The following is a 115343-nucleotide window of genomic DNA, read 5'->3' as shown; positions in this document are numbered from 1 at the left end:
TTTCTAGAAAGAGGAAAAAATATGTGTGTGAAAATTTGGAAGTCATGCCGGGGGATTTATCAACTCTAGGATAAAGAACCTATTACAATTTACTTTAATTTACGTTTACTATTGTGGAAAGTGGCATAAGCATGTGAGGGTTGGTATACTTAAGGTACCTCAAGGAAGTAAAGGGAGGAAGTAACCATTGATTAAGAAAACAGGTTTAGAGAAAGACGCCATGCGTGTCCTTAAACAAACAAGTAGAACATTTTACATACCGATTACACTTCTAAAGCAACCACTTAAAATGACGGTGGGTTCTGCTTATTTGTGCATGCGGGCCATTGATGAAATAGAAGATCATGAAGCACTAGATAATAGTAAAAAACGAGCATTGCTGAACGCTATCAGTATCCTTCTACTAAATAAATTTGACCAACAGGCCTATAACGAGCTGCTGGCACCCTATGAAGAGATTCTGCCAGAGGTAACATTAAGACTGGGCGAATGGATTGAAGTGTGCCCAACAGGAATTGTCGATAAAGTTTTAGAATCTACGGGTATTATGGCTAAAGGAATGGCAGACTGGGCAGCACGCGATTGGGTAGTGAATACGGAAGAGGACTTGGATGATTATACATACTATGTTGCAGGTCTTGTTGGTGTCATGTTATCAGATATATGGGAATGGTATGATGGAACGATTACAGATAGAGAATTGGCAATCGGCTATGGAAGAGGTCTCCAAGCTGTTAATATGCTACGCAATCAAGAAGAAGATGCCGAACGCGGGGTCACGTTTATCCCTGATGGATGGAACCGAGATGATTTGTTTGCATATGCCAGTGAAAACCTTGATAAGGCAGATACCTACATAAAATCAATTCACACACGACATATTTTACACTTCTGTAAAATTCCTTTAGCTTTAGCAAAAAGAACGCTTAGTTCGATGCAGAATGGAAAAGAAAAAATGTCACGTAGTGAGGTTGAAGAAACAGTTGATGAAATTATAAAAGAATAGCAATAGAAATAGTTGACGATGTTTCAGGAAATAATAATTATGTATTGCCCGGCATATATTTTATAAATGGTGCAAAAAATAGGTAAAAACACATGTATAAATTATAGTAATTTTTTGACCAATTAGCTAATTTAGACTATAATATTGACCTGTGTTATAAAAAAGGGCAAGCTGGTGGAACTTCGTCAAGGGTTATTTACTATAATAACAATAATCAACTTCCATCCAACGGTCTTAAATGACAAAGCTAACAACCAATTTTAGACACTTGCTCCTAAAAAATTAGGAGGAAAAGCGTGAAACGTAAATCAAAAAAGTTAGATTGGCCAGTGTTCATAATTAGCGGTGGTTTTCTAACTGCATTTATCGTACTTTCATTAATTAACAGTGACATGGTTGGTAGTGCAATCAACAACTTATTTAGTTACTCTGCAACGTTCTTCGGAGCCTATTGGCAGTTGTTACTGTTAGGGAACTTCTTTATCGGAATTGGACTAGCCATATCAAAGTATGGAAAAGTAAAATTGGGCAAGCAAGATAAGCCAAAGTATAGTTATTTTCGTTGGGTTGCAATGATTTTAGTAACCTTATTGGCGAGCGGAGGAGTCTTCTGGGCTGCTTCTGAACCAATGTATCACTATATGACCACACCGCCTTTATTTGGTGGAGGAGAGTTTAATAATATTAATGCCGCGTTAGCACAATCATTTATGCATTGGGGATTCACTGCCTGGGCAATTCTAGGTACACTCGCAACGATTGTAATGATGTATGTTCATTATAATAGAGGGTTTCCACTGCGCCCCAGAGGGTTACTCTTCCCTATCTTCGGAGAGAAAATTTATCATAAAAGTATTCTTGGATCCTCTGCAGACATCTTTTCCATTATCGCAACGGTTGCAGGGACACTTGGACCTTTAGGATTTCTTGGATTGCAAATTTCTTATGGATTACACCATTTATTTGAAGTGCCCAATACATTGACCTTAAGTATTACCGTAGTCTTAGGGTTGGCAGTAATTGCAGCTATTTCTGCGGCCACTGGTGTAGATAGAGGGATCTTGACACTTAGTCGTTATAATGTTGGTCTAACAATATTCTTAGCAATTGTTGTTTTAATTATTGGACCGACAATGTTTATTTTAGATGGTTTTGTAGGTGGAACAGGGTATCATATTCAGAATTTCTTTACCATGAGTATGTTCCGAGGCGATAGCGCTTGGCTGGGTGCCTGGACGATCTTTTTCTGGGGATGGTTTATCGGTTATGCTCCAATGTTAATTGTCTTTATTAGTCGTATTTCTCGTGGTAGAACGATTAGGGAACTCATTATTGCTGTATCTATTGTTGCACCATTAGTAAATAATTTCTGGTTTTCAGTAGTTGGTGGAACAGGGCTATTCTTTGAAACCGAAAATCCGGGATCTGTTTCTGGAGCTCTGAGTGAAGGTGGTATGCCTGCTGCCGTTATGGCAATTTCAGATCAGCTACCACTGGGTACATGGATAGGGCTAGGATTTCTTATTGTATCTGTTGTCTTTGTTGCAACAACAGTGGATACCATGTCTTATACTGTAGCTGCAACACTTACGGGAAATGACAGTCCTAGAAGATGGTTACGCGTATTTTGGGCGATCATTTTTGGACTTACAACAGCTGTTATTCTTTCCATAGGTGAGGACAGTATTTCTTCTATCCAAAATTCAATTGTAATAACCGCAGTACCTGTATCATTACTCCTGCTTCCGCCATTGTGGAATGCGCCGAAAATTGCTAGAAAAATGGCCATTGAACAAGGGTTGATTTGGCAAAGAGAAATGAGCAAGAAAATGAATAAGCATTAAGATTGATAAAGAGCAAAGACACCTCCAGTAGACAGGATGGTGTCTTTGTTTTTGTACTATCTTTTGTGGAATAGGGATTTAAATCCCAAGTAAAGTATAGCTACACCAAACACTATTATGGCAATGCCACCAACAAGGTCAAAGATGTTTGCGATTTCAGCAGTAACTATGGCGGAAGATGGCAAGTTAGCGAGTCCGAAGCCAGCGAGAACACAAGCTAAATAGAGTAAAGCTAATTGATACACGTTGGATTCCTCCCTTCATCTTATCCTATGAAAAAGTGAGGGAGGAGGGTGTGCATGAGCCCTTGGTAAATAAAGTTCTACCTAATAACATTGAAAGGATTGCACATTGTCTAGGTCGGTGCCGAAAAAGACCCACCTATTTCCAGTCCATCTAAACCCAGAAATAGAATTTCTACCTACAAATGTAGGGAAAAACCAAAATGACTGCCAACGCATCCAGATATAAGTGAAACGGAACAGGCAGCTACGGATTGCACCAGGATCAATTGCAAACAATTGCGCTTGTGGCTGAACTGGTTGAAAGGATGGTGGCGGGGTAGTTGGTGCGCCTCCAGACTGCCCTGGTCCTGTTCCGGGCTGACCTGGGAAACCTCCTCCTGAGCTAGGAAATCCTCCTTGGCCAGGAAATCCGCCTCCGCTACCAGGGAAACCTTGTCCCGGAAACCCTGGAAATCCTCCTGGACCTTGATTGCCAGGCCCACCCGGAACCCCTCCTCCGGGGCCGAATAACCCCCCGATAATCTGTCCTGGGAAATTTAATTGTCTTTCCTCATCTTCATCGTATGGTGGTTGATTATAATAAGTCAATATGTTACCTCCTCAAATGTACTCGATATAATATATGGTTAATCGTCTATTTTGGGATAGCTATATGAAAAATGGGCGAATGCCCTGCTCCTGTGTATTGGTTTTATTGTCTTATCCGTATATTTTTAAAAGGGCATTTTTCTTCTTGACTCTAACGTTACGTTATACTTTATTGTAGTTATTGAAGGAGGGAATCATCATTGAAAGTAAAGGAAGTGGCTAATTTAGTAGGAATCAGTGTGCGCACACTGCATCATTATGATGCGATTGGATTATTAAAGCCTGAAGAAATAACAGATGCCGGCTACCGAATGTATTCCGAAAAAGATCTTGAAAAACTACAACAGATTTTATTTTTTAGAGAACTGGACTTTCCTTTGAAGAAAATCAAGGAGATTATCACAGATCCATCCTTTGATGAAAAAGAGGCACTAGCTTTACAGCGAAAAATGCTGCTGGAAAAAAGAAATAGGATTGACAAAATGATGAGAACGATCGATAAAACGATTCAGTATTCGAAAGGAGAGCGAACAATGAGCGCAAAAGAGAAGTTTGAAGGATTTGATTTTAGCAAGAACCCCTATGAGGAAGAAGCCCGTAAACGGTGGGGAGATAAAGCAGTAGATGAATCGAATGAAAAGCTAAACAACATGTCTGAAGGTGAAAAAAAGAACTTCGAGAAGAAATTCAATGCCATATACACAGAGTTGGCTGCGGTACGTCACCTAGATCCAGGTTCGGACATTGCACAAGAGAAAATTGGAGTGTGGTTCAACTTCTTGAATGAAATGGGTTCTTATTCGCTTGAAGCATTTAAAGGACTTGGCCAGATGTATGTAGACGATCAGCGGTTCACCAAAAACATTGATCAGTTTGGGGATGGTCTTGCAGCATTTATGCGTGATGCGATGGCGATATATGCAGATAAAAGGAAGTGAAAAATTGGAAGAGGCTGGGACATAAGAAATTAAACAAGAAAAAACCGGACGCTTAGGGAGTATTGTAGAAAAGGTTCGAATACTTCCGGATAGTCCCTAATCTTTTTGTATCTTAATCACACTTTAGCGAAGGAAGGTGTGAAGACTCCTTGAAAATGCATTCGCATTTTCTGCGTGCGATGAACCGCTGACGAAGCCTTACTTGTCCAGTGGGAACAGCACGAGTCCGAAGGCCCCGCAAGAAGCGAAGGAACAAAGGCTAAGAGCGCCACGTCCTGTGGCAACGCCTTCGTGACCAACATCCTGTTGGCCCGAGACTAATGCCGTGCCCACGGAAAGCGGAGCATTTTCCGTAGCGGTAATTAAGCAGACTTTTTTCTTATTTTAGTGTCCGCGTTTTAAAACATACTAAGATTAGTGGGTAAGGTCATCGACGGATGACTTTACCCACTATTTTTCTTTTTTAGAGTTATAGTGAGAAGTGAAAGAAAGCTCGACCAAAGCCTTAGGGATTTCGAATCCGTATTTAAAACGGAGCTTCTTCACTTTCATTTTTGAATCAGATTTAAGTATGTTGGGGCCATTGAACTCGTGTATAGGAAATTGGAATCGAAATGAATAAGTGAAGATCTTTCAAATGCTATAAAGAAGAGAGGAAAGACATTGGGATTAGTTATTGCTTTAGATGTTTCGATGGGGAAAAGTTTTAAAGTCGTATATGAGGGTCAGACTTGTCTGTCAGAAGAAGAAATTCTTCACAATAAGGAAGGGTTTCAAGCATTGCTTAATGAAATTCAACTTCTTCCTAAAGAACCCATTCTTGTCTTTGAATCAACAGGAATTTATTCAAAACCAGTGGAAACTTTTTGTCAAAAGAATCAGCTACGTTATTGTTTGTTGAACCCTCTTGAGGCGAAGAAACAATTAGAAAGTGGTACTTTGAGAAGCTGGAAAACAGACAAGCAGGATGCTCATAAACTGGCACAAGTTCATCCATATAATCACCGAATAGAAAAATCACACCAACCAGATATTTATCATGAACTTCGCGACCTATCGCGTTTCTATCAAGAAGTTGAAGAAGAAATAAAACGTACTCGTATGTACTTACACAATGCACTTCAATTAAGCTTTCCAGAACTTGAACAATTTTTCTCGAGTAGAATTACACCTTATGCCTTAACCTTAATAGAATTATATCCTCATCCTGAACTGGTTTTAGAATCAAGTCAAACAAAAATTAAAAACCGATTGATAAAAAGTACTACGAAAAAAATTTCGGAAAGACGCGCAAAAGAAAAGGCAAGTCAGATAATAGATTATGCCACGAATTCTTATCCGGCCGTTTCTTCAACCAGTGTTCAAACACGTAAAGTTCAGTATTACGCACAACAATTAATTCATCTATTGGCAGATAAAGAACTGATTTCTAATCAGTTAATAGATAATGCCAAAATGCTTCCTGAATTCAAACTACTAATAAGTTTCCCAGGAATTGGTGACATTAGCGCTGCACTTTTCATTAGCGAGCTTGGAGATCTATCTCGCTTTTCAAATCATAAAAAAGTAAACGCCTTTATTGGAATTGATATCCGAAGATATCAATCAGGTAAACACATTGGACTCGATCATATCAATAAACGTGGAAATCCTAAAGGCAGAAAAATTCTATATTTCATTGTTAGAAATATGATTCGCCAACAAAAAGCAGCACCCAATCATATCGTGGATTATTATTACAAATTAAAGAAGCAACCAGTACCCAAAAAGGATAAGGTTGCCACTGTAGCCTGCATGAATAAGCTACTGAAATGTATCTATTCCATGGTCAAGAATAATACAAAGTACGATTATACGTACGCGGTCTCTTTGGACCAATAATATATAGAATTATACCATAAAACCCTCAGTTAAAAAAATGCGAATTGCTGAGGTCTATTTCCTATGCAAAAATATGGCTTGAGTAGAAAAAACACTATCATGATTTTACACTTGACTAATCGTAGGAAAAGGGCTGGGACGTTATGTCCCACCCCCTTTCTAGTTGTCTAGGAAATCTAAAAGGATGCTTGCACTTTGAGTAATTATAACTGATTTACGGCTTTTTGTATGTCTGATGCCTTGGTGATGGCAGATATGATAGCAACACCATCTGCTCCAGCTTCCATAACATCGCTAGCTGAAGTGGTGGTAATGCCTCCAATCCCAACGAGCGGTATATGTGGTAGCTGTTTTCGAACTTGAGATATCCATTTCGTACCAACAGGTGTTTTTGCATCCCTTTTTGTCCCAGTTGGAAAAACAGGTCCAGCTCCGAGGTAATCAATAACAGATAAAGGACTCTGGTTAAGCTCTGTTACGGTGGATATGGATAAGCCGATCATTTTATCAGGAAATCGAGCGCGCACCTCTTCTGCGTTGACGTCGTCTTGGCCGACATGGATTCCATCTGCATCTAAGACCTCTGCAAGCTCTAAATCATCGTTAACAATAAAAGGGATGGAGTGCTGGTAACAAATCTTTCTTAGCTGCCTTCCTAGCATTACCTTTTTTAACCCCATTAGAGAGCCAGGGCCTTTTTCGCGAAATTGAAAGGCCGTAATCCCTGCTTGAGCTGCCTCTGTTAAGATATCTACTGGGTTTCTCTCGCAATCTTGACTGCCCATTATGAAATATTTGCGAAGTAGTTGTGCCTCCATTAAATCTTCCTTTCTAGCAATTGCGCGGGGTCCAAGGTTAATGCATCAATAAACATAGGTAAGAAGCTACCAGGACCCGCCACATTATGCTGTTGTGCTGCAAATTCAGCGGCATGCCCATAAAAGGAAACGGCGGTTAGCAGACTATCTTTCGCAGCATAACCGGTAGATAAACAAGCTGTAATTATCGAACCAAGCAAGCAACCTGCTCCAGTTATTTTTCCTAGTAAAGGGTGACCAGAATCATTTGTGTATAGATTGCCATCTGTATAGATGAAATCTGTTTTTCCAGTGATAATGGCTGAAGTTTGAAAGGTTTCTGCTACACTTTGGACAACTTCCTTTGCATCACCATCTCCCACAGAATCCACTCCTCTCGCTTCCCAGGGGGTACTTACAAGATGAGCCAGTTCTCCTGCATTGCCTTTAATAGCAGTGAATTGGATTTCATCTGTAAGTTGCTTCACCGCATCCTTACGAAAATCAGTTGCAGCCACACCAACTGGGTCGAGTACAACAGGTATTCCTTTTCTATTTGCAGAAATTCCCGCTTTTATCATGGCTGGCAGTTCCTCAGGCGTCAATGTTCCAATATTAATTAATACTCCATCAGCTGCTGAGGCCATGTCGGCGACTTCTTTCTCCGCTTTCGCCATCACGGGAGCTCCGCCGAATGCCAGTAGTCCATTTGCTGTGAAATTCATCACGACTTGGTTTGTTAAATGATGGATAAGTGGATTGTTTCTCCTTACGTCTTTGACTAGTTCAGCGTTCATTGCTTATCTTTTCCTCCTTTATCCCGGTGCAACCGTCCGTAAGAATCCCACTTCAAACCGTGATATTTAAGAGGGAGTAAACGGACGCTAACACCCCGATTCGTTCAACTAACAATCAGTGGGGAAGATAGAACCCCCCCACTGAGTTTCACTTTATCCTTGTCGCCCAATGGTTGGTAGGACCATTTCCAGTCCCAATTGGAAAGGAATAGCGTATTGCTTCCGTAACAAAATTCTTCGCATGCAAAACAGCTTCATAAAGCGATAAACCTTTACTTAAGTTAGCGGTTATTGCCGCAGAATAGGTGCACCCTGTGCCATGTGTATTCTTTGTGTTAATGCGTTCCTCAGAAAACGTATATATGCGATGGCCATCAAAAAGGAAATCTACTGCTTTTCCCTGAAGATGTCCGCCCTTAATAAGTGCTGCACCAGCTCCCAGTTCATCCACTATATAAGCAGCAGCTTCCTTCATATCTTCTGTTGACTCTATTTGTCTTCCCGTAATAAACTCCGTTTCTGGAAGGTTGGGGGTAACAATAGTTGTCAGTGGAAGCAGCTCCTTTTTTAGAAAATGGCGTGCTTCTTCAACAATGAGAGGATCGCCACTTGTTGCTACCATTACAGGGTCCATGACATAAGCAACTTCCTTCTTGGTTTTAGTTATATACCTCGCAATAACTTCCATCATGGGCTCATTTGCAATCATTCCCGTTTTGAGGGCATGCACCGGCATATCAGAAAGCACAGATTCGAGTTGTTGCTCAATAAATTCAACTGGAAGGTGATGTACATCCTGCACACCTGTTGTGTTTTGGGCTACGACTGATGTCACAACAGACATCCCGTAGGTTTGTAATTCCTGAAAGGTTTTTAAATCAGCTTGTATGCCAGCACCCCCGCTTGGATCTGTGCCGGCTATGGTTAGCGCACAAGGTATGTGTTTCATTAGCGATTCCCCTTTTCAGCTGATGGCCATTCTTCACAAGTGTAAGCCATCTCCCAAAATTTCAACTCCAACTGGCAACTTTTCCGGAAGGCTTCTTTCATTTTTCCCTGTTCTTCAAGTGAACTTTGGTTAGCGAATCGATCTAGACGAGTGCGTAACTCATTCGTTGTGTGCTCGATTTCTTCTCCAGTATAAAAGGTTATCCAATCGTAAAAGGGATGACTTTCATCAGGTTGATATTGTTCTACTAATTTCTTGCCAATTTCTAGATATGTCCATGGGCAGGGAAGTAAAGCCCCGATAATCTCACCAGACGAACCCATTTGAGCATGGTACATCATATGTTTAATATAATGGTCGGCAGTAGGCGGAAGTGAATGCCCTTGTAATGCTTCATATTCTACGCCAATATGCTCACAGAAATTTCGATGTGGATGAATTTCATCGTGAAGTACAAATTTAATCTGATCGAAGAAATAAGCGATATCTTCCCGATCTTGTGACTTTGAGAGGGCAATTCCATAAATTTGCATAAACGCGTTCAAGTATTCATAATCCGCTTTAATATAATGGGCGAGCGCTTCCTTTGAGATCTCACCTTTTCCAACTCCTTGGACAAATGGATGCGCGAAAATCATCTGAAAAAGATCATCGTTTTCTTTTCTTAACTGTTCTGTGAATTTCATAGTTAATGCCTCCTTATAATATAGATAACCATTTACTGGGCGTTAAACCTTTTCTCAAATTACTTAGATTTTAGAGGTGAAAAGACTAAATGCCTTGTATTCTAGTAATTGAACGCTGATTTAAACGGGAAACGATAAATAGACCAATGAAGGCACCTGTAACACTGCTGACGAGAAAGGATGGCATGAAGAAAAATGCTCCGACAGGATTTCCTAGCAGAATAGTTGAGATAGGTACGGCGCACAAAGAACCGAGAATTCCTGTTCCAGTCATTTCTCCAACGGTTGCCCAGCGCTTTTTACCAAGCTTTTGATACAGAATTCCTGCAAGAAGAGCACCTATCATTCCTCCTGGAAATGCTAGCAATGTTCCAAGACCAAGTAAGTTCCGCACTAATCCGATCATAAAAGCAATCCCAACTGCTGGCCCAGGACCTAGTAAAACTGCTGCAATGACGTTAACTGCATGCTGTACTGGGTAGGCTTTGGCAATGCCAGCAGGAAACCAAAGTAGTTGGGAGCCAACTGTTCCAATGGCAACAAACACTGCCATGGTGGTAATCATATGTGTCTTTTTCACGATAACCTCCTTTCTTTAGACTAACCTGATGGCAATAATAAAAAGCCAGGTCACAAGGGGACCTGGCTTCGGTAATTTGAAATAGGATAGACGTAACTTGTACGTCCACTACTTCCCTCCGCTGGTATTAACCAGATCAGGTTCATAAGAGTCGGTAGCTCATGTGCTAACCTCTCAGCCCGCCATAATCGGGCCCCCCTAGTAGTCTTCTTCGTATGAAATTATTGATCAGCAACAATGCCGATACTTATAGACTAACAAACTATTTAGCATTTGTCATGGGTATTATGGTTTGAAAATCACTTTAATACTTCCATCTTCCTTCTTGTCAAACATGTCATATGCTTTATCCGCCTCATCTAAGGACATTCTGTGTGTAATAAGGTCAGTAGGATCAACTTTTTTCTGCTCCACCATATCATAAAGCTTTGGCATCATATGGATGATCGGAGCCTGTCCCATCGTCAGGGCGACGTTTCGGGTAAAGAAATCACCTAATGGGAAACTATTGGCATCTGATCCATATACACCCGTCAATTGGACAGTACCAAACTTTCGTACAGCTTTTGATGCTGTTATGATCGGACTGATTGTTCCAAATTGGTTATCCATTTCCGAACCAAATTCTGTTTTTGGTGGCACAGTTCCGTCCATTCCGACGCAATCAATCACTACATCTGCTCCACCTTTTGTTTCTTCGTGAAGCAGTTCACCAATTTTTTCATGCTCCTTAAAGTTAAATGTTTCTACATTATTGGTTTGAGCAGCATGGTCAAGTCGGTAATCCATCTGGTCAACGGATATAACGCGTTTTGCTCCTTTTAGCCATGCAAACTTTTGAGCCATCAACCCAACTGGGCCTGAACCTAGAATGATAACAGTATCGCCTTCTTTTACCCCGCCATTTTCCACACTCCAATATGCAGTTGGAATGACGTCGGATAATAATAACACCTGTTCATCACTCAATTCGCTCGACTCTGGCACTTTAAAAGAGGTAAAGTCAGCGTATGGCACACGGAGGTATTCTGCCTGACCTCCTGGGTATCCACCATTTTGTTCGGTGAAACCAAATAGCCCACCAACTTCACCATGTGGGTTGGATTCATCACATTGGCTTTCCATTTGGTTTTTACAGAAGAAGCATTCACCACACCCTATATTAAAAGGAATGACCACTCGATCACCTTTTTTCAAGCTTTTCACTTCTGAACCAACTTCTTCTACAATCCCCATTGGCTCATGCCCAACCACATAGTCGGTTTCTGGCACAATTCCTCCATGATAAAGATGTAGGTCTGATCCGCATATCCCGCTTGCTGTGATGCGTATAATCACATCGCTATTTTCTTGAATCGTTGGATCATCCACTTGTTTTCCTACCATTGCTTCTTTGCCTTGAAATGTTACAGCTTTCATTCCGCCACATCCTTTAGTATAAGTTATAGAGAATATTTCCGTTATTTAGTACTATTAAACAAAAGCCTAATAAATTTTGGATCAGGAAGTGATGGACATGACAGAAGGGCTGATATTCAGCAATTTAGAAAAACATACGAAGGATAATATCCTCTTTCCCAGTTTTGACCTTACCTTAGCTCAAGGGGAGATTGTTGCCATATATTCCACGTTAAATGTACGGAAAATGCTTCTTGATCTTCTAAGAGGAAAGACTGTACCTTCTAACGGCAAAATTTCTGTTCACGGAAAAACATTGGAAGAAGACAAGAAGGCATATATGTCTGCAATAGATATTTGTTTTTATGAAGAAGGGTTATATGAAAGGTTAACAGTAGAAGAATATTTTTCTTTCTTTATCAAGCTGTACGACTATGTTTCCCGTTGGGAGGAACTTCTTGTGGATACACAGCTTCAGGATAAAAAAAGGGTAAAGATTCGAAACCTGACAGACTCAGAAAAAAGAAGAGTGCATTTTGGCAGAATGATCATACAAAATCCTGACGTGTTTATTTTTGAAGAGCCAGATTTGAATGTAGATATGGAAACGAGAAGGGTTTTTGTAAACCTGGTAAAGAAGCTGCAGGAAAAACGAAAAGCCAGTTTAATTCTGACAGGTAATCTGGAAAGTGCGTTGACCGTAGCTGATCAGGTGTTTCGATTGGACGATAATGGTCTCCATGTTGTGCAAGTTGCGGAAGAAGAAAGCAAAAAAGAAGAAGTACATACAGAAGAAAAAGATGGTGAGGATATTAAGCCGTTTCACTTCAATAAGATTCCGACCAAAGTAAATGAAAAAATTGTATTATTCGATCCACAAGAGGTTGACTATGTAGAAAGCAATGATGGCCAATCCAATATTTATATTAAAGGAGAATCATTTCCTAGCTTGTTCACATTAAATGAGCTAGAGAGCCGTCTACAACATGTTGGCTTTTTTCGTTGCCATCGTTCTTACATTGTCAATCTACAAAAGGTACGTGAAGTGATCACATGGACGAGAAATAGCTACAGTCTCATTTTAGATGATAAAGCAAAATCGTCCATTCCACTATCTAAGAAAAAAATGGCCCAATTAAAGGAGATGTTGGGCCTGAAATAAGCTCCATTCACCCCCTTATTTGCTCTTTTCACGGTAAAAGTGCTGATTTCATGCGGTTTTCCTTCTATAGTTGAGATATAGAGGTTGTTCAAAAAATCCGGTAAAAATGACACATCGAATTTCATCGTTGGCTTGCTTATCCGTTCCTCACGTATTAATTACATACGTTCCGGTACTCAAAGCTACGCCGCCTTGAACTTCTCGGTCCTTTTTATCCTCCTTTTTGAACACACACTTATAGAAAACATCACCATCTGGGAGGAAAACAAATGGAAAACATTATCGAAGTGACATCTCTTGCAAAGATATTTGGCAATCAAACAGCTTTAGAGGATGTCCATTTTTCAGTCAAAAAAGGAGAAACATTTGGTTTTCTTGGACCAAGCGGTTCAGGAAAAACCACCACAATAAAAATTTTAACAGGGCAACTTTCGCACACCTCAGGGGAGGCATCTGTTTTTGGGAAGCCAGCAGCCACCTTAAATAAGCCCCAAGATCGTAAAAGGTTTGGTGTCATTACAGATAACAGTGGACTGTACCAACGACTCTCCATTGAAGATAATTTAAAGCTTTACTGTCAGCTATATGATGTTCCGTCCATTCGCATCTCAGAAGTGCTTGAGATGGTCAGTCTGTCAGAAGAAAGAAAAAAGAATGTTGCTAAACTATCAAAAGGAATGATTCAGCGTGTGACATTAGCTAGAGCTTTGCTTCATGAGCCTGAGCTGTTATTTCTTGATGAACCAACCTCTGCGCTGGATCCGGCTAACTCTAAGCATATTCATCAAGGACTTCGCGAATTAAATCGCAAAGGAACGACCATTTTTCTGACAACCCATGACATGAGTGAGGCAGAGAGCCTTTGTGATCGCGTTGCCTTTCTTAACAAAGGTAGGATACAGCTTCTAGATGAACCAAAAGCACTGCGCAGACAATTCGCGGAAAACACCGTTTTACTAGAATTGCAAGATGGCAGTAACATCACACTTCCAGGCGGACAAGAGGGAGCAAAAGAAATTTATGAAAGGATGGCTTCTGGGCAGGTCGTTTCCATTCATTCAAATGAGCCAACATTAGGAGATATTTTTGTGGAAGTTACAGGGAGGGAATTAGTATGACGTTTTCAATGAAGCGAATGTATGCCATTTTTCAAAAGGATGTAAGGGACTTATCCAAAAATATGTTTATTACAACTACGATGCTTATGCCGCTATTGCTGGCACTTTTCTACGGTAGAATGGACGAAGTAACGATTGATATGCACTATTTAATTATTAATTTGAGTTTTGCAGCAGTAGGGGTTTTTGTTCAGAGTGCCATCATTGCAGAGGAAAAGGAAAAAAACACGTTGCGTGGATTAATGCTCTCACCAGCTACATTACCAGAGATTCTGGGCGGGAAAAGTCTGGTTACATTTGTTATAACAGTGTTAACAGTTTTAGTTTGTGCCTATTTAACAGGGTATGAACCAGCCAATTACTTGATAGTCGGGGGTGCAATTCTAATCTCTTGCTTCTTCTATATAGCGTTAGGAACCTTAATGGGACTACTGACAAAATCTGTTGTAGAAGCATCTGTTGTGACATTACCTGTTATGTTTATATTTTCTTTCGGCTCTTTATTTCTTACGCTAATTGAGGAGTATCCAATTCTTACCTTTATTGAATATTTGCCAAACGTTCAACTGGTCGAACTAGCAACAGAAGTAGAAGCAGGCGCTATGTTTGCCGACTTATGGAGCAACTTTGCCATCATTCTAGCCTGGATTGTAGTAGCAAGTTTCTTAACAGTTGTCGTTTATAAGAAAAAGGAAATGGATGCTTAATGAATGTAATGCTTTAACATGCGAAGCACTGCGGGGTGTAACCTAGTCTTTACTCTCGTGCTTGATATCACGAATTCTTATAAAAACACCGAAAAATCATCAGATTTATTTCGAAATCGGGATGATTTTTCGGTGTTTTGGTGTACATGGTTCTATTTTAGTTCTTTATCTAAAAATGCGTAGAAGTCGACCCATTCTTCAATAATTTTGGATGTTGGTTTTCCAAGTCCATGTCCGGCTTTGGATTCTAAGCGTAGGACAATAGTAGAATCCTCATGCGCTTTTTCCTTTAATGTTGCAGCAAATTTTTTCGCATGCGCTGGAACAACCCTGTCATCACTTTCCGCTGTTGCGATTAACACTGGTGGATATGTTACTCCTGCTTCTACATTATGGAGTGGAGAATAAGCATAGAGAAATGGGAAGTGTTCAGCGTTGTCAGCACTACCATACTCTGGAATCCAGTATCGACCTATGGTGAACTTATGGTAACGTAGCATGTCAATTACGGGAACACGGCAAATGACTGCACCAAATAAATCTGGGCGTTGTACCATACACGCAGCAACAAGCAGGCCGCCATTTGATCCCCCCATAATCGATAGCTTTTCTTTACGGGTATAGTTATTGGTAATTAGCCATTCTCCTGCCGCAATGAAGTCATCGAAGACATTTTGTTTGTTCTCTAGCATTCCAGCTTTATGCCATGCTTCCCCGTACTCTGTCCCGCCGCGAAGGTTGGCAACAGCATAAACGCCACCTTTTTCTAGCCAGCGGAGAACAGCTGGGTTAAAGGACGGAGTCATGCTAACATTGAAGCCGCCATACCCATAAAGCAAAACGGGATTTTGACCATTGAGCTCAAGATCTTTACGATAGGTGAGAAATATAGGCACTTTCGTTCCGTCTTTAGATGGGTAAAAGACTTGAACTGTTTTAAATGGGTCTGTATCTACAGTCATTTCGGACTCTGCTATCACTTCTAATTCATTACTGCCCACATTGTATGAATAAACTGTCGTTGGGTTTAAGAAGGAAGTAAGACCAAAGTATATAATGCCTTCCTCTTTGTTTCGCGTAATATCAGTGAGTGAACCTAGTATCGGTAACTCAATTTCATGCTTGTACACACCATCTCTACTGAAAAGATGAAGTTGATGATGAGCATCCTTCTGGATTGCGACTACTAGGGTTTCGTTTAAAGCTACTACATATTCTAGAACGCCTTGCTGCTCGGGAATGACTTCTTTCCAGTTCTCTTTTTGAGGGGCATTTATATCAATGGCCACGACCCTTCCCATTGGTGCCTGGTGGTTCGTTTGAAAATAGAATAGGCTTCCTTCGTTTGTGATATAGCTATACTCTGCATCTTGTTGATCTAGCAATTTAATAAAAGCATCCTCAGAATTAATTGGTTTAATATAGATTCTATTCTCTGTGGCAGTACCTTCGTTTACGTATAAACCAATATATTTCTTATCATCGCTAATAAATGCAGAAAACATTAGTTCCTTATCTTCTGGCTGATCATGTACAAGGATGTCATCTTGTTGTTTAGTCCTTAGCTTATGGAAATATACAGTGTTAAAATTACTCTCATCCTCTGGGGAGACTGTGCCCGGCTCTGGGAACCGGCTGTAATAAAATCCACTATCATCAGGAGACCAGGCAATGCTCGAGAACTTCACATGCTGAATGTGATCCTCCAGATTTTCATTGTTTGCTACATCAATGGCATGTATTTCTTGCCAGTCACTTCCATGAGTTGATGTAGCATAGCTTATATATTGCCCTGAGTAACTGATGGCATAATTGGTCATCGCTACTGTTCCATCCTCGCTCAGGCTATTCGGATCAATAACGATGGATTCCTGTCCATTTTTCTCTTTATATAAAACAGCTTGATTTTGTAACCCTTCATTACGTTGATAAAAAAGGGTTCCTTTTACTTTTTTTGGCACAAAATGTTTTGTGTAGTGAAAGAGTGCTTCTAGTTTCTCCTTGTCAGTATGCTGACTAGTTGCCGTCGTGAAGTAATCTGTACACTCTCTCCCAAGTTGCTTACTCCATTCAATTGAGTCAGTTGAATCAGGATCCTCTAACCAACGGTATGGATCACTAACCTTTGTTCCATGAAAATCTTCCACGATATTATCTTTTTTTAGCTGCTTCATCTGTAGATCCCCCTCTTGTTCTTACTAGCTACATTCGACAAAAAAGCTGGGAATCCTTCCTACCGTAATTTATCTCCGTTCCCCTTTTAAAACATTACTTGTTATTTTCTACACGTGCCAGAGCATAGAAAAAAGGCCAGCAGAATTTCTGCCGACCTTTTACCTTTTCTATTATGGAGCATAGCGGGCTCGAACCGCTGACCTCTTCGCTGCCAGCGAAGCGCTCTCCCAGCTGAGCTAATGCCCCGGACAAGTAAATATTATACTTTGTTCTAAACTATTTTTCAAGTACAAAAATAAGTCATAGCACAGGGGATGTTTTTATTGGTAACTTAGAACTGTTTTTCGTTATTTATAGTTCAATAGTTCTGAATTTACATAAACTTAACTAAAATGCGATAGATTATTACAAAGTGTTATGCCATATTAGAAATGTGTCATCTTATGGCATAATACTAAGTTTACTGGAGGGTCTTCATGCAAAATCTGTTTAAGAAAAAGTCTTTCTCTGTTTTGCTCATCTTCGCGTTAATTTTTACAAATTTTGTACCAATTATTAACGTTGCGGCAGCAGAGACAACCACAGATGATTTACTTATTTCAGAGTACGTAGAAGGTAGTTCATATAACAAAGCCATCGAACTTTATAACGGTACGGGAGCTGATGTTAATCTAGCAAACTATCAACTCGCATTGTATAGCAATGGGGGGAATACTGCTGGTAATACTCTCAACTTAGATGCAACATTAGAGAGTGGTGAGGTATACGTGATAGCGCACGCTGAAGCTGTAAGTGAAATCCTGGCTGAAGCTGACCTTACAAATTCCTCTGTTGTCAATTTTAACGGTGACGATGCTGTCGCTCTTTTAAAGGATGAAGAAGTAATTGACGTAGTTGGAGAAATTGGAATTGATGCAGATTTCGGTAAAGACCAGACACTAGTACGTCATCAATCAATCGCATCACCATCTACCACCTATAATGTTGAGGATTGGGAAGTATATGAAAAAGATACCTTCTCTTCATTGGGTAGCCATACTAGAAACGGAGAAAACCCAAATCCACCAACAGATCCAGAAGACCCGCCAACAGACCCTGAGAATCCACAAACAGTTTCCGTTGCAGATGCTAGAGGATTAAGTGATGGAACGCGGGTGGAAGTAGAAGGAGTTATTACAGTAAATTCTAATTCCGTTAGTAATGGCAACCAGTTTAATACATACATTCAAGATGAAACAGGCGGAATCAACATATTTAAATACGAACAAGGCGATTTAGAAGAGTTGGAAAAAGGAACAAGAGTTAAAGTAATTGGGGAATTAGATACTTATAACGGTTTAAAGGAAGTTTTACCAGATACAATTGATATCATTGCAGAAGGACAAGCAATACCTAATGCACAGTCGCTTTCCATAAAAGAGCTTCAGGGTGATGATGCAGAGGCTTTTGAAGGGGAACTTGTTCAAGTGAATGGTTATATCTCATCCATACCAGGTTCTCCAGCGGGTGGCGGGTACAATATTTCGTTTATAGACGAGGACTTGAATTCGACTACATTGCGCGTAATGGAGAATGCTCTAGATGTCTCGCAAATAGAAGAAGGCAAATGGTATAACGTTACAGCGATTGTGAGTCAATACAATAGCTACCAGCTTATCCCAACAGAACAAGATGATTTCGTATTAGCGGAGAACCAGCCTGAGCCTCCTTCTGCAGCTGGAGAGTATGAGGCAACAGTAGATTATGTTACGGATGGAGATACAATTCGTATTAATGAGACGGTTCTTGGTGGGGACAGAGTGCGATTTTTAAACATGGATACACCAGAAACATATGCCGCTCATAATGATGATCCAACACGTAATGAAATTAATGAAAACCAAAAGAAACACGGGGATGCAGCAACAGCATACATGAAGACATTAATTGAGCCTGGCGATACGGTTACAATTAAAGTTGGTGAAGAAGCAACAGATGATTACGGACGTTTGCTTGCAGAGGTTATCACAGAAGATGGTACGAATGTTAATCTTAAAATGGTGGAAGAAGGCTACGCTTCTACTTACTTTATCCCACCATTTAATGAAGAAGCGTACCCAATATACCAGAATGCGGTAAAAGAAGCGAAGGATGCAGGATTAGGCATTTGGAATCCAGAGGATCCATTACTTGAGCTTCCGTTTGCCTTCCGTGCTAATGACGACGAAAAAGGTTTTCTAAGATATGTAGGGAACTCCAATACAGATAAGTACGTCGTGCCAGAAAAGTGGGCTGATGTCCCTGTTGAATACCGAGTATTCTTCTCAAGTGAATCAGAAGCAGAGGGCTATGGCTATACGCCTGCTGGAGAAGAAGAACCGAATGAAGATAATCTACACGTGCAATTGTTAAGCATGAATGACCTTCACGGAAAAATAGACCAGCAGTACGAGCTAGACCCAGATGGGGATGGCATATTTAATATGTATGGAAGAATGGATTACACTGCAGCAGCTATGAAAGAACGTGCGCAAGAAAATCCAAATACGCTGTTAGTACATGCAGGAGATATGATTGGTGGAAGTTCACCTGTTTCTGGTTTGCTACAGGATGAACCGACCGTGGAAATTATGGAAGAAATGGGATTTGATGTAGGAACTGTAGGAAATCATGAATTTGATGAAGGTACAGACGAGCTACTACGTATGGTAAATGGCGGAGAGCATCCGGAAGGTCTTGGAACAGAAGGATACGATGGCATGAACTTCCCGAACCTTTGTGCAAATTGTGTGTATAAGGACGGTGGAGAGACAGTACTGGATCCTTACTATATTGAAGAAGTAGACGGTGAGAAGATCGGTTTTATCGGTGTGAACACCCAAGCATCGGCAGATATGGTAATGCCGGCTGGAATTCAGGATATTGAATTTACCGATGAAGCTACTGCAGTAGATAACGCGGTAGCAGATCTCCAGGCAGAAGGGGTAGAAGCAATTGTTGTATTAGCACATATTCCTGCAGATCAGGATGGTGATGGTGCCTCAGGTGAAGCAGCAGATCTGGCAAGAGAAGTAGATGACGCAGTTGATGTTATCTTTGCTGCACATAATCATCAAGTAGTAGATGGGGTAGTGGATGATAAACTAATTGTTCAAGCTTCCGAGTATGGAAAGGCATTTGCAGATGTTGATTTGGAGATTGATCGCTCGACAGGTGACATTGTTGAGAAAGAAGCAGAAGTTGTCTTTGTAAACCAGAATAACTATACTCCAGACCCAGCTGTAACGGCTATCTTAGACAAATATAGTGAACAAATTGCACCGATCATGGGAGAAGTGATAGGTTATAATGCAACAGACCTTACAGGTGATTATACAAATGATGGGGACCATGGGTTAGGGAATTTAATCGCGGATGGGATGAATGCTGCAATGGAGAGTGACTTTGCCATGATGAATGGTGGAGGAATTCGTGATGATCTACTAGCAGGTGAAGTGACTTGGGGAGACCTATACAACATTCAGCCTTTTGGTAACACACTTATGACGTTGGAAATAAAGGGCGCTGATTTGGCTCCAATCATTCAAGCACAACTTTCGCCAGAATACGGTCCAGATTATAGTATTAGTGGTTTCCATTACACATGGGATCAAGAAACAAATACAGTGGTTGATGTAACATACCCGGACGGTTCAGAAATTGACCCGGAGGAAACATTTACGCTTACAGTAAATAATTATATGGGTACATCATTGAGTGATAAGCACCGTCCGATTAGTGAGCTAGGACAAAATCCGGTTATGGGGCCAACAGACCTAGATGCAACGGTTGATTTTGTTCGTAGTTTAGAAAGCACGAAAGAAAATCCATTTGAATATAAGGCAGAGGGCAGAATTTCTTTAGCCACAGATAATCCAGGTGAAGAAGATCCAAATGAGGATCCTCAAACACCAGGGGATGATGCGAATGATGACTCAAATGACAATCAAGAAAACGGTGATGGTACAAATACCCCAGGAAATGATTCAGGCAAGACGCCTCCTGGAAACGATAGTAGCAAGGGTGGAAGTCTTCTTCCTCAAACAGCAACAGATATTTACAACCTACTGATTGCCGGACTAGTTCTACTAGTAATGGGTACGGGTGCTGGTTTATTCGTGTATATTCGAAAAAGAAATGTGTTGAAAGAAAGCTAAAGATTACGATGAAAACAACCAATAGAGACTCTTGATTTTCAGAGTCTCTATTTTTGGTATTTTTTGACGTTTGACGTATAACCTCTGGAGGAGTAAGATAGTTTTTGTCTTAAACAATAATTATCAGTTTATTCTAAAATAGAGGAGAATTTCATCATGAAAAAACTTAGTAAGGAACAAATCGTCCAAAGTGTTCCTCAACGGGGATTTTTTGGACAACCTAAAGGGCTATTCACCCTTTTCTTCACAGAATTTTGGGAACGTTTCTCTTATTATGGGATGCGGGCACTACTATTATTTTATATGTATACCGAAATTGCTGATGGAGGGCTGGGCATAGATGATGGCACAGCAAAATCTATTATGGCCATCTACGGTTCTCTCGTATACATGTCAGGGATTATTGGTGGATGGATTGCGGATAGGTTGCTTGGTACGCAACGTACTGTGTTTTATGGTGGTGTACTTATTATGGCAGGGCATATTGTACTTGCGCTTCCAGCTGGTACGACAGCCTTATTCATCTCTATGTTCCTTATCGTTATTGGTACAGGTTTACTAAAACCAAATGTTTCGAATATTGTGGGAGATATGTACAGCCCACAAGATGTACGCCGTGATTCTGGATTTAGTATCTTCTACATGGGTATTAACATGGGTGGACTGCTTGCACCGCTTATTGTCGGAACAATCGGTCAAGAATACAACTATCATCTAGGGTTCGGTTTAGCGGCAGTCGGAATGCTAGTAGGTTTGATTGTTTACATGGCTACCCGTAAAAAATATCTTGGACTTGCAGGAACCTATGTACCAAATCCATTAGAAGCCAATGAAAAGAAAAAGGTATTTACCCGAATTGGTATAAGCGCCGTGGTTATTGTGATTTTAGCGGCCATTACTATTCCAGCAGGTATCTTAACGATTAACCGTTTCACTTATCTTGTTAGTATTTTAGGTATTCTAATACCAACAGCCTACTTTATTGTGATGTACCGTAGTCCAAAAACAAATGCGGATGAAAAATCAAGAATCCTTGCCTACATCCCATTGTTTATTGCAGCGATCATGTTTTGGGCTATTCAAGAACAAGGTTCCATTATCCTTGCAGAGTATGCAGATAAACGTACAGAACTAAGTTTGTTTGGGTTTGAGTTGCATTCATCATGGTTCCAGTCATTGAATCCGCTATTCATCGTTATGCTTGCTCCGATTTTTGCAAATATATGGGTTAAAATGGGTGAGCGGCAGCCAACAACTACCAAGAAATTTTCTTATGGTTTAGTGTTTGCAGGTCTTTCCTTCCTTGTGATGATTGTCCCTGCAGCTATGAACGGAACAGAAACATTAGTAAATCCTATTTGGTTAGTACTCAGCTTCTTACTCGTTGTAATAGGGGAGCTATGTCTTTCACCTGTTGGCCTGTCAGCTACAACGAAGCTAGCGCCTGAAGCATTCTCAGCACAAACAATGAGCCTTTGGTTCCTTTCCAACGCCTCAGCGCAAGCTATTAATGCACAGATTGTGAAATTGTATAAACCAGAAACAGAAATAGTCTATTTTGGCGTCATCGGTGGTGTGGCTATTCTTCTAGGACTGCTACTATTTATGGCATCTCCAAGAATTCAGCGCTATATGAAAGGTGTTCGTTAATAAATTAGAAAACCATGATCCAGCAGGTATTCACCTGCTGGATTTTTTCCTGTTTACAACGGGGAGGGGAAACGATATAGTTTTGTTAGACTATAGAAATAAATAAAGGGAGGTCGTCTCATTATCCTTTCAATAACAAAAAGGGGTGAGTCTTACGATGAAAAAAGAACATGTTAAGATCGCGAACCGCGAAGCATGGATTGGGGTAGGATTAGTAATATTTAATTTCGTCTGGTGGTTTGCATTTGCTTATGGATTTGGAAGTAAGGACCCACAAGATTATACATACGTGTTAGGTTTGCCGGCATGGTTTTTTTATAGCTGTGTCTTAGGATTTATCGTCATGGCAATATTGGTGACGATTGTTGTGAAAAAGTTTTTTGTTGCGATTCCATTTGATGAGGAGATGGAAGAAAAATGAATTGGGAATCTCTAATACCTTTAATCCTCTTTTTGGTAATCATTTTTTGTGTAGGAATATGGTCTGGCGGATACTTGAAAAAATCTACTAGTTTTGCACAGGATTATTTTCTCGGAGGCAGGAGTCTCGGAGGATTTGTACTCGCTATGACAATGACAGCTACTTACGGAAGTGCAAGTAGTTTTATTGGAGGGCCTGGGACTGCTTACAACCAAGGTTTGGGGTGGGTTTTGCTAGCCATGTCGCAAGTGGCAACAGGTTATTTTGTACTAATGGTGCTCGGGAAGAAGTTTGCTATTGTTACACGTCGCTATAATGCTTTAACAATGGTAGATTTCCTAAAGGAGAGATACCGGTCAAAATGGGTTGTCATCCTATCTGCAGTCAGTATTATCGTTTTTCTATTCTCGGCAATGGCAGCACAGTGGATCGGTGGCGCTAGATTAATAGAATCACTTATTGGAATTGAATATACCACCGCATTGTTCATATTTGCTGTTTCTGTACTAATTTACGTTACAGTAGGGGGCTTTCGAGCTGTCGCCTTAACCGACGCAATTCAAGGTAGTGTCATGTTTGTCGGTACGTTAATATTGCTTGTCGCCGTAATTATTGCTGGGGGAGGTATTCCGGCAATTATTGCAGATTTAACAGCAGAGAACCCTAATCTGATCACTCCATTTGGGTCGGAAGGCACGCTTACACCGACTTATGTATCGTCCTTTTGGATACTGGTTGGGGTTGGAGTGGTTGCCTTGCCGCAAATTGCAATTAGAGCAATGTCCTATAAAAGCTCTCAATCTATGCACAGAGCTATCATTATAGGGACTATTGTGGTAGGTGTGATCATGTTGAACATGCATTTAATTGGTGTGTTCGCCCGTCCTATTTTACCAGGGATTGAAGTGGGTGACCGTGTGATGCCACTTATTGCGCTTGAAGTTATGCCAAATTGGCTAGCGGGGATCGTATTAGCTGCACCAATGGCAGCTATTATGTCGACAGTAGATTCCTTGCTATTGCTTGTTAGTTCAACAATAGTAAAAGATGTATATTTAAACTATGTGGAACCAAAAGCCTCTGATACGCGTGTTAAACGCTTAAGTATAGCAGTTACGGCGCTTCTTGGTGCTATCGTATTCATCATGGCACTCAACCCACCTGATTTAATTATCTGGTTAAATTTATTTGCCTTTGGTGGATTAGAAGCAGCCTTTATATGGCCAATTGTTCTCGGATTATACTGGGAGAAGGGGAATAAGTATGGTGCATTAAGTTCAATGATAGCTGGTGTAGGATTATACATTTTATCCGATTCCTTCTTCCCGCAGCCTTTTGGATTACATTCAGTGGTAATGCCAATCGTTGTATCCTTCTTTGTCTATATTGCTACAAGCCTTGCAACACAAAAGAAAGTCGTTTGATAAGAGGTCCTGTCATACCAAGTGGCAGGGCTTTTTTATAGTATAGGAAACTATAAATTTCATTTAGGTGTGGTTAACTTAGTATACTTGAACAGCCACGTCCGGCTCCAGCGCCCAGCAACTAGAAAGCTTCACACTTCTCCACTACGATAAAGCAGACTTGTCGACTGGGGTAAACCAGAGGCCTAGTCTCCCTTATACCCTTGTGGTGAAAGTCAACATCGATTCGTACCTCACCGTGTTTCCTTTATCTCATTGCGAAGTGCTCCAGCTTATACGTTGCTGAACGGGCGCTTCCGCCTTTGTTCTTTCTAAACACGAAGTAAATGGTTATAATGAAAATAATTCGATTGTTTGGAAAATAAGGAGTGTGCAAAGTTGGAAAAATTGTTAAGAAGGTTAACAGAATTAAGTGGACCATGTGGCCACGAACAAAATGTAGCTTATTATATAAAGGACTATGTAAAAGGTAAAGCTGATCATGTTGAAATAGACGGGTTAGGGAATGTTATCGTTCGAAAAAATGGAACAAAGACTGGACCTAAGGTGCTACTTACTGCACATATGGATGAGGTAGGATTTATTGTTAAGAAGATTGAAGAGAATGGGTTTCTGCGCTTCGAAAAACTGGGTGGTCATGATGATCGTATCCTACTTGCGCAAGAAGTAAAAGTGTTAGGAAGAGACATTGAAATTGATGGGGTTATTGGAACTTTATCTGCTCATTTTGTGAAGTTTGAAGACCCGACAAAAGTAAGACGTCATGCGCAATTATACATAGACATTGGAGCTCGTTCCAAGCAAGAAGCTATTGAGATGGGCATTGAGGTAGGTACACCTGTTACATATGCTCCTAACTTGAAAATGGTGGGACCAGAATCTCATAAACTGGTTCGTGGTAAATCATTGGATGATAGATCAGGTTGTGCAGTGCTGTTATCTATACTTAATGATCTACAGGACGAAGAATTTGCTGGGGAAGTGACATTTCTTTTTACTGTTCAAGAAGAGGTAGGATTGCGTGGAGCCCAGGCGGCAATCAATAAGCTGGAGGTGGATGCTGCCATTGCGATTGATACCACTGCTGTCAGTGATACACCTGAAGATATAATGGATCAAAGCTTAGAGTTAGGAGCAGGCACTGGGATCAAGGTAATGGATTTTAGTCTCATTGTGCAACGTACGATGAAGGAAAAATTGCTTGAACTTGCAAAGAAACATGCTATCGCTTATCAATTAGAGGTTTTTCCTGGTATCGGAACAGATGGGGGCGCCATTGCGTTGGCGGATAAAGGAATTCCAACAGGGGTGCTTTCCATTCCGTCTAGGTATACACACTCGCCTGTGGAAGTTGTTAGCATGCAAGATCTTGAAGCTACAAAGGATCTAGCTAAAGCATTTCTTATGCAACTTGATGAAAACACAACCTTTGAATTCTAGATTGCTACCTTTTTTTAAAAAAATAGCCGTTTGATCATGTGAATTTAATATAAACAAATTCGAGATCAGCCGGCTATTTTGTTTTTCATGGGAATTAATAGTGCAATTTATCGGTTTTAGACAAGAAGACTCCATCCTCAAGCTTAGCTAGGGTGGAGATGAATTGTCTGGTTTTCATGTATTAAATACAAATAACGAACATTTGTGCGTGTTTTTCTGCTATGATAGATGCAATATTCACATAAGAAAGTTGTGATAAATATGTCTATTCACAAAGCCTATAAGTTTCGAATCTATCCAAATGCACCACAAGAAGTCTTCATTGCGAAGACGATTGGTTGCTCCCGTTTTGTGTTCAATCATTTTCTGAATCAATGGAATGAAGCTTACACGAAGACGGGAAAAGGCTTGACATACAAGGCTTGTTCCGCCCAGCTGACACAAATCAAAAAGCAATTGGTGTGGCTAAAAGAAGTGGATAGCATAGCCATGCAGTCAGCGCTTAAACACTTGGCTGATTCTTATAACCGCTTTTTTAAAAAACAAAATAAAGCGCCACGGTTTAAGTCAAAGAAAAACCCTGTTCAGTCTTATACGACGAAGTATACCAATCATAATATTGCGGTTGTGGGGAACAAACTAAAATTGCCCAAATTAGGTCTTGTCAGATTCGCCAAGAGCCGGGAAATTGACGGACGTATCCTAAGCGCTACGATAAGGCGCAATCCAAGTGGCAAATATTTTGTTTCGGTTTTAGTTGAAACAGAAGTAAAACCGTTAGCCAAAACAGGTACTGCTGTTGGAATCGACGTTGGACTCAAAGATTTTGCCGTTCTTTCGGATGGAACAGTATATAAAAATCCGAAACATTTTCGTACATTAGCGTCCCGATTGGCAAAAGAACAGCGTATTCTATCCCGGCGTAAAGAACTGGCGATAAAGCAAAAACGACCCTTACAGGACGCCAAGAACTATCAAAAGCAAAAGCGTAAAGTAGCGCGTCTCCATGAGCGTATCAGCAATGCACGGCAGGATTACCTGCATAAAATTTCTACTGCTATTGTCAAAAACCACGACATGATCGGTATCGAAGACTTGCATGTGTCCAACATGCTGAAAAATCATAAATTGGCAAAAGCCATCAGCGAAGTGAGCTGGTCCCAATTTCGACAGATGCTGGAATACAAAGCGGCTTGGTATGGGAAGCGCGTGATAACCGTTGCCAGAAATTTTCCGTCTAGTCAGCTTTGCTCCACACCAGATTGTGGCTATCAAAATAAAGCCGTTAAAAATCTCGGGTTGCGCCAATGGGTTTGTCCCCATTGCAACGCACATCATGACCGGGACAAGAACGCAAGCTTGAATCTTAAAAACGAGGCGTTACGACTTCTAACTGCGGGAGCGCAGGGATAGCCTAATAACATAACTTTCGGTTGCGAAGGTGTTCTTAGGAATCCCCCACTTCAAACGTTCGTTAAGTGGGGGTCATTCAAAGTCTGTTAGCTCTGTATATCTTTCATTTTACCTTGATCGGTAAACTCAATAAAGAAGTCCAATGCGGCTTGATTGCTTAAGGAACCTTTGTTTACTACTTGGTCCACAGGCTTGCCCATTAGAATCTTCTTAACCGGTATTTCTAGCTTTTTACCATTTAATGTTTTAGGTAAGTCTGGAACTTGATGGATGGCTGTAGGCGTATGTCTTGGTGAGCAATGTGTACGAATTTGTTTCTTAATCTTCTGCTGAATTGCTTCAGTCAACTCAACCCCATCTCTCATTACTACAAATAGTGGGGTGGAGGAATCTCCGTTAGTTAATGGAATATCCACGATTAAGCTATCAGCAACCTCCTCAATTTGATCGACTGCACGGTATATTTCACTTGTCCCGATTCGAATGCCGCCACGGTTAATGGTAGCATCAGATCTCCCGTAAATAACACAGGTATGTCGATCTGTAATCTTCAAATAGTCTCCGTGGCACCAAATGCCTGGAAAGACGTCAAAATAACTGTCTTTTAGACGGCTGTTCTTTTCATCATTCCAGAAGAAAACAGGCATTGATGGAAATGGGGCAGTTAAAACCAATTCACCTACCTCATCAATGAGGGCTTCTCCTTGTTCATCAAAACTCTCTATTCGAGCACCAAGACCCCGGCACTGCAACTCTCCTGCGTATACAGGAAGGATAGGCACACCTAATATAAAAGCAGTACATACATCGGTGCCACCACTTACGGAGGAAATCCAAAGGTCTTTTTTCACATTTTCATAGCACCATTGAAAACCCTCGGGAGGTAACGGGGACCCTGTTGAGCTAATATTTTTTAAATGCCTAAGGTCGTAATCCTTACCAGGTTGCATGCCTTCTTTCATGCATGTGGTAATAAAGCTTGCGCTAGTTCCAAACACGGTAGTCTTTGTATCCTCAGCAAATTTCCATAAACTTTTTTTATCCGGGAATGTTGGACTTCCGTCATAAAGAACGATGGTAGAGCCGACAAGTAATCCGCCAATGAGAAAATTCCACATCATCCAGCCTGTGGTGGTATACCAAAAGAATCGATCGTCTTCTGATAAATCCATATGAAAGGTCATAGCTTTCAAGTGCTCTAGCAAAATGCCTCCCTGGCTTTGTACAATTGGCTTTGGTTTTCCTGTTGTGCCAGAGGAAAACAAGATCCATAATGGATCATTAAACTCTACTTGTTCAAAGGTAAAAGGAAGGGATTCATCAAGCGTAATGGCTTTTTTCCACGGTATGCTGTTTTTTAGCTTGGACATGTCAGCTGTCTTGTTAAGATAGGGAATCGTTATGGTTGTTTCAAGGGTTGGCAGTGCTCGCTGTAAATTCTCCACCACTTCTAAACGATTGAATTCTTTTCCGTTATACCTATAGCCATCTACGGTAATCATAACCTTAGGTTCAATCTGCTGAAATCGGTCCATTACACTTTCTGTCCCAAAGTCGGGGGAAGCACTTGACCAAATAGCACCAAGGCTTGAGGTGGCCAAAAATGCTACGACAGATTCATAGATATTGGGTACATAGGCGACGACGCGGTCTCCCTTTTTAATTCCAGAGCTTCTCAATGTTTGCTGAAAAGCTCTTGTATCACGTTCAAGCTCACCCCAAGTGATGGACGCAGTGGAGCGGTTTTCTGAGGAGTGCAGAATGGCAACTGCATCATTTTTTCGCTCGTTAAAAATATGTTGCGCATAATTAATAGATGATCCTGTAAACCATTTAGCCCCTGGCATTTTATGAGAACTTAATACGGATTGATATGGTGTGGAGGATTTTATCTGAAAATATGTCCAAAGACTCTCCCAGAAATCTTCTGTTTCGTCTACCGACCATTTCCAGAGAGCATGGTAGTCATGAAAGTCCAGTTTTTTATGTTTGCGAAGCCAGTTCATATAAGTCGTGACAGCTGCCTTTTCTATCTGATTATCCTGTGGCTCCCATAATAGGGTTCCTTCCTCAATTGCGCTCATTGTACCCCTCCCAATATGTCTCTATTGACTTTATTATATGAAAACGTTTTCTAAGTGTAAAGAAACAAAAGCTCACAAAGTAACTCGTGAGCTTCGTGTTTAAGACCGATAATGGTTTTGTGCTTATTCTGCTAATTTATCAGCGAAAGCTTTTACATATGGAGGTAAGTCAGGCGGACGGCGGCTAGAAATGATGTGTCCATCAGTGACTACCGCTTCGTCACTCCATGTGGCCCCAGCATTCGTCATATCATCTTTAATCCCAGGTGTACTGGTCACGTTCTTTCCTGATAGGATATTGGCGGAAATAAGAACCCAGCCAGCATGACAAATTTGTCCAATTGGCTTTTTCGCTTTATCCATTGCAGTTACCATTTCTAGTACCTCAGGATAGCGGCGTAATTTATCCGGTGCCCATCCTCCAGGAACAAGAATAGCGTCGTAATCATCTGCATTTATATCCTCAAAAGAATAGGCAGACTCAGCAGGTACACCATATTTCCCGATATAGGTTTTGCCAGATTCCTTGCCTACTAAATCAACTTGGGCGCCTTCTTCCTGTAGACGCAGAATGGGATACCAAAGCTCCAAGTCTTCAAAATCTTGTTCAACGAGTGCAATAACTTTTTTGTTTTGTAGTCGCATTTGTTTCCCTCCATTCTACTTAAGTGTAACAAAGATCAGTCTGCTTATCGATTTATTCCTTTTTATTTAGATGCTCATTCATGGAGCTTTCTACTTTTTTATAATACGAGTAGTAACCAAACCACACAAAAGAATAGATGATGACAAAGATAATAAAGCTCAGCAAAGCTGCCAGCCAATTTAATGGTACCCAGCCTACAGTGAAGGCAATAATAAAGTAGACGGTTAGAGATAAGCAAAAATGAATGGTTGTTTGTTTTAAATAACTTCCTTCACCATCACTAAAAATATAGGATGATAAACCATAATATATTCCGAGTAACATACTAGCCCCCATGTGCATCCAAATCTCGGAAACAGTAGACTCCATGTTGTTCAACTTCATGATCGTCAAGGCAATAAAGGTAAAGATTCCACCGAATGCAATGCCAATCATTGAACGCTTTGTGATTTCAAGAATCATCCCTATTGCCCTCCTTTCATTAACTGGTCCTTTATTGGTTTCACATATTTTCTCGTAATATATTCTTTATTGTCTGATTGAAAGTAGACACATAGATTTCCATTAAAAGATAATTCAAACCGTTCAATCCTACCCAGATTGCCTATAACGGATTTAGAAAAGCGCATAAACTGATAAGGAATTAGTATTTCTTCGATTTCGTATAATTTCATACGAATCTCTAATTCTCGATCTTTAATTACAGCAAAAACCTTTCTTTTCTGTGCATAGATATAGTCAATATCAGGTGGGTTTAGAAGAACGGTTTGCTCCTCGTCCATACCAAATAACCGGCGCTGCTTTCGTTTTTTTATAACGGCAGCTATTTCCTCAAGCTCCTCAGACCATTCCTTTGCTTGAATGGTGACAGAAGTTTCTTCATAATTTTCATCTATATCTATATTCAATCTCATAGTTATCCCCCGATTTCGATTTCTTTACCCCCTTGCCATCTTTAAAAAAGCAGGGTAGCGTAAAATGGCGATCGTAAAGGCGATGAATCCGTAAATGAATAAAATAGAAGCAGGTAACAATATGTCGCTGATTTGCATGGAGCCCTCCATCCCTTGCTGTAATGCTTGGTGGGCCCAATACTGTGGCAAGAATTTACTGAGGGTCTGTATGAAAGATGGCATCATGTCGATTGGCATCCATAGGCCGCTGAGTACGGCACCTCCGAGAGCTATAACTTGCGTCATGGCGATCCCCATATTGTTTGTTTTCACTAGTAGCGAAAGCGCTAATCCAATTCCCGTAACAGTAAAGGTGAGGAGAAGAGAAACAAGTAACAAGAACAGCGGTTGCTCCAGTGGAATATCATAGACAAGCTTGCCGAACAATAGCAAGACAATAATCTGGACAAACACGATATACATGTAGGGAATCCATTTTCCAAGTAAATATTTATAGGCGGGAAGGGGGGTGCTTGCAATACGTGCTGTCATTCCAAGCTCTCGGTCCTTAATAAAGTTAGCTATCATCGTAATAATAATAAAAAAGACAAACATCACCGTATAACCAGGAACGATCGATAAGATAACTTGTTCTCTCGCAACGCCTTCTGTTCCGGAAGTGAAAACGGAAATAAATAACACCGTAAACAATATGGGTAACAGAAGCATCCAAAATAGCAGACCTCTGTCCTGTAGGTTCTTTAACAATTCAAACGATATAATCGAACGCATATAATTCCTCCTATCATTTTAGCATATTTAATCACGCAGTTGACTTCCTGTTAGGGAAAAGAATACATCCTCAAGTCTTGCTTGGCTTAGTTCTAGCTGTTCTGGTTGCACAGCATGTTTTTTACAGTGGTTAATAACGTGCTCCATTGCCAGTAAGGGACTGTCTGTTAGTAAGAGATGCCCTTCTTTTTTAGGAGAAATAGTGAAATCTCCGTTTTCTTGAGGAAGACAATTTTCCCCTTTTAGATAGATAGAAGGGATGGCGTATCTCTGTAGCAGTTCATCCACACGGCCATTCTCCGCTATATTCCCTTTATCAATAAAGATTGCTTCATCGCAAATTTGCTCTATTTCTTCCATGTAATGGCTAGCATAAATAATCGTACAACCATGCTTCTTCAATTTTTCAAGCATATTAAAAATATAACGTCTTGATTGAGGGTCAATCCCTACTGTCGGCTCATCCATAATAATAAGGTCTGGAGTATGCAGCAATGCACAGCCAATGTTCAAACGGCGTTTCATTCCACCTGAATAGGTGCTTACTTTATGTTTTGCTTTATCAGTTAGACCAATATCCTTTAAAACCTCATTAATTCGCAACTTAAGGGTTTGCCCTTTTATTCCATAGATTTTTCCGAAAAAAGATAAATTGTCCCAGGCTGTAACGGTTTCTTCCAAGCAAATTTTCTGTGGTATATAACCGATTATTTCTTTGGTGTTAGCTCTAGAAGCTTCCGTGAATGTTAGGCTTCCATCGAAGTCCTGAATAATAGAGGAAATGATCTTTAATAATGTGGTTTTTCCGGCACCATTTGGACCGACCAAACCATAGCATTTTCCTCTAGAAAAGTTTAAAGAGATATCATTTAAAGCCACATTTTTACCATAATGCTTTTTTACATGATTTAGATTTAACACTATTCTCACCATCCTTTGTAAACAGTATGACAAAAAGTAACCATAGTTGGATGTTTATTTGCGTAACGTGACGTTAATAGTGCATAAGTTGAAGAAATGGTTGAGCAGCATGTTAGAAAACTGCATTTGATCATCTTTTAGCGAATATTTATGTTTTTATACTTATGTACTTCAGAATTTTAGCTTTGTCGTTATGGCTACTTGGTTAAAATTTTATGTGTTCTTAAGGAGTAAAATAAAAAAGCCACACCCGATCGTTGTCAGGTGTGGCGATTAAAAGCTTACTTTTTATTGTATTCTGCGTACTTAACGTAATTCTGTTCATCCTCAATCAGCCCACATGCCCCGCATTGAATCTTATATTGCGGTCCTTTGTAGTCGATATGGAAGATGTCCGTCTGATCAGCTGCATACTCCTGCATTACGTCACCAGTAGTGGGATCAAGCTTTACTGGCTTTGCATGCTGTTCAATAATATTAAACCTTGTTCGATTGGTTTTACAGTTTGGACATTGATATGGTTGACTCACTAATCCCACCTCCGTTTCTCTTTTATCATTTAATTATTCGGGATAAAATATTCCAACTGTAATAGGGAATACTACAAAAAAGTGCAAAAATGCTGTGTTTTAAATAATTGAAATAAGGGTATAAAGTTTGCTAGTGTAATATACGAGAAAAGGTCAGCGTTGGGAAGGTGCAAAATTTTAGCCAGGAAGAAAAGGCGACGTAGCTAAAATTTGGAAGTACCGAGTATAAAAAATACATACATATAAGAGGTGAAGGGATGAAGAGTGTTTCAAATGTATTCTGGTATGCACTAGCTATTTGTATCGCGGTAGTAATTTGGGGATCTGTTTCCCCGGGAAAATTAGAGTCACTTACTAGTTCAGTGACGACGTTCATATCTGTGAATTTTGGTTGGTATTATTTATTAATTGTTATGCTCATGCTGATATTCTGTGTTTATCTAATATTTTCGAAATACGGTAAGGTGAAACTAGGGAAGGAAAAAGATAAGCCAGAATTCAGTTTGCCATCTTGGTTTGCAATGTTATTTAGTGCTGGTATGGGTATGGGTCTTGTATTCTGGACAACTGCAGAACCAATTTCGCATGCGTTTCTTACCACACCAGGCGCAGAACCTGGTACCGAGCAGGCAATTAAGGATGGCTTAAAATACTCCTTCTTCCACTGGGGTGTTCATGCCTGGGCGGTATATGGAATCGTGGCACTTGTACTAGCCTACTTTAAATTTCATCGAGATTCTCCGGGGCTTATCAGTGCTACGCTTGTTCCGCTTTTTGGAGAAAAAGCAATGGAAGGAATAGCTGGAAAGCTTATTGATACACTTGCTGTAGTGGCAACAGTAATTGGGGTAGCGGCTACACTTGGTTTTGGATCAGGTCAAATTACTGGCGGACTTTCTTTCCTATTTGGAACACCGAATACATTTAGTGTGCAAATTATTGTATTGATCGTTGCTACCATCCTCTTCATTGTGTCTGCATGGTCGGGAATCGGTAGAGGAATAAAATATTTAAGTAATATTAACATGGGGCTTGCTTTTGTTCTATTACTTATCTTATTTATTGTTGGACCAACACTTTACATACTAAACATGTTTACAAACACATTAGGCAATTATATTTCTGATTTTTTCGATATGAGTTTACGACTTGCTCCATTAGATAATGACAATAGGGGCTGGATTAATGCCTGGACCATTTTCTATTGGGCATGGTGGGTGTCATGGGCACCATTCGTAGGTATTTTTATTGCGAGAATATCAAAAGGTAGAACCGTAAAAGAATTTATGCTTGGCGTCTTGCTAGTTCCAGCACTTGTTTGTTTTATTTTCTTTGCAGTGTTTGGAGTTTCGGCATTAAATCTAGAACAAAACGGAATCGCAGAAATTTCTGCGTTGTCCCTCGAAACCTCAACTTTTGGGGTGTTGGCGGAGTATCCACTTGGTACATTAATGTCGATTATAACGCTTTTTGTTGTCGCGATATTCTTTATCACCTCTGCTGATTCTGCAACATTTGTTTTAGGGATGTTAAGCACAAACGGACTGTTAAATCCTGCTAATTCGGTTAAAATAATGTGGGGACTGATGCAATCAGCTGTTGCCGGGATTATTGTATATTTCGGAGGTACACAAGGGTTGCAAAATATGCTTATCATCGCTGCACTCCCATTTTCCATTGTTATCCTACTTATGGGTGCATCCTTTTTCAAAGCAGCGCATTCAGAATATAAGCCGAGGAAATAAAATAATGTTTTTTAAAACCCTCTTATGGAAATGGATAACCATCCGTTTTAGGCATAAGAGGGTTTTTGAATTACATTGAGTTGTCTTCTTCCTTATCTTTAAAAGTTAAAATTCACTTTACAAACAATGGTAACTTTTCTAGGAAGATAATATCATCTCGATCTGCAGCGTCTCCTTCTGCCAAAATGGCAGCTCGTGCTTTCACTTTGGCACCTGCTTTACGCACAAGCTCTTCTAAAGCTTTCATCGATTCACCTGTACTAATAACATCATCAATCAGGGCGACACGTTTTCCGTCAAGCTTCTCTGCATCCTTCCGATCTAAACAGAGAGTTTGTTCTTTCTGTGTCGTAATGGAAACCACTTTATGTACAAAAGGGTCTTGCATATAAGGCTTCGTGCTTTTTCTTGCAACAACATAGCTGTCCATGCCCAGATCCTTAGACAACTCATGTACAAAAGGGATCCCCTTCGCTTCTGCAGTGACCAGGACATCTACCTCAGGTAGCCTTTTAGCTAATAGGGGGGAAGCAGCAGATGTTAATGCTGTATCACCAAGGATAACAAAGCTGGCAATACTGAGATTGTCAGTAATCTTAATTATCGGAAGGGTCCTTGTTAAACCAGCTACATTCAGGTTATATGTTTTCATAATGTACCACCTTTTCTATTGGTTAAGGAATATAAAGCAATGGGTGAAAATAGTGCCCTTAAAAAATTCCCAATAATAATTGCATGATGACACCAGCAAGCATACCTAGGAATGGGTCGGAAATTGCGGTAACAACCATTGTGACACCGGCAATCCATGTGGCTCCTCCGCTTTCAGCAGTGAGGGCAGCAGCGGCATTATCTGGCAATGTAACAATTGCACCCAGCACAAATAGAAATCCAACAATAGATGCACTTGGTACATACTTTCCTATTTTCGGGAGTAACTTGACGAATAGGATTATCGCCATAAGTAACATCATAATTACACCAGCCCATACCGCGTGAGGTGCGCTAGCAGTTGCAGAAATGACAACTTCCACGGGGCCGCCACCAAATAGGGCTGACCCCATGTCTGCCAGACTGCTAATAATTGTAATGGTATCCACATTAACCTCCGTGGATGCAATGTCCCCGTTTATTTTCCCAAATGCTATATTAGCTCCGATATTAAGACAAACCATTGCTAAAGCTCCGCGAATAACCATAGGATTAAGAATGAGTTTCTGGAGGACAAGCTTTTCCTTTGGTGCATTATCTTTTATCTCTTTTTCTCCCTTTTTCACGAAAAAATAGATAATACTTGAAAGAATAACTGAGATTGTGATGGTATAGACTAAGTCATTGGTAGCTACATAAACAATTAGTGCACTGGCAAAAGAAGAAATACCGACAAGACGGTCGTTTTTTGCCATATCCCAAGCTACTTTTGCAAGCATGATTCCAACACCAGCCATCATCCCGTTTGTAATAACAGGGCCAATCCAATCGATAATTCTTTCTAGCAGGCCAAATAAACCAATAATCAGTATAATCAATGCCCCGAAGAATATCATGGAGATGCGTTCTCTTAGGTTTTTTCCCAAAGTCCCGGCGAGGGTGATGGTTTCTGCCTGATACGAGATAACCGCAACATTACTTGTCACAGCATTTCCAAATGCACCAATGACAAATGCAATAGCCGTTGGTACAGAGGCGAAGCCAAACGTGAGTGCTAGCAATCCTTGTGGCAGGGCATTTAATACCCCACTAATTGCTGCTAAAAGATCCTTCAGTATTTCCATGTTGATTTCTCCTTTTCCCCCCAGAAAATGGAATGGTGAACAAAAAAAGAAAAAACCGGTCACGAATGAACGGTTTTTTCCCACATGAAAGCTGCACCGTCCATAGAGAAGTGGTTTACGGTCACTTCGTAGAGACTCCCGAACCATATTATCGGGAATATATGGGGTTTGTTTTTATTTTTTATTTACGAACATTAAAATGATTATAGTACAAAAGATTCAGTTTTGAAACACATTTCGACAAAATAATGCAAATTAATTCACAGTTTATAACAGAAATACAATATTAAAAGGCTCCCAGTTGTGGAAGCCTTTTTCAGTCCAAAAATATTCTTTTGATTTTTGAAAGGAACGTGGTTTCTTGTTCCTCTTTTTCCTGTGATGGTTCTTCTGGTTCGTCTTCAATAAAAATTTCTTCCTTATCAATAGCGTAATCATACGTTAGCACGGCACCAATTTCCGTGTCGCTTTCTTCGTTTGTGATGGTAGTATAGGTAATATTATATTTTTTAGCTAAATCTTTTTCTTCCTTTAAAAATCGGTAAGATACCTGCCCATTAATGAGCAATGTGGAGTTAGGATTTTCCTTCATTGCTTCCTCTAGTTTTTCTACACCCTTATCTGTCATCACTTGACCTATTGTCAAGGCAATTACAATTCGCTCTCTTAAGGTACCAAGAAACTGTTTTCGTTCAGCATCCTTAGGAAGTCGAGTACCATACATGCCTTCTGTCAGATAGTCGTCTACATTTTTGTTTGCCACCTACGATACCTCGCTTTCTATGACTATATTCTACACCTCTAAATAGGCCAGGTAAAGAATCTCGGTAGGATCGTTCAGCCTGTAAATGCATAAAGGATGCAGGTAAACGTCTCCCTGCATCCTTTAAGCTTATTTCTTTCTTGCGCGGTGATCTGCTGCTTTGCTTCTTGCTTGTGCCTCTAAATCTTCTTTATCTGCAAGTTCTTTGGAGAATTCGATGTCCAGCCCATCAGAATCCTTTAGAGTCTTAGGTGTTTGCGCAAGAAAGTTATTTTTGGAATTCCTATGTTCATCTCTACCCATGATTGTCACCTCACTTTAGGAGACTTACTTCGTTAGTATGTGCAAGGAGGAGAATCATCTGCATGGGAATTTTTATCATGTAATAGCTGGCAATATGTATTACAGTTGAATCATAGCAGGCGAAGATAAACAGGAGGTGTGAGGACGAATTTCTCAGGAGAGTTGCTCGATACTTTCAAGGTCAAACACGTGGTTCATGCAAACAGTGGGATTAAACCAAACCCCACTGTTTGAAGTTTCCCTTTATCTGTTTCTGTCACCGCCGAGGATATCAAATAAGCCTCCGGCAATGCTTCCTTCACCTTTTGAGCCGCCTCTCTCTGGTGCTGCGGCAAATATCCGACTAGCCAATCTGCTGAATGGAAGGGATTGAACCCACACAGTACCAGGACCTCTTAATGTAGCAAAAAAAAGACCTTCTCCTCCGAACAGGGCTGTTTTAACTCCACCGACGTACTCAATGTTGTAGTCGATATTGCCGGTCATTGCCACGAGACATCCCGTATCAACGCGAATTGAGTCACCTGCTGTTAGCTCTCTTTTATGAATGGTGCCGCCAGCATGGACAAATGCCAACCCATCGCCTTCGAGCTTTTGCATGATAAATCCTTCTCCGCCAAAGAATCCAGCACCGACCTTCTTCTGAAATTCAATTCCTACAGTTACCCCTTTTGCTGCCGCTAAAAACGCATCCTTCTGACAAATAAGCTTTCCGTCTAATTCGCTTAAGTCCATCGGGATAATTTTTCCTGGATAGGGAGAAGCGAAAGATACATGGCTTTTTCCTGTTCCTTCGTTTGTGAATGTAGTCATAAATAAACTTTCACCTGTTATAACCCGCTTTCCTGCACCAAGCAATTTCCCCATCAAGCCACTTTGTTGGCTGGATGATCCATCTCCAAAAATTGTTTCCATTTTAATTGGATCATCCATCATCATAAGGCTTCCGGCTTCAGCAATAACTGTTTCTTGTGGGTCAAGCTCAACCTCCACAAATTGCATGTCATCTCCATGGAGCTTGTAGTCAATCTCATGATTATTCATCGTGAACTTCAACCCTTTCTTATTTGGTGTTTATAATACGTTTAAGCAACTTAAATGGATTCGAAATAATAAAATTACTTATACCAACAGGGGCCAATTCTTCCTTATTTATACAACGTACCCTTGTACTTCATTTAAAGCAGGCTACCATGTATAATGAGAAATCATACGTCTTTTAAAGGAGTAGTAAGAAATGGATAAGAAGCAGAGCCGTCCTCAGGATGGTGAGAACAATATTGAAGTGTGGGAAGACCTTGTCCATATTAAGGACCTGGTACTAAGCATTGTTATATGTACAGTCATAACACTTGGTGCTTATTTAATTGCACCAAATGAACCTCCTAAACCATTAATATATGGGCTGATTGGTGCTGTAGTAGGTTTTGTGATCAGCAGCATCGTTATTAAACCAAAGCGTACACTACGTTTTGCAGAGGAAAGGGAGGAGTAAGTTATGGAACTGACACTTATACTAGAAATGATTACTGCCTCCGTTATAGGTGCTGTATTGTATACCATAATCGGGATTGCGCCAGGAACAGATGAGACAGCAGTTCTAGCACCTGTCACATTGGTTCTTGTATTGTCGGGGTTTGAGCCTATCGTCATTTTAGCCTTTTTTATATCTGCTATCGTTGCTAAAAAGCTTACCGATTCTATACCGGTTGCCATCGCAGGAATTCCTGGTGGTGTGATGTCAGCGCCTATGGTGGAACATGCCATGGTGCTCAAAAAGCATGGCATGCCTGAAGTGAGTATCCGGAAAATGGCATCTGGTTCTGTTATTGGAACATTTATTGCTGTACCTATGAGCTTGCTTTTGGCCAATTTAATTATCCCGCTAGCGGATGTTATTACCCAGTATTCTAATCAAATATTTCTTGGTGGTGCTATCTTCCTTGCTCTTATGTCAAAGAATCGCTGGGTATCATTACTTTCTATCATTCCGTTCGCCTTTTTAATACAGGGATTAAGAATTGCTTATTGGGAAACAGGAATTGTGCCAGAGGACGTTACCGTATTTACTTCTTTTTTTCTTGGTATTACGATCGGACCTGTGATTTTAAAGCTTGCTGAACTGTTGAGCGGTAAGCTGAGGAGACAGCTCCCGCGTTATGGATTAAAGGAAATCGTCCTCAAAAAGACAAAAACAGAAAAGGGATTTCCGAACCCATTCAAGATTTTAGACCGAAAAGAAATAGGCACGACTTCCTTCTCGTCTGTTTTGGGAGTTTTAACATTTTTTATGAGTCCAGTTGGAATGACTATATTCCTTGGAGAAACACTAACAAGTAGAATCAAGGATCCAGTTAAAAAGGCAACACGTGCAATCTCTAGTATGGATGGTTTAACGAATGCAGCGTATATATCCGGGACACTTATCCCGCTCATTGCGATTGGTTTACCGCTGTCCCCAACTGCAATTGGACCAGGTGGAGCGTTATTTAATGCACCACCCGTATTCACACCGGAAAATAATATCCACCACATGTTATCAACAGGGGAGTTTATTGTGGCTACGGTGATAGGTGCTTTCGTTGCAATTACCATCACGTTTTATGTAACAATTAAATATGCTCAACAAATCTGTGCCTTTGTGTTTCGTTATGTTCCACATGAGGCAATGCTAGGTCTGTTTTTTGGACTTGTGATAATGCTTGCATTTATGGACGCAGGTATTGTAAATGTGGCAGGTGTGCTTGTAGTAGCCCTTGTTGCAGGATTTCTTCATCGAAGAGGAGTGAATTATGGGGTGCAATTTATGACCTTATATGCAGCGCCATGGCTTATCTCTGTGTTTATACCAGGTCTGTAATGGGCGTCCAAGAACCAAGTAATAAGACCATTCATTTATTAATATAGGTAAGTAACACTCTTCCGCTAGCCGGTGGAGTGTTTTTTTTAGGTTGAAAAGTTTATGAGGAACTTTTTTTATGATGCAGTCGTACTACTTAAAAAAAGGGAGGGGTATTGCTTGCAGTTTCGTGGAGTTGGTTGTTTATTGCTGCTATTAATTCTCCTTGTAGCATGCGCACCAGAGGAAGGAGAAGAGAGGGATGAAACAATGTCGCTAAAAGGGAAATGGAACGGAGAGATAAACATACCTAATCAGCCTTTAGCTATCGAAATTAATTTGGAAGACGAGCAAAGCGGAACAATCAGTATTCCGATACAAGGGGTTACGGATTATCCGCTGTCTACGGTTGAGTTGACAAAAGAACAAAAAGTAGTAGTTACGATGAAGATACAAGGTCAGCTGCTAACTTTTGAAGGCACGATAAAGGGAGAAGAGATGACAGGAACATTTACACAGAATGGACAGCAGTTTCCATTTGAACTTGTAAAAGGGGAGAAGAAAGAAAAACCCAAGGATGAGGAAGAAGGAGAATTTTTGAGCATTAAGACAGACAATGGGATATTGTATGGAGAATTAGAGACCCCGGTATCAGATGACCCACATCCTGTTATGCTAATCATTCCCGGCTCTGGGCCAACAGACCGTAACGGGAATTCACCAGCGTTTCCGGGAAAAAATGACAGCCTCAAGCTACTTGCGGAGGAGCTTGCAGAAAACGGCATTGCGAGTGTCCGCTATGACAAACGTGGTGCAGGTAAGAATCAACAGGCGGTTATAGAGGAAGCATCAACAAGATACGATCACTTTGTACAGGACGCACAAGGGTGGTTAGACCTATTGGCTAATGATCCATCTTATACTAAAATTGGGGTTATTGGACATAGTCAAGGTTCTTTAACAGGGATTTTGGCAGCGCAAACATCATCGGTTGATGCCCTTATATCCCTTGCTGGAGCTGGCCGTTCACTGGATGAAGTGCTCTATGATCAGCTCGAGGAGCAAATTTCCGGAGATCTACTTGAGGAAAGTAAGGCAATTATAGAAGAATTAAAAGAGGGAAAAACTTCCCCAACTGTGTCAAATGAACTTCAATCTGTGTTTAGACCAGCTATCCAACCATTTCTCGCATCTTGGATGAAATATACCCCCGCAGAGGAACTAGCAAAATTATCAATGCCGACATTAATCATCCAAGGGGAGCATGATCTCCAGGTAAAGCAACAGGAAGCTGCAATTTTACAAGAAGCAAAACCAGATGCTGAAATGGTAACGATTGATAAAATGAACCATGTTCTTAAGGAAGCGCCTGCCGAGCGGAGAGAGAATATCCACATCTATGGTGACCCAGCATTTCCGATCGCAGAAGGGTTAATGGAAGAGATAATGGATTTTCTAAAGGGCCATCAGTTTATAGGTGAATAAGTGTAAATAAGGAAACAGGGGGAGATGAAAATGCAGGATAAAAGTCCATTGAAACTTGATAACCGTATCTATTTAATTGATGGGTTTGACCTTGGTGTAGCAGAACGTACAGGTTCCTACGTCATAGCAGAAGAAAAGCTGACCATTGTCGAAACTGGGCCAAGTCCATCTGTAAAACATATTAAAAAAGGGCTAGAGTATCTTGGCTATCAGTTAACAGATGTGGCGTACATTGTGTTGACACATATTCATTTAGACCATGCAGGTGGAGCTGGATTATTGATTAGAGATTGTCCAAATGCCAAAATAGTCGTTCATCCAAAAGGAGAGAGGCATTTAATTAACCCTAAAAGATTAGCTGCCGGTGCAAGAGCGGTATATGGAGAGAGTTTCGCTGAACTATTTGATCCAATTGTGCCAATAGAAGCAGATCGCCTGCTTGTAAAAACAGAAGGAGAGCGATTAGAAATTGGCCCGGACTGCGTGCTTGAATTTTGGGATACGCCAGGGCATGCAAAGCATCACCTCGCTATTTATGATCCAATTAGTAATGGAATCTTTGCGGGGGACACCGCTGGTATCCGTTATCAGCAGTTGGCAAATCGCGAAATTGACTTTTTCTTGCCCTCCACTTCTCCAAATCAATTTGAACCGAACAAGATGGAGGAATCCATTCAGCGAATGCAGGTAAAAGAGCTTGATCGGATTTACTTCGGGCATTACAACATGACAGAAAAAACGGAGCTTGCCCTACAGCAAGTATTGGAATGGCTGGAGATCTTCATGGAAGAAGGAGAGCAGGTTGTGGCAGAAGGGAAGGGATATGATACCCTTGCAGAGCGACTCCTAGCTAAAGTACAGACAGCCTTGCGCTTAAAAGGTGTCCCAGATGACGACGAAGTATATATTATAATTAATCTAGACCTTCAAGTAAGCGCACTAGGAATTATTGATTACTTTAAAAATTTAAAGCAATAAAGTGAAACTTCAATCAGTGGGATTTTTTGTTCTTCCCCCACTGATTGTTAGTTGAACGAATCGGGGTGATAGCGTCCGTTTACTCCCACTTAAACTTCACGGTTTCACTTCATGTTTTGAAGTGGGAGTCTTACGGACGGTTGCACCGGGATAAAATGGTTAATGCCATAAATTATAAAGAAAAGCCGAGTGGATCGATTAATTAAAATCAAATCTTCTCGGCTTCTCTAACACTATATAGCTTTTCACTTTTATGATTTTGGCTGTTCCATTTCTAGCATGATGGGGCAATGGTCACTACCTAGTCTGTCGGGATGCGCTTCAGAACGAAGGAGGTACTCTTTTAGTCGATTTGAGACGATGAAATAATCGATCCGCCAGCCGACATTTCTTTCCCGAATGGTTTTCATATAGGACCACCATGTATAAATCCCTTCCGTTTCTGGATGGAAATAACGTAAACTATCGGTGAAACCACTATCGAGAAGACGACTCATCTTTCCCCGCTCTTCCGTTGTAAAACCGGAGTTGCCATGATTTGTTTTGTGGTTACGTAGGTCGACCTCCTGGTGCGCAACATTCAGATCACCGCAATATACAACAGGCTTTTCCGCATCAAGTAGTTTTAAGTATGCAAAAAGCTCGTCTTCCCATTCTAATCGGTAATCGAGACGGGTGAGATCTCGTTTAGAATTTGGTGTATAAACATTCACTAAATAAAATTCTGCATATTCGAGTGTAATAATCCGTCCTTCTTCTTCTGTTTCAGCATCTCCCACACCATATTTAACCTGCAGTGGCTTCTCTTTGGTGAAGACAGCAGTTCCAGAATAGCCTTTCCGCTCAGCATAGTTCCAGTATTGATAATAGCCTTCAAGATCTAGATCAAGCTGCCCTTCTTGAAGCTTAATCTCCTGTAAACAAAAGATATCTGCATCCACCTCTTTAAAATAATCCATAAAGCCTTTTTTAACACAGGCACGAATGCCATTCACATTCCAAGATACAAGTTTCATAGAATCTATTTAAACTCCTTTTTAAGTAAGTATAAGATGTACGCAAGTGTCTAGCTACGAGCGCCAGAAACTAGAAGATCTCCCGGAGCGCTGTAAGAGCTTTTCTTACTATTGGTATTTCATTATTTTATCATAGAACAGATAACACTTTGGGGTGTTACGAATAGATGGGTTTTTAAAAGATTATAAAATCCTCTTGACTTCTTAAGTGTATTAAACATATAATACACTTATCAAGCGTATTAATACATTAATACAGATGTTTTTTTGCGACTAGTGTATTATGCGCGTAATACACTTTGGAAAAGATTGAAGAAAGCCGAATAGGAGCTGCTGCTATGATAGTGAAATTTAACAACAGAGATCCTGTTTACGTACAGGTCGTTCGCCATTTTAAAGAGCAAATTGCTAGAGGTACGCTCGAGCCTGGTCAGGAGGTCTCTTCTAGAAGAGAGTTGGCGAGCCAGTTAAAAATAAATCCAAATACCGTACAACGAGCATATAAGGAAATGGAGGAACAGGGATTGATTTATACGGAGAAAAACTCGCCTAGTAAAATTACGAGAGATGAAGATGTACTTCATCGTGTAAGAGAAGAACTTATCTTAGAGGCAGTGGATACATTTGTCACTTCAGTTCGTTCCATTAATGTCCCTGTAGATGAGCTTTTAGAGTTAGTCAAGGAGAAGTATGACCACCAAAGTGATAAAGAAGGAGGAAGCGCACATGATTGAAGTGAAGGATATTAAAAAGAAATTTGGCAGGAAGCAAGTCTTAAACGGCGTTTCCTTTACTGCAAACAAAGGAGAAATCACCTGTCTAATTGGGATAAATGGGGTAGGAAAAACCACGATCCTAAATGCAATTATGGCATTAACTCCAGTTAATAGTGGAGAAATTCTTCTTGATGGTCAAAAGGTGACCAAACAAAGCTTTGAAAAGATAACTTTTATTCCAGATGCTATTACAATGATCCCGCAAATGACGATCGCTGAAGCAATGGAATTTATGGACGATTATTATGATTCCTGGAATCAAAATAGAGCCACAGAGCTATTAGGATTCTTTAAGCTTAAACAAGAGGATAAGATATCCAGCCTGTCAAAAGGGAATACCGCCAAAGTGAATTTACTACTTGGCCTAGCACTCGACGTTGATTATATCCTTATGGATGAACCGTTTTCTGGAATTGATATTTTTAGCAGGGAGCAAATTGCTGATGTATTCACAAGTCACTTAATTGAAGGGCGAGGCGTCATTATTACCACACATGAAATTAGTGATATTGAACATCTGATTGATAAGGTGGTCCTTCTTAATGAAGGAATTGTACTCAAAGAATTTAATAGTGAGGAAGTTCGCGAATCAGAAGGGAAGTCGGTCGTGGACGTGATGAGAGAGGTGTATAAAGCATGATGCGCTATTTCAAGTTAGTTAATTTTGAACTTGGCCGATTTTTTAAATTGTATAGTGTGCTAATCGGCATAACGATTTTATCCCAGCTAGTGGGGCTGTGGGTGGTTTCTAACAGTTATATGGAACGTGCGAATTATGCCATGTTCGAAGAGAACCTTTCACCAGCACAATTCGTAAGTGACAATGGTGAAATGAGTCTATTGGTATTAACAAGAACATTGTGGTTCCTTGGACCAATAGCCCTAGGAGCGATTGCATTACTCTTTAATATCTTTTTTGTCTGGTATCGAGACTGGTTTGGCAAAAATACTTTTATTTATCGCTTGCTGATGCTTCCAACCGCAAGAATTAATGTTTATTTGGCAAAGGCAACCTCTATCCTTTTAATGGTACTTGGGCTAGTGGCAATTCAGATCGTGTTGTTGCCGGTAGAGAGTGTGCTTTTAAAATGGTTGGTTACAAGGGATTTCCGACTTGATTTAGCGCCTACAGAGGTAGTGTCTGGCTTACGTGAGTTAATGATTATTTTGCCGGCTGGAATTATTGATTTTGTTCTGGTTTATGGAGCAGGTATTATGGTGATTTTTATACTATTTACTGCCATTCTATTTGAACGGAGCTATCGTATAAAAGGTATCGTTTTCGGTGCAATCTATGCTGCATTAGCAACTGGCATTTTCATTTCTCCTCTTATACTAGAAGGGATTATAGGTACAAATTATTTATATCCAATGGAATTACTTGTTCTTGAGATTATTCTTGGGTTAATTGTATCGGCAGCCTCGATCTGGGTAGCAAATTATTTATTGACTAAGCGTATTACGGTGTAGGGAAGGATGGGAAGAAAATGAAAAAGTATTGGAAACTGTTGTCGATTACCATCATTGCTGTTTTAGCTATTGGTACGTTTTATATTCAAAAGGCAATCGCAAATGAAAACTCTCTGGAACTAGCCTTAGACACAGTCAGTGGTGAAGTGGCGGAATTAAAGGGGATGGTGATATCAGGAGGATATTTCGACAACTATTGGAATGAAAGGTTTACCATTACAGCAGGGGAGCTAGAGTTTGATAATAACGACTCCTTTATTGAGAGCCTTGAAAGATTTTATCAACCGAAAATAAATCAATTAATAAATGACCATCGAAGTTTTATGCGGGGGAAAAACTCTGACTTAGCAGGGTTTTATGAGGATGAACAGTTACTTGCTTATGCGAATGTTGATTCAAAATGGGATGGACAGAGCAGGTATAAAGACCACAATTTTGAAATAGATGTTTTGCAAAAGGGAGAAAATGAACGGATCACTTTTGAACAGAAAGTGCCAAATCAGCAAGATTATCGTTACATGTATGTAATGGATGTACAGGTCCAGGATGGACAGTTGAGCATTTTTACAAGAAATGAAGGAAATACAGATGCTCCTACAGAATTCCGTGTATATCGCTTTGATTTAGCGAGTGAGAAATTGATTAGTGAGGATAGTTTAATGAATTTGGAGGGAATGAATAGTAAAAAATGGCATGAAGGTAACTTAGTGACAACCAGTACAGAAACAGAGCCAACAAAGAATGTGGTGTTCGCTAAAACAGAAATGGAAGAAGTGAAAACAGAACATGAAGAATACATGGTGGAAGAGAAGGGGACAGAATATGTTGCCTATAACCTATCTACTATGGAAAAAACAGAACTGGATATTCCTGCAGATTTAAGTGCTGATTCGTATAATGAGCTTATACTCGGCTCGACGATATACTTTATCCATCGCACAGAGCAAGGGTTAACGGTCATGAGCTACAATTTAGAAAACCAACAAGAGGACGAATTTAATGTAGATTTTCCTTCCGCAGACCAAGGTAATATGATAGTGAATGGAAAGGGAGACCGTCTATATATTGTGGGTGGAGATAGTAAAGAACTGCCTATTACTATAGTGGACGTAAATACAGGGGAGACTCTATACCAGGGCATCTATAAGAAAAAAGGTGCAAATGGAGTGAATCAATTCTTTTCGATAGACAATATATATATTAAATAATGCAGTATGGTTGGAAAGCGAGAGCTCGCTATCCAACCATATTTTCATATATTTTGGTCAGTTTTTCTTCGAATAAATCCATATGCACGATACGAGCCTCCCGTAAGTACTCTTTTCCTTGTACGAATAGGAGAATGACAGGGACAGCGAAGATACTAAATCGCCCAGCGACATCTGGAACTTCATTTGTTTCTATGTGGGCTGTCTCAATTCGAGGGTAGTCTGCAAGTAGACTTTCTACCTGTGGCAGCAAACCATGGCAAACACTACAGCCTTCCCTTGAAATGTAAAGTAGAGTAAGGTCATACGCATCTATAAATTTATCGATTTCTTCAAGTGACCGTAAATCTTTCATGGAAATCACCTCTCCCTTTGAATGTCTTAATACTATACCCTTTTGTTCTAATGTTTACAGCTTTCTGATCTGAGGAATATATTTAAAAAAGGAAAATGAGGTGATGGATTTGAAGAAAAAAGAAGAACGTTCACCTGAAAATGAAGTGAAGAACCGTAAATCGGAAAAGCGAACAGAGCTTGATTCATTTGAGGATCAGAAATTTGTTGATGATATACCAATGGATGATCTGAATGCAGAGATGGATGAGGAAAAGAAAAAAACGAAATCGAAAAATACCTCTCAAAGTGAGAAAAAGAATATTAATTAATCTTCAAAGCATAAATATAGAAGAGCCAAGCGGTCATTAAACCCCGCTTGGCTCTTTTTGAGTCTGTAAAGCATTTTAACGTTAATATTCCATGTGATGATGGTTTTGAGGTCTTTCTTCCGCAAAGAATTCTTCATGAGGGATCGGTGTAATGGCATCTAAACAAGTGATACCGAGAAACTTTTTAAGATCTAAAGTGAGACAGAGCCCTGTAGCAAGAAAGTCTGTGACAGGTTCATCCTCTGGGAAATATGCACTTACCCTATGTTTATCCTTTGGGTAGGGTTGAATCTCGCAGCCATTTGAGATAGGAAGTAGTAGTTCTACTTTTACACAGCAATTACTATCCATTGTAAAATGTTTTGCACGTAATACAGGAGTTTCGATGCAGCCGAAAAACGTATCATTTCTATGATAAGGTGCCTGGAAAATACCACTTCCTATAAAAGGACTGCCATCATCTTTCGTATACAAAATAAACGGGATAGTGGAGTATTGTGGATCCATACCGTTTCCCTTCTTAAGCTGGCGAATAGAATAATTCCATCCTTCCTCCTGAACCTCCTTTTGAGCTTTTACGATGTTCTGTACAGTATCACAAACACAATCTTTTGATTCCTTAAATTGAAACATATCGCTGTTTCTATAATAGCCCATATTATCTCTCCTTCTGATAAAGATGTCACTACTTAATGTATGTTTTCGCCACGTTTTAGCCTGTTTACTCGTCCATTTTTTAGCTAATTGAGTATATAGTCTATAAGATTATTAATTTGTGTGGATAACCTGGGGGATTCGCAGAGCCACTTTCTGTCATTTGACATAAACATAATATAAATCGATACAGGCCTGTAGAAGATTTGCCCATGAAATTACCCCTAGATAGGAAACGGGAAGGCTGGCTGATCACCAGCTTTCTTTTCTTTTTTCTTATGCTTTTAATCTACTAAAAATACGCATATGTACGGGTACATCTATCTATTCAAAATTCGATGGCTGACATATATATATAAGCGTAAGGAAGTTTTCCACAGAAATTAATAGGCAGAAAGCTTCTATAAAATATACAAAGGGAGGATTATTAATGTATAAAAGAAACAATTTTTATAATGCATATAATGACAATCAAAATGATCATCACAGGCATGATGACCGCGATCTAGCACCAAGCAGCAGCTGTGACAGATGCCATAGCGATCATTGTAGCTGTCATGAAAGACCAAGATCACAAGGTGCTTTAGTGGAGAAGGTTATCTGTTCAAAAGATGCACACAAAACTGCAGAATTTGCTCTTCCAGCAGCTCTAGGACCGTTTGGAGCAGGTGATGCAATATTGACGGGAATTCTTGGACTGTTAACTGGCCTTATCCCTGGATTGGTAAATATCAGGGTGACGCCAAACTATGCAGGAATCGAGCAGGAAATAACCGTCCTCAAAGACACTGTAGTTAATTTTGGTTTCGTACCAGCAACTATCGATGTTATTGTAACAGGTGGAGTTGTGGAACTTAGCATTCCGATCAGAGTCTACTTCCAAGAGCATACGCACTGTCCAGGAGCGCGGCCAGGAGACGTAGTCTTTGAAACAGACCCTGTTGTCGAAGCACAGCTTATACAGCCGTTAATCGGTACTGATGATGGGGGAACAATCCTTAACTTACTTCTTTTCAAAGCAATCTTGCGCACTCACGTTACGGTTGTACGTCAAGGAATCGAAAGAGACGGTAAGTTCTGTGATTTGGATACTCACGACAAGCATCGAAACGGCCCAATTCCAATCAATACACCACAAAACCTTATCACTAACTCATCCGCACTTACTGGGGGCGGACCAGCACCAGCATAGGCGAATCAAGCTTCAATTAACAACAATACAACCTCATAACAATTTTTGCATACAGCTCCGGAGCATGAAGCTTCGGAGTTTTTGCGTTATAAAGTAGAGCTGATGCTATAATGATTAATAGAAATCTGTCTGTAATGAGCAGGGAATGACCAGCTATCAATTTATATGGGTGCTAAATTGGATTATAGAAAGGGAAGAAGGAAATGGAAGCATTAAATCGAATGGCTGAAAGTTTAACGTACATCGCGGAGCATTTAGGTACAGTACTGAACGTGGAGGACGCTGCTAAGATTGCCTGCATGTCCAAGTTTCATTACCAACGGATGTTTACGATGCTGACTGGATATACGGTAGGAGAATATATTCGAAAAAGGCGCCTCACATTAGCGGCCCAGGAGTTACTTCATTCTAATACGAAAGTAATTGATATAGCAATGAAGTATGGGTATGAAACACCGGAATCATTTTCTAAAGCATTTCGCAAGGTACATGGCCTCAGCCCCTCATCTGTGCGTAAGCATGATCAGCCATTAAAAGCCTTTCCGAAACTCTCTTTTCAAATTCAATTAAAGGGTGATGAAGAAATGAATTACAAGATCGTAGAAAAGGATGCTTTTTCTGTAATGGGAAAGAGTATCAAGACATCACTGGTCGATGGCCAAAACAAATTGGAAGTTCCGGCATTCTGGGAAGAGTCCAGAAATAATAGATTGGACGACGAATTAGCATTACACGCTGGAGAGATGGGGATCATGGGGATTTGTATGGATTTTGATAAGGAGCAGGAGCAAGTCCGCTATTTTATTGGTACAGAGAAATCAAACATGGAAGTGCCGGATACATGGGAAGAAGGCGTGATTCCGGCATCTACATGGGCTGTATTCCCTGTGAAAGGGCCCATGCCAAAAGCGATACAACAAGTGTGGGAACGGATCTTCTCAGAATGGTTTCCATCAACAGGTTATGAACATGCTGGTGGGCCAGAGATTGAGGCATACACAAATGGTGATCCACACCTTGAAGATTATTACAGTGAAATCTGGATTCCAATTTTGAAGAAATAATACACCCACGTTCAATGTGTAAAAAGAGCAGTTATGGGGCAATGTAATAGTGAGAAGGAGGGCTTTTATGCTTGGTTTTTTCACGGAACCTTATGTTCGAATTACTCTTACTATCATTGTTCTCGTTGTCATCTTTATTATTCTTAGTCGTAACAAAAGGCAAAAGACTACCGATTCGCTTTCTATTTTGCATGAACGTTATGAAAAAGGGGAGCTGACCAAAGAGGAATATGAAGAAGCGCTCAAGAGACGTGGGAAATAATGAAGGATGTGCATCGGCAACATCCTTCATTTTGTCCTTTAACATCTTTCCCTTAGCAAAGAAAAAAGGAAAAGATATTTAGCCTATTATTGCTGGATGTGTGGTATCTTGAATCAGCTGTTGAATCTTTTCAGTATCCCCCCGATGAAATAGCTCAACGATAGTACTACCGACAATAACCCCATCACAATAGCTACTTAAAGTCTGAGCCTGTTCCGGGGTGGAAACACCAAAACCGGCCAAAACAGGAACGGAACTGTTTGTTTTAAGCATTTCCAAGTAAGCTTTTACCTCATCACCATATGCTTCACGTGCACCAGTCGTACCTGTGACTGCTACGGCATACAAGAAGCCCTCCGATCTCTTGGCAATTTCTATTAGTCTATCTTTTGTACTTGTCAAAGCTGCCAATCTAATAAAGGCCAGGGATTCGCTTTGCAGTTCATCTGCTATAAACTTCTCCTCCTCGATTGGTATGTCTGGTACGATAACACCATCCACCCCAGCTGTGGCGCTATCCTGCGCAAAGGAGGCTAATCCGTAACGATACACAGGGTTAACATATGTCATCAAAATGATGGGAACCTTCCGCTCATCTTTAAATGCCTGTAAAGCTTTCAAGACTCCAGAAAGGGTCGTGCCATTCTCCAAAGCCCGCTTTCCTGCTGCTTGAATGGTAGGACCGTCAGCGACAGGGTCAGAAAACGGGATGCCGATTTCAATAGCTGCGACTCCGCAATCTTGTAGAAAGAGGACACGTTCTTTTAACACTTCTAAGCCACCATCACCTGCCATAATATAAGGTACGAAAAGGTTACCCCCTTTAGATTGCTTTTGCTTAAAATAATTCTCCATGTTGGCTTTTCCCATTTAATTTCCCTCCAGTGTGTTTTTCACTTGCTCCACATCTTTATCACCGCGCCCAGAAAGACATATCACAATTTTTTCTTTTGGATCCATTTTTGTTGCGAGCTTCAGGGCATAGGCAACAGCATGCGCGCTTTCAAGAGCTGGAATAATTCCTTCTGTTCTTGATAAAATTTGAAAAGCTTCTAGTGCCTCTTCATCTGTAATCGAGGTGTAGCTCACGCGCTTTAATGCATGCAAATGACTATGCTCAGGGCCAACACCAGGATAATCTAGACCGGCCGAGATAGAAAAGGCTTCCTCAATTTGTCCGTGGTCGTCCTGAAGTAAGTGTGTCATCGTGCCATGAAGAATGCCGATACTCCCACTTGATAGAGTGGCGGCATGTTGCTTTGTCTCAATGCCAGCTCCGCCAGCCTCTACACCGTAAAGCTTCACTCCATCATCCTCAACAAATGGGTAAAACATTCCCATCGCATTACTTCCACCGCCTACACAGGCAATGACTGCATCAGGAAGGGATCCAGTTTGTTCCACTATTTGCTGTTTGGTCTCATTTCCAATGACTGATTGCAAATCGCGCACAATTTGTGGGAAAGGGTGTGGACCAACAACGGAACCGAGGATATAGTGGGTATCCTCTACATTATTTACCCAATAGCGTAAAGCTTCATTGACGGCATCCTTTAGGGTACCGCTTCCCTGTGATACACTGCGAACCTCTGCCCCAAGCAATTCCATCCGAAACACGTTTAGTTTTTGCCTGCGTATATCTTCTTCTCCCATAAACACAATACAATCAAGATCCAATAAGGCACATACAGTAGCGGTAGCCACCCCGTGTTGACCAGCACCTGTTTCTGCGACAACCTTCTGTTTCCCCATCCGTTTTGTCAGCAGGGCCTGGCCAATTGTATTATTAATCTTATGGGCGCCAGTATGATTTAGATCCTCTCGTTTTAAGTAAATCTGCGCACCAGACAGTTTTTGCGTTAAGTGCTCGGCAAAGTACAGAGGAGTTTCTCTGCCAATATATTGTTTCAAGTAATAGTCCAAGCTTTCTTGGAATGCTGGATCCTGTTTCGCTTTTTCGTACACAGCTTCTAATTCAAGTAGTGCTGGCATTAACAATTCGGGTACAAACCTTCCTCCAAAATTACCATATCTTCCATTTTTGTCAGGTGCCGTATAGGTTGTCATTTAATCGCTTCCTTCCGTTTAGCATTCATAATAAATTTCATTATCTTCTCACTATCCTTTTTTCCAAGTGTTTCAACACCACTGGAGACATCGACGCCGAACGGGTTTGCCTCTTGTATGGCCTGTGCTACGTTTTCAGATGTCAATCCTCCAGCAAGTAGAAAGTTGTTGGGCTTAAATGCTAGATCTTTAATAAGACTCCAGTCAAAAGATTTGCCATTGCCTCCACGGTATCTTCCTACAGGACTGTCCAATAAGTAATAATCGCAAGGATAGTCTTTCATCTCTTCCACGTTGCCATCTCCTACAGAAAAAGCTTTTATAATTGGGTAAGCTAGTTCTCTAGCAAGAGAAGCTGGTTCATCTCCATGTAGTTGAATGTAATCAAGGTTTACTTCCCCAGCAATCTGCTCTATCTTCTTTTTTGTTTCATTTACAAATACGCCAACTTTCTTAATGGTAGGGGGGAGGTGAGTCCCAATCTCAGCAGCAACCTTTGGATTAACTCTTCGTTTACTGTCTGCGAAAACAAATCCGATAAAGTCCGCTCCCGCCTTTACCGCAGACTCTGCAGCGTGATCTGTCTGGATTCCACAAATTTTAACGAGCATTTTCTTTACTCCCTTCTATTATTTTAGGGACTCGTAATGCTTGAAAAGTTCCTTTTAGGTCTTTTGAGCGCATCAATGTCTCCCCAACCAGAATGGCCCTCGCGCCAGCTGTTGCAGCCAACTTGGCATCTGCGCTTGTTTTTATCCCGCTTTCGCTAACCAGAATGGATTTGGGCCTAGCAAGTCTAGCTAATTCTTCCGTTGTATGGAGATCTACTTCAAAGGTTTTAAGATTTCGATTATTAATCCCGATTAAATCAGGATTAAGATTGTTGGCTATCTCCATCTCTTTTTCATCATGTACCTCACAGAGCACTTCAAGATCAAGTTTTTTGGCATAGTCATATAGATCGTTTAGTTGTTGTTCATGCAATGCTGCTACGATAAGCAGGATGATACTAGCTCCCGATGCTTTTGCCTGGTCAATTTGTACAGGATGTATGATGAAATCCTTGCACAATACTGGAAGATTCACAGCATTGCTTACCGCCTGAAGGTCCTCCATTGACCCATTGAAGAATGTCTTGTCTGTCAGGACAGAGATGGCTGCTGCACCATAAGCTTCATATTGCTTCGCTTGAGTGACTGGATCTACTGTCAGGGAAATAGCTCCTTTTGATGGAGAAGACCGCTTTATTTCCGCAATAACACCAAGCTGGTTAGAAGTAATAAGCGCTTCGCTTAAGGGTGTTACTTTCCCTCTAGAATGCTCTTGATCAAACGTTTGATTTAGCAATGCAAATACTTCTTTTTCCTTTTGCGCCACTATTTTTTCTAATATTGTCATGAGACCACCTCGCCGATCATTTTCCTGCTGTAGCTGACCAAATTTTCTAGCCGCTCCAGAGCGGCTCCTGATTGAATACTTTCTCTTGCAAGCTTCACAGACTCACGAATTGTTCCGGCAGCCCCGTTTGCATAAAGGCCTAAACCAGCGTTTAGTAAAACCGTATCTAAATAAGGACCAGGTATTCCTCGTAAAACTTGTTGGGTTATTTCCGCGTTATCTGCAGCACTCCCACCTTGTATTTTTTTATTTGGCACCACAGGCAGGCCTACCTCTTCGGGATGAAGGGTGAATGAAGTTACATTCCCTTCTTCAAGCAAGACGAGATGGTTTTCGCCTGCAAGAGAAGCTTCATCCATATAGCCTGCGCCGTTTACAACAAGTGCTCTTCGGCGCCCAAGTTTCTTCAAAGCTTCTGCCAACATAGGTAGCATATCTCTTCGGTAGACTCCAAGCAGCTGTGTATCAAGCTGAACTGGATTTGTTAGTGGTCCGATCAAATTAAAAACAGTAGGAAGGCCAAGGTCTTTCCGAACCTTTGAGAAAGGCTTCAATCCAGCGTGAACATGTGGGGCAAATAGAAAAGCAATATTGTTTTCCGTAAGCATTTCTTCTACATGCTCCTTGGGAAAAGAGAGAGAAACCCCTAAGTGTTCCAAGACATCGGCACTGCCTGTTTTACTGGATATACTCCGGTTCCCATGCTTGGCAACAGGGATACCAGCTCCTGCAATAACAAAAGCAGCTGTTGTACTAATGTTAAAGCTATTAGACTGATCCCCACCAGTGCCGCAATTGTCCATTACGTTAGCAATACGCGTTCCGTTAAATGTAGAGTGGCTACGAATCACTTCTACCATTCCGGCTATTTCCTCTGGCGTTTCCCCTTTTACTCGTAATGCTGTTAGAAAGGAGGCAATCTCAGCTTCTGACACACCCCCGTTAATGCATGAGGTCATCACCACCTGAATTTCTTCTGTTGTTAAATTTTCTTGGTTAATTAGTTTCTCTAGATATTGTTTCATAGGAAAACTCCTCTCTTATACCCTCTAAAAAATTGCGAATCACACTTCTTCCTTCCGTTGTACCAATCGATTCAGGATGGAATTGCACGCCATATAGAGGGAGGATTTGATGCTTTATTGCCATGATCTCGCCATCCTCCAAAGACTCTGCCGTTATTTCTAATGCATGGGGCAATGTGTTTTTTTCCACCACATAGGAGTGGTAGCGCATTACCTCAAGTGGCTGACTTAAATTACGAAAAAGCCCGGAGTTTTGGTGGGTTATAAGTGATGTCTTGCCGTGCTTCATTTGCTTAGCCTTTCTTAAAGAGCCTCCAAGCGCTTCAGCAATCGCCTGATGTCCTAGGCAAATCCCAAGGATCGGTATCTTTCGGTGAAAATGAGAAACAAGTTCAAGACAAATACCAGATGCAGCGGGAAGGCCAGGACCAGGGGAGAGGATGATGGCTTCTGGAGCTAGACGTTCCACTTCTTGGATGCTAATCGCATCATTTCGATACACATGTACTTCCTCACCTTCTTCGGAAACGTATTGATAAATGTTATACGTAAAGGAATCATAGTTATCTAGTAACAGGATCAACGTTGGCCACCTCCATAAGTGATTTTGCTTTGTTTAAAGTCTCCGCATATTCGTTTTCCGGAAGGGAATCATGTACAATTCCTGCACCTGTCTGTAAGTAGGCAATCTCATTTTTTATGACAAGGGACCTGATAGCTAATGCAATGTTGATGTCTTGGTTAAAGCCAATATAACCAATACCCCCGGCGTAGACGCCTCGTTTGGCATCTTCCAATTGATTAATAATTTGCATGGCGCGAATTTTAGGTGCACCGGAAACTGTGCCTGCTGGTAAGCAAGAGATCAGAGCATCAATGCTAGATAAACCCGCCTTCAATGTTCCTTTTACTTCGGAAACAATATGCATGACATGCTGGTATCTTTCAATTTTCATAAAGGTAGGAAGAGAAATACTACCAATTTCACAAACACGACCAAGGTCGTTTCGGCCAAGATCAAGGAGCATACGATGTTCGGCAATTTCCTTCTCATCATGCAGGAGATCATTCGCCAATTCCTCATCCTCTTCTTGTGTTGCACCTCTTGGCCTTGTGCCTGCTATCGGATTTGTCAGAATTTCTTTTCCATTAGTCTGTATCAAGCTTTCCGGAGAAGCACCTAGCAAGATGTAATCCTCAAAATCAATATAAAACATATATGGAGACGGATTAGCTTTTCGTAACTTGCGATAATAAGAGAAAGGATCACTTTTCATTTGGGCCTTCATACGTTGGGATAACACGACCTGAAATATGTCCCCCTGCTCAATGTATTGTTTAGCGATTCTCACCCTTTCTTCAAAAATAGCCTGTGAGATTTCTGGCTGAAAGCTGATGGGTTTGTTGTCAATGCCTTGATCTGGAAAGGGTTCACTTAATGTTTTCTTTAAAAATTCCAGCCGAGAGTGTAACGCTTGCTCTGATTCTTGATCTGGATTCATAGCAATCAAATAGATTTCTTCATTTCGATGATCAAACGCAATGATTGTCTTAAAGAGCATAAGATGAATGTCCGGCATTTCCAGCTGATCTTGCAGGGCTTCTCCTATTGCTTCAAATTGTCGGATAGCATCATACCCGATATAGCCTAGCGCTCCACCTTGAAAAGGGACAGGTAGGTCTGCTTCTAGCGGGGGAAGATTCTCCTTCAAGTACGCTAGAGCTTCTTGGGAATATTGCTCGTCTCGGCATCCTTCCTTTTTGACTAGCGTCACATTATCATGGCCGATAATCTCTTTGTAAGGGTTACAGGCAATGTAAGAGTATCTTCCTTTCGTTTCATGTTTGAAGGAGCTTTCTAAAAGTACTTTCTTGGCCCCAGGCAATCGCTGGAAAGTAGAAATAGGTGTTAAAATATCAGCATTTATTTTTAAAAACTTGTAATGAACAAACTGTTTCACTGGGCTTTTCAATGTCATTCATCTCCTTTACTTGGATTAAATAAGAACCCATAAAAAAACCTCTACAAACGCAAATACTGCGTTTATAGAGGACGATTGTGATCGCGGTGCCACCTCTCTTGAAAAGAGAATCTTTCTCTTCTCATCTTGTTCAGATACGGAAGCCCAGACTTTGGGAATCGATATCCTATCCGTGTAACGGCGGAACTCCGTGTTTTCCTACTTAAAAAACATGTTCAGAAAACCTCTTGTAAGTCCATTCAGCATACCTATTCGTGCTGGATTCCACCAATTCCAGCTCTCTGAAACGACTTTAGTATACCTACTTCTCTTACATAAACGATTTTAGATATTTAATTTTTCCAAACAAAAAGGCCCCACATCCGAAAAGGACGAGGGACCGTGGTACCACCTTTATTAGCTGAAATACAGCTCACTTTAGCAACATCGGGCATGCATTGCCCAATATGCGTCTCGTGTAACGATGAGACCTGTTCGCCAAAGCCTACTGCATACTGGTTCGGTTTGGAAGCTCAGAAGCCCATTCACCTAAATGTTCACACTGATTCTCACCAACCATCAGCTCTCTGCAAGTGTCCAAACTAGGTTACTATTCTTCTTCAACGCTCATTAGATTAAGTTGATTGAAAATAATGATAAAGGCTATGCGGATAAAAGTCAAGGACTTTTTCGAGAAAATTTTCTGTATTAACCTTCTAGTTCTCCCAAGCATTCTTGTGGTATGGTAAAAATATATTTGAATGGAAGGATGTTAGATTGATGGGGAAGAAGAAGGTTGGAATTATTTTTGGAGGTAAATCTGCAGAGCACGAAGTATCCTTGCAATCTGCTAAAAATATAGTGGATGCCATAAATAAAGAGTTATTTGATGTCGTCTTAGTTGGTATAGATAAAAAAGGAGAGTGGCATATAAACGATGCTTCATCCTATTTATTGAATGAAGAGAACCCTAAATTAATAGAGTTAAATAAATCAAATGATGGAGTTGCGGTAGTGCCAGGAAAAGGAAATGACCAGCTAGTAAAAGCAGGTGACGCTACTCCGTTAGAACAGCTTGATGTGATATTCCCAATTGTGCACGGAACATTAGGTGAGGATGGAAGTTTGCAAGGAATGCTAAGAATGGCTAATCTCCCCTATGTAGGGCCTAATGTTCTATCTTCGGCAGTATGCATGGATAAGGGTATTGCAAAAATAGTACTTCAAGAAGCAGGGGTGGATGTAGCCAAAGGGTTCTCCTTTAATCGGGCAAAGAAAGACACCATCTCTTTTGAAAAGATAGAAGAGGCCTTAGGTACACCAGTTTTTATTAAACCCGCAAACCAGGGATCTTCTGTAGGAGTGACCAAGGCTACCACTAAAGAAGAGTTTGTAACTGGAGTAGAAGAAGCTTTTCAATATGATCATAAAATTATCATTGAAGAAATGATTAATGGTCGGGAAATTGAATGTGCAGTACTAGGAAATGCAACCCCGAAAGCATCTGAACTTGGTGAGATACTCCCTCAAAATGATTTCTATTCGTATGAATCCAAGTATATTGATGAAAAGGGCGCAGAGCTATCCATTCCAGCAAAGCTTGAAGAGGAGAAGGCTGCAGAAATAAAAGCTACAGCAATTCAGGCATTCCAAGCGTTGCAGTGTGAAGGTCTGGCCAGGGTAGATTTCTTTTTAACACCAGAAGGAAGAATCATTGTAAACGAAGTAAACACCTTGCCAGGCTTTACGAAGATTAGCATGTATCCTAAATTGTGGGAAGTAAGCGGCATGGAATACACAGATCTTATTACAACATTAATTGACTTGGCAATTGAACGTTATGAAGAAGATCAACAGTTGAAAAGTACGGTGTGGTGATAAGTAAACAATGAATCTCTTTTGATTAAAGTAACTGCTTATTCAGCGCTTCGGAAAATACTACGCTTTCCGTGGGCACGGCCTCGGGCCAACAGGACGTTGGTCACAAAGGCGTTGCCACAGGACGTGCCGACCTTAGCCTTTGTCCCTTTTCTTTCGGGGTCTTCGGACTCGTGCTGTTCCCACAGGAGTCTCCGTATTTTCCTCCGCTGAATATATTGTTTCTAAAATCCGAAGGTAAAAAAATCGCCATGAATTCAAATTTTTGACCTGAGACCCTTGAATAATCGTTCGGTTTTTGGTTTATCCAATTTGTTCGGATCTCTTTTTTGTATTGTCACGTTTTTTACCCTTCAAATCGAGTGAATTTTTCAGTGATTGGCAGTCGTTCTTTCAAGGCAGGTTGTTCATCAAAATAGCCTAAATGAACAAAGCCAACGATTTTTTCTTCATCGCCTATATTTAAAATTTCTTTTACTTTCGGGTCATAAATGTGAGGGTTAGTCTTCCAAACAGCACCAAGCTGTCTCTCCCATGCAAGTAACCAAAAGTTTTGGATCATAGAAGCTACTGCGCCGTAGTTCTCTTCCCATTGCTTCGGTATTTCTGGTTCATCCATCACCACGACAAGAATAGCATTTGGTTCGTTGAGGTAGTCCTCACGATTTTGTTGTCGTTCCTCAGGATAAGTAGAAGCGATCTTTTTGGCAAAAGCCCCTAATTTTTCAGGTCCAACAAAAATAAAACGCCATGGTTGACGCATACCGTGAGTTGGTGCCCACACTGCATCCTCTAGTAAGTCCAAAATAACTTCTTCTGTTACTGCTTTATCATTATAGCCTTTTTTTACTGACCGACGCTCCCGGATAGCCTTTGCCAGTGCAGTTTTTTTGCCTGTCGTATTCATTTTATGCCTCCTGGTCATGCGTATGCATAATTGATAATAGTTTTCACTTAAATTGTATCGGAATAAATAGGGAAAAGCAACTGCCCTTCTTTTTTGGCTACAGACAGAAAAAAGGCTTGATAAATACGTGGCCTCCCGTAATAATAAGAGGGAAAGGGCTTTCTAGTTCATTGAATGTGATTTATTTCACATAAGCTAGCGAAAGGGGTGGAAAAATGAAAGCATTTCTAAATAAAAAAGGGGTTTCACTATCCGTAAAGGAGTACCTCATTACGGCGTTAAGCTATATGGCATTGGGATTATTTTCATCTTTAATTATTGGACTTATTATGAAGACACTTGGAGAGGAGCTCATTAGCGGCTTTTCACCATCACTAGGAGCATCCATGGCTGAAATGGGTAGCTTTGCGATGGATACGAAAATTATGGGCGGTGCGATAGGCGTCGCAATCGCTTATGGTCTCAAGGCTCCACCGCTTGTCTTGTTTTCGGTCTTATTTGCAGGTGCTTATGGAGCGGAGCTTGGTGGGCCAGCAGGAAGTTATGTTGCTGCACTACTAGCAACAGAAATTGGGAAAATAGTTTATAAGGAAACACGGGTCGATATTATTGTGACACCGTTTGTTACCATTGGTGCAGGCTTTTTAGTCGGATCCTTTATCGGACCACCAATTAATACATTTATGCTTGGCTTTGGTGAAGTAATTAATTGGTCGACTACGCAGCAACCTTTCATCATGGGCATATTGGTAGCAGTGCTAATGGGTTTTGCTTTAACGGCACCAATCTCGTCAGCAGCTATTGCCATTATGCTATCCCTAGATGGATTAGCGGCAGGGGCAGCTACAATTGGCTGTGCTGCACATATGATTGGATTTGCAACCGCAAGTTATAGAGAAAATGGTTTTGGTGGTTTTATCGCCCAAGGGATTGGTACTTCTATGCTTCAGGTTGGGAATATTCTTAGAAAGCCGATCATCTTACTTCCACCGACCATTGCGGCGATCGTTTTAGCGCCGTTGGCCACAGTATGGTTACAACTGACAAACAATGCTTCTGGTGCAGGAATGGGGACAAGTGGGTTGGTTGGACAAATCATGACATTTGAATCAATGGGCTTCTCAACAGGAGTTTTCTGGAGTGTTTTGCTGTTACATTTTATTGCGCCTGCGCTTATCAGTCTGCTCATTTCGGAGTTATTGCGAAAGAAAGGGCTGATCAAGCAGGGAGATATGAAAATCACCTATGAGTAGGCGAGTGTCAAAATAAAACGAACTAGCTACATAAAAGAGGTGCCTTAAACACGTCACTAAAGACGGGAGGCACCTCTTTGTTTAAACTATTCTCTTCTTAAGTACACCTGCTAGTAATGCTGCTACAACAGCACCTATTATAATAGCAAGTGCATAGAGCAAGCCTTTTGCTAATCCACCTTCAACAAGACCGATTACGAAAATTCCGCCGTGTGGGGCACGAAGTCCAATATCGAATAGCATCGTTAAACCACCAGTTACAGCACCACCTGCCATTACAGATGGGATAACACGAGCCGGATCAGCTGCTGCAAACGGAATAACCCCTTCTGTAATGAAGCACGCACCTAACACGTAAGCTGTTTTCCCGGCTTCACGTTCTGTTTTAGTAAACTTGTTCTTGAACAAGGTTGTGGCGATTGCCATTCCTAATGGAGGGACCATTCCAGCTGCCATTACTGTTGCGATAAACGTATAGTTTCCAGCGTCAAGCATAGCAATACCAAATGTATAAGCTGCTTTGTTAATCGGACCACCAAGGTCAAAGCCCATCATCGCCCCTAAAATAATACCGACAAGCACTTGGTTTGTTCCACCCATTCCCTCTAGGAAGGAAGATATACCAGTATAAACCTGAGTAAGCGGAGGATTAATCAGCATCATAATGATTCCGGTTATGGCGATACTAAATAACGGAAAGAATAAAACGGGCTTTAAGCCTTCTAAAGCATTAGGCAATCTAGAGAATGCCTTTTTAACAAATAGTGTTACATAACCAGCAAGGAAACCTGCGATTAAACCACCAAGGAAACCAGATCCACCATCCGCGCCATCTGCTCCTGACACCGTGATTGCAATCAGACCACCGACCATACCTGGGGCAAACCCTGGACGCTCGGCTATACTTGACGCGATAAATCCGGCAAGAACAGGAACCATTAGGAAGAACGCTTTATCACCACCAATGGTATTTAACATTGCCGCGAATGCATTATAGCTATCACTGGCTGGGTCAGTTGCCTCAATTCCCCAGAAGAAAGAAAGGGCGATTAAGATACCACCACCAACTACAAAAGGAAGCATGTTAGATACACCATTCATTAGATGCTTGTAAAATCCGCTTTTTCCTTCTTTTTCTGTGGCATCGTCTTTTCCACCTTCGTGTTTATAAACGGGGGCATCTTGTTCAGCAGCTCTTGTAAGCAAGCTTTTAGATTCATGAAGGGCTTTGCCTACAGGTGTCTGAATCACATGTTTTCCATCAAAACGGGCCATTTCTACTTTCGTGTCAGCTGCAACAATGATTGCGTCTGCCTCTGCTATTTCCTCGTTTGTAAGACGGTTTTTGACACCACTTGAACCATTTGTTTCTACTTTGATGTTAATTCCCATTTCTTTTGCTGTCTCGTTAAGCTTTTCAGCAGCCATATACGTATGCGCAATTCCGGTAGGGCACGCAGTTACAGCAAGGATCTTTTTAGAATCTGCTGGTGTATCCGTTACAGGCTCTTCAGGTTCGTCTAGCTCTGCTTCTTTCTGGTTAACCGCTTCTAGAATATGATCGACAGATGTCGCTTCATAGATTTTAGTCCGAAACTTTTCGTCCATTAAAAAGGTAGACAAGCGGGAAAGTGCCTCGAGATGTGCATTATTTGCCCCATCTGTTGCTGCGATCATAAAGAAAAGATGAGCAGGCTGTCCATCCAAAGATTCGTAATCAATTCCATCTGCGGAACGTCCGAAAGCAATTGCTGGCTCCTTAACTGCTGCTGATTTAGCGTGAGGGATGGCAATACCTTCCCCGATTCCTGTCGTGCTCTGTTCTTCTCTACCAAGTATTCCTTCTGTGAATTTCTGTTTGTTCTGTAACTTCCCAGCACGGTCTAGCTGGTCAATAAGTTCGGTTAGGACATTTTCCTTTGTATTTGCCTGCAAATCAAGAATGATGGTTTCTTGTTTCAGCAATTCTGTTATTTTCATGACAGTCACATCCATTCTAATGTTTCTATTTTGACTTCATCCACTAACCGGATAACATCTTTCTTCTCGCATAAATCCGTTGTAAAAGCCGTAGCGCTTCCTGTTGCTACTCCGTATTGAAAAGCAGCACTTGTATCATGGTTCATTACATAGGAGGCTAGGAAACCGGAAACGAGTGAATCCCCTGCACCAACTGTATTTACTGCATGTCCCTTTGGAGCAGTTGCGGCCAGTACTTGCTTCTCACTAACTAATATGGCACCCTCACTACCCAGGGAAACAATGACGTGCTGGATACCAGTTTCAACAAGTTTTTTAGCATAGATAGTGGCATCCTGTTTAGTACGTATGGTTACATTGAAAAGCTCGCCTAGTTCATGTTCATTTGGTTTAATGAGAAAAGGTTTCTCTTGAATAAGTTCTTTTAATGCCGGGCCTGAAGTATCGAGAACAAAGGGCACATTATTTTCTCGACATGTTGCCAAAACTCTTCGGTAGTCATCCATTTTAATGGAATTGGGTAAGCTCCCAGCAAGTACAAACCAGTCACTTGTTGAGAGTGTTTGTATCTTGGCTGTCAATTGCGAGAATTGGTCTTCCGTAATATTCGGGCCGGGACCATTTAATTCTGATTCTGTATCAGCTTTAATTTTCACATTTATTCTTGTAATATCTTCTGTTTGTATAAAATCTGTCTGGACACCTTCCTGTTTAAGAAAGTCCATTACATAATCTCCTGTGAAACCACCAGCAAAGCCGGTCGCGGTTGTATCGATTCCTAGGCGTTGAAGGACCCTGGAAACATTAATTCCTTTTCCGCCAGGATAGTAATAGACCTCATTCGTTCTATTCAATTCCCCGCTTTGAAATGATGGAAGGTAAGTAGTGTAGTCAATGGATGGTGTCATGGTGCATGTGTAAATCATATGTGTATCACCTCTACTGTTTTCATTGCGTTAAGTTCGCTTTTTATTTCTTCAGGTAAATTCCTTGTGATTAAAATAGCCTCATCCAAGTCAAAGATTTTTGCAAAGTTAACCTTACGTAGCTTGGAATGATCTGCGAGTGCATAAGCCTTTTTTGCAAAGTTTGCTGCAATCTGTTTTACACTTGCTTCCTCAGGATCTGGTGTTGTATAACCGAATTTCAAATCAAAGCCGTTTACACCAAGAAAGCATTTATCAAAACGATAGTTTTTAATCGACTCTATTGCTTGTGAACCAACAAGTGCACTAGTTTTTGCTTTTATTTTTCCACCTGTTAAATAGGCGGGTATGTCATGTTCCATTAAACGCTCTACTAAATTAATACCATTTGTAACAACGACTATATCTTTATGTTGTAAAAAAGGAATCATCTGAAAAGTTGTAGTACCAGCATCAAGAAAAATGCAATCTCCATCTTCTACTAAAGAAGCGGCATGCTGTGCGATTCTTTTTTTATCTTGAAGGTTTTTGGTTGATTTCTCCAAAATGCTCATTTCTCGAATTTTTTGCTCCGTCCATGTAGCGCCACCATGGATTCTTGTTAACATTTCTTTCTTCTCTAATTCTGTTAAGTCACGTCGGATTGTCGATTCCGATGCGTTGGTTGCTTCAATCATTTCTTGAATAGTAACAGTCTGCTTTTCCTTGAGAAGATCAATGATTATGGATTGTCTTTCCGTTGTTAGCATAGTGGATCACTCCAGTACGATATGATTCATCCAAATTATAAAGTAAACGATTGCAAAAATCAACCAGAATCGATCAAAAATAATCAGAAATAATCAAACGAGCGAGGAGATCGTTTAAAAAAGCAGAAAATAGGTAATTAATCTATTGCAAAAGCCTTTTATAAATGCTATAGTCATAAAAATTTATATAAAAAGGAAGAGTGAAGCTTGTAGCTGGCCGTTACTATATTTCGGAACAAAGTTATACACTTTACCAACATGTAAAAAGGAGTGAAATATATGAGGAAAGTCACCTTAGAAGATGTATTCAGCCATCCTATTACGCAAAAATATTTAAAGCGTTCAGGCATCGCGCATGCGATTTTCGTCACGGAATATGCGTTTATGTTTGCCAAAAAATACAATGTCAATACAGATCACGCTACGAAGGCAGCATTATTACATGATGTGGGGCATTACACATGGTACAGGGACGGAGAATGGGATTACGACCTGTACAAGGAAAATGATATTCATGCAATAAAAGGGGCGAGTCGCGCACATAAGTTGTTGGTCAGAATTGGTGAAGATCGGTTGGCGGCTAAGGAAATAGCTGTGGCAATACTTCTCCATACAGATTCTTATCTCCCAGAAGGCGATCTGCAGCTAAAACCACTACAGCAGGTGGTGAACATGGCGGATGAAGCCGATGAAGAAGTAGGGGGAAATCATCATTACAAGAAAATGGAAGACCACGTTGCGTTGGAGCGGATTCGTGAACTAGACAGGCAAATTGATCAGGTGGAGAGAGAAAGGGTGGAGGGCGTTAGTTAAGGGGCTCATTACGAACAAATCCCCTGGCCTTTCCCTACATAATAACCCCCGTTGATGTTACTTGAAAATGAAGATACATTCTGTTTTTTATAATCCCTCGTTTTAATTAAAAATTAACTTTCGATCATTAGAAAAACTCGCATTCGCTCGTCCTTTAACGAATGGGAAAGTTTTTCTTATACTTGGAACATCAAAATTTTTACCGCGTCGACTTTGCTTCCTTGCCGAAATTTTATACTTTCCTAACGTGCAAAAAAACCTGTTCAAATAGAACAGGCTTCATGATTATTCTTCATAATATTCTTCTAAGGTAATGCCCTGCGCCATGATTTCTTTTGCTGCTTTTTCTCCGACGTAGCGGATATGCCATGGCTCAAACTGGTATTGTGTAATCTCTTCTTTCCCCTCAGGAAAACGGATAATAAAGCCGAATTCAGCTGCGTTCTCTTTTAACCATTTCCCTTCATCTGTTTCACCGAAGTCTATGATTAATTGAAAATTGACATCAGGACTTGTTACGTCCATCGCGAGGCCTGACTGATGTTCACTTTCACCTGGCCTTGCACTAAAGTTATTTGCTGCCTCTTCTCCATGCTCCGCAACGTTGCTGGTGAAAATAGCGTCTTGCCTGTCGTAGGAGCGAAATCCGGATTGTGCATATAAATCAAGGCCTGCTTCGTCGGCGGCTGCAAACAACTCCTCTAATTTCTCAGCAGCTATTTGGCGCATTTGTTTTTTGGGAAGCTCTTCTGTGAACGGAAATCGAACATTGGGTGTAACTAAGTCTTCTGGCAAATAGTCGGCAGGTAACGCAAACTCTTTATTCACTAATGCAAGCTGATCATATGGATTGCTTAAAACGGGCGTGCCGTTTGTCGTAGTCGTGGCTTCAGCTTTTTCGGGTAGCGCCTTTCCAGGTTGGAAGGTTGCCTCTGAACCATTTAACAAGGCACTCAATACTTTTTGAGTAGCTTTATTATAGACTCCAGATGCCTGCAATTCTTCAAATTGAAGCTGTAAATCTGTGATGGCCCACGTAGTTGCTTCTTCGTAAACACCATCCTCGGATAGGTTATAGCCGATTTTTCTTAGAGCATTTTGTAAGGATGTAACTTTTTCTCCTTGATCTTTCTTTTGTAGCATTTCTTTTGGTGCGGTAATCTCTTCTTTAACCTCCTGGTTATCGGCAGGGCTTTCCTGATGATTTGAAGAGGTTTCATCCTGTTGATCCTCTGGCTCCTCCGAATTAGAGGAACAGCCGGAAATAACCGCAAGTATCGCTAGAGTTATGCTTAGTCTCTTTAACATAATGAACTCTCCCTAATTGGTTTTTCCTATTAAATACATATATGAACTCAGTCTAGCGCATATGTGACAAAAACTATCTATTATTCTCTCATATTTTAGGATAAGAGAGCAATAGAGATTTTTCCCAATGGGGTTAAAAGAGAATGGTAACAAGAGAAAGTTCTGGGCATAAGCTATCGTAAAAACAGGAACAACTGGGGGTTAGCCTATGAACATTTCCCAAAAAAGGCAAACTGCTATAACAGCGACCCTCTTCTTTAGCGCCTTGGTTGTTGTCTCAAGTGTTTATACGATGATACCATTGGCACAAGCATTGATGGAGAGCTTTCAAATTAGCAGTACCCAAGCAGCAGGAGCTGCAAGTATTTTTTCTCTTTTTTATGCTGTAGGTTTTTTAGTGTTCGGTCCAATTGGAAGCCGTTATGGTTATAGACGCACGATGATGACAGGTTTGCTAATCCTTGGGTTGATCTCAGGAGCAAGCGGGTTAGCTAGGGATTACGAAGCATTGCTTTTTTTTAGAGCATTTCAAGGTTTTTTTGCCGCTTCTTTTGCTCCCAATGCATTGACCTACGTTTTCCAGATTTTCGCCGAATGGCAGCGTATTACCGCAATCAGCTTTATTAGTTTTGGTTATGTGACGGCAGGGATATTCGGTCAAGTCTTTGCAACGATGGTGGAACAATATTACGGGTGGCAAGCAATTTTTTTCTCGTTTGGCATTTTATATTTAGTTATCTGTATTACCATGCTACTAGTTTTTCCTAAAGAACAGGGGACAGACACTACCTTTCGCTTTAGGCAATATCCTCGTTCGGTTGGACGTCTCTTTAAAAGAAAAATTCTCCTATACTGCTATGCTGTGACAAGCGTACTGCTCCTATCATTTATCGGGATGTATACGATTCTAGGAGGACACTTGCAAAACGCGCCATATTATATGTCAGATCAACAGCTTTTATATTTACGGTCGGCAGGGTTTATTGGGATGCTTCTTTCATTTGGTTCGGGGTATTTTGTCAGGAAATTTGGTGCTGCGGGAACGCTAAGAGGTAGTCTTTCCATGAGTATAGTTGGATTGGTGGGAATTGGTCTCCTTTCTGGGCCAATTATGATCACTATCATGAGTATTCTTTTTGTTGCCGGTATATCACTAACGTTTCCAGTTATTATGCTCCTAATCGGAAAATGGGGAGGTATGGAGAGAGCGACTGCTTCATCCCTATATGCCTTTATTCTTTTTATTGGGGCGACACTTGGCCCGATGCTAGCTATGTTCTTTTTTCAGGAGTATGGCTTTACGGTTAGCTGCTTCATGCTGGCAGGTATCCTGTGTACTGGCTCGATTTTTTCATTATTGATTCGAGAAAAAGAAGAGGTCAGGACATGATGTACGTTTGTCCCAGCCTCCATGCAAAATATTATTAATTTTCGTGTTTCTCTTCGTATAATTTACAAACTTCCACGATGACATTTGAAGCCTTTTCCATATTCTCTACAGAAATATATTCAAACTTGCCGTGGAAATTTTCCCCACCAGTGAAGATGTTTGGAGTTGGTAATCCCATGTATGAAAGCTGGGAACCGTCAGTACCACCACGGACAGGCTGTATAATCGGGGTTATTCCCAAGTTAGTCATAGCGTCCTGTGCGATGTCTACAATTTCCATCACGGGTTCAATTTTTTCGCGCATGTTATAGTATTGGTCCTTTAACTCTAGTTTGACACTTGCTTCACCGTATTTCTCTTTAATCTCTTCCGTGAACTTAACAAATGTCTCTTTCTTAGATTCAAAGCTATCCCGATCAAAGTCACGAATAATGTAACTAACTTCCGTTTTTTCAACGTCACCGGAAACGGAAATTAAATGATAAAAACCTTCATATTTCTCCGTAAACTCTGGCGCTTCTTGCTCAGGGAACTTGTTAATAAACGAAGCGGCGATCTTCCCTGCATTAACCATTTTATCTTTCGCGGTACCTGGGTGCACGCTATTTCCGTAAAACGTGAGGTGTGCACCGGCCGCATTAAAGCTCTCATACTGTAATTCCCCAAGTGGACCACCATCAATGGTATACGCATAATCTGCATCGAATCGCTCTACATCAAATTTATGAGGCCCTCTCCCAATTTCTTCATCAGGTGTAAAGGCCACTCTAATCTTTCCGTGTTTTATTTCTGGATTCTCAATTAAATGGTGCATAGCCGTCATAATCTCAGCAATTCCTGCTTTGTTATCAGCTCCAAGTAATGTCGTTCCATCTGTCGTAATTAATGTATGTCCTTTATAGGCAGGAAGCTCTGGAAATTCCTCCGGCGTAAGTACAACATTCAACGCCTCATTTAATACTAAGCTTTTTCCGTCGAAATTTTCGACAAGCTGAGGGTTAACATTATTTCCTGTAAAATCTGTTGCAGTATCCAGGTGTGCTAGGAATCCAATTGTTGGAATATCTTTATCCGTGTTAGCGGGCAACGTTGCCATTACATAGGCATTATCATCAACCGTTACATCCATCATGCCAATTTCTCTTAATTCTTTTACTAGGAGGTTGGCTAATTCGAATTGTCCTTGAGTAGAAGGGGTTGCTTCATTTTGTTCATTAGACTGTGTATCCATTTTGGCATAGGTAATAAAGCGATCTATCAATGCTTTCTTCAATGTATTCATCCCCTGTTCTAAAATTTAGATATGTTGCTAGTATACCGTATCATGGATTATCTGAACATTGAAAGAACTGCGGGCCAAACTTTCTTATTTTAGGAAACTGTTTATCTGGAGTTGGTTTCCATACATAGTTGCGTTAAAATTATTCTTAATCAGTTAACAGATTGCTATAAAATAATGACCCAATGGAGGGGTATGGATGACCTATATTATTAGTATATCTAGATTGAAGAATCGCTTGGAAAACAATAGAGACAATACAGTTATTGTGGACGTGCGCTTTCAATTGACAGATTCAGAAGCTGGTAGAAAGCAATATATAAAGGATCATATTCCTGGGGCTGTGTATCTGGACCTGGAAAAAGACCTTTCCAGCAAGGCCGAAAAGCATGGTGGAAAGCATCCACTTCCTGATATGACTACTTTTGCGAGGAAATTAGGGAATATTGGAATTGATCATGATACAACGGTTGTAATCTATGACCAGGCAAATGAAATGTTCGCAGCTAGACTATGGTGGCTCTTGCACTGCCTAGGGCATGAGAAGGCTTATGTGCTGGATGGCGGCTATGAAGAATGGCTTAGACAAGGAAATCCAGTAACAGACCAGATGCCTGTATTAGAATCTAAACAATTTAGACCAATCTTACGTGATGAGCAGACTGCTACCATAGATGAAGTAAAAGAAAAACTAGAAAATGATACTGCAATTGTGATTGATTCCAGAGAAAGAGAGAGATACTTGGGTAATATGGAGCCCCTTTATCATAAAGCTGGACACATACCTGGCGCCAAAAATTATTTTTGGAAGGACGTACTAAATAAAAAGGGAAATTGGAAAAAGGATGAGGCATTAACAGAACATTTTTCAGCCATTCCCAAAGATAAGGAAGTTATTGTCTCTTGTGGTTCAGGCATTTCAGCATGCCCAAATATACTTGCATTGAAAATGGCAGGCTATGAAAATGTAAAACTCTATCCAGGTAGCTTTAGTGACTGGATTTCTTACGAAGAAAATAAAATTGAGACGAAGGAAGAGTAAAGATGGATAGAGAACGTTGTGAATGGGTCACAGAAGATCCACTTTATGTTGCATATCATGATGAAGAATGGGGAGTACCAGTAGAAGATGATAGAAAACTGTTTGAAATGCTCTGCCTGGAAGGTGCGCAGGCTGGTTTAAGCTGGATTACCATTTTAAGAAGAAGAGGGAATTACAGAAAGGCATTTGATAATTTTCAACCAGAAGTAGTAAGCGAATATGACGAGAAGAAGATTGAACAATTGCTTTCTGATGAGGGAATAATTCGTAACAAGTTGAAAGTTCGTTCTGTTATAACGAATGCACAAGCCTTTTTACGGGTCAAAGAGGAATTTGGCAGCTTCCAATCTTATATCTGGCAGTTTGTCGGTGGAAAGCCAATTGTGAATCAATGGAGATCGATAGAAGAGGTTCCTGCTGTAACGGAAGAATCTGAGCGGATGAGCAAGGATTTAAAACGTCGTGGATTCAAGTTTGTTGGTCCAACAATTTGCTATGCTTTTATGCAGGCGACAGGGATGGTCTGGGATCATACAGAATCATGCTTTTTGGCTCGGAATTAAATGGGACGAAATTTGAAAACACTACGCGTGCTGCAAACAAGCATACGTAGTGTTTCTTTTATAAATATAATGTTGGCGCCCAAACTCCATTATCTTTATAGCTTAAAGATTTTTAGTTCCTTATTTAGTAGTTCGGCTAATTTGGCCAATTCATCTGCACTGTATGATACTTCCTCCATGGAACTGGAAGTTTGTTGTGCGGAAGCCGCAGCTTGTTCTACACCAGCAGCTGATTCCTCTGAGACGGAAGCAATTTCTTCAATAAGATTGTTCATCTCTTTACTGTTTTGGGAAATTTCCCGCAGGTTAGAAGAGATAAATGTAATTTTATTAGTCATTTCGGAAACGGATTGATTAATCGAGTTGAAATTTCTACCTGTTTCTTCAATTTGTTTCGTACCTTCTTGAACTTCCTTATATCCTGAGTTGAGGGAGCCAACTACTTCTGTTGTCTCAGATTGGATTTTTTGTACAATGGTTGTTATTTCTCCAACAGAGGAGGCTACTTGTTCAGAAAGCTTTCTTACTTCATCTGCAACTACCGCAAAACCTCTTCCATGCTCCCCAGCTCTTGCAGCTTCAATTGCTGCATTTAATGAAAGAAGGTTTGTCTGATCAGCGATGTCTTTAATTACGAGTACAAGCTTAGATATCTCATTGGATTGTTTATCAAGACCTTGAACTTTATCAACTGAAGTAGAAACAATCGTATCAATCTGCTTCATTTGTGCAACGGACTTATTCATTAGGGCAGTTCCTTCATTCGTTAATTCCAGTACAGTAGTGGAATTTTGTGCAGCCTCTTGTCCATTTTGCTCTGAGAGTTCTACTTTTTGTACAAAATCATTCATGCTTTCAGATAGGTCAGAAGCACTATTTGCCTGGGTTTCTGCACCAGTAGATAACTCTTCCATCGTTGTCGCAATCTGTGTATTTCCTTCGCTAACTTCCTTAGAGGATATTGTCAGTACTTCACTTCTTGATGAAACGGAATTGGAAGCATCCGCTACTTTTAGTAATATACTGTGAATGTTCCCCTTCATTTTATTTACCGCTGAGGCTAACTGGCCAATTTCGTCTGTACCATTGTAATCCATATCAGGGGTCTGGAGATTTCCATTTGCTACTTCGGAGGTTACGCCAACAATCTTTTTTAGGTTTTTGGTAATGATCCTGCTGATAATAATCATTAAAGGGATGCCAATTATTGCTGCAAGAATAGTGGCAATGGCTAGGGTGATGGTGCTCCCTTTAATACTCGATTCAGCGTTTTGTACTGAATTATTTTGATCTTCATTAATAAGTGTAACTAATTCATTTACATGATCAATGGTTTCTGTTCTTAATCGGGAGGTAAAGTCACGCAGCGAATTTGCTATTAGCGATTGATCATTCTCTACGGCTGGAACAATCTGTTCGGTAAATGCATCATCATTGGATTCATTCTTTTTGATAATCTCATCGAAATTACTGCGTTGTTCGTCAGTCACCATGGTTGGTTTGAGTTTATCGGCTAATGCTAAAAACTCTTCCTGATATTGAATAAATTGATCTTTATATTTATCGCTTTCAGTTAGCAAATAATCGGCTATTTGGACATCCTTAGCTTGGATAAGGTAAGCCATATCCGCCATATCATTTACTCGTGAACTGCTTTCTTTAATTTCTATAATATCTTCCTGCCCTTTAGTCAATAGAAAAAATACCACACAAGCTGACGCTACAAATAAAAGCAATGTTAAAAAGAAAACAGTTATATATTTACGACCGATACTAACATTACGCCAAGCAAATCTTTTAAGAAGCTTGGAACGTGTAATTTTCCTTTCTTTATTCTCTTTTATTTTCTTCGGTTTCGTTGCTTTTCTAAACTTCACGATTTTGCCCCCAATTTTTAGAAAAAAACATTTATTTTTTATATCGGCTAACTTTTCTAAGTCTTAAGTACTATTACAAATTTTTAGAAAAATAATTTTCAGATAGTTGCATTTGGCGTTGTTTATCCTGTAAAATAGCAAATTGTGTGTTTAAGACATAAATAATAAGTAAGGTGATATAGATGATCTACTCAGCTTTTTTAGAAAAGGAAAAAGACAAAGAAGAACTAAAGGAAGAATTGGATTCCTTGGAAATACAGTTACACCGGATGCAGAGTAATATGAAGGAAATTGCCAAAAAATCAGAGATTATTAGCATAGATCAGGCAAATGAAGCACAGTGGGTTATTATTTATGCTGACAAAGGAAGAAAGCATTGCCAGGTCATGTTGCACGAATGTACAAAACCTTATCGGGGAGATTGGGATTCTGCAATTCAGGCAGAATATCGTAGTGATTCGACCCTTCACATTGCGGATATTAAGGGAGTTAAAAATAAAGGTTTTGGTTCGGTCCTTATGAAGCATTTAAAAGAAATAGCAAGAGAAGAAAACATGCAATACATTACAGGTGATATTGTTGAGAGAGATTTTGATCATGTTAATAGACTAAAGCACTTTTATAGCAAACATCACTTTGATGTGAAAATAAATCATCAAGATTTTTCCGGAGAAATTATCTGGAATGAGAGGTAGTAACCAAACAACTGCCATAGCATAACTTGACGCTATAGGGTTTTATCGAGTAAGATTTAATCAGAATGAAAAAAGGAGGTGGGTTAGATGAATCGTACTGGAAGCATTTCTAAATTCAGAGAGTATCTTTGGATTTGTTATGCGCTTTTTTCCATCATTTTTATCCAAGGGACACGTATGCCCTTTTTGGAAGTAAAATAATGGAAAAAACCAGTAAGAGACATCTACCTGCTACGGATAAATTGGACGACAGGGAGCGGTTGCTCTTTGTCGTCCTTTTTTTACACGTTTGAAGAGTATAAAATTTGAGCTAAAGAAGCAATGGCGATGTAGTAAAAGTTTTAAAGTCCCAAGTATAAGAAAAACGTACACTTTCGCTAAAAGATGAGCGAATGCGAGTTTTTCTAATAGGCACATTATATCCAGGTGAAAGATGTCTCTTCTATAGGAGGCAAAACAAATGATTTTATGTAGTTTACGAAATGTTACCCAAATAATTGGTGCAAACACCATCTTTCAAGATATTAATATGGAAATAAAGCAAGACGAGCGAATTGGACTTATCGGAAGAAATGGCGAAGGGAAAACGAGTTTATTAAATCTAATTTCCAAGGAATCTGACCCAGCAAGCGGTGTTATTTCTTGGAAAAAGGGACTGCGGACAGGGCTTTTAAAGCAAATCGCTGTCACAGAAGAAGAGAAGCAAGTGCAGGCGTTGTTGTATGACGTATTTGAAGACTTAAACAAGATAAGAGAGAAAATGACAGAATTAGAGCAACGCATGGCAGAGGAAAAGGATCCTGCCAAACTGGAACGTCATATGGAGAGCTATGGCACGTTATTAGATAAATTCCAGCAAGATGGCGGATACGAAATGGATGCACAGGTTCGGCAAGTTCTAAATGGATTGCAAATGACTGAACTGGAAAATAAGAAGTGGCATCAGCTAAGTGGTGGAGAGAAGACCAAAGTTGGCTTGGCGCAATTATTATTAAAAGCCCCTGATCTTCTTTTACTTGATGAACCAACAAATCATCTAGATTTTCTGGCAATAGAATGGCTGACTTCTTTTATTAAGCATTATGAAGGTACTGTGATAATTGTCTCTCATGATCGTTATTTTCTTGATGAAACCGTCACTTCAATTTTGGAAATGGATCAAGGAGAGCTGATTAAATATCATACGAATTATACGGATTACGTAAAAGAAAGAGAAGCAAGACTGCTGCGTGAGTTTCAACAATACGAAGACCAGCAGAAAAAGATTAGAAAAATGAAGGAAACGATTAAACGGCTTAAAGAGTGGGCGAATCAGGCAAACCCGCCTAATGATGGGCTACACAGGCGAGCCAAAAGTATGCAAAAAGCCTTGGACCGACTGACAGTGGTAAAACGTCCCGTATTGGATCAGAAGAAGATTAATCTTGATTTCGAAATGGAGAGCCGCAGTGGGAAAGAAGTACTAAAGCTTGATAGCGTATCAAAGCGTTTCGGAAACCAATGTTTATATGAAGAGCTTTCCATGTTAGTCCGTTTCCAGGAGAGGATCGCCCTAATTGGAGAAAATGGAACGGGGAAGAGCACATTGTTACACCTCATGCTTGGAACGGAGTATGCGGATCAAGGCATGGTCAAACAGGGAAGTAACCTTTCTATTGGCTACCTTTCCCAGCACATGCTTGAGATGGGTGCAAATCTAACTGTTTTAGATGAGTTTCGGGAGCATGTTGCAGTTACGGAAGGAGAAGCAAGAGGAATCTTGGCGAGTTTCCTTTTTTATGGTCCGAATGTTTTTAAAAAGGTAAGGCAGCTTAGTGGTGGCGAAAAAATGAGGCTTCGTTTGGCAGAGCTTGTTTATCAAAAACATAACCTGCTTCTATTGGATGAACCGACCAACCATTTAGATATTGAATCAAAAGAAGTACTAGAAGAAGCGTTAGAGCATTTTGAGGGAACGATTATAACCGTCTCTCATGATCGCTATTTTCTTGATCGCTTATTTCCGGTGACTTATCTTCTTGCAGATCAAAGGCTTACGCGATTTGAAGGCAACTATACGTTTGCAAGAGGAAAATGGTTAGAAAAAAAGGATTTATAACGTAAATAGGGGGGCTTGTCAGTTTACTGGCGGGTCTTCTTTTTTTATCTGTTTGCAATATTTATATGTCTTATGTAATATATATTTAACATAAGAAATTTATATCTAACAAAGAGGGATCTCCATGGTAAATAAAATAAAATTAGCGAGAATGGAAAAGGGTTGGACCCAGGAGCAGCTAGCAAGCAGGGTGAAGGCGACAAGGCAGACTATAGGCTTAATAGAAAAGGGCGAATACAATCCAAGCCTTAAGCTATGTATCTCCATTTGTAAAGAACTTGGGATGACATTGGATGAACTATTTTGGGAGGGAGAGTAATATGCGTTCCTTTTTAAATTTTTTATTACCGGATGATGAATACAAACGGACTCGTATTCTTTATTTTCTTGCAGAGAGTGCCGTTATTTTGGCTATCGGGGCGTTTATATTTGAAGCGCTAGAACTTTTTTGGTTTGGTATAGGAGAAATTGATCTAGCTTTTACCCTTATAGTGGTTTATGCTTTTATAATTTTCTATACATACTTGCGCTACATTCTTTCTGGTATTGAATTCACTTCTGTTTATAACAAAAAGCAATATAAGAGAGAACGGCAGCTAAGGGTTAAAACAGCATTCGCTTCAGGCGTTGTATTTTTCTTGGTGAATTTTTTTCTTAAAGGCATTTCAACTAATTTGGAAGAATGGCTGGATATAGTTGGACCTTCCGTTTTATTTATCGTGTTCTTTATTCTATTTGACTTTATTTCTCTCAAGCGCTCTTTTAAAAAGAATAAAGAATTAACGGATGATTAGGTTTTGGCTTCAAGCATAAGAATACGTGTTTTCTAAACAGTATGATAAAATAGGGACATTTCAATGGAAGGGATGTTGAACAATGCAGTATGTAACTTTGAATAATGGATTAAAAATGCCTCAGCTTGGATTTGGCGTTTGGCAGGTACCTGATGAGGAAGCAACCCCTGCTGTAGAAAAAGCAATTGAAGTTGGCTACCGCTCTATTGATACCGCGAAGGTGTATGCAAATGAAAATGGTGTGGGAAGTGCCATTGCAAACCAAGATGTCCCACGCGAAGATTTGTTTATTACCACAAAGGTCTGGAACAGTGACCAAGGCTATGAAAATACGTTAAAGGCATTTGATGCAAGTCTGGAAAGATTAGGACTAGATTATGTGGATCTTTATTTGATCCATTGGCCAACACCGAAATTTGACGAGTATGTGGAAACATATAAAGCACTAGAAAAACTGTACAAGGATGGTCGAGTAAAAGCTATTGGGGTGTGTAATTTCAATATCGATCATTTGCAACGTCTGTTGGATGAATGTGAGGTAGTACCTGTCATTAACCAGGTTGAATGCCATCCTTACTTACAACAAGCTGAGTTGAAAGACTTCTGTGACAAGCACAATATTTATCTAGAAGCATGGAGCCCATTAATGCAAGGTGGCGAAGTATTAAAAGATAAAGTTGTAACAGATATTGCTGAAAAACACAGCAAAACCCCAGCACAAGTTATTTTACGCTGGCATTTACAATATAACAATGTTGTAATTCCTAAATCTGTTACACCATCTCGAATTGAAGAAAACTTTAATGTATTTGATTTCGAGTTGAGTGCGGAAGATATGGAAAATATCAAAGGGCTGGACCGCAACGAAAGAAAAGGTGCAGAACCAAGTGAAATGAATAAACGTTAATACAAACATAAGAAGAACCAGATGCAGCATATCTGGTTCTTTTTTTTATGTTAGCAGGATTTTTTGCTGTAAAGGCGAAATAATAAGATGTGAGATATTTTTTCACACTAACATTAAAAATCGATAAGATGTAACGAGGCGTTTTATCCATTTTGGAAGGAGTGATGGTTTATGAGTGCAAATAAAATGAAGAAAGAGTTCAAAGCCAATAACTACAAAATGGAGGAACGTTCAAGTTAAATAGATTGTTCCTCTCTAAAACAGGAGGAAATGGATTGACGAATTTAGAGAAAATGGGATGGACCCAACCTATAGAAAAAGAAGAACACGACAAACTTGCTAGAGTGGTAACCGTTCAAAAGAACAGCTATCGCCTTTCGGACGGCGATATGGAATTTTTGGCACAGGTGAGCGGGAAGTATTTGCATACTGCCACTGGGACACTTGATTTTCCGGCGGTTGGTGACTGGGTGGTAGTAGAGAAGCTCCATGATGAAGAAAAGGCAGTGATAAAAGAGCTTCTTCCTAGAAAGAGTCAGTTTATACGGCAAGCAGCTGGCGAGCGGACGGAGGCTCAATTAGTAGCAGCTAACGTGGATACTGTATTTATAGTTAATGCGCTTGATCATGATTTTAATAGCAGACGGCTCGAACGCTATATACTATCTACCTATGAAAGTGGTGCTACCCCTGTAATTATTTTCACCAAAAAGGATTCGTGTACGGTGGAGAGACTTCAAGAGGTTATTTCCTCTACAGAAGAAATCGCGATAGGTGTTCCCGTCATTTCTGTTAGCGGAAAAACAGGAGAAGGGCTGGATCAATTACTGTCTTATCTCCCATCAGGCAAAACCGGAGCATTGCTAGGTTCGTCAGGGGTAGGAAAATCGACATTAATTAATACACTTTTAGGAAAAGAAATACAGGAAACAAGAGGTATTAGGGAAGACGATAGTAAGGGACGGCACACCACAACCCATAGGGAGATGTTTCGTTTGCCAAATGGAGCACTCTTAATTGACACTCCTGGTATGAGAGAATTGCAACTATGGGAAGGCGAAGGAGCAATGGGCGCCACGTTTCAGGACGTGGAAGCACTGGAGGAAGCGTGCCGTTTCAAGGATTGCCGTCATGACACCGAACCTGGATGTCGGGTGAAAGAAGCAATGGATAATGGAGAATTATCTATGGACCGATTTCAAAGCTATCTTAAACTGCAGCGAGAGCTGGCATATGAAAAAAGAAAGCAAAACCAAAAGGCTTTGATGGAAGAAAAGAATAAATGGAAGCAGATTAGTAAAGATCAAAAAAAGAAATATCGAGCAAGATAAACAAACCCTCTTACAGTTCCAGCGCTGTAAGAGGGTTTGCTAACTTCATGAAAAATGAAAGACACGTTTGACCAAATCTTCATATTCCTTAAAGTAAGTTGGAATATCTTTTTGCTCCAGGCCAACATACATTGCTTCACAAATGGACTCGTTGTACCATTTTTGTCTGTCTACGCCAGCGTTGAAGTTTCTCCACGCGGCTTCTGGACCTAACTGGTTAATATCTTGTTCTTGCCCTAGTAAGTTATCCAATTTATCAGCCACAATCAAATATTTTACTTCCTTTGACCCGCTTCGAATGGTATCGATTGTATGCTGTTTTCTTTCCTCCCAAGATTTAGACTTATCCTCGGTATGGGCTGCAACAAGTTCGGCTACTTTGCTCCCAAAGTGATTTTCCATGTCCTGTATCTCGTAAGGTGTATCTTCAACAACATCATGCAAATATGCTGCGCAAATAAGCTCCTCGCTGCATCCTTCTTTCTCTAATCGTTCTGCTACTCTAATCGGGTGTGTTACATATGGGGCATTGGAGTTTTTTCTTGTTTGTCCCTTGTGTGCCATTTCGGCAAATTTTTTTGCTCTTTCTCTCAATATTGTCGCCTCCTTTATACATAGGTTAGTATGCCGTCTATTTCGTTTATCGTTATTGTATAGGTTTGTTCCCAAACTGTGCAATAATAAATCGGCCAGTAGGTCTTCTCTTTCATTTCGGAATAGAAACAAGTAAACTGGTTCTATAATAAAAATTATTGGTTTAGTTCTAGTTAAGGAGGCCATACATAGTGGAAGAAGGTATAAATAGAAGAAAAACAGAACACATCCGTCTTTGTTTGGATGATAATGTGGAGGGGGTTAATAAATCAACAGGGCTAGAAGGAATATCCTTTATACATAATGCCCTTCCTGAAATAAACTTTGCAGATATAGACTTGCAGACTTCCTTTCTAAATAAAGCGCTTAAGGCGCCATTTTTGGTGAGTTCGATGACAGGTGGGAGTGAACTGGCCGCAAAAATTAATCAAAATCTTGCTATTGCTGCAGAAGAGAAAGGCTGGGCGGTAGCATTAGGCTCGACGAGAGCGCTACTTGAGAGTGATGCCCATAAGGAGTCATTCTTAATTAGGAAGCAGGCGCCTACTGTACCGCTTATTGCAAATCTAGGTGCGGTTCAATTGAATTATGGCTATGGAGCAGATGAAGCAGAACGTATTGTAGAGCTAACAGAAGCCGATTCCTTGGTGCTACATTTGAACAGTTTACAGGAAGCAGTTCAAGATGGCGGTGATTTGAATTTCGAAAACCTCCTGCCTAAGATTGAAGCTGTTTGCAAGCAACTCCCTGTACCGGTTGGTGCCAAGGAAGTTGGCTTTGGCATTGATGGCAAAGTGGCAGAAAAACTTTATAATGCTGGAATATCCTTTATTGATGTAGCAGGAGCTGGTGGGACATCCTGGAGCCAAGTGGAAAAACTACGCTCAGAAGATCCATTAAAGAAAGCAGCTGCAGAAGCATTTAATAATTGGGGATTACCTACGAAGGATTGTATTGTATCTGTCAAAAGTAGTGATGCAGCAGTTCCTGTCGTGGCAAGCGGTGGAATGAAGACGGGAGTCGATGCAGCGAAGGCTATTACGCTAGGCGCAGATGTAATCGGCTTTGCCAGACAGCTACTACAAGCAGCTACCGAGTCTGCAGAATCTGTTATTCGAACGATGGATCAAATTGAACTAGAGTTAAAAATGACGATGTTTGGGATTGGAACAAAATCCTTAAATGAATTAAAAAACACCGATCGCGTCATGGTGATGGGGAAATCATTACTAAATAAGACAGCCGGGGAATAATCCTCAGCTGTTTTTCTATTTGGATAGCTTCTCGATGAGAGCCACAGGAGCAATATGTTTTGCTGTGTGGTGATGATGAGCAAAAAGCGGAGGAAATCAGAGAGGAAAGTTCATCATCGTGGTGATGACGATTAAAAAGCGGAAGAAATCAGGTTGGAAAGCCCATCATGGTGGTGATGACGATCAAAAAGCAGAAGGAATCAGGTTGGAAAGTTCATCATCGTGGTGATGATGATCAAAGTGCAGAATAAATTGGAGAGAAAAGTCCATCATAGCGGCGATGACGAGCGATAGGTAGATCTGATCTATGTTTTTCTTAACCTAGCAACAAAAAGATATGGAATCCATACGATAGCAATGATAATTATAGAGGCGCCGAGAATCCCCGTGGTTATTTCCTCTGCAATAGTACCGTATTATTCTGCGAACATAGAATGTATAAGGCAAATAATAAAACTCTCTACCAGAACCTTGGCATAAGGGACTTTCTAAAATGTGCTCTTTGAAAGTGGAAGTATAAGTAGGCGGAGATGATTAACAATATAAGACCTGGAAGCACACCATCATCCGAAATAATGTAAGACTCCCCCAAATAGATAGAGATATAACTGCCGATAATTAGTAAGGGGTACACACGGGTTGAAGAAGAAATGTTGCTGGGCTGGATGAGGTTTATCAAACAAATAAAGGGAAAGTCGAAAATGATCATTTAGTGGCATATGTCGGTTCAATTTGAGGATGAAGACGGCGATTTTGAAGTCAAAATTTATGGTGGGAACTACGATAATTCAGAGGAGTTTTCAGGAAACGTAACAATTCTTATTTATGGCGAAGATGGTTCGCTGCTGAAAGAAGAGACGTATGAAGGGATTTCTTTAGAGCCTGGGGATAGAATTGAACTTGATGAATACTTTACAACAAATGAAGCACCAGCTAGATTTCAGTATGCTTTTGAATGATAGGTTTTGGATACGTTAGGGAAAGGGTATGATACTTAAAAAGCAACTAGGAGGAAAAATAGATGCCCTGGACCATGAATGATTACCCGTCTTCAATGAAAAACTTGCCAGACATAACAAAGAAGAAGGCAATAGATATTGCCAATTCCATGCTTGACGAAGGATATGAGGAAGGAAGAGCTATTCCGATAGCCATCGAGCAGGCAAAAGAGTGGCGAGATAACGCAAGTAAAAAAGAAGTTGAAGAATATGAGGAGAGCGGTAAGCCAACAAAACGATCTGAAGAGGGAAAGCGATATGATAATAACCCGAAGCGTTTAGAAGAGGGTGAACATGTTTTATCCCACGAAGATGGGTGGGCTGTTTCATCAAGTAACGCGAAGAAACCAAGCGATGTATTCGATAACAAAGAGGATGCCATTAAGCGTGGGCGTGAAATCGCTAAAAATAAAGGAACATCTTTAACCATTCATAAAGAGAATGGAGACGTACAAGAAAAACAAAACTATACAAATGAGTCGTAATCACTTCCCTTAGGAAGTGATTATTTTTTTACTCCTTACCAAATACTAAGGGAAATGGCGAAGGAGGAATATCGTGGAACAGAACGAAAGACCAAAAGAACACCATAAATTTATCCCTATGACTTCCATTACAAGTGGTGGGGGTATTCAGGTAAAAGAAGATGTATATTATTATACAGACCAAATAGTTAATATTGGGTTTATTGGGCATCCGAATAGTGATACGTGGGTGTTAGTAGATGCTGGCTTACCAAATGCAGCACCGGAGATTAAATCAGTGGTCGTAGACAGATTTGGACGAAACAGTAAGCCTGCAGCAATAATCCTGACGCACGCTCATTTTGATCATGTAGGAGGCTTGTATGACCTTATACAGGAATGGGATGTCCCTGTTTATGCCCATGAATTAGAACTACCATATCTTCAGGGTGAAAAAGATTACCCAGAACCGGATACAAACGTGGAAGGTGGAATGCTCGCAAAAATGTCCTTTCTATACCCACATGAGGGTATTGATTTAAGTGCATATGTAGAGCCTTTACCATCAGATCAGCGGGTGCCTTTTCTAGATGACTGGAAATGGTTTCATACTCCGGGCCATTCCCCTGGCCATGTATCCTTTTACCGGGAAAGTGATGGGCTATTATTTTCTGGAGATGCCGTGATTACAGTGAGGCAAGATTCTCTTCATAAGGTTCTCCTACAACAGTCAGAGGTAAATGGTCCACCGAGGTACTTGACGACAGATTGGCAGGCAGCATGGGAGTCTGCGCGTATCTTAGCAGACCTTAAGCCAAGCGTTATGATCTCCGGACATGGTTCGGCTATGGAAGGTGAAAAGCTTACAAAAGGGATGGAAAGACTTGTCCGTGAATTTAAAAAAGTGGCTGTTCCTGACTTTGGTAAATATGTGGACAAAGGAAAACTTCATTAGATAGCTTTATTTCAAGACATTCTGACTTCTGTAAAACAAGCACAATACTTCAATTGAAATAGGAAGCTATGCTACAATATTTACAGAAATGAGGTGGAATAAATGCAAATTGAAATTTGGTCAGACTTTGTATGTCCATTTTGTTATATAGGAAAACGTAGATTGGAAAAAGCACTAGAAGCATTTCCTCATAAAGAAGAAGTAAGTGTAATATACAAAAGCTATGAGCTTGATCCCAATGCAGAAGTAAACCCTGATAAAACGATTCATGAGCTACTTGCCGGAAAGTATAATATGCCGGTAGAAAGAGCGAAGCAAATGAATGAAGATATGGGGAAACAAGCAAAGGAATTAGGACTACAATATAACTTTGATGAAATGAAGCATACAAATACGTTCGATGCACATCGTGTTGCTAAATATGCAGCAGAACAAGGCAAGGGTAAAGAAATGACTGAACGACTACTATATGCCTATTTCACAGAATCTAAGTTAATCAGCGATCACACGACGCTAATTGACCTAGCATCAAAAATTGGGCTTGATGAAGATGAGGTAACGACCTTACTGAAAGTAGATGATTATGCCATTCATGTCCGGGCAGATGAAGAGCAGGCTCGTCAAATAGGAGTAGAAGGAGTTCCTTTCTTCGTATTTAATGAAAAGTATGCTGTTTCTGGTGCTCAGCCACCTGAGGTCTTCACAGAAGTCCTTGAAACAGTTTGGCAAGAAGAAAAAGAGAAGCCGGTACTAACATCATTAAATCCCAAACAGTCCAAAACGACGTACTGTACGGATGAGGGTTGTGAAACGGAATAATAAAATATGAAAGTCTAAGTCTGTGGAGGTTCTCCACAGACTTTTTTTGTACGTTCGAAATGCATGAAATTTTACCCAGGAAGCAGAGACATTGTAGATGAAATTTAGAAAACCATGTATTTAAAAACGTACACATCCGCTAGAAGGCGAGAGAATGCAAGCTTTTTTACTATCGTATCCAAGAAGAATTAACTAGGAAAAAAGACAGAAATATGGAAAACCTCTCGCAATATATTGACGGGGTCTTATAATCTGTTATAATAAAAAACAGGCTAATTGATAATGAATATCATTATTGATGAATGATAGGGGAACAAGAAATACGGCATTAGACATAGAAAGAGAAGGTCATTATGAAAATACGTTATTACATCCTGATCCTTGGTGTGCTCTCCATAACCTCTGTGTTTATCGGAGTATCGAATGTAACACCATTGGATTTATTCCATTTAACACCAGAGCAGGCTAACATACTTTTAGTCAGTCGACTACCAAGATTAATTAGTATTCTCATTGCGGGAATGAGCATGAGTATATGCGGGTTAATCATGCAACAACTCAGCAGAAATAAATTTGTTTCCCCAACAACAGCGGGTACGTTGGATTCTGCACGGCTAGGCGTCCTTGTGTCGATGATGGTATTTGCATCAGCAAGCCCATTACAAAAAATGCTAGTATCTTTTGTTTTTGCACTCTTGGGCACGTTTATATTTATGAAAATATTGGAGAAAATCAAGTTCAAGGATACGATTTTCATTCCTTTAGTAGGTCTTATGTTTGGGAATATTATCAGTTCCGCATCAACATTTTTCGCCTACCGTCATGATCTTATTCAGAATATGTCCAGTTGGATGCAAGGTGACTTTTCGATGATAATGTCAGGGAATTATGAATTGATGTTTATTAGTATCCCTATCTTGATAATGGCTTTCTTATATGCGAATAAGTTTACCATTGCTGGAATGGGAGAAGACTTCTCTCGTAACCTTGGCCTAAACTATCGTCAGGTTGTCAATTTGGGTTTAGTAATCGTAGCTCTTGTAACGGCATCAGTCGTATTGTCAGTCGGGCTTATTCCATTTCTTGGATTGATTGTTCCGAATATTGTTACCATTTATCAGGGCGATCATCTTAAGAAAAGCCTGGTACATACTGCATTGCTTGGAGCGATATTTGTTTTAATGTGTGACATTATTGGCAGAATCATTATCTATCCATATGAAATTCCAATTAGCCTGACTGTTGGTGTTATTGGCAGTGCGATCTTTATTTACATGCTGCTAAGGAGAAGAAAATATGGGCTATAAAAAGAAAACAATCATACTTGCCGTTATCGCATTGGCTCTTGCATGTTTGTATATTTTTTACAATCTGACTGGAAATATAGGCTATATTTTACCTAGAAGGATCATTAAAGTAGTAACGATAATTATGACAGGCGGGGCTATTGCGTTCGCGACCACCCTTTTTATGACTGTTACCAATAATCGTATTCTAACACCTAGTGTGCTGGGGCTTGACTCTCTGTATATGCTGATTCAAACCATTATTATTTTTGTTCTTGGCTCGAGATCACTTGTGATGTTAAGTGGTGAGGTTAACTACCTCGTTTCAATAGGGATGATGGTAATATTTTCACTTATTCTATATCGATGGCTATTTAAGAGTGAGGGGAGCAATATTTACTTTCTATTGCTAATCGGGATGATTCTCGGAACCTTTTTTGGTAGTTTAACATCGTTTATGCAAGTACTTATTGACCCAAATGAATTTTCGTTAGTGCAGGACAGGATGTTTGCCAGTATTAATAACGTAAATACAGACCTTGTCTATTTATCAATTGTAATCCTGGTGCTGGTCGCACTCTACTTTGCCAGATTTTATAAGTATTTGGATGTTCTGGCACTTGGTAAGGATGACGCTATTAATCTTGGGGTACCTTACAACTATGTAGTAAAGCGGCTGTTAATCATTGTTGCGATACTGATTTCTGTCGCAACAGCACTTATTGGACCAATTACGTTCCTCGGCCTACTTGTTGTCAATGTCGCATATGAATTCTTAAAAACATATCGACACTTTTACATTATTATCGGCTCTATGTTAATCAGTATTATTGCACTTCTTGGTGGGCAGTTCCTTGTAGAAAAAGTGTTTGTATTTGAGACGACTATAAGTGTCATCATTAACTTTATTGGTGGAATTTACTTCATCTATCTTTTGTTAAAGGAGAATAAATCATGGTAACTATCAAAAATGTCTTCAAGTCATATAACGAGAAAAAAGTAATCGAAGATGTCTCTTTACATATCGAAAAAGGAAAAATCACTTCCTTTATCGGTCCAAATGGTGCTGGAAAGAGTACGCTTATTTCCATGATCAGTCGCTTGATTACAAGAGATAATGGGGATATAACCATTGATGGGAAAGACATACTCAAATCAAAAAACAATGAGCTAGCCAAAAAGATCTCGATTTTAAAACAGTCAAATGGCATAAATTTAAAATTGACAGTGCGAGAACTCGTTTCCTTTGGGCGCTTTCCATATTCGCAAGGAAAGCTAACGAAGGAAGATTGGATAAAAGTGGAAGAAGCAATTGACTACATGGAGTTGCGGGAAATGCAACATAAGTTCCTAGATGAGCTTAGTGGAGGCCAAAGGCAACGTGCCCATATTGCCATGGTAATTGCACAGGATACAGAATATATTCTGCTTGATGAACCACTAAATAATTTGGATATGCGACATTCTGTACAGATCATGAAAACATTGCGTCGCCTAGTAGACGAATGGGGAAAGACGATTGTAATCGTGATACACGATATCAATTTTGCCTCCTGTTACTCGGATAATATTGTGGCATTAAAGGATGGAAAGATTGCTAAAACAGGCCGCACATGTGATGTGATTGATGAGTGTGTACTTAAAGAAATATATGATATGGACATTGATATTAAAAATATTGATGACCGCAGAATATGTGTCTATTTTTAAATGACTTCAGCACTGTTTGATGAAAAGAAAAAAACCCTTATAAAGGCAAACTGCACGGGAATGCAATGCCAATATAAAGGAATCAACGTACTTGTATTTTATATGAAACAGAGAAACTGGTAAATATATATGCTTACAAATTATAGGCCAGGGAATGAAGCCTGGATTAAAAACCAAATATCGAGGAGAATTTAATATGAAGAAGTTTACGATTATGTTTGTAATGGGACTTTTAGCGCTTGTTATGGCAGCTTGTGGAAATGACGCTAGTGGTGAAGGAAGTAATGGAGAGGAAGCGAGTTCTGAGAAGATCACGATTTCCCATGAATATGGAGATACTGAGGTTGTGAAGAATCCGGAGAAGGTTGTCGTATTTGACTTTGGAATTCTAGATACCCTTGATAAGCTAGACGTTGATGTAGCGGGTGTTGCACAAGGAAACATTCCTTCCTATCTTGAAAAGTATAATGGGGATGAATACGAAAATATCGGAAGTTTAAAAGAGCCAGATTTCGAGAAAATTTCCGAAATCAATCCAGATGTAATTTTAATTTCAGGACGTCAAGCAGCAGTATATGACCAGCTTGAAGAGATTGCTCCTACAATCTATTTAGGTGTAGATACAACGAATTACATGGAATCATTTAAAGATAACATGAATAAGGTTGGAGAACTGTTTGACAAACAGGAACAAGTTGAGGAAGAGCTTGCAGCAATTGATAATTCCATTGCTGGAATAAATGAAAAGGCTTCTACAGCTGATGAGGAGGCGCTAATTATTTTGGCTAATGATGACAAGATCAGTGCATACGGTCAAAATTCTCGTTTTGGTATTATTCATGACGTATTTGGTGTGCCAGCAGTAGACGAGAGTATTGAAGCTTCTACACATGGTCAGAATGTTTCCTTTGAATATGTTGTGGAGCAAGACCCAGACCGATTGTATGTAGTCGACAGAGGAGCAGCAATCGGAGGAGATTCAGCTGCTAAGCAATTAGTAGAGAATGATCTTGTTAAAGGAACCAAAGCATATGAGAATGATAATATCGTTTATTTGGACCCTGATTACTGGTATCTATCTGGAGGCGGACTTGTGTCTGTGTCCGAAATGGTAAAACAAATCGAGTCCAGCTTAGAATAAAACTTTAATTAAGAGCTTGTAGAGAAACCGTGTGTTTTTCTGCAAGCTTTTTTGTATTAAGACCATATTGATGTTTGTCGATATAACGATTGTTGGGAACTTAGGTTCTATAATGTGTTTAATTTAATAAATTTGGTGAGGACAGTAAGAACAACTGATATACTTATAAAAAATGCGGAATATTTTTAAAATAGGGAGTTGGAGGTATAAGTATGAAGATCAAAAGAATAGACCATGTAGGTGTAATCGTAAATGATCTCTCTGCTGCTAAAGAATTTTTCCTAGATTTTGGGCTTGAAATGTTAGGGGAAGGAGAAGTAGAAGGTAAGTGGGTAGAACAAATTATAGGGCTTAGTGACGTGAGAGAGACGGTTGTAATGTTAGGGTTGCCGGATAGTCAGGCAACGTTGGAACTGGTTAAATTTCATACACCGACAGATGAAAAAGGTATTCAGCAATCTTTTGCAAATACCTTAGGGATCAGGCATATTGCATTTGCTGTTGAAGATATAGAAGCTGTAGTAGCCAATTTACAGAAGAAAGGTACAGAACTTTTCGGTGAGATACAAAACTACGAAAATACTTATAAGTTATGCTATGTTCGTGGCCCAGAAGGAATTATTTTAGAATTGGCGGAGAAAATAGGGTAAATATTAGGTTTTAAAGGTAGGATCACATAGAAGTGCACCCTCTCATGGTAACTGTTGCAGCGGGCCAGTGGAAACGTTAAAGTGATTACTCTCCGTTTATAGTTTGTTTAGCGCTTTCTAAAGTATCTAAAGGAGTGCATTAATGAGTTGTCGCAAAATGTGGCAGAATGAAGGGAAAGGCGGTTCAGATTGTTACCGAAATGTTACGTTTGTTTGAAAACCCTGTCAAAACAGCTTTTTCAAGGGTTATCGCCTTTCCTGGCACTTGATAAGTGGTAGAAAAGTATGTTTGAATGAAGGAACAACATAATGAAATGAGGGATTAGTTGATGAAGAAGTTGATTTTGTTAGGCTTTGCACTAACTTTAGCTATAGTATTGGCGGCTTGTAATGATGATTCATCAGAAGAGTCCGAGGAAAATGCACAAGAAGATAATGCACAAACGGAAGAAAGTGCAGCAGGGGAAAATGAACAGGCACAGCAATCAGCGGAGATAACAGAAGAAGAAAAACTTGATCCTGAGAAAGCAGTAGTTTCTGTGAATGGTACGGAGGTAATGGGAGATAGCTATAATTCAGTATATAGCATGTTGAAAACCCAAATGGCTGGAAGTGGACAAGATGTATCGGATACGGAAGTAGTCAAAGAACAGGCCGTTAATGTTCTAATCGAACAACAATTGATTCGTCAAGAAGCTGAAACGCTAGGTTTAGAGGTGACAGATGAGGAAGTGCAAACCGAATTTGACACTATTAAGGAAGAGAATGGCGAACAATTAACAGCAGTTCTTGATCAGTTTCAGTTGTCCGAAGATGATTTTAAAAGACAGCTTGCTGATGACTTGATTACCAATAAATACGTGGAATCTGAGTTAGATATTAAGGTAACAGATGAAGAAGTTGAAGAATATTACAACAAGTTGAAAGAACAAAGTGGTGATCAGGAAGTTGGTAAATTGGAAGATTTAGAGCCGACTATTAAAAATCAGATAACACAGCAAAAAACTGCAACTGAGCTACAGAGTAAAGTAGCTGAACTAAAAGAAGATGCAGAAGTAGAGACGTTAATCTAAATAGCGATAGCTCTTTTCTTATAATGAAAGGAACCTTGAAGTATTCATTATAAGAAAGAAGCGAGATAAAAATTGATTAAAAGAAATGCCGAATAATTACATCAAAGCCTTTAGGCTAGTAATTATTCGGCATTTTTGTATCATTTGTAGTGTGAGCTTGGCAATTAATGAAGTATTCCTGTAGCGCTGTTTAGGCGTCCCTAAGTTGCCTCTTTTATCCCGGTGCAACCGTCCGTAAGACTCCCCCTTCAAAACATGAAGTGAAACCGTGATGTTTAAGTGGGGGTAAACGGACGCTAACACCCCGATTCGTTCAACTAACAATCAGTGGGGGAAGAATGAAAACCCCCACTGATTGAAGTTTCACTTTATAATTTGGTCTAACTGATGGAAAAGCTGCTGCATCTCTTCATCCGTTCCAATTGTGATTCGTACGTAATTTTTAATGCGTGGCTTGTTGAAATACCGAATTAGGATGCCAGATTCCTTAAGTCTCTCGTAGAGTTCTTCTGCAGGAACTGTTTCATGTGTAGTGAATATAAAGTTTGTCTGAGATGGCAGAACGGTAAACCCCCGTTGAGTCATTGCACTAATCGTCCATTCTCTTGTGGTTTTAACTTTCTCTGTCATGTCAGCATAGTAATCGGTCGCTTGAAATGCCGCCTCCGCTCCCGCGATAGCAAGTCGATCCAAGGTATAAGAATTAAAAGAATCCTTTATCCGCGTAAGACCTGAAATCAAATCCTCATTTCCTAGTGCATATCCCACTCGTAGGCCGGCAAGCGACTTTGACTTAGACATGGTTTGAATAACCAGGATATTTTCGTAATCTTGAACAATCCTAACTGCAGATTCACTGGCAAAATCGATGTACGCTTCATCAATAATCACGACTTGGTTCGGGTTTTGCGCAGCAATTTCTTCAATAAAGTCCAACTCCAGATAAATACTCGTCGGTGCGTTTGGGTTCGGAAAAATGACACCACCTTGTGATTGGAAAAAAGCTTCCTTAGGTATAGTAAAATCTTTTTGTAAGGGTACTGTCTCAAATGGAATATTAAACAGGCGTGCATAGACAGGATAAAAGCTATAGGAAATATCCGGGAATCGGATTGTTTTATCTTGATCAAAAAAGGCCATAAAGGAAAATGCAAGTACTTCATCTGATCCATTGCCCACAAAAACTTGTTCTTTCTTTAGACCATGTAAGTCTGCAATTCGCTTTTTCAACTGGTCCGCAGTAGGAGATGGATATAATTTGAGACTGTTTGCGGCTTCCTTTTCAATTGCCCTTACCACGGCAGGGGAAGGGGGATAGGGATTTTCATTTGTATTCAGTTTAATAATCCCTGGCTGATTTAACTGTTCTCCAGGTACATATGGCTCACAGCGCAGGGCGGTTTTGCTCCAAAATTTACTCATTTTGTTTGCCAGCCTTATTGATATGCCGTTTCATTAGCTCTTTTTTTATATCTGATACAGAAACATCAAGCAGCTCCATTAGAACCAGTGTATGGTAGGTTAAGTCTGCTATCTCCCAGGTAACCTCCTGTTTATCCGTGTTTTTAGCCCCAATGATAACTTCACTGGCTTCTTCGCCTATTTTCTTTAATATCTTATCAATTCCCTCATTAAACAGATAGGTTGTATATGCCCCCTCTACGGGATTATTACGACGTTCCTTAATGTTACTAGTCAGCATCGGGATAATCTCACTTACAACTTCTTCTTTTTCGTAGAGTGTATTGTGAAAACACGTTTCTTCTCCAGTATGACAGGCAGGTCCAACCGGCGTTACGTGGAGCAATAAGGCGTCTGCATCACAATCAAATTTGATTTTCTTAACTTTTTGCTTGTTCCCTGAGGTTTCGCCTTTATTCCAAAGGGATTGGCGCTTCCTACTGTAAAACCATGTTTCACCAGTTTGGATGGTTTTCCTAACGGCCTCTTCATTCATATAGGCCAATGTAAGTACCTTAGCACTCTCGGCATCTTGTACGATGGCAGGAATTAAGCCACTTTTATCAAAGGAAAGTTTTTCTATCTCTACCTCCATGATTGTTCACTCCTAACGTTGATTGCTTTCTTCTGTAAATACTGTTTTAATTTTGGAATTGGGATCTCATTATAGTGAAATACAGAGGCGGCAAGGGCTGCGTCTGCATATCCTTCTTGGAGTACATCAGAGAAATGCTCTAATTTCCCAGCACCTCCACTTGCTACGATTGGAATATTCACAGCTTCTGCAAGCTTCTTAATTAGATCAAGTTGATAGCCGTTTTTCTCTCCATCTGTATCAATCGCGTTTATCACAATTTCCCCAGCGCCTAGATCTTCACCGCGCTTTGCCCATTCGATTGCATCTAAGCCTGTATTGGTGCGGCCACCTTTGGTAAACACCATCCATTTATTATCTGCTGTTTGCTTTGCATCAATGGATAGTACGATGCATTGAGACCCGAATTTCAAGGCAGATTGTTGAATAAGTTGCGGATTCACTACAGCCGAACTATTAAGAGAAACCTTATCGGCGCCCGAGCGAAGGATTTTGTGAATATCTTCAACTGTCCTTAACCCACCACCAACTGTAAAGGGAATCGCGATCTCCGCTGCTACTTTTTCTACGATGTCAGCAAGGATGTCTCGTTCTTCATTGGAGGCGGTTATATCATAAAATACGAGTTCATCTGCGCCGGCTTGATTATATCGTTGTGCAAGTTCTACTGGATCAGCTACATCCTGTATGTTTTGAAACTTTTTTCCCTTTACTACCCGTCCTTTATCTACATCCAAACAAGGGATTATCCTTTTAGCGAGCATTTGACTCATCCTTTACGATATCTTCAAAAGATAGTGTGCCGTCATACAAGGCCTTTCCAATTATAGCTCCATATAGTTCCAGGTTTTTTAGCTGTTGAATATCTTCTTTCGTTGTGACTCCGCCTGAAGCAATTACGTTCAGGTTTGTTGCCTGATTCATGGCTTCAAGTTCTTCCAGGTTAGGGCCTTGGAGCATCCCATCTTTTAAAATGTCTGTGTATACAATGGTTTCGACGCCGATTTCTTCAAGCTCTTTAACCAAGTCAATGGCACGAATGGTGCTTGTTTCGGTCCAACCATTTGTCGCAACAAACCCGTTACGGGCATCAAGCGATACTGCTATTCGACCCTTGTACAGCTCTACTGCCTTCTGGAGAAATGGACGATCTGCAATTGCTGCAGTTCCGATAATTACTCTTTCCACACCTGCTTCAACATACCTTTTTATTGTTTCCAGTGAGCGGATACCACCACCGACTTGTACAGGAATGGGACTTATAGAAGCAATCTCTTCGATGAGCGATTGGTTTGCAGATATGCCTGATTTCGCTCCATCTAAATCAACGATATGGATAAAGTCCGCACCTTGCTTTTCCCATTGACGAGCAACGTTTAGTGGGGAATCACTATATATTTTTTGTTGATTGTAATCTCCTTGTGTAAGTCGTACACACTTTCCATCCTTGATATCTATAGCTGGAAATAAAATCATCTGATCATCTCCCCGAAGTTTTTTAATAGCTGTAAACCAACCACACCACTTTTTTCTGGGTGGAACTGCATCCCTGTTATGTTTTTATCCTGAACGACTGCAGGAATTGTCCCTCCGTACGAGGTACTTGCGACCAAAGATTGGTTCTCATAATCCGTGACAGCATAAGAATGGACAAAATAGGCATATGCTTCTGGGTTAATACTCCGCAAAATAGCGTTGTTCCCATGCTGGTCTAATGTGTTCCAGCCAATATGAGGAACTTTTACATCTCCCGTTATTCGTGACACAGCACCTTTGAGCAGGCCAAGCCCTTCCCACCTTCCGTCTTCATAGCTCGTTTCATAGAATAATTGCATGCCTAGACAAATGCCGAGTAAAGGCTTTCCGTTTGCAGCCTCTTCCTTTAATACTTTTGCTAATCTTAGACTTCTAATGGCTTCCATCGCGTCATTAAAGGCACCAACTCCTGGGAGAATGATAGCTTTACTTTCCTGGACTACGTTAGGTTCTGTAGTAACGACAGAGGAGAGGCCCACTTTATCTAATGCGAATTGCAGACTTTTTATATTGCCTGCACCATAATCAATTATCGCAATCATTACTTTTCGCTCCTTCTGTAATAGCGTTGTGCACGTTCTATACCATGTAATTTATTAAAGGGTTCCTTTTGTGGATGGAATACCTTTTATCCGGTTATTTTGTTGACTTGCTAGATCGAGGGCACGGCCGACACCTTTAAAAATGGATTCAATGATATGGTGTGAGTTTTTTCCATACAACAGGTTAATATGGAGTGTCACTTTTGCATTGCTTGCAAAAGCTTGAAAGAACTCTTCTACTAACTCTGTATCAAAACTTCCAACCTTATCCTTTAATCCTTCTACGTGAAATACCAGATAGGACCGACCACTTATATCAAGAGATATGCTAGATAATGCTTCATCCATAGGGCTAGAAACGGTGGCATAGCGTGTTATTCCTTCCTTGCTTCCTAGTGCTTCTCTAAAGGCTTGACCTAGCGCAATGCCAATGTCCTCTACTGAGTGGTGCTGGTCCACTTCCAAATCACCATTACATGTAATCTCTAAATCAAATAACCCATGCTTGCTTAATAGAATAAGCATATGGTCAAAAAAGCCAATCCCTGTCTGAATAGCGGAATTCCCTTCTCCGTCAATTGTAAGGTCTAACATGATGTCTGTTTCGGCCGTCTTTCTTGTAACGTTACTTTTGCGCATTTTTCCCATCCCTTCTTTGATAAATTGCGTTGGCATGGGCAGTTAGCCCTTCTGTTTCTGCTAGGTGAATTATCGGGCCAGATGCTTCTAGTAAAGCCTCTTGTGAGTACTGAATAATACTTGATTTTTTCATAAAATCATAAACCCCTAGAGGGGAGGAGAAGGCTGCCGTTCCACTCGTTGGCAAGGTGTGATTGGGCCCAGCAAAATAGTCACCAAGCGGTTCTGGAGAATAATTGCCGAGGAAAATAGCTCCTGCATTTTTTACAAATGGCAATTTGTCAGAAGCATTTTCCATCATCAGTTCTAAATGCTCTGGTGCTATTTGGTTGATAAGGTCGAATGTTTCTTGTTCATTCTTTGTGATAATAATACGTCCAAATTCTTGTAAGGAAGCTTTTATAATGTCTTTTCTTTCTAACATCTCTAGTTGGCTGTACATCTCATTTCTAACTTTTTCAGCTAACGCGGTACTGTTTGTAATAAAAAAGGTACGAGCACGCTCATCATGTTCGGCTTGAGAGAGCAGGTCTGCAGCAATATATGCTGGAGGTGCGGAACCATCTGCTGCTACACATATTTCGCTTGGTCCTGCAATCATGTCAATGGCTACATCACCAAATACCCATTTCTTTGCCCGAGCGACATAAGCATTCCCTGGTCCTACGATTTTATCTACCTTAGACACTGTCTCTGTACCATAAGCTAATGCGGCTATTGCTTGAGCGCCACCGATTTTATATACAGTATTTACGCCCACTTCCCTTGCTGCTGTAAGCACATATGGATTTACCTTTCCATCTTTCTGTGGTGGTGTTACAATAGCGATTTCCTCTACTTGAGCTAGTTTCGCTGGAATCACGTTCATTAGTACAGAGGAAGGGTAGGCAGCCTTTCCACCAGGGATATAAATGCCAGCTCGACCTATGGGTGTAATCATTTGGCCGAGTGTTATGCCTGGTGACTTATGAAAGAACCAAGACTTTTCGAACTGCTTTTGATGGAATTCCTCAATGTTCTGTTTTGCTTGCCTCAAGGAATTTATAAAAGTACCATCCACAAGCTCTGCTGCCTCTGTAAATTCCTCCTCTGATACGAGCAACTCTGTAAGCTTTACGCCATCAAATGCTTCGGTATAATCGTATAATGATTGGTCTCCTGCTTGTCTTACCTTTTGGATGATATCTAGTACAGTTTTATCAAGTTTTTGATTATCTTGTTCCATGGTAGTTGTGTTAAATTCTTCTTCAAGGTATGAGTCAGCCGTTATGATTCTCATATTCTTCCTCCAGTCCTACTGTCAGTCTCTTGATGAATAGCTGTATATCATTTGATTTTGTGGCGAAGCTCGCTTTGTTCACAATCAGCCTGGTGCTAATATTTTCAACGTCCTCGAAGACTTCCAATCCATTTTCTTTTAACGTATTTCCTGTTTCCACAATGTCCACTATGACGTCAGCTAATCCGATTAGGGGAGCGAGCTCAACAGATCCATTTAGCTTGACCGTCTCCACATCCAATCCTTTTTTTCGAAAATGTTGTTCGGTGATATTGGGATATTTGGAAGCCACTGTTAGGCGTTGGTTGGAAGGGGGAAAGTCACCTGCTTTTCCGGCGACAACAAATTTACACTGTCCTATTTTCAAGTCTAGTAATTCATAGACATCAGCCTGTGATTCTAGAATGTTGTCTTTTCCTGCGATGCCAATGTCTGCCGCCCCTTTTTCAACATAGGTTGGTACATCAACGGCCTTAACAAAAATTAACTTTATCAAAGCGTCCTCACTTAGAAAAACAAGCTTACGCGTATCTTCATGAAAGTCCCGAAACTGAATACCTATCTTCTTTAATAAATGAATCGTGCTATCGGCGGTTCTGCCCTTTGCTAGTGCAAGGGTTATATTGGACATCTTACCTACCTCCGTTTCGCTTCAGAATGTCTAAAAGTGCTTGGTAGTTACGAAATTTTTGTGTGCCTTCTTCAGTTGTTATGGTATTTACACCTTCACTGAGAGTAAGTTTTATGTCTATAGGCTTTTTGGTAACTGCAGATGACTCAGGAAATATACGAACGGGAAATCCATCCTCGCGCAGAAATTGTGCGGTTTGGATCGCTTCCTTCTGCTTACTCTTCTCATAGGTCATGATAAGCTGTGGCGCCATCGTTACTTCACTTATCCGGCCTTTTTGCATAAGCGCTTCCTGTAGTAAATCGACTTCCATAGCAAACCCAATAGCAGGCAGGTGGACACCGTATTGGTCTCCTAGTTGATTGTAGCGACCACCCATGAGGAGGGGATGTCCCACCTGTTCAACAAACCCTTGGAAAATAACATCTGAGTAATAATTCATGTTGTTGATTAGTCCAAGATTTAAGACAATATGTTCTCCAACCTCGTAATCTTCTAATATATCCACAATCTCTGATAGGTTATTAAGATTTCTATGCATTTCATCATTTAATAGCTTATCGGAAATCTGTTGCATGACTTCCCGCGGTGTCCCGTAGAGCATGGGAATAGCTTGGATAGCTTCGCGCAGATCTTCTGTTAAAGTTAATTTATTAAGAAAAGGCACCATTTCTACAATGTTTTTTGATTGTATCAACGATTGTAGCTGTTCTATTTCCGCAGGGCTTAATCCTGCTGGAGCAATTAATGATTTAAAAAATCCTGCATGGCCAATTTCTATTTTGAAGTTGGAAAATCCTAATTCCTTTAAATTATGAATCGCGAGCATAATTACCTCAGCATCTGTTTCAGGTCGGTTATTACCCAGACATTCGACCCCAGCCTGCGTACTTTCCTTCGTACCAGTACTGGCTGTACTTCTAAAAACATCTTGAATGTAAAAGTAACGCAATTCTTCTTCGGGCATTTCACCCTCGGCAACCATTCGCGTTATGGGAATGGTAACATCAGGCCGCATAACCAGAACTTTTCCGGAAGAATCAATAACCTTTACCATATCGTCTTTGTTTACTGTACCAGTAAGCTTTGAATAAAGATCATAGGATTCAAAAGTAGACGTCCTAATTTGTTCATATCCGTAAGTAGAAAAGCGATTTTTAAATTGTGTGATCAAGGATTCTCTTCGTTTAAATCCCTCTGCATTATATTCCGCTTTCGCTGAACCAATTTGATAGGATGACATGACAAGGGCCCCTTTCTTTGTCTAGCTCCGAGCGCACAGCGACTAGCGTAACTTCCTTCACTCCGTACAATAAAGAAGACTTGCCGACTGGTTTTAACCAGAGGCCTAGTCGCCCTTATACCCGGAGGGTGAAAGTCATCATCGATTCGTACCTCATCGTGATTCCTTTATCTCCTCCGGATCAGTCCAGTTCGTACGTGGGCCCGGAGGATCCGGGTCATGCCGACGTTGACCCAGGACGGGTCGAACTTAGTCGGCCTTCCTTAATACGTGCGCTCTACGCTTTTCTTAATAAATCAAAATATTTTATATCCTTTATCGCTTTATCACTTTATCTTAGTAAAGTTATATAGTATTGTAAGTAGTATAGTTAGAAAAGTCAACCAAAAGGAGAGAATTTTAATGTTTGATTATCATATACACAGCAATTTTTCGGCGGATTGCTCTACGCCAATGGAGAAAACGATTGAATCTGCAATTGATAAAGGGCTTAAGGAAATTTGTTTTACCGAGCATGTTGATTTCGACTACCCAGACCCAACTATTTCATTTGAGCTTGATCTCAATCAATATGAGAAAAAGCTAGAGGAAATGAAAAGGTATTATAGGGAAAGCATTAGTATTAAGAAGGGTGTGGAAATTGGGGGCGAACCACATCTTCTTTCACGCTATAAAGAACTCATTGCAGCGAACCGCTTTGACTTTATTATTTGTTCCATGCATACGTCTGAGCGAAAAGACCTTCATTCAGGGAGTTTCTTTGCTGGTAAAACGGTGGAGGAGGCATATCAGATTTACTATGAAGAGTTGCTCTATTGTATAACCCATTTTCAGGACTATAACGTGTTGGGTCACATTGACTTGGTCAAAAGGTATACAGAGCAAAAGAGTAAGCTTGATTTTCACGATTTATTAGAACAAATTTTCAACAGAATTATTGCAGACGGAAAAGGGATTGAATTAAACACATCAGGATTTCGTTATGGGCTAGATAGTGGAATGCCAAGCACAGATATATTAAAACTTTATAAGGAGTGTGGGGGAGAAATCATTACTTTAGGCTCTGACTCTCATATAGAAACAACGGTCGCTTACGGATTTAGGGATGCTTTAGAGCTGCTCCAATCAATTGGCTTTTCCAATATTGCTACTTTTTCCGATCGGAAGCCATCCTTTCACTCGATTGAGCAATTGTTTTAATAAAGGCGTTGTAGGGCCCGAAATTCATCTAACTTACGAATAATTTGGTGTGTCAGGGACAGAAATAGGGCGAAAATGGTATACTTAGGATACAACTGTGAAAAATGAGGGATACTCTTTGAACCGAAAAAATATTACAAGGCTAACTGTAGGCTTTATAGTCTTGTTGGGAATGATCTCATTGGGTTATCAATCTGAACGAAAGCCTGATATTAGTACAACAAAGCCAACGGTTTTTCTGCATGGCTATAAGGGGACCTTTAACTCGTTTGGCTTTATGCTTGATCGATTTGAGGACAAATACAACTGGGGAAATAGGGCGTTAATTTACTATGTTTCTGCCAATGGTGAAATCAGTACACGCAATTTAAGCAAAGGGAGATCAGAGCCGCCACTTGTCCAAGTTGTATTCGAAGATAATCGCGCAGGCTTTACTCAAAGTGCTGCCTGGTTTGCCTCTGTTCTAAAGCATATGAAGCAACACTATTATGTGGAAAACGTTAATTTAGTTGGGCATTCCATGGGCGGTATAGTATCACTTGAATTCTTGAAACAATATAATGATAAGGAACTATATCCGAAGGTTGATAAATTTGTGGCTATCGCTAGTCCATTTGATGGTATTTACAGCGAGGGCTATTTTCAAGTAAACTATGGTCCTGCCGCGACAGATCTTATCCCAGGATCGGCTGCGCTGGAAATGTTGCGTAAACGGCCGTTCCCTGAAGATATCAGGGTCTTAAGCATTGGGAGTACAGGGGATAAGGTAGCGGTGCCAGAAAGCCTCAAATCCTTGCGTCAGATCATCCCAAAGGAACAGCTTGAAGAGATTGTGATAGAGGATAAGAGTCTTGGGCATAGTGGATTGCATGAAAATCAACAGGTCGACCAACTTATTCATTCTTTTCTATGGAAAGATCGTATTCAATAACTTAAAATGAAATAGGTGCTACGGCATGGAATAACTTCAAAGGAATGATACAGATGATTAATCATCCCATATATGAAAAGCTAATAGAAATAACGAACAAGCAAAATGTCATGGTAGATGAATTGTTAAGTAACCATACGTATACGCGACTCGGTGGAAAAGCGGACATTCTTGTTACACCGGAAACATATGAAGAAGTGCAGGCTATCGTAAAGCTGGCTAACAGCGAAATGGTAGCTTTTACGTTGTTAGGAAATGGATCCAATCTAATTGTAAAAGATGGTGGCATCCGTGGGATAGTCATGAACCTAAAAAAACTTAACTCAATTCAAACGACTTCAAATACCATTGTTGCAGGAAGTGGCGCAAGAATTATTGATGTATCAAGAGAAGCATTGGAGCGTCGGCTAAGCGGACTGGAATTTGCCTGTGGGATACCTGGTTCGGTTGGCGGGGCGCTATTTATGAATGCTGGTGCATACGGCGGAGAGATAAAAGATGTCCTTATTAGTACAAAGGTGGTAGATCCGGAAGGTAATTTACTGACACTGCCGGTAGAGGAATTAGAGATGGATTATCGAACAAGTAACATCCCAGAAAAGAAGTATATTGTACTTGAAGCAACCTTTGCACTTCAACCAGGAGAATATGAACAAATTAAGGAAGTTATGGACGATTTAACGTTTAAACGCGAGTCAAAACAGCCATTGGAATATCCGTCCTGTGGAAGTGTGTTTAAACGTCCCCCTGGCTATTTTGCAGGTAAGTTAATCCAAGATAGCGCTTTGCAAGGAAAACAGATTGGTGGAGCGCAAGTATCGCTGAAGCATGCCGGCTTTATTGTAAATAAAGATGGAGCGACAGCAAGCGAATATATTGCTTTAATTCATCACGTGCAGGAGACAGTCGATGAAAAGTTTGGCGTTAAGCTAGAACGTGAAGTTAAAATTATCGGTGAAGATGCCTAAGTAATAGGTCATCTTATTATTAAAAAAAGCTTTGGACTGCAAAACTGCAGATTCCAAAGCTTTTTTATACGTTAAGAAATGTATTCGTACTAAATGAAACTAACTAGAGTTACGCTCTAAAGCGCTTAAGGAAGCTTTGCAGTCGCTCGTTACTGGAATGTTCAATAACTTCACTTGCTGTTCCTTGTTCTGCGATAACACCTTCATCAAGGAACAAGACCTTATCTGCAACATCTAGAGCAAAATCCATCTCATGTGTAACGAGGATCATGGCCATTTCTCCCTCTTTTGCAATATCCCGAATGACCTCGAGTACTTCTCCGACAAGCTCCGGATCCAAAGCAGAGGTTACCTCATCAAACAACATGACCTTCGGGCGCATAACTAAAGCACGGGCCATGGCAACTCGCTGTTTTTGTCCACCGGAAAGCTGGCTAGGATAATTATCCAATTTATCTCCAAGTCCAACTTTTTCAAGCATTTGGATAGAGTGTTGTTTCGCTCTCTGTTTATTTTCCTTCTTCACATGGATTGGTGCGGTCATACAGTTCTCTAAAATAGTCATGTGTGGAAAAAGGTTAAAATGTTGAAAAACCATGCCGATATCTCCGCGGACTTCGCGCAAATGCTTTTCATTCGCGTCAACAAGCTGTCCATTCTTATCCATCTTCCATAAGTTTTTCCCGTCGACGATAATATCACCGGAAGTTGGTTTTTCCAATGTCATTAACATGCGGATAATGGTAGTTTTCCCTGAACCACTTGGTCCAATTACCGCCACTTTTTCAGCGGGCTTAATATCAAGATTAATCCCTTTTAATACTTCTACATCCCCAAAGGATTTGTGCACATCCTGAAATGTTACAATTGGCTCTGTCATTTAAGTTGTCGCTCCTTTACTACTATTTAAGGTCTCTTTTTTATCAAATCGTCGATTCATTCTTTTTTCTAGCTTACTTATTAGAATAGCAGAAGGATAGCTTAAAACTAAGAATAAAATCGCAACAATTGTTAACGGCTCCAAGTATGCCCAATATTGTGCGCCATAACTATTCGCCATATGAAGGATTCCTACTACGCCAATCGTGGAGGCAAGTGGAACTTCTTTAAACATAATAATTAAGTAGTTTCCAAGCATGGGAATGGTTGGAGGGATTGCCTGTGGCAAAATAACCTTTAACCACTTTTGCCTTGTAGAGAGATTTAGAGCTTGTGAAGCTTCCCACTGTCCCTTATCAACTCCTTCAATTCCGGATCGGTATACTTCTCCGATGTAGGTACTGAAGTGAAGTCCAAGGCCGAGTACAGCACTAGTAAATGGCGACAGAGTCATCCCCACGACAGGAACCATTGGCCATGCAAAGTAAATAAAGAATAATTGTACCAAAGGTGGGGTGGAACGAATAAATTCCATTACCCATGTCACAACCCAATTTAAAGGCTTAAACGGTACTCTTCGTAAAAAGGTCCACACAAAGCCGAATATGAGTGAAAATAAGTAGCAGGCAAAGGTTAGTCCAACGGTTATGCCGAGTCCTTCTAGTACAACAGGGAAGGCGTCAAAAAATATATCCCAACTCCAATTATCCATTAGCTAGCCACTCCTTTCTTGGAAATCACTTCTGCTTTGCGCGTTAGCCAGATAATTGGCAACGCTAGAATAAAGTAGAATACTAAAAGAAGTAAGTACACGGTTGGAGCTTGTGACAAATCATTACTTCGCAGAATGTTTCCGTAGTATAATATATCGTTCATCCCAATTAAGTACACTAAGGAAGTTGCTTTTAGCATTTGAATTAAATAATTTCCGAATTCTGGTAGCATCATGCGCACTGCCTGTGGCAAAATAATCAGCCGCATACGCTGAAAGCTAGACATATTGAGTGCTGTTGCGGCTTCAGTCTGCCCCTTGGCTACAGAAAGAATAGATCCCCTTACAATCTCTGACATATAGGCGCCGTAATTCAGCGCAATGGCAACCACTCCAACAAGCCAATTGCTACCAAGCTGAATGTCAAAAAGCATGGGAACAGCATAGTAGAGCCAAAATAATTGAACGATTAATGAGGTGCCACGAAATAATTCAATATAGAATCCGGTAGCCTTGCGTATGAATACATTAGAAGATAGACGGCAAAGACCTGCTATAAATGCCATCAGGTAACCTAAAATCGCGGAGGCGATAAGGACAGAGATAGTTATATTAATCCCACGCATAAGGTAGGGGAATATATCTGTAAATACACTAATTGGAATCACTCCTTTTCATAGTAGTCAACACAGAAAAACATAGGACCTGCCCCCCTTCGGCGGGAGGAAGACCCTATGGAGTCTCGTCATACTAGAAGATGTAAAACGCTCAGTTTATTCTTTTGATAGAATAAAGCAGTTTTAATTTTTGTTATAATTAGTAGTTTTCTCCGCTGCAAACTGATTCAGTTGTAATTTCTCCGGCTTCAGCCATATTGCTCTCCGGGTCAAACCCATTTGCTTCAAGCAACTCGGCGACAGTTCCATCTTCTTTCAATTCTTTTAGCTTCTCATTATACGCATCTCTTAACTCGGTATTATCCTTAGAGAATGCAGCTGCACCATAGCTTGGTACGCCTTCGATATCAGGCTGCTCGAAATTATCAACAAACTCAAGGTCATCCCCCGCGGTTTCCATTGCCATGCGAAGTGTCATTTCTGTGGCAGTTGTAACATCAGCTCTATCCGCTTGGATAGCAGAGAAAGTTGCTGGAATATCATCGGCAGGTGTTACTTGATCATCACTAACCCCTACACTTTCAAGATAACCTACTTCTGTTGCACCAGACATTACAGATACTCGGATGTCCGGATTGTCAGCGATGTCCTGGTAGCTTTGGATATTAAGTGGGTTCCCAGCCTGTACGACCAAGCCTTCACCATACACCATTTCCGGTTCGCCAAAGGCTGCCTGTTCACAGCGGTCCGGTGTAATAGCCATTCCAGCTGTCACGACATCAAATTGATTTGCTTGCAGTCCAGGAATAAGAGAATCGAAATTAGAAAGCTGTGACTTCATGTTATCAATACCTAGTTCCGCAAATACAGCCTCTGCAATATCTACTGCTGCACCTTTTAGTTCACCATCTTCTTCATAAGCGTAGGGCTCTTCATTGGCAAAGCCAATTGTAACCGTTCCTGCCTCCTGTAATTCTTCCAGTTTTCCTCCATTACCATCGCTGTCGCCACCATCACCACTTGCACCTTCATCATCTGAGCCGCAGGCAGCCAGAGCGATTAATATTAAACCTAATAAACTAGTAAGTATAATTTTCTTCATATGTTTCTATTGACCTCCTATTTTTTATTTTCCCAACATGCTTTTCTTTTATTAAGCCATATTTACAAGGTAATCACTCAAGGCGTGACTTTGCTCCTAGGAAAAACATCACCCCTTATATGTAAAAAAAATTACCGAGAATTGGCTGACTTAATGAAAAGCACTTATATAATTATGTTAAAGGTATTACAAGAACGTTTCAAACCCAGTATATTTTGATTATTTATAATTAACTGGCGTATAGTGCAAATAAGTAAGTTAGAGTGTCAGAGACAAAAATATACTAGTGTATTGTTCCGTATGCTTTCATTTTCCCAACATTTGGTTGAAAATGAAGACATTGATTTATAAAGCTATTCTAGACAATACAGTTAAGGACAAGGTACGATAGAAAGAGTGTAACGAGATTAAACAAAGGGGGAAGACTTATGAAAGTTGTGATAGTGGGAGCCGGAGCATTGGGTGGATATTTTGGGGCTCGATTACACGAGGCAGGGGCAGAAGTAACCTTCTTGGTACGAGAAAAGAGAGCAGTCCAACTGAAGGAGCATGGCTTGCGAATTTCGAGCAAACAAGGTGATTATACTATTAAAAACCCAAATGTAACGACCGATCCCAATAACATTCCTGAAGCAGACCTTGTATTAGCAGGCGTAAAAGGATATCACTTAGATGGGGTCCTTGAGCCACTAAAAGTGCTTTCCAATAAAGGGGCTTATGTGCTTCCTGTTTTAAATGGGATAGAACATATTGAACTTCTGCAAAAGCATTTGGGGAACAAAGCTGTACTCGGAGGCTTGTCTTTTATTATCGCAACATTGGATAATAAAGGACATGTGATCCATTCAAGTGACTTTCATGACCTTATTTTTGGTCCGCTATATACGGAGCAAACAGAAGTATGCGAAAAGCTCCAAGCTCTGTTTACTAAGGCAAACTTTCATGCTATAAATAGCGAGAATATCCTTGAGGAACTTTGGAAGAAATATTCATTTATCAATGCCTTTTCTGGCATTACTACGGCTACGAATCTTGCTATTGGAGAAATAAGAGAACAACCAGAGACGTTTCAGATTGCCAAAGAATTGCTGAAAGAAATGAAGCAGCTGGCAAATGCATATGGAGCAGAATTAAAAGATGAGCATATTAAAGAGGCGGAAAAGAAATTGATCACACTTCAGGCTGAAGCAACCTCCTCTATGCACCAAGACCGAAGAAAAGGTCTTCATCTTGAGCTAGAACATCTACATGGTGGCGCAATCCGGTTAGCTGAAAAGACAGGTATTAATCTGCCATACACAAAAGCTATTTACGGTATCATCAAGCCATTTGAAAAGGCGTAGAAATGGAGGAAGCAATTTGTCTACATTTACTATTGTTATTATTGTGATGGTCGCTGTAGTGGCAATTGTTTTGCTTTTATCGCTGTTTACCATTTCAAAAGGGTATGCATACAAACATGAAGTTGATCCATTACCTGGTGAGGATAGCAACAAAGAGGATAACCAGGAAGAAAAAGAAGAGGAGAAATGATAAAAATGAAATTTTCAACAATAGGTACAAGCTGGATAACAGAATCCTTTATAGCCGCAGCGAAACAATCAGGATCTGCTGAACTACATGCTGTTTATTCTAGAACAGAGGAAAGTGCTAAAGCATTCGCGGAGAAAAACGGAGCGAAACAGTGGTTTTCTAATTTGGAAGCTATGCTACAGGACGAAGAATCCGATTTTATTTATATTGCATCACCGAACAGAATGCATTATGAGCATATGATTATGTGTATGGAGAATGGCAAACATGTGTTTTGTGAAAAACCAATGGTCTTGAATGAATCACAGTGGAATCATGTACAGGAGACAGCAAAGGAAAAGGGAGTCTTTGTTTTTGAAGGATTTCGTCATCTCTATTCCCCTAACTATAAGAAGTTAAAAGATCAGTTGACTCAAGTTGGTCAGGTTCGCAGTGTGATGCTGCAATATGTACAGTATTCTTCTAAATATGATGCCTTTAAAGAAGGAAAAGCACCTAATGTGTTTTCCAAAGAGTTTGCTGGTGGCGCAGTAATGGATCTAGGCGTTTACCCATTAAGTTTGGCACTAGACTTGTTTGGCGAACCGAATAACATTAACTATTTTCCTGTCCTGCTGTCGAACGGGACGGATGGAAGTGGTACCCTTGTACTAACCTATAACGATTTTGTAGTAACCATCCTCTGTTCAAAAATAGCCCAAGGAACCGCGCCATCTGAAATTCATGGGGAAGATGGTGCCTTAAGAATGGATCATGTGGCACCAATCGAACAGCTGTCCTTTTATGATAGAAAAACTAAAGAGACAACAGAGTTAGCTGAAAAGCAGGAGCAATTAGACATGATTTATGAAGCCCAAGCTTTCGTTAAGATGGTAAAGGAACAAAACCTTGAGGAACACGCGGCAGGACTAGAACGTAGCAGGCAGGTTGCAAAATGGACGTCCGAAGCAAGAAAACAACACAATATCCTATTTCCAGGAGAGTAATAAGGGACGATAAGTAAAAGGTCGAGCGATAAATTTAAAATCGCTCGACCTCTTATTTTTCTATAAAGATCAAAGACGAACATACTTAGCTCAGCCTCTTTTTGTATCAAGTGGTTTTAATCTAGCTTCAATACGTTCCCTATCTTGTTCAAAATATGGTGGCAATGCCAGCGATTCGCCTAGGTGTTCTGGATCTTCGTCGGTTGTAAAGCCAGGACCGTCTGTAGCTAGTTCAAAAAGAATACCATTCGGCTCGCTGAAATAAAGTGATTTAAAGTAATAACGCTCCACTAATCCTGAGTTGGGAAGTCTGGCACTTTGCAAGCGTTCCTTCCAATACTGTAATTCCTCTTCGTTATCTACACGGAATGCCACATGATGAACACTCCCTCTTCCAGGTCGTTCTCTTGGGAGGTCGGATCTTGTTTCCAAATGAACCTCAGCACCAGTGCCACCTTCGCCAGTTGAAAAGACACGTACATCCTGTTGACCTTGAACTAAGGAAGGGTAACGATCGATCTCCTTAAAGGAGAGAACCTCTGTTAGCACCTTTATCGTTGGATCTGGATCATTAACAGTAAGATGACTTGGCCCAAGTCCGATGATGGCATTTTCAACGGGAACTGGCCCCTTTTTCCATGGGGTACCACCTTTTACACCATTGTTTGTTTCATCTGATACTAACTTAAGCCTCTGGCCTTCTGGGTCTCGGAAAGAGACAATTTTTCGGCCACCCACAGTAATGATTTCATCATGGTCAACCTTATACTGGATGAAACGTTGCTTCCAGTATTGTAGAGCATTGTTATCCTTAACACGTAGAGATGTTGCAGAGATACTGCTGACACCAGGATAGGTCGTACCTGCACGTGGTATTTCAAAAAACGTCAAATCTGTGCCAGGGTTGCCTATCTCATCTGCATAAAATAAATGGTACACGGAAGTATCATCCTGGTTTACCGTCTTTTTAACAAGGCGCATTCCAAGCACTTCTGTATAAAAAGAGTAGTTGTCTGCTGCGTTTGCCGTTAATGCTGAGACGTGGTGGATACCTTTCAGTTCCATATGTTTTCCTCCTTCGATCAATTGTGAATGATATTTACTCTGAAAATAGTTTGAATTCAAGATAATTTTATTATAATCCTCACTGAATTAATTGTCTACTTCCTCGACTTCCTGTTCAGTCTTTGGTCTTAACCCATTCTGAAGATCTCTTATTGAAAGGCCAAACGTCATTTGAAGGTGTGGATAATCTTTGAAGTTCTCCCAGTCCCCTCCCCATTCAAAGCCGAGATCCTTTGCTATATCTGCAACCTCGAACCAGTCAGAGTCACCATTTCCATTTCCATCATAGTTAAGGTCCCAGATAAGGTTCCCATCCTGATCGGAGAGGGCATAATCGATGGCCAATCCATAATTATGATAGGATTCTCCTCCTTGTGCGTGTGTAACAATGTTTCCCTCTGTCGTTCGCCCTTGTTCATAAAGTGCGTTCTGCTCATCGTAGGTTCGAATGGTTTCCGTGATAATCAAATCTATCCCTATATTCCCAGCCTCTTTCACTAGCTTGTTTTTATGCTCTTCAACAATAGGGTGAAGCTCTGTTGGAATGGATGCATCCTTTCCTTTGTCATCATATTTTTTGTTTTGTTGGTTATATAATGTAAAAAGCAATACGAAGAATAGGATAATAATAAGCCACGTACTAAGTATGCTAGATGTCTGCCGCATGCTGTTATTCCCCTCAACCTATATTTCTAGTTCTTATCTTATTCTAACAAATAAAGAGGGCATTATGCTGTTGGAGAGGGAGGATTATTGAGCAAATTTCATGTTCTTTCTTTATATTATTTACGTTATAATAAGGCCAATAAAGTGAAACTTCAATCAGTGGGCGTTTTCGTCCTTCCCGACTGATTGTTAGTTGAACGAATCGGGGTGTTAGCGTCCATTACTACCACTTAAACATTACAGTTTCACTTTAAGTTTTAAAGTAGGGGTTTTACGGACGGTTCCACCGGGATAAAGGAGGATTGCGTATGTTAACCTTCATTGTTAGTTTACTGGGTTATATTTTCGGCTGTATCCACGGTTCCCAGGTGGTTAGCAGGATGAAGAAAGTCGATATAAAAAATAGTGGCGTTAAGAATGCTGGGGCTTCCAATACAACAATTTTACTTGGTTGGAAATACGGTATTCTTGTTGCGTTAATTGATATTTTTAAAGCAACAGCAGCAATAATGCTAGCTTTATTTATCATAAGAGAGAGCGGTGTTAATGGCGATGCTCAGATTTTACTCGTTTATGTCACGGCACTCTTTGTAATTGTAGGGCATAACTATCCTATCACGATGAAGTTTAGTGGAGGAAAAGGGACAGCCAGCCTCGTTGGCGGACTACTGGCGATTGATTGGAAAATTGCCGTGATAGGGATTGCCATATTGTTTCTATTTACCTTTACGACAGATTACCTTGTTGTTGGAGTACTGTTTATGTACCTGTCATTTCTCGTGACAACATACTTATTTTTCGGTGTGGAACCAACCATGATCGTCTTGTTCTTATCTTTGTTGAGTATTATGAAACATATGGAAAATTATAAACGTATATGGAGAAAAGAAGAGACGAAGCTTTCAAGTATGTTTCGTAAAAAATAATTACTGGAGGAACTTATGCTAGATATTATCATTTGGATCGCTATTAGCGTATTGTTTATACTAAGTTTCGTAGGCATTATTTTCCCAATTGTCCCCTCTGTGCTTGTAATATGGGGTGGATTTTTGCTTTATCATTTCGTGTTAAATAGCAACGAGCTTAATGCTGTTTTTTGGACGGTAATGATTGTTTTAACGGTTGTGCTTATTGTTTCAGATATTATAGCCAATAGTTATTTTGTGAAAAAATATGGTGGTAGTAAATGGGGGGAGCGGGGAGCGGCGATTGCAGTTATCATTGGATCGTTTATTATTCCACCGTTTGGTATCATTATCATCCCGTTTGCTGCTGTGTTTATTATTGAAATGATTCAAAAGAGAACAGCACAGGAAGCACTGCTTGCATCTGTAGGATCCTTAATCGGCTTTTTAGGAGGAGCAGTAGCCAAAGTTGTATTACAGCTCGTTATGATTATCTGGTTTATAATCGTTGTGATATTCTAAAGAAAAGAGGAGAGCGCCGATTATTCGCGCTAAATATTGGTGCTTTCTAAAGTAAGATAGAAAGGGTTTTTTTAATGAAACTACCAGCTAGAGTGATGACCATTGCCGGATCTGCTGCAGGAGGAAGTGCAGGGATTCAGGCAGATTTGAAAACATTTCAAGAATTAGATGCCTACGGAATGAGCGTACTTACAGCGATTGTTTCCAGGCATCCCAAGACAAAGAAAAATGTTCATCTCCAGACAATAGAGGCCATTGAAGCACAGTTTGCAACTGCTATCGAGCAGGTGGGTGTGGAAGGAGTAAAAATAGGAATGCTCTTTTCCGAAGAGATAATAGAGAATGTGTCTGGATTAGTGGAGCAAGCAGACATTAACTATTTAGTTGTTGATCCGGTAATGGTAGGAAAGATGAATTCGAAGCTGCTTGAGGATAAAGCAATTCATGCACTCAAGGAAAAAATGATTCCAATGGCGACTATTATTACGCCGAACGTACCAGAGGCATCTTTACTATTAGATGGACGAAGTATTACGTCTGTGGAGGAACTAAAGCAGGCAGCGGTAGACCTTTATAACCTTGGTTGTCAAAATGTTCTTGTAAAAGGGGGGAGACTGGACGGTCCTGCCATCGATGTCCTTTACGACGGGAAGAAAATGACATTGTTTGAGGCCCCGCGTATGGAAACCGCCAATACAAGTGGTGCAGGCTGTACATATTCCGCAGCCATTACAGCATTTTTAGCAAAAGGTTTTTCCGTTTATGAGTCTGTCAAAAAAGCAAAAAGTTTTGTTACGAGAGCGATTGAATATGGTTTTTCCTATACAGATATCGTTGGTCCAACTTACCATGCGGCCGAGAGGAAATATGGAGAAGCTAGCAAAATAAAAACCTATCATGTTAATCAGGGGGAAGCCAAATGAGTAAACGCGCTTTAATTAATGTAGATTACACATACGATTTTGTCGCAGAGGATGGGAAGTTAACATGCGGCAATCCGGGTCAAGCTATAGAGGATAACATTGTAAGCTTAACAGAAGAGTTTATTACGGCGGGAGATTATGTGGTGCTAGCAATTGATGCTCATCATGAAGGGGATGCATCACATCCTGAAGCCAAGCTTTTTCCGCCCCATAATATTATAGGAACCTCTGGCAGGAATCTTTATGGAAGCTTAGCAGAGCTTTATCAGCAACATAAGAATAAAGATAATGTTTATTATCGGGATAAAACAAGGTATAGTGCTTTTGCAGGAACAGACTTGGAATTAAAACTTCGTGAGCGGAACATTGAGGAAGTACATATTATTGGAGTATGTACTGACATTTGTGTGTTACATACAGCTGTGGATGCCTATAACAAAGGGTTCAAGATCGTAGTTCATAAGGATGCGGTGGCTAGCTTTAATCAAGCTGGCCATGAATGGGCGCTTGGCCATTTTGAAAACACTCTTGGAGCAAGCGTTATATAGAAAAGTTTGTCCCATATAGGAGGAAGAATAGAGATGGAATCATTATTTTTAAAGAAACAGTTTAACTCTTTTACGGTAAAGCAAGCCGCGCCTTCTGATGCGGTAGCAGTAACGGAATTACTAAAAGGTGTCGCCACTCGCTTGCAAGAGAATGGATTAAATCAATGGGAGTTCTTACTTGATGGTGGAGAAGATGCGGAGATTATTAATTCCATTAAACGCGGTGTTACCTATATCGTGACAGATAGTGATAGAGTTGTTGCTACCTTTAATCTCACAAATAAACAAAACGATTGGGATGCTCAACTTTGGGGAGCGAGAGAGGATAATGCTTATTACATTCATCGCCTTGCCGTCCATAACCACTATACGGGAAAAGGAATAGGAAAAGATCTTCTGTTGTGGCTTGATGAAAATTTAAAGGGGAAGGCAACGCTTCGACTCGACTGTATCGCGGATAATACTGTTTTGAACGATTTTTATAAGCACGTAGGGTTTAATTATATGGGACAGGGGCATGCGGAAGGTGACTCTTTTTCCTTATATGAAAAAGAGACTCCCTCACCAACATTAAACTCATAAATGTGAAGGGGTGAGAGGAGAGTGTCTTCTCACCTTGACTTTACAAGCATATCCCTTTATATTTAGGGATATATACGAAACGTTGACGAGGATTAGTATAATTTGTTTGTCTGTACAAGAGAGGGAATGGCGCTGTGAATTCCTACTGACACAGATTAGAACCTGCCTCCTGAGTTCGCCATTGGAAGGTTTAAACCGTAAAATGAGCGCGGGTCATGCCGTTATACATTTAAGTGTGCATCAGTAGTATGGGTGCAAACAAGGGTGGTACCACCATAACCTCGGTCCCTTTTCGGATGGAGGATTTTTTGTGTTCAATATTTAAAATATCTTTATATAAAGAGGTGTTAGGCTTGGGTAAAAAGAACAAGCAGTTTGTGGAAAAAATAACAGCAATGGAAGATGATTTCGCACAATGGTATACAGATGTTGTGAAACAGGCAGACTTGGTTGATTATGGTCAAGTTCGCGGCACAATGATCATCAAACCATATGGTTACGCTATTTGGGAAAATGTGCGAGATGAGCTGGACAAAAAGTTTAAAGAGACAGGACATTCTAATGTCGCGTTCCCACTCTTTATTCCAGAAAGTCTTTTGCAAAAAGAAAAGGATCATGTAGAAGGATTTGCACCAGAAGTAGCCTGGGTAACACATGGCGGTGATGACGAATTACAAGAGCGAATTGCTGTTCGTCCAACTTCCGAAGTGCTTTTCTGTGACTATTACTCAAAAAATATTCATTCCTATCGAGACCTGCCAAAGCTTTATAATCAATGGGCAAATGTGGTGCGTTGGGAAAAAACAACAAGACCATTCTTGCGTTCCTCAGAATTCCATTGGCAGGAAGGGCATACGGCACATGCTACAGACGAGGATGCAGCACAAGAAACAAATCGCATGCTTGGAGTATATGCTGATATTGCAGAAAAATATCTGGCCATCCCTGTATTAAAGGGACGTAAAACCGATAAAGAAAAATTTGCCGGTGCCAATTACACCTTGACGATTGAAGCAATGATGCATGATGGAAAAGCGTTACAATCCGGTACTTCCCATCACTTCGGGACTGGTTTTGCAGAGGCCTTTGACATTACGTATTTAGATGAAAATGGAGAGAGCCAATTCGTACACCAAACTTCTTGGGGACTGTCCACCAGAATTATGGGTGCTCTTATCATGGTTCATGGTGACAATCGTGGGTTAGTTATCCCACCAAAAGTGGCTCCAACACAGGCTATGATCGTACCAATTGCCCAACACAAAGAAGGGGTATTAGATAAAGCATACGATTTACGTGATCGCTTGAAGGATCTTGTGCGTGTTGATATTGATGCAAGTGATAAAATGCCTGGCTGGAAATTTAATGAGTATGAAATGAAGGGAATCCCTGTACGTATTGAAATGGGACCAAAAGATATTGAAAAAGAGCAAGTAGTACTTGCTCGTCGAGATACAGGCGAAAAAGAGTTCATTCCTCTAAGTGAACTGGAAAGTCGCTTACCTATACTGTTGGAAGAAATTCAACAGAACCTATATACAAAAGCACAAACGCATCGTGAAGAAAAAACGTCTATTGCTAAAACGATGGATGAATTTAAACAAGTGCTAGAAGAAAAACCAGGCTTCATCAAAGCAATGTGGTGCGGAGATGTTGCGTGTGAAGAGAAAATCAAGGAAGAAACAACGGCTACTTCACGTTGTATTCCGTTTGACCAAGAAACAGTAGCAGAGACTTGCGTATGCTGTGGTAAAGAAGCTAAAGAAATGGTTTATTGGGCAAAAGCATATTAAAAATAGTTAACGAAAGCCTTTTAAAATTAATTTAAAAGTCGAATGAATTCTAAAGCTGGTACTAAGGCTTTGGATGATCATTCGACTTTTATTTTTAGGTTAGTTCCAATAATGTTTTCTCCATTTTCTTTTTCACCGCTTCTAATTTGCTTCTATCCTCAATATAATTCGCTTCATCTTCAATATAGAATTCTGCAAAGTTTTGTCCTTCATATCTTGGAAAAACATGCATGTGAAAATGCGTAAGTTCGTCAAATGCCCCGCTATTTTGGCAGATAGTAATTCCGTCAGGACGGTATAATTCTCTGATCACTTTAGAAACTTTTTTTGTAGCTTCAACTAAAGAGGCTGCAGTATGTTCATCCAGTTCATCAAAAAATCGAAAGTGAGCCTTAGGTAAAATCAAAACATGTCCCTCATTATAAGGACTGTGATCGAGAACACAGCATACATACGTATCCTCAAAAACTATCGAAGTATCTTCTTTTTTATTTGCAAGTTTACAGCCTAAACAATTCAATCCTATTCCTCCTCAACACCCATAGCCTTTTAGAACAGACTGCGCTTGCATGTAATTATACCAAACAGTTAAATGAATCCTCTTCACACTATATACCTTAAAGCAAGAAATTCAAAAGAATATTCACTATATTATTATTTTGAAAAAGGTCTCCCAATCATTGATAAACCCTATTAAGCCTTTATCTGTAAAGGTTTTCAATAAAAATAATTATATTATTTATAAAAAACTATTGAATTTTTATACATTATTATGGTATAAATATACACATAGATTAATAAATATACAAAAACATACAGCGGGGGATAAACATGAAAGAGGACTTG

At 40.3% G+C, this 115343-nt stretch carries 118 protein-coding genes, 1 tRNA gene, 2 riboswitches and 3 other annotated features (1 of these 124 only partly in view); of the genes, 63 read left to right on the top strand and 56 right to left on the bottom strand.

Features of this window, described 5'->3' with window-relative positions:
• The first annotated feature begins 187 nt into the window (after positions 1-187).
• Together AC6CHS_RS17995 and AC6CHS_RS17990 are read left to right on the top strand one after the other, a co-directional pair.
• On the top strand, positions 188-1006 hold the full coding sequence (locus tag AC6CHS_RS17995) for a squalene/phytoene synthase family protein (RefSeq protein ID WP_498238104.1): 819 nt from the start codon (positions 188-190) through the stop codon (positions 1004-1006).
• A gap of 296 nt (positions 1007-1302) precedes the next feature.
• A complete protein-coding gene (locus tag AC6CHS_RS17990) occupies positions 1303-2850 on the top strand; it encodes a BCCT family transporter (RefSeq protein ID WP_498238103.1) in 1548 nt (515 codons plus the stop codon).
• A 56-nt stretch (positions 2851-2906) separates the two neighbouring features.
• Here the strand turns inward: AC6CHS_RS17990 and AC6CHS_RS17985 are convergent, their stop codons facing one another.
• Positions 2907-3095, bottom strand: a complete 189-nt coding sequence (locus AC6CHS_RS17985) for a hypothetical protein (RefSeq protein WP_498238102.1) — start codon at positions 3093-3095, stop codon at positions 2907-2909.
• Between the two features lie 81 nt (positions 3096-3176).
• Positions 3177-3683: a hypothetical protein gene (locus tag AC6CHS_RS17980; RefSeq protein WP_498238101.1), complete on the bottom strand. Its 507-nt coding sequence runs from the start codon at positions 3681-3683 to the stop codon at positions 3177-3179.
• Positions 3684-3883: 200 nt separating this feature from the next.
• Between AC6CHS_RS17980 and AC6CHS_RS17975 the strand changes: the two genes are divergently transcribed.
• Together AC6CHS_RS17975 and AC6CHS_RS17970 are read left to right on the top strand one after the other, a co-directional pair.
• Complete coding sequence (locus AC6CHS_RS17975; protein WP_498238100.1) at positions 3884-4621, top strand: MerR family transcriptional regulator; 738 nt, start codon at positions 3884-3886, stop codon at positions 4619-4621.
• A gap of 663 nt (positions 4622-5284) precedes the next feature.
• Positions 5285-6502, top strand: a complete 1218-nt coding sequence (locus tag AC6CHS_RS17970) for an IS110 family RNA-guided transposase (RefSeq protein ID WP_498238099.1) — start codon at positions 5285-5287, stop codon at positions 6500-6502.
• A 203-nt stretch (positions 6503-6705) separates the two neighbouring features.
• On the opposite strand, the gene thiE is transcribed toward AC6CHS_RS17970, so the two are convergent.
• From thiE to AC6CHS_RS17940, 6 genes are all read right to left on the bottom strand, one after another.
• Positions 6706-7320 (bottom strand): thiamine phosphate synthase, encoded by a 615-nt coding sequence (gene thiE, locus AC6CHS_RS17965; protein ID WP_498238098.1) that lies wholly within the window; start codon positions 7318-7320, stop codon positions 6706-6708.
• Positions 7320-8096 carry a hydroxyethylthiazole kinase gene (gene thiM, locus AC6CHS_RS17960; protein WP_498238097.1) on the bottom strand — a complete coding sequence of 259 codons (777 nt, stop codon included), beginning with the start codon at positions 8094-8096 and terminating at the stop codon, positions 7320-7322. Before thiM ends, thiE begins: the two co-directional genes overlap by 1 nt.
• A 148-nt stretch (positions 8097-8244) precedes the next feature.
• On the bottom strand, positions 8245-9045 hold the full coding sequence (gene thiD / locus AC6CHS_RS17955; protein ID WP_498238096.1) for a bifunctional hydroxymethylpyrimidine kinase/phosphomethylpyrimidine kinase: 801 nt from the start codon (positions 9043-9045) through the stop codon (positions 8245-8247).
• A complete protein-coding gene (gene tenA, locus AC6CHS_RS17950; RefSeq protein WP_498238095.1) occupies positions 9045-9731 on the bottom strand; it encodes a thiaminase II in 687 nt (228 codons plus the stop codon). The genes thiD (AC6CHS_RS17955) and tenA overlap by 1 nt, the downstream gene beginning before the upstream one ends.
• Positions 9732-9816: 85 nt before the next feature.
• On the bottom strand, positions 9817-10311 hold the full coding sequence (thiW, locus tag AC6CHS_RS17945; RefSeq protein WP_498238094.1) for an energy coupling factor transporter S component ThiW: 495 nt from the start codon (positions 10309-10311) through the stop codon (positions 9817-9819).
• 96 nt (positions 10312-10407) lie between these two features.
• A riboswitch (TPP riboswitch) is annotated at positions 10408-10521 on the bottom strand.
• 75 nt (positions 10522-10596) lie between these two features.
• The gene (locus AC6CHS_RS17940) at positions 10597-11730 is read right to left on the bottom strand and encodes a zinc-dependent alcohol dehydrogenase (protein WP_498238093.1); all 1134 of its coding nucleotides are present in this window, start codon (positions 11728-11730) and stop codon (positions 10597-10599) included.
• A 97-nt stretch (positions 11731-11827) separates the two neighbouring features.
• Between AC6CHS_RS17940 and AC6CHS_RS17935 the strand changes: the two genes are divergently transcribed.
• From AC6CHS_RS17935 to AC6CHS_RS17925, 3 genes are all read left to right on the top strand, one after another.
• Positions 11828-12871 (top strand): LytTR family transcriptional regulator DNA-binding domain-containing protein, encoded by a 1044-nt coding sequence (locus tag AC6CHS_RS17935; protein WP_498238092.1) that lies wholly within the window; start codon positions 11828-11830, stop codon positions 12869-12871.
• Between the two features lie 269 nt (positions 12872-13140).
• Positions 13141-13989, top strand: coding sequence for an ABC transporter ATP-binding protein (locus AC6CHS_RS17930; protein ID WP_498238091.1), 849 nt, complete (start codon positions 13141-13143; stop codon positions 13987-13989).
• Positions 13986-14696 carry an ABC transporter permease gene (locus AC6CHS_RS17925; RefSeq protein ID WP_498238090.1) on the top strand — a complete coding sequence of 237 codons (711 nt, stop codon included), beginning with the start codon at positions 13986-13988 and terminating at the stop codon, positions 14694-14696. Before AC6CHS_RS17930 ends, AC6CHS_RS17925 begins: the two co-directional genes overlap by 4 nt.
• 152 nt (positions 14697-14848) lie before the next feature.
• Here AC6CHS_RS17925 and AC6CHS_RS17920 read toward each other — a convergent pair whose 3' ends face one another.
• Positions 14849-16870 (bottom strand): prolyl oligopeptidase family serine peptidase, encoded by a 2022-nt coding sequence (locus AC6CHS_RS17920; protein ID WP_498238089.1) that lies wholly within the window; start codon positions 16868-16870, stop codon positions 14849-14851.
• A gap of 174 nt (positions 16871-17044) precedes the next feature.
• Positions 17045-17117, bottom strand: a tRNA-Ala gene (locus AC6CHS_RS17915).
• Positions 17118-17347: 230 nt separating this feature from the next.
• Here AC6CHS_RS17915 and AC6CHS_RS17910 point away from each other — a divergent pair.
• From AC6CHS_RS17910 to tnpB, 6 genes are all read left to right on the top strand, one after another.
• Positions 17348-21046 carry a 5'-nucleotidase C-terminal domain-containing protein gene (locus tag AC6CHS_RS17910; protein ID WP_498238088.1) on the top strand — a complete coding sequence of 1233 codons (3699 nt, stop codon included), beginning with the start codon at positions 17348-17350 and terminating at the stop codon, positions 21044-21046.
• Positions 21047-21202: 156 nt separating this feature from the next.
• Positions 21203-22696: a peptide MFS transporter gene (locus tag AC6CHS_RS17905; RefSeq protein WP_498238087.1), complete on the top strand. Its 1494-nt coding sequence runs from the start codon at positions 21203-21205 to the stop codon at positions 22694-22696.
• A 157-nt stretch (positions 22697-22853) separates the two neighbouring features.
• Positions 22854-23117 (top strand): YhdT family protein, encoded by a 264-nt coding sequence (locus AC6CHS_RS17900; protein WP_058949267.1) that lies wholly within the window; start codon positions 22854-22856, stop codon positions 23115-23117.
• Complete coding sequence (gene panF / locus AC6CHS_RS17895; RefSeq protein ID WP_036577027.1) at positions 23114-24541, top strand: sodium/pantothenate symporter; 1428 nt, start codon at positions 23114-23116, stop codon at positions 24539-24541. The genes AC6CHS_RS17900 and panF overlap by 4 nt, the downstream gene beginning before the upstream one ends.
• Before the next feature lie 378 nt (positions 24542-24919).
• A complete protein-coding gene (locus AC6CHS_RS17890; protein WP_498238086.1) occupies positions 24920-25981 on the top strand; it encodes a M42 family metallopeptidase in 1062 nt (353 codons plus the stop codon).
• Positions 25982-26242: 261 nt separating this feature from the next.
• On the top strand, positions 26243-27394 hold the full coding sequence (gene tnpB / locus AC6CHS_RS17885; RefSeq protein ID WP_498238243.1) for an IS200/IS605 family element RNA-guided endonuclease TnpB: 1152 nt from the start codon (positions 26243-26245) through the stop codon (positions 27392-27394).
• 86 nt (positions 27395-27480) lie between these two features.
• Here tnpB and AC6CHS_RS17880 read toward each other — a convergent pair whose 3' ends face one another.
• The 7 genes from AC6CHS_RS17880 to AC6CHS_RS17850 all read right to left on the bottom strand — a co-directional run bounded on the left by AC6CHS_RS17880 (position 27481) and on the right by AC6CHS_RS17850 (position 33260).
• Positions 27481-29478: an acetoacetate--CoA ligase gene (locus AC6CHS_RS17880; RefSeq protein WP_498238085.1), complete on the bottom strand. Its 1998-nt coding sequence runs from the start codon at positions 29476-29478 to the stop codon at positions 27481-27483.
• A gap of 123 nt (positions 29479-29601) precedes the next feature.
• Complete coding sequence (locus tag AC6CHS_RS17875) at positions 29602-30123, bottom strand: type 1 glutamine amidotransferase domain-containing protein (RefSeq protein WP_161464152.1); 522 nt, start codon at positions 30121-30123, stop codon at positions 29602-29604.
• Positions 30124-30175: 52 nt separating this feature from the next.
• The gene (locus AC6CHS_RS17870) at positions 30176-30586 is read right to left on the bottom strand and encodes a DUF3021 domain-containing protein (RefSeq protein WP_498238084.1); all 411 of its coding nucleotides are present in this window, start codon (positions 30584-30586) and stop codon (positions 30176-30178) included.
• 2 nt (positions 30587-30588) lie between these two features.
• Complete coding sequence (locus AC6CHS_RS17865) at positions 30589-31038, bottom strand: LytTR family DNA-binding domain-containing protein (protein WP_498238083.1); 450 nt, start codon at positions 31036-31038, stop codon at positions 30589-30591.
• A 24-nt stretch (positions 31039-31062) separates the two neighbouring features.
• On the bottom strand, positions 31063-31809 hold the full coding sequence (locus AC6CHS_RS17860; protein ID WP_498238082.1) for an ABC transporter permease: 747 nt from the start codon (positions 31807-31809) through the stop codon (positions 31063-31065).
• 27 nt (positions 31810-31836) lie between these two features.
• Positions 31837-32730, bottom strand: coding sequence for an ABC transporter ATP-binding protein (locus AC6CHS_RS17855; RefSeq protein WP_498238081.1), 894 nt, complete (start codon positions 32728-32730; stop codon positions 31837-31839).
• A 281-nt stretch (positions 32731-33011) separates the two neighbouring features.
• Entirely contained in the window at positions 33012-33260 is a 249-nt protein-coding gene (locus AC6CHS_RS17850) for a hypothetical protein (protein ID WP_036577034.1), read from the bottom strand.
• A 257-nt stretch (positions 33261-33517) separates the two neighbouring features.
• Between AC6CHS_RS17850 and AC6CHS_RS17845 the strand changes: the two genes are divergently transcribed.
• On the top strand, positions 33518-35005 hold the full coding sequence (locus AC6CHS_RS17845; protein WP_498238080.1) for a BCCT family transporter: 1488 nt from the start codon (positions 33518-33520) through the stop codon (positions 35003-35005).
• Positions 35006-35117: 112 nt separating this feature from the next.
• Here the strand turns inward: AC6CHS_RS17845 and AC6CHS_RS17840 are convergent, their stop codons facing one another.
• The 5 genes from AC6CHS_RS17840 to AC6CHS_RS17820 form a co-directional block, all read right to left on the bottom strand.
• On the bottom strand, positions 35118-35657 hold the full coding sequence (locus tag AC6CHS_RS17840) for a phosphoribosyltransferase family protein (RefSeq protein WP_498238079.1): 540 nt from the start codon (positions 35655-35657) through the stop codon (positions 35118-35120).
• Between the two features lie 58 nt (positions 35658-35715).
• Positions 35716-36780, bottom strand: coding sequence for an NCS2 family permease (locus AC6CHS_RS17835; RefSeq protein ID WP_498238078.1), 1065 nt, complete (start codon positions 36778-36780; stop codon positions 35716-35718).
• Between the two features lie 83 nt (positions 36781-36863).
• Positions 36864-36965: riboswitch (purine riboswitch) on the bottom strand.
• 131 nt (positions 36966-37096) lie between these two features.
• On the bottom strand, positions 37097-37543 hold the full coding sequence (locus AC6CHS_RS17830; RefSeq protein ID WP_498238077.1) for a YueI family protein: 447 nt from the start codon (positions 37541-37543) through the stop codon (positions 37097-37099).
• Between the two features lie 129 nt (positions 37544-37672).
• A complete protein-coding gene (locus AC6CHS_RS17825) occupies positions 37673-37846 on the bottom strand; it encodes a YfhD family protein (RefSeq protein ID WP_498238076.1) in 174 nt (57 codons plus the stop codon).
• A 243-nt stretch (positions 37847-38089) separates the two neighbouring features.
• A complete protein-coding gene (locus AC6CHS_RS17820; RefSeq protein WP_498238075.1) occupies positions 38090-38890 on the bottom strand; it encodes a TIGR00266 family protein in 801 nt (266 codons plus the stop codon).
• Positions 38891-39083: 193 nt separating this feature from the next.
• Here AC6CHS_RS17820 and AC6CHS_RS17815 point away from each other — a divergent pair, with 193 nt between their 5' ends.
• The 4 genes from AC6CHS_RS17815 (at position 39084) to AC6CHS_RS17800 (ending at position 43148) form a co-directional block, all read left to right on the top strand.
• Positions 39084-39341: a hypothetical protein gene (locus AC6CHS_RS17815; protein ID WP_058949281.1), complete on the top strand. Its 258-nt coding sequence runs from the start codon at positions 39084-39086 to the stop codon at positions 39339-39341.
• A gap of 3 nt (positions 39342-39344) precedes the next feature.
• Positions 39345-40706, top strand: coding sequence for a tripartite tricarboxylate transporter permease (locus tag AC6CHS_RS17810; protein WP_498238074.1), 1362 nt, complete (start codon positions 39345-39347; stop codon positions 40704-40706).
• Between the two features lie 159 nt (positions 40707-40865).
• On the top strand, positions 40866-42170 hold the full coding sequence (locus tag AC6CHS_RS17805) for an alpha/beta hydrolase family protein (protein WP_498238073.1): 1305 nt from the start codon (positions 40866-40868) through the stop codon (positions 42168-42170).
• 30 nt (positions 42171-42200) lie between these two features.
• Positions 42201-43148 (top strand): MBL fold metallo-hydrolase, encoded by a 948-nt coding sequence (locus tag AC6CHS_RS17800; protein ID WP_498238072.1) that lies wholly within the window; start codon positions 42201-42203, stop codon positions 43146-43148.
• Between the two features lie 251 nt (positions 43149-43399).
• Here AC6CHS_RS17800 and AC6CHS_RS17795 read toward each other — a convergent pair whose 3' ends face one another.
• Positions 43400-44164, bottom strand: a complete 765-nt coding sequence (locus AC6CHS_RS17795; RefSeq protein WP_498238071.1) for an exodeoxyribonuclease III — start codon at positions 44162-44164, stop codon at positions 43400-43402.
• Between the two features lie 338 nt (positions 44165-44502).
• Between AC6CHS_RS17795 and AC6CHS_RS17790 the strand changes: the two genes are divergently transcribed.
• From AC6CHS_RS17790 to AC6CHS_RS17775, 4 genes are read left to right on the top strand one after another with little or no spacing between them, the layout of a single operon-like run.
• Positions 44503-44898 (top strand): GntR family transcriptional regulator, encoded by a 396-nt coding sequence (locus AC6CHS_RS17790; RefSeq protein WP_498238070.1) that lies wholly within the window; start codon positions 44503-44505, stop codon positions 44896-44898.
• Positions 44891-45580: an ABC transporter ATP-binding protein gene (locus AC6CHS_RS17785; protein ID WP_498238069.1), complete on the top strand. Its 690-nt coding sequence runs from the start codon at positions 44891-44893 to the stop codon at positions 45578-45580. Before AC6CHS_RS17790 ends, AC6CHS_RS17785 begins: the two co-directional genes overlap by 8 nt.
• The gene (locus AC6CHS_RS17780; protein WP_498238068.1) at positions 45580-46410 is read left to right on the top strand and encodes a hypothetical protein; all 831 of its coding nucleotides are present in this window, start codon (positions 45580-45582) and stop codon (positions 46408-46410) included. Before AC6CHS_RS17785 ends, AC6CHS_RS17780 begins: the two co-directional genes overlap by 1 nt.
• 17 nt (positions 46411-46427) lie before the next feature.
• A complete protein-coding gene (locus tag AC6CHS_RS17775) occupies positions 46428-47618 on the top strand; it encodes a hypothetical protein (protein WP_498238067.1) in 1191 nt (396 codons plus the stop codon).
• Positions 47619-47646: 28 nt separating this feature from the next.
• On the opposite strand, the gene AC6CHS_RS17770 is transcribed toward AC6CHS_RS17775, so the two are convergent.
• Positions 47647-47973 carry a thioredoxin family protein gene (locus AC6CHS_RS17770; protein ID WP_498238066.1) on the bottom strand — a complete coding sequence of 109 codons (327 nt, stop codon included), beginning with the start codon at positions 47971-47973 and terminating at the stop codon, positions 47647-47649.
• Between the two features lie 109 nt (positions 47974-48082).
• Here AC6CHS_RS17770 and AC6CHS_RS17765 point away from each other — a divergent pair, with 109 nt between their 5' ends.
• Positions 48083-48283, top strand: a complete 201-nt coding sequence (locus tag AC6CHS_RS17765) for a YczO family protein (protein WP_234368421.1) — start codon at positions 48083-48085, stop codon at positions 48281-48283.
• An 81-nt stretch (positions 48284-48364) separates the two neighbouring features.
• Here the strand turns inward: AC6CHS_RS17765 and AC6CHS_RS17760 are convergent, their stop codons facing one another.
• Positions 48365-48940 carry a CotY/CotZ family spore coat protein gene (locus AC6CHS_RS17760; RefSeq protein WP_498238065.1) on the bottom strand — a complete coding sequence of 192 codons (576 nt, stop codon included), beginning with the start codon at positions 48938-48940 and terminating at the stop codon, positions 48365-48367.
• 427 nt (positions 48941-49367) lie between these two features.
• Here AC6CHS_RS17760 and AC6CHS_RS17755 point away from each other — a divergent pair, with 427 nt between their 5' ends.
• The 3 genes from AC6CHS_RS17755 (at position 49368) to AC6CHS_RS17745 (ending at position 51455) form a co-directional block, all read left to right on the top strand.
• Positions 49368-50129, top strand: coding sequence for a hypothetical protein (locus AC6CHS_RS17755; RefSeq protein WP_498238064.1), 762 nt, complete (start codon positions 49368-49370; stop codon positions 50127-50129).
• A gap of 203 nt (positions 50130-50332) precedes the next feature.
• Positions 50333-51193, top strand: coding sequence for an AraC family transcriptional regulator (locus AC6CHS_RS17750; protein ID WP_498238063.1), 861 nt, complete (start codon positions 50333-50335; stop codon positions 51191-51193).
• A 67-nt stretch (positions 51194-51260) separates the two neighbouring features.
• Positions 51261-51455: an SHOCT domain-containing protein gene (locus AC6CHS_RS17745; protein ID WP_498238062.1), complete on the top strand. Its 195-nt coding sequence runs from the start codon at positions 51261-51263 to the stop codon at positions 51453-51455.
• 78 nt (positions 51456-51533) lie between these two features.
• Here the strand turns inward: AC6CHS_RS17745 and trpA are convergent, their stop codons facing one another.
• Genes trpA through trpE form a run of 7 tightly spaced genes read right to left on the bottom strand, consistent with a single transcriptional unit; the run spans position 51534 to position 57924 of the window.
• Positions 51534-52325, bottom strand: a complete 792-nt coding sequence (gene trpA, locus AC6CHS_RS17740) for a tryptophan synthase subunit alpha (RefSeq protein ID WP_498238061.1) — start codon at positions 52323-52325, stop codon at positions 51534-51536.
• Entirely contained in the window at positions 52326-53522 is a 1197-nt protein-coding gene (gene trpB, locus AC6CHS_RS17735) for a tryptophan synthase subunit beta (RefSeq protein ID WP_498238060.1), read from the bottom strand. It lies immediately after the preceding gene.
• Positions 53519-54133, bottom strand: coding sequence for a phosphoribosylanthranilate isomerase (locus AC6CHS_RS17730; RefSeq protein ID WP_498238059.1), 615 nt, complete (start codon positions 54131-54133; stop codon positions 53519-53521). The genes trpB and AC6CHS_RS17730 overlap by 4 nt, the downstream gene beginning before the upstream one ends.
• Positions 54123-54920 carry an indole-3-glycerol phosphate synthase TrpC gene (trpC, locus tag AC6CHS_RS17725; RefSeq protein WP_498238058.1) on the bottom strand — a complete coding sequence of 266 codons (798 nt, stop codon included), beginning with the start codon at positions 54918-54920 and terminating at the stop codon, positions 54123-54125. The genes AC6CHS_RS17730 and trpC overlap by 11 nt, the downstream gene beginning before the upstream one ends.
• Positions 54917-55945, bottom strand: a complete 1029-nt coding sequence (gene trpD, locus AC6CHS_RS17720) for an anthranilate phosphoribosyltransferase (protein WP_498238057.1) — start codon at positions 55943-55945, stop codon at positions 54917-54919. The genes trpC and trpD overlap by 4 nt, the downstream gene beginning before the upstream one ends.
• Positions 55917-56528 (bottom strand): anthranilate synthase component II, encoded by a 612-nt coding sequence (locus AC6CHS_RS17715; RefSeq protein ID WP_498238056.1) that lies wholly within the window; start codon positions 56526-56528, stop codon positions 55917-55919. The genes trpD and AC6CHS_RS17715 overlap by 29 nt, the downstream gene beginning before the upstream one ends.
• Positions 56509-57924, bottom strand: a complete 1416-nt coding sequence (trpE, locus tag AC6CHS_RS17710) for an anthranilate synthase component I (protein WP_498238055.1) — start codon at positions 57922-57924, stop codon at positions 56509-56511. The genes AC6CHS_RS17715 and trpE overlap by 20 nt, the downstream gene beginning before the upstream one ends.
• 67 nt (positions 57925-57991) lie before the next feature.
• Positions 57992-58255: a binding site (T-box leader), on the bottom strand.
• Between the two features lie 36 nt (positions 58256-58291).
• Positions 58292-58539 (bottom strand) — a binding site (T-box leader).
• A 147-nt stretch (positions 58540-58686) separates the two neighbouring features.
• Here trpE and ddlA point away from each other — a divergent pair.
• Positions 58687-59784: a D-alanine--D-alanine ligase gene (ddlA, locus tag AC6CHS_RS17705; RefSeq protein WP_498238054.1), complete on the top strand. Its 1098-nt coding sequence runs from the start codon at positions 58687-58689 to the stop codon at positions 59782-59784.
• Between the two features lie 346 nt (positions 59785-60130).
• Here ddlA and AC6CHS_RS17700 read toward each other — a convergent pair whose 3' ends face one another.
• A complete protein-coding gene (locus AC6CHS_RS17700) occupies positions 60131-60691 on the bottom strand; it encodes a nitroreductase family protein (protein WP_498238053.1) in 561 nt (186 codons plus the stop codon).
• Positions 60692-60906: 215 nt separating this feature from the next.
• Here AC6CHS_RS17700 and AC6CHS_RS17695 point away from each other — a divergent pair, with 215 nt between their 5' ends.
• Entirely contained in the window at positions 60907-61944 is a 1038-nt protein-coding gene (locus AC6CHS_RS17695; RefSeq protein ID WP_498238052.1) for a PTS sugar transporter subunit IIC, read from the top strand.
• A gap of 81 nt (positions 61945-62025) precedes the next feature.
• Here AC6CHS_RS17695 and AC6CHS_RS17690 read toward each other — a convergent pair whose 3' ends face one another.
• The 3 genes from AC6CHS_RS17690 to AC6CHS_RS17680 are packed head-to-tail and all read right to left on the bottom strand — an operon-like array spanning position 62026 to position 65599.
• The gene (locus tag AC6CHS_RS17690) at positions 62026-63924 is read right to left on the bottom strand and encodes a PTS fructose transporter subunit IIABC (RefSeq protein WP_498238051.1); all 1899 of its coding nucleotides are present in this window, start codon (positions 63922-63924) and stop codon (positions 62026-62028) included.
• A gap of 5 nt (positions 63925-63929) precedes the next feature.
• Positions 63930-64850 carry a 1-phosphofructokinase gene (pfkB, locus tag AC6CHS_RS17685; RefSeq protein ID WP_498238050.1) on the bottom strand — a complete coding sequence of 307 codons (921 nt, stop codon included), beginning with the start codon at positions 64848-64850 and terminating at the stop codon, positions 63930-63932.
• Positions 64847-65599, bottom strand: coding sequence for a DeoR/GlpR family DNA-binding transcription regulator (locus AC6CHS_RS17680; RefSeq protein ID WP_498238049.1), 753 nt, complete (start codon positions 65597-65599; stop codon positions 64847-64849). Before AC6CHS_RS17680 ends, pfkB begins: the two co-directional genes overlap by 4 nt.
• A gap of 279 nt (positions 65600-65878) precedes the next feature.
• On the opposite strand from AC6CHS_RS17680, the gene AC6CHS_RS17675 reads away from it, so the two are divergent.
• The gene (locus tag AC6CHS_RS17675; protein ID WP_498238048.1) at positions 65879-66412 is read left to right on the top strand and encodes an HD domain-containing protein; all 534 of its coding nucleotides are present in this window, start codon (positions 65879-65881) and stop codon (positions 66410-66412) included.
• Between the two features lie 285 nt (positions 66413-66697).
• Here the strand turns inward: AC6CHS_RS17675 and AC6CHS_RS17670 are convergent, their stop codons facing one another.
• The gene (locus AC6CHS_RS17670) at positions 66698-67720 is read right to left on the bottom strand and encodes a D-alanyl-D-alanine carboxypeptidase family protein (protein WP_498238047.1); all 1023 of its coding nucleotides are present in this window, start codon (positions 67718-67720) and stop codon (positions 66698-66700) included.
• 208 nt (positions 67721-67928) lie between these two features.
• Between AC6CHS_RS17670 and AC6CHS_RS17665 the strand changes: the two genes are divergently transcribed.
• The gene (locus tag AC6CHS_RS17665) at positions 67929-69110 is read left to right on the top strand and encodes an MFS transporter (RefSeq protein WP_498238046.1); all 1182 of its coding nucleotides are present in this window, start codon (positions 67929-67931) and stop codon (positions 69108-69110) included.
• A 34-nt stretch (positions 69111-69144) separates the two neighbouring features.
• Here AC6CHS_RS17665 and pepT read toward each other — a convergent pair whose 3' ends face one another.
• A complete protein-coding gene (pepT, locus tag AC6CHS_RS17660) occupies positions 69145-70383 on the bottom strand; it encodes a peptidase T (RefSeq protein ID WP_498238045.1) in 1239 nt (412 codons plus the stop codon).
• 205 nt (positions 70384-70588) lie between these two features.
• Between pepT and AC6CHS_RS17655 the strand changes: the two genes are divergently transcribed.
• Together AC6CHS_RS17655 and AC6CHS_RS17650 are read left to right on the top strand one after the other, a co-directional pair.
• Positions 70589-71431, top strand: a complete 843-nt coding sequence (locus tag AC6CHS_RS17655; protein WP_498238044.1) for a sulfurtransferase — start codon at positions 70589-70591, stop codon at positions 71429-71431.
• A gap of 2 nt (positions 71432-71433) precedes the next feature.
• Positions 71434-71994: a DNA-3-methyladenine glycosylase I gene (locus tag AC6CHS_RS17650; protein ID WP_498238043.1), complete on the top strand. Its 561-nt coding sequence runs from the start codon at positions 71434-71436 to the stop codon at positions 71992-71994.
• 95 nt (positions 71995-72089) lie between these two features.
• Here AC6CHS_RS17650 and AC6CHS_RS17645 read toward each other — a convergent pair whose 3' ends face one another.
• Positions 72090-73871, bottom strand: coding sequence for a methyl-accepting chemotaxis protein (locus tag AC6CHS_RS17645; protein WP_498238042.1), 1782 nt, complete (start codon positions 73869-73871; stop codon positions 72090-72092).
• A 182-nt stretch (positions 73872-74053) separates the two neighbouring features.
• Between AC6CHS_RS17645 and AC6CHS_RS17640 the strand changes: the two genes are divergently transcribed.
• From AC6CHS_RS17640 to rsgA, 7 genes are all read left to right on the top strand, one after another.
• Positions 74054-74566: a hypothetical protein gene (locus AC6CHS_RS17640; RefSeq protein ID WP_498238041.1), complete on the top strand. Its 513-nt coding sequence runs from the start codon at positions 74054-74056 to the stop codon at positions 74564-74566.
• Between the two features lie 87 nt (positions 74567-74653).
• On the top strand, positions 74654-74767 hold the full coding sequence (locus AC6CHS_RS17635) for an RAxF-45 family protein (protein ID WP_498238040.1): 114 nt from the start codon (positions 74654-74656) through the stop codon (positions 74765-74767).
• Positions 74768-75026: 259 nt separating this feature from the next.
• On the top strand, positions 75027-76664 hold the full coding sequence (gene abc-f / locus AC6CHS_RS17630; RefSeq protein ID WP_498238039.1) for a ribosomal protection-like ABC-F family protein: 1638 nt from the start codon (positions 75027-75029) through the stop codon (positions 76662-76664).
• A 124-nt stretch (positions 76665-76788) separates the two neighbouring features.
• The gene (locus tag AC6CHS_RS17625) at positions 76789-76983 is read left to right on the top strand and encodes a helix-turn-helix transcriptional regulator (protein WP_498238038.1); all 195 of its coding nucleotides are present in this window, start codon (positions 76789-76791) and stop codon (positions 76981-76983) included.
• Between the two features lies 1 nt (position 76984).
• Entirely contained in the window at positions 76985-77458 is a 474-nt protein-coding gene (locus tag AC6CHS_RS17620) for a hypothetical protein (protein ID WP_498238037.1), read from the top strand.
• A gap of 82 nt (positions 77459-77540) precedes the next feature.
• Positions 77541-78365, top strand: a complete 825-nt coding sequence (locus tag AC6CHS_RS17615) for an aldo/keto reductase (protein ID WP_498238036.1) — start codon at positions 77541-77543, stop codon at positions 78363-78365.
• Positions 78366-78658: 293 nt separating this feature from the next.
• On the top strand, positions 78659-79696 hold the full coding sequence (gene rsgA / locus AC6CHS_RS17610; protein WP_498238242.1) for a ribosome small subunit-dependent GTPase A: 1038 nt from the start codon (positions 78659-78661) through the stop codon (positions 79694-79696).
• Between the two features lie 45 nt (positions 79697-79741).
• Here rsgA and AC6CHS_RS17605 read toward each other — a convergent pair whose 3' ends face one another.
• Positions 79742-80290 (bottom strand): HD domain-containing protein, encoded by a 549-nt coding sequence (locus tag AC6CHS_RS17605; RefSeq protein WP_498238035.1) that lies wholly within the window; start codon positions 80288-80290, stop codon positions 79742-79744.
• Positions 80291-80481: 191 nt separating this feature from the next.
• Here AC6CHS_RS17605 and fni point away from each other — a divergent pair, with 191 nt between their 5' ends.
• The 11 genes from fni to AC6CHS_RS17550 all read left to right on the top strand — a co-directional run bounded on the left by fni (position 80482) and on the right by AC6CHS_RS17550 (position 90639).
• Entirely contained in the window at positions 80482-81543 is a 1062-nt protein-coding gene (gene fni, locus AC6CHS_RS17600) for a type 2 isopentenyl-diphosphate Delta-isomerase (RefSeq protein WP_498238034.1), read from the top strand.
• Positions 81544-82262: 719 nt separating this feature from the next.
• Positions 82263-82502 carry a hypothetical protein gene (locus AC6CHS_RS17595; RefSeq protein ID WP_498238033.1) on the top strand — a complete coding sequence of 80 codons (240 nt, stop codon included), beginning with the start codon at positions 82263-82265 and terminating at the stop codon, positions 82500-82502.
• Between the two features lie 62 nt (positions 82503-82564).
• Entirely contained in the window at positions 82565-83026 is a 462-nt protein-coding gene (locus AC6CHS_RS17590; RefSeq protein WP_498238032.1) for a DUF2188 domain-containing protein, read from the top strand.
• Positions 83027-83144: 118 nt separating this feature from the next.
• Entirely contained in the window at positions 83145-83960 is an 816-nt protein-coding gene (locus AC6CHS_RS17585; protein WP_498238241.1) for an MBL fold metallo-hydrolase, read from the top strand.
• Positions 83961-84062: 102 nt separating this feature from the next.
• Positions 84063-84779 (top strand): DsbA family oxidoreductase, encoded by a 717-nt coding sequence (locus tag AC6CHS_RS17580; protein WP_498238031.1) that lies wholly within the window; start codon positions 84063-84065, stop codon positions 84777-84779.
• Positions 84780-85132: 353 nt separating this feature from the next.
• The gene (locus AC6CHS_RS17575; RefSeq protein ID WP_498238030.1) at positions 85133-86086 is read left to right on the top strand and encodes an ABC transporter permease; all 954 of its coding nucleotides are present in this window, start codon (positions 85133-85135) and stop codon (positions 86084-86086) included.
• Positions 86076-87026, top strand: a complete 951-nt coding sequence (locus AC6CHS_RS17570; RefSeq protein ID WP_498238029.1) for an iron chelate uptake ABC transporter family permease subunit — start codon at positions 86076-86078, stop codon at positions 87024-87026. Before AC6CHS_RS17575 ends, AC6CHS_RS17570 begins: the two co-directional genes overlap by 11 nt.
• On the top strand, positions 87020-87775 hold the full coding sequence (locus AC6CHS_RS17565; protein WP_036577084.1) for an iron ABC transporter ATP-binding protein: 756 nt from the start codon (positions 87020-87022) through the stop codon (positions 87773-87775). Before AC6CHS_RS17570 ends, AC6CHS_RS17565 begins: the two co-directional genes overlap by 7 nt.
• A 196-nt stretch (positions 87776-87971) precedes the next feature.
• Entirely contained in the window at positions 87972-88916 is a 945-nt protein-coding gene (locus AC6CHS_RS17560) for a siderophore ABC transporter substrate-binding protein (protein ID WP_498238028.1), read from the top strand.
• 212 nt (positions 88917-89128) lie between these two features.
• Positions 89129-89566: a VOC family protein gene (locus AC6CHS_RS17555; RefSeq protein ID WP_498238027.1), complete on the top strand. Its 438-nt coding sequence runs from the start codon at positions 89129-89131 to the stop codon at positions 89564-89566.
• Positions 89567-89895: 329 nt separating this feature from the next.
• Positions 89896-90639: a SurA N-terminal domain-containing protein gene (locus tag AC6CHS_RS17550; RefSeq protein WP_498238026.1), complete on the top strand. Its 744-nt coding sequence runs from the start codon at positions 89896-89898 to the stop codon at positions 90637-90639.
• 363 nt (positions 90640-91002) lie between these two features.
• On the opposite strand, the gene hisC is transcribed toward AC6CHS_RS17550, so the two are convergent.
• From hisC to hisZ, 9 genes are read right to left on the bottom strand one after another with little or no spacing between them, the layout of a single operon-like run.
• Complete coding sequence (gene hisC, locus AC6CHS_RS17545) at positions 91003-92061, bottom strand: histidinol-phosphate transaminase (RefSeq protein ID WP_498238025.1); 1059 nt, start codon at positions 92059-92061, stop codon at positions 91003-91005.
• The gene (gene hisIE, locus AC6CHS_RS17540; RefSeq protein ID WP_498238024.1) at positions 92054-92695 is read right to left on the bottom strand and encodes a bifunctional phosphoribosyl-AMP cyclohydrolase/phosphoribosyl-ATP diphosphatase HisIE; all 642 of its coding nucleotides are present in this window, start codon (positions 92693-92695) and stop codon (positions 92054-92056) included. Before hisIE ends, hisC begins: the two co-directional genes overlap by 8 nt.
• A complete protein-coding gene (gene hisF, locus AC6CHS_RS17535; protein ID WP_498238023.1) occupies positions 92686-93459 on the bottom strand; it encodes an imidazole glycerol phosphate synthase subunit HisF in 774 nt (257 codons plus the stop codon). Before hisF ends, hisIE begins: the two co-directional genes overlap by 10 nt.
• Positions 93449-94171: a 1-(5-phosphoribosyl)-5-[(5-phosphoribosylamino)methylideneamino]imidazole-4-carboxamide isomerase gene (gene hisA, locus AC6CHS_RS17530; RefSeq protein ID WP_498238022.1), complete on the bottom strand. Its 723-nt coding sequence runs from the start codon at positions 94169-94171 to the stop codon at positions 93449-93451. The genes hisF and hisA overlap by 11 nt, the downstream gene beginning before the upstream one ends.
• On the bottom strand, positions 94168-94773 hold the full coding sequence (hisH, locus tag AC6CHS_RS17525; protein WP_498238021.1) for an imidazole glycerol phosphate synthase subunit HisH: 606 nt from the start codon (positions 94771-94773) through the stop codon (positions 94168-94170). Before hisH ends, hisA begins: the two co-directional genes overlap by 4 nt.
• Positions 94774-94827: 54 nt before the next feature.
• Positions 94828-95412 carry an imidazoleglycerol-phosphate dehydratase HisB gene (gene hisB / locus AC6CHS_RS17520; protein WP_498238020.1) on the bottom strand — a complete coding sequence of 195 codons (585 nt, stop codon included), beginning with the start codon at positions 95410-95412 and terminating at the stop codon, positions 94828-94830.
• Positions 95399-96691 (bottom strand): histidinol dehydrogenase, encoded by a 1293-nt coding sequence (gene hisD / locus AC6CHS_RS17515; RefSeq protein ID WP_498238019.1) that lies wholly within the window; start codon positions 96689-96691, stop codon positions 95399-95401. Before hisD ends, hisB begins: the two co-directional genes overlap by 14 nt.
• The gene (gene hisG, locus AC6CHS_RS17510; protein WP_498238018.1) at positions 96672-97322 is read right to left on the bottom strand and encodes an ATP phosphoribosyltransferase; all 651 of its coding nucleotides are present in this window, start codon (positions 97320-97322) and stop codon (positions 96672-96674) included. The genes hisD and hisG overlap by 20 nt, the downstream gene beginning before the upstream one ends.
• A gap of 1 nt (position 97323) precedes the next feature.
• Entirely contained in the window at positions 97324-98565 is a 1242-nt protein-coding gene (gene hisZ / locus AC6CHS_RS17505) for an ATP phosphoribosyltransferase regulatory subunit (RefSeq protein ID WP_498238017.1), read from the bottom strand.
• A 402-nt stretch (positions 98566-98967) separates the two neighbouring features.
• Between hisZ and AC6CHS_RS17500 the strand changes: the two genes are divergently transcribed.
• From AC6CHS_RS17500 to murB, 3 genes are all read left to right on the top strand, one after another.
• Positions 98968-99765, top strand: a complete 798-nt coding sequence (locus AC6CHS_RS17500) for a histidinol-phosphatase HisJ family protein (RefSeq protein WP_498238016.1) — start codon at positions 98968-98970, stop codon at positions 99763-99765.
• A gap of 118 nt (positions 99766-99883) precedes the next feature.
• The gene (locus AC6CHS_RS17495) at positions 99884-100696 is read left to right on the top strand and encodes an alpha/beta fold hydrolase (RefSeq protein ID WP_498238015.1); all 813 of its coding nucleotides are present in this window, start codon (positions 99884-99886) and stop codon (positions 100694-100696) included.
• Positions 100697-100740: 44 nt separating this feature from the next.
• Positions 100741-101664, top strand: a complete 924-nt coding sequence (murB, locus tag AC6CHS_RS17490; protein WP_498238014.1) for a UDP-N-acetylmuramate dehydrogenase — start codon at positions 100741-100743, stop codon at positions 101662-101664.
• 109 nt (positions 101665-101773) lie between these two features.
• On the opposite strand, the gene ehuA is transcribed toward murB, so the two are convergent.
• From ehuA to ehuB, 4 genes are all read right to left on the bottom strand, one after another.
• Entirely contained in the window at positions 101774-102544 is a 771-nt protein-coding gene (gene ehuA / locus AC6CHS_RS17485; protein WP_498238013.1) for an ectoine/hydroxyectoine ABC transporter ATP-binding protein EhuA, read from the bottom strand.
• A complete protein-coding gene (gene ehuD, locus AC6CHS_RS17480) occupies positions 102545-103255 on the bottom strand; it encodes an ectoine/hydroxyectoine ABC transporter permease subunit EhuD (RefSeq protein ID WP_498238012.1) in 711 nt (236 codons plus the stop codon).
• The gene (locus AC6CHS_RS17475) at positions 103255-103881 is read right to left on the bottom strand and encodes an amino acid ABC transporter permease (protein ID WP_498238011.1); all 627 of its coding nucleotides are present in this window, start codon (positions 103879-103881) and stop codon (positions 103255-103257) included. Before AC6CHS_RS17475 ends, ehuD begins: the two co-directional genes overlap by 1 nt.
• A gap of 190 nt (positions 103882-104071) precedes the next feature.
• Positions 104072-104974, bottom strand: a complete 903-nt coding sequence (ehuB, locus tag AC6CHS_RS17470) for an ectoine/hydroxyectoine ABC transporter substrate-binding protein EhuB (RefSeq protein WP_498238010.1) — start codon at positions 104972-104974, stop codon at positions 104072-104074.
• Positions 104975-105402: 428 nt separating this feature from the next.
• Between ehuB and AC6CHS_RS17465 the strand changes: the two genes are divergently transcribed.
• The 3 genes from AC6CHS_RS17465 to AC6CHS_RS17455 are packed head-to-tail and all read left to right on the top strand — an operon-like array spanning position 105403 to position 107493.
• Positions 105403-106317 carry a ketopantoate reductase family protein gene (locus tag AC6CHS_RS17465; protein WP_498238009.1) on the top strand — a complete coding sequence of 305 codons (915 nt, stop codon included), beginning with the start codon at positions 105403-105405 and terminating at the stop codon, positions 106315-106317.
• A 16-nt stretch (positions 106318-106333) separates the two neighbouring features.
• Positions 106334-106507, top strand: a complete 174-nt coding sequence (gene ytzI, locus AC6CHS_RS17460) for a YtzI protein (protein ID WP_081779439.1) — start codon at positions 106334-106336, stop codon at positions 106505-106507.
• Between the two features lie 5 nt (positions 106508-106512).
• Positions 106513-107493 carry a Gfo/Idh/MocA family protein gene (locus tag AC6CHS_RS17455; RefSeq protein ID WP_498238008.1) on the top strand — a complete coding sequence of 327 codons (981 nt, stop codon included), beginning with the start codon at positions 106513-106515 and terminating at the stop codon, positions 107491-107493.
• Between the two features lie 90 nt (positions 107494-107583).
• Here the strand turns inward: AC6CHS_RS17455 and AC6CHS_RS17450 are convergent, their stop codons facing one another.
• Together AC6CHS_RS17450 and AC6CHS_RS17445 are read right to left on the bottom strand one after the other, a co-directional pair.
• A complete protein-coding gene (locus tag AC6CHS_RS17450) occupies positions 107584-108558 on the bottom strand; it encodes a ring-cleaving dioxygenase (RefSeq protein ID WP_498238007.1) in 975 nt (324 codons plus the stop codon).
• An 87-nt stretch (positions 108559-108645) separates the two neighbouring features.
• Complete coding sequence (locus AC6CHS_RS17445; RefSeq protein WP_498238006.1) at positions 108646-109224, bottom strand: M15 family metallopeptidase; 579 nt, start codon at positions 109222-109224, stop codon at positions 108646-108648.
• A 308-nt stretch (positions 109225-109532) separates the two neighbouring features.
• Between AC6CHS_RS17445 and AC6CHS_RS17440 the strand changes: the two genes are divergently transcribed.
• From AC6CHS_RS17440 to proS, 6 genes are all read left to right on the top strand, one after another.
• Complete coding sequence (locus AC6CHS_RS17440) at positions 109533-110150, top strand: glycerol-3-phosphate acyltransferase (protein WP_498238005.1); 618 nt, start codon at positions 109533-109535, stop codon at positions 110148-110150.
• Between the two features lie 15 nt (positions 110151-110165).
• On the top strand, positions 110166-110651 hold the full coding sequence (locus tag AC6CHS_RS17435) for a DUF456 domain-containing protein (protein ID WP_498238004.1): 486 nt from the start codon (positions 110166-110168) through the stop codon (positions 110649-110651).
• 74 nt (positions 110652-110725) lie between these two features.
• Positions 110726-111574, top strand: a complete 849-nt coding sequence (gene thiD, locus AC6CHS_RS17430) for a bifunctional hydroxymethylpyrimidine kinase/phosphomethylpyrimidine kinase (RefSeq protein WP_498238003.1) — start codon at positions 110726-110728, stop codon at positions 111572-111574.
• On the top strand, positions 111571-112122 hold the full coding sequence (locus AC6CHS_RS17425; protein WP_498238002.1) for a cysteine hydrolase family protein: 552 nt from the start codon (positions 111571-111573) through the stop codon (positions 112120-112122). Before thiD (AC6CHS_RS17430) ends, AC6CHS_RS17425 begins: the two co-directional genes overlap by 4 nt.
• A 33-nt stretch (positions 112123-112155) precedes the next feature.
• Positions 112156-112704, top strand: a complete 549-nt coding sequence (locus AC6CHS_RS17420; protein WP_498238001.1) for a GNAT family N-acetyltransferase — start codon at positions 112156-112158, stop codon at positions 112702-112704.
• 73 nt (positions 112705-112777) lie between these two features.
• Positions 112778-112997 (top strand) — a binding site (T-box leader).
• Positions 112998-113057: 60 nt separating this feature from the next.
• Complete coding sequence (gene proS, locus AC6CHS_RS17415) at positions 113058-114497, top strand: proline--tRNA ligase (protein ID WP_498238000.1); 1440 nt, start codon at positions 113058-113060, stop codon at positions 114495-114497.
• A gap of 94 nt (positions 114498-114591) precedes the next feature.
• Here the strand turns inward: proS and AC6CHS_RS17410 are convergent, their stop codons facing one another.
• Positions 114592-115017, bottom strand: coding sequence for an HIT family protein (locus AC6CHS_RS17410; protein WP_498237999.1), 426 nt, complete (start codon positions 115015-115017; stop codon positions 114592-114594).
• 311 nt (positions 115018-115328) lie between these two features.
• On the opposite strand from AC6CHS_RS17410, the gene AC6CHS_RS17405 reads away from it, so the two are divergent.
• On the top strand, positions 115329-115343 hold the 5' end (the start) of the coding sequence (locus AC6CHS_RS17405) for a M20 family metallopeptidase (RefSeq protein ID WP_498237998.1). Its footprint extends 1143 nt past the window's final position; the window shows 15 of its 1158 coding nt (coding positions 1-15); it begins with the start codon at positions 115329-115331; its stop codon lies beyond the right edge, outside the window.

The sequence above is a fragment of the Oceanobacillus sp. GQ8 genome, from assembly GCF_059758495.1.
This window is presented reverse-complemented; position numbering and strand designations above follow the sequence as displayed.

What these genes read in the sequence shown, in the direction of transcription:
- thiE (WP_498238098.1), bottom strand. Translation starts at nt 7,320, where the DNA reads ATGGAGGCACAACTACTTCGCAAATATTTCATAATGGGCAGTCAAGAT.
- thiM (WP_498238097.1), bottom strand. Translation starts at nt 8,096, where the DNA reads ATGAACGCTGAACTAGTCAAAGACGTAAGGAGAAACAATCCACTTATC.
- thiD (WP_498238096.1), bottom strand. Translation starts at nt 9,045, where the DNA reads ATGAAACACATACCTTGTGCGCTAACCATAGCCGGCACAGATCCAAGC.
- tenA (WP_498238095.1), bottom strand. Translation starts at nt 9,731, where the DNA reads ATGAAATTCACAGAACAGTTAAGAAAAGAAAACGATGATCTTTTTCAG.
- AC6CHS_RS17940 (WP_498238093.1), bottom strand. Translation starts at nt 11,730, where the DNA reads ATGAAAGCTGTAACATTTCAAGGCAAAGAAGCAATGGTAGGAAAACAA.
- AC6CHS_RS17935 (WP_498238092.1), top strand. Translation starts at nt 11,828, where the DNA reads ATGACAGAAGGGCTGATATTCAGCAATTTAGAAAAACATACGAAGGAT.
- AC6CHS_RS17930 (WP_498238091.1), top strand. Translation starts at nt 13,141, where the DNA reads ATGGAAAACATTATCGAAGTGACATCTCTTGCAAAGATATTTGGCAAT.
- AC6CHS_RS17925 (WP_498238090.1), top strand. Translation starts at nt 13,986, where the DNA reads ATGACGTTTTCAATGAAGCGAATGTATGCCATTTTTCAAAAGGATGTA.
- AC6CHS_RS17920 (WP_498238089.1), bottom strand. Translation starts at nt 16,870, where the DNA reads ATGAAGCAGCTAAAAAAAGATAATATCGTGGAAGATTTTCATGGAACA.
- AC6CHS_RS17910 (WP_498238088.1), top strand. Translation starts at nt 17,348, where the DNA reads ATGCAAAATCTGTTTAAGAAAAAGTCTTTCTCTGTTTTGCTCATCTTC.
- AC6CHS_RS17905 (WP_498238087.1), top strand. Translation starts at nt 21,203, where the DNA reads ATGAAAAAACTTAGTAAGGAACAAATCGTCCAAAGTGTTCCTCAACGG.
- AC6CHS_RS17900 (WP_058949267.1), top strand. Translation starts at nt 22,854, where the DNA reads ATGAAAAAAGAACATGTTAAGATCGCGAACCGCGAAGCATGGATTGGG.
- panF (WP_036577027.1), top strand. Translation starts at nt 23,114, where the DNA reads ATGAATTGGGAATCTCTAATACCTTTAATCCTCTTTTTGGTAATCATT.
- tnpB (WP_498238243.1), top strand. Translation starts at nt 26,243, where the DNA reads ATGTCTATTCACAAAGCCTATAAGTTTCGAATCTATCCAAATGCACCA.
- AC6CHS_RS17880 (WP_498238085.1), bottom strand. Translation starts at nt 29,478, where the DNA reads ATGAGCGCAATTGAGGAAGGAACCCTATTATGGGAGCCACAGGATAAT.
- AC6CHS_RS17875 (WP_161464152.1), bottom strand. Translation starts at nt 30,123, where the DNA reads ATGCGACTACAAAACAAAAAAGTTATTGCACTCGTTGAACAAGATTTT.
- AC6CHS_RS17870 (WP_498238084.1), bottom strand. Translation starts at nt 30,586, where the DNA reads ATGATTCTTGAAATCACAAAGCGTTCAATGATTGGCATTGCATTCGGT.
- AC6CHS_RS17865 (WP_498238083.1), bottom strand. Translation starts at nt 31,038, where the DNA reads ATGAGATTGAATATAGATATAGATGAAAATTATGAAGAAACTTCTGTC.
- AC6CHS_RS17860 (WP_498238082.1), bottom strand. Translation starts at nt 31,809, where the DNA reads ATGCGTTCGATTATATCGTTTGAATTGTTAAAGAACCTACAGGACAGA.
- AC6CHS_RS17845 (WP_498238080.1), top strand. Translation starts at nt 33,518, where the DNA reads ATGAAGAGTGTTTCAAATGTATTCTGGTATGCACTAGCTATTTGTATC.
- AC6CHS_RS17840 (WP_498238079.1), bottom strand. Translation starts at nt 35,657, where the DNA reads ATGAAAACATATAACCTGAATGTAGCTGGTTTAACAAGGACCCTTCCG.
- AC6CHS_RS17835 (WP_498238078.1), bottom strand. Translation starts at nt 36,780, where the DNA reads ATGGAAATACTGAAGGATCTTTTAGCAGCAATTAGTGGGGTATTAAAT.
- AC6CHS_RS17825 (WP_498238076.1), bottom strand. Translation starts at nt 37,846, where the DNA reads ATGGGTAGAGATGAACATAGGAATTCCAAAAATAACTTTCTTGCGCAA.
- AC6CHS_RS17820 (WP_498238075.1), bottom strand. Translation starts at nt 38,890, where the DNA reads ATGAATAATCATGAGATTGACTACAAGCTCCATGGAGATGACATGCAA.
- AC6CHS_RS17815 (WP_058949281.1), top strand. Translation starts at nt 39,084, where the DNA reads ATGGATAAGAAGCAGAGCCGTCCTCAGGATGGTGAGAACAATATTGAA.
- AC6CHS_RS17810 (WP_498238074.1), top strand. Translation starts at nt 39,345, where the DNA reads ATGGAACTGACACTTATACTAGAAATGATTACTGCCTCCGTTATAGGT.
- AC6CHS_RS17800 (WP_498238072.1), top strand. Translation starts at nt 42,201, where the DNA reads ATGCAGGATAAAAGTCCATTGAAACTTGATAACCGTATCTATTTAATT.
- AC6CHS_RS17795 (WP_498238071.1), bottom strand. Translation starts at nt 44,164, where the DNA reads ATGAAACTTGTATCTTGGAATGTGAATGGCATTCGTGCCTGTGTTAAA.
- AC6CHS_RS17790 (WP_498238070.1), top strand. Translation starts at nt 44,503, where the DNA reads ATGATAGTGAAATTTAACAACAGAGATCCTGTTTACGTACAGGTCGTT.
- AC6CHS_RS17785 (WP_498238069.1), top strand. Translation starts at nt 44,891, where the DNA reads ATGATTGAAGTGAAGGATATTAAAAAGAAATTTGGCAGGAAGCAAGTC.
- AC6CHS_RS17780 (WP_498238068.1), top strand. Translation starts at nt 45,580, where the DNA reads ATGCGCTATTTCAAGTTAGTTAATTTTGAACTTGGCCGATTTTTTAAA.
- AC6CHS_RS17775 (WP_498238067.1), top strand. Translation starts at nt 46,428, where the DNA reads ATGAAAAAGTATTGGAAACTGTTGTCGATTACCATCATTGCTGTTTTA.
- AC6CHS_RS17770 (WP_498238066.1), bottom strand. Translation starts at nt 47,973, where the DNA reads ATGAAAGATTTACGGTCACTTGAAGAAATCGATAAATTTATAGATGCG.
- AC6CHS_RS17760 (WP_498238065.1), bottom strand. Translation starts at nt 48,940, where the DNA reads ATGGGCTATTATAGAAACAGCGATATGTTTCAATTTAAGGAATCAAAA.
- AC6CHS_RS17755 (WP_498238064.1), top strand. Translation starts at nt 49,368, where the DNA reads ATGTATAAAAGAAACAATTTTTATAATGCATATAATGACAATCAAAAT.
- AC6CHS_RS17750 (WP_498238063.1), top strand. Translation starts at nt 50,333, where the DNA reads ATGGAAGCATTAAATCGAATGGCTGAAAGTTTAACGTACATCGCGGAG.
- AC6CHS_RS17745 (WP_498238062.1), top strand. Translation starts at nt 51,261, where the DNA reads ATGCTTGGTTTTTTCACGGAACCTTATGTTCGAATTACTCTTACTATC.
- trpA (WP_498238061.1), bottom strand. Translation starts at nt 52,325, where the DNA reads ATGGGAAAAGCCAACATGGAGAATTATTTTAAGCAAAAGCAATCTAAA.
- trpB (WP_498238060.1), bottom strand. Translation starts at nt 53,522, where the DNA reads ATGACAACCTATACGGCACCTGACAAAAATGGAAGATATGGTAATTTT.
- AC6CHS_RS17730 (WP_498238059.1), bottom strand. Translation starts at nt 54,133, where the DNA reads ATGCTCGTTAAAATTTGTGGAATCCAGACAGATCACGCTGCAGAGTCT.
- trpC (WP_498238058.1), bottom strand. Translation starts at nt 54,920, where the DNA reads ATGACAATATTAGAAAAAATAGTGGCGCAAAAGGAAAAAGAAGTATTT.
- trpD (WP_498238057.1), bottom strand. Translation starts at nt 55,945, where the DNA reads ATGAAACAATATCTAGAGAAACTAATTAACCAAGAAAATTTAACAACA.
- trpE (WP_498238055.1), bottom strand. Translation starts at nt 57,924, where the DNA reads ATGACATTGAAAAGCCCAGTGAAACAGTTTGTTCATTACAAGTTTTTA.
- ddlA (WP_498238054.1), top strand. Translation starts at nt 58,687, where the DNA reads ATGGGGAAGAAGAAGGTTGGAATTATTTTTGGAGGTAAATCTGCAGAG.
- AC6CHS_RS17700 (WP_498238053.1), bottom strand. Translation starts at nt 60,691, where the DNA reads ATGAATACGACAGGCAAAAAAACTGCACTGGCAAAGGCTATCCGGGAG.
- AC6CHS_RS17695 (WP_498238052.1), top strand. Translation starts at nt 60,907, where the DNA reads ATGAAAGCATTTCTAAATAAAAAAGGGGTTTCACTATCCGTAAAGGAG.
- AC6CHS_RS17690 (WP_498238051.1), bottom strand. Translation starts at nt 63,924, where the DNA reads ATGAAAATAACAGAATTGCTGAAACAAGAAACCATCATTCTTGATTTG.
- pfkB (WP_498238050.1), bottom strand. Translation starts at nt 64,850, where the DNA reads ATGATTTACACATGCACCATGACACCATCCATTGACTACACTACTTAC.
- AC6CHS_RS17680 (WP_498238049.1), bottom strand. Translation starts at nt 65,599, where the DNA reads ATGCTAACAACGGAAAGACAATCCATAATCATTGATCTTCTCAAGGAA.
- AC6CHS_RS17675 (WP_498238048.1), top strand. Translation starts at nt 65,879, where the DNA reads ATGAGGAAAGTCACCTTAGAAGATGTATTCAGCCATCCTATTACGCAA.
- AC6CHS_RS17670 (WP_498238047.1), bottom strand. Translation starts at nt 67,720, where the DNA reads ATGTTAAAGAGACTAAGCATAACTCTAGCGATACTTGCGGTTATTTCC.
- AC6CHS_RS17665 (WP_498238046.1), top strand. Translation starts at nt 67,929, where the DNA reads ATGAACATTTCCCAAAAAAGGCAAACTGCTATAACAGCGACCCTCTTC.
- AC6CHS_RS17655 (WP_498238044.1), top strand. Translation starts at nt 70,589, where the DNA reads ATGACCTATATTATTAGTATATCTAGATTGAAGAATCGCTTGGAAAAC.
- AC6CHS_RS17650 (WP_498238043.1), top strand. Translation starts at nt 71,434, where the DNA reads ATGGATAGAGAACGTTGTGAATGGGTCACAGAAGATCCACTTTATGTT.
- AC6CHS_RS17640 (WP_498238041.1), top strand. Translation starts at nt 74,054, where the DNA reads ATGATCTACTCAGCTTTTTTAGAAAAGGAAAAAGACAAAGAAGAACTA.
- AC6CHS_RS17635 (WP_498238040.1), top strand. Translation starts at nt 74,654, where the DNA reads ATGAATCGTACTGGAAGCATTTCTAAATTCAGAGAGTATCTTTGGATT.
- abc-f (WP_498238039.1), top strand. Translation starts at nt 75,027, where the DNA reads ATGATTTTATGTAGTTTACGAAATGTTACCCAAATAATTGGTGCAAAC.
- AC6CHS_RS17625 (WP_498238038.1), top strand. Translation starts at nt 76,789, where the DNA reads ATGGTAAATAAAATAAAATTAGCGAGAATGGAAAAGGGTTGGACCCAG.
- AC6CHS_RS17620 (WP_498238037.1), top strand. Translation starts at nt 76,985, where the DNA reads ATGCGTTCCTTTTTAAATTTTTTATTACCGGATGATGAATACAAACGG.
- AC6CHS_RS17615 (WP_498238036.1), top strand. Translation starts at nt 77,541, where the DNA reads ATGCAGTATGTAACTTTGAATAATGGATTAAAAATGCCTCAGCTTGGA.
- rsgA (WP_498238242.1), top strand. Translation starts at nt 78,659, where the DNA reads ATGGGATGGACCCAACCTATAGAAAAAGAAGAACACGACAAACTTGCT.
- AC6CHS_RS17595 (WP_498238033.1), top strand. Translation starts at nt 82,263, where the DNA reads ATGTCGGTTCAATTTGAGGATGAAGACGGCGATTTTGAAGTCAAAATT.
- AC6CHS_RS17590 (WP_498238032.1), top strand. Translation starts at nt 82,565, where the DNA reads ATGCCCTGGACCATGAATGATTACCCGTCTTCAATGAAAAACTTGCCA.
- AC6CHS_RS17585 (WP_498238241.1), top strand. Translation starts at nt 83,145, where the DNA reads ATGACTTCCATTACAAGTGGTGGGGGTATTCAGGTAAAAGAAGATGTA.
- AC6CHS_RS17580 (WP_498238031.1), top strand. Translation starts at nt 84,063, where the DNA reads ATGCAAATTGAAATTTGGTCAGACTTTGTATGTCCATTTTGTTATATA.
- AC6CHS_RS17575 (WP_498238030.1), top strand. Translation starts at nt 85,133, where the DNA reads ATGAAAATACGTTATTACATCCTGATCCTTGGTGTGCTCTCCATAACC.
- AC6CHS_RS17570 (WP_498238029.1), top strand. Translation starts at nt 86,076, where the DNA reads ATGGGCTATAAAAAGAAAACAATCATACTTGCCGTTATCGCATTGGCT.
- AC6CHS_RS17565 (WP_036577084.1), top strand. Translation starts at nt 87,020, where the DNA reads ATGGTAACTATCAAAAATGTCTTCAAGTCATATAACGAGAAAAAAGTA.
- AC6CHS_RS17560 (WP_498238028.1), top strand. Translation starts at nt 87,972, where the DNA reads ATGAAGAAGTTTACGATTATGTTTGTAATGGGACTTTTAGCGCTTGTT.
- AC6CHS_RS17555 (WP_498238027.1), top strand. Translation starts at nt 89,129, where the DNA reads ATGAAGATCAAAAGAATAGACCATGTAGGTGTAATCGTAAATGATCTC.
- AC6CHS_RS17550 (WP_498238026.1), top strand. Translation starts at nt 89,896, where the DNA reads ATGAAGAAGTTGATTTTGTTAGGCTTTGCACTAACTTTAGCTATAGTA.
- hisC (WP_498238025.1), bottom strand. Translation starts at nt 92,061, where the DNA reads ATGAGTAAATTTTGGAGCAAAACCGCCCTGCGCTGTGAGCCATATGTA.
- hisIE (WP_498238024.1), bottom strand. Translation starts at nt 92,695, where the DNA reads ATGGAGGTAGAGATAGAAAAACTTTCCTTTGATAAAAGTGGCTTAATT.
- hisF (WP_498238023.1), bottom strand. Translation starts at nt 93,459, where the DNA reads ATGCTCGCTAAAAGGATAATCCCTTGTTTGGATGTAGATAAAGGACGG.
- hisA (WP_498238022.1), bottom strand. Translation starts at nt 94,171, where the DNA reads ATGATTTTATTTCCAGCTATAGATATCAAGGATGGAAAGTGTGTACGA.
- hisH (WP_498238021.1), bottom strand. Translation starts at nt 94,773, where the DNA reads ATGATTGCGATAATTGATTATGGTGCAGGCAATATAAAAAGTCTGCAA.
- hisB (WP_498238020.1), bottom strand. Translation starts at nt 95,412, where the DNA reads ATGCGCAAAAGTAACGTTACAAGAAAGACGGCCGAAACAGACATCATG.
- hisD (WP_498238019.1), bottom strand. Translation starts at nt 96,691, where the DNA reads ATGAGAATCATAACGGCTGACTCATACCTTGAAGAAGAATTTAACACA.
- hisG (WP_498238018.1), bottom strand. Translation starts at nt 97,322, where the DNA reads ATGTCCAATATAACCCTTGCACTAGCAAAGGGCAGAACCGCCGATAGC.
- hisZ (WP_498238017.1), bottom strand. Translation starts at nt 98,565, where the DNA reads ATGTCATCCTATCAAATTGGTTCAGCGAAAGCGGAATATAATGCAGAG.
- AC6CHS_RS17500 (WP_498238016.1), top strand. Translation starts at nt 98,968, where the DNA reads ATGTTTGATTATCATATACACAGCAATTTTTCGGCGGATTGCTCTACG.
- murB (WP_498238014.1), top strand. Translation starts at nt 100,741, where the DNA reads ATGATACAGATGATTAATCATCCCATATATGAAAAGCTAATAGAAATA.
- ehuA (WP_498238013.1), bottom strand. Translation starts at nt 102,544, where the DNA reads ATGACAGAGCCAATTGTAACATTTCAGGATGTGCACAAATCCTTTGGG.
- ehuD (WP_498238012.1), bottom strand. Translation starts at nt 103,255, where the DNA reads ATGGATAATTGGAGTTGGGATATATTTTTTGACGCCTTCCCTGTTGTA.
- AC6CHS_RS17475 (WP_498238011.1), bottom strand. Translation starts at nt 103,881, where the DNA reads ATGCGTGGGATTAATATAACTATCTCTGTCCTTATCGCCTCCGCGATT.
- ehuB (WP_498238010.1), bottom strand. Translation starts at nt 104,974, where the DNA reads ATGAAGAAAATTATACTTACTAGTTTATTAGGTTTAATATTAATCGCT.
- AC6CHS_RS17465 (WP_498238009.1), top strand. Translation starts at nt 105,403, where the DNA reads ATGAAAGTTGTGATAGTGGGAGCCGGAGCATTGGGTGGATATTTTGGG.
- AC6CHS_RS17455 (WP_498238008.1), top strand. Translation starts at nt 106,513, where the DNA reads ATGAAATTTTCAACAATAGGTACAAGCTGGATAACAGAATCCTTTATA.
- AC6CHS_RS17450 (WP_498238007.1), bottom strand. Translation starts at nt 108,558, where the DNA reads ATGGAACTGAAAGGTATCCACCACGTCTCAGCATTAACGGCAAACGCA.
- AC6CHS_RS17445 (WP_498238006.1), bottom strand. Translation starts at nt 109,224, where the DNA reads ATGCGGCAGACATCTAGCATACTTAGTACGTGGCTTATTATTATCCTA.
- AC6CHS_RS17440 (WP_498238005.1), top strand. Translation starts at nt 109,533, where the DNA reads ATGTTAACCTTCATTGTTAGTTTACTGGGTTATATTTTCGGCTGTATC.
- AC6CHS_RS17435 (WP_498238004.1), top strand. Translation starts at nt 110,166, where the DNA reads ATGCTAGATATTATCATTTGGATCGCTATTAGCGTATTGTTTATACTA.
- thiD (WP_498238003.1), top strand. Translation starts at nt 110,726, where the DNA reads ATGAAACTACCAGCTAGAGTGATGACCATTGCCGGATCTGCTGCAGGA.
- AC6CHS_RS17425 (WP_498238002.1), top strand. Translation starts at nt 111,571, where the DNA reads ATGAGTAAACGCGCTTTAATTAATGTAGATTACACATACGATTTTGTC.
- AC6CHS_RS17420 (WP_498238001.1), top strand. Translation starts at nt 112,156, where the DNA reads ATGGAATCATTATTTTTAAAGAAACAGTTTAACTCTTTTACGGTAAAG.